This is a genomic window from Rothia sp. SCPM-O-B-18226 (M350) (assembly GCF_058213595.1).
Map to the genome: position 1 here is coordinate 57,672 of NZ_JBYQJS010000005.1, position 115,343 is coordinate 173,014.

The following is a 115,343-nucleotide window of genomic DNA, read 5'->3' on the forward strand; positions in this document are numbered from 1 at the left end:
TAGTGTCTTCGCGGTGGGTCTTTAACCTGCGGTGAAGACAGTAACCTATCGAAAATCCATGAACCCTGTGCGCCCTCCATCTGCATAGGGTGGGGGCGCGAATATAATCCCCGCAGACATGCAGAAGCCCGGAGCACTAGCATCCAACAGCCAGCGCCCCGGGCATCCGTCGGCTAGACCCTAGTTGCCGAAGCCCTGCAGGGTTGCTGCCCAGGCGCGGCGCGCCTCCAGAGCTTCCTTGGCCTTGGCGATCTTCTTGGAGTCGCCGCCCTTCTCAGCTGCGGCGAGCTCTGCTTCCAGCTCGGCGAGGGAGTCCTCGATCTGTGCGAGCAGGGAGTTCGCGCGTGCCGCCTTGGCGGGGTCGTTGCGCTTCCACTTGGCCTCTTCGGCGCCGTTGATTTCGTCCTGAATACGGCGCAGCTCGCCGTCCACGCGGCGCAGGTCGTTGCGGGGCACGCGGCCTGCCGCATCCCAGCGATCCAGAATCTTCTCGAAGGCGGCCTTCGCAGCCTCAATATCCTCAACGGGCAGGAGCGCGCGGGCCTCCTCCAGCAGTGCCTCCTTGACCTTCAGGTTTTCGGCGTAGACCGCGTCCTGCGCGGCCTCAGCCTCGTGGCGGGCGTTGAAGAACACGTCCTGAGCGGCACGGAAACGAGCCCACAGCTTGTCGTCCTCACGGCGGTGACCGCGCGGAACCTGCTTCCAGGCGCGCATCAGCTCACCGTACGCGCGGGAGGTCTCAGACCAATCGGTCGAGGTGGACAGCTCCTCGGCGCGAGCAATCAGCTCTTCCTTCGCGCGCTTGATGCGTGCGTTGCGGTCGTCCAGCTGGGAGAAGTGCGCGCGGCGGTTACGGTCGAAGGTGGTGCGGGCGGCACGGAAACGCTTCCACAGCTCGTCCTCCACGCTCTTGGCCAGGTGAATCTCACGCTGAGCCTTCTTCCACGCCTCGAACAGCTCGTTCATGCGGGCGTGCGAGTTCTTCCAGTGAATCTGGTCGGGGTCCTGGCCGGCAATCTGCTCGGCCTCGGCCACAATCTCTTCACGCACGGCCAGGGCACGTTCACGGTTCTCGGTGCGGGCCTGCTGCTGCTTCTCGCCAAGTTCGGCGATCTGCTCAGCGAGGGAGACGAGGCGCTTCTGCAGGCTGGAGTAGTCGCCGACCATGTTGCGCACGCCAATCTGCGAGCCGATGGAGGCGATGCCCTTCTGCAGATCCGCGGCGGGGGCGTTATTGGCCAGGCGCGACTCGAGCAGGGCGACCTGCGCCTCAACGTTTTCAAACTTACGGGCGAAGTAGCTGAGCGCTTCATCTTCGGATGCGCCGGGCAGCTGACCTACGGCGTACTCTTCGCCATCGACAATGACGAAGACGTGGCCGTCCTCGGAGACGCGACCGAACTGGCGGGCCTTCTCGAGGTTTACAGTGTCGTCGGATTTGGTAGTCACCGCTATAACTCTTTCACTCGGGGGTGCCGGATGCGGGGAGCGCCTTCGCGCCGTCTCGCCGAGGCGTGGGCCGCGGCCAGCCGCGGGGCACCCGTTGGGTTGTGCGTGTGCACCTCCTAAGCATAGCCGGTACGGGCCTCGCGTGAGTAGTGTCCGGTCGTGTTGCGTTCGTGGCGAACCGCCCGCCGCCGCGCATGTGGGCTCCGGCTATTCCGTTGAGCTGCTACCTGCGTTGCCTCCGTTGCCGCGCTTGCGAACCGCCGCCGCGCACGCGAGTCGCCGGCATCACTCACACCGGCAATCACCCAGGTAGTACCATCCCGGTGCATCGCTTCGACTCCTAATCGCCGTCGTCACGTTCAGGCGCGCCGCTCGCGAGTGTTGGCACGGGGACGAGCGGTTCACTCTGTCCGTGTGCGAGCCCCCGCCGTGCGTGCGGGTGTTGGTATGATGATAGATATGCCCGGCACCGTAGAGCGCCGGGGTTTTGTTGTCGAGTTCTTTATCAAGGAGTAGAGCGCATGGCTCGCAAGGCGTCGCTGTCTGGTTTCCCCGAGTATCTTCCGGCTGAACGACTGGTTGAGAACCACGTTCTCGACACCCTGCGTGAGACTTTTGAGCTGCACGGTTTTTCCCCGATTGAGACTCGTTCGGTAGAGACCATCGAGCAGCTGCTGCGCAAGGGCGAAATCGACAAGGAAGTGTACGCCATCTCGCGCCTGCAGGAGGACGACTCCGCGAAGGCCAAGGAGAAGCTGGCGCTGCACTTTGACCTGACCGTGCCGTTTGCCCGCTACGTGGTGGAGAACGCCGGCTACCTGAACTTCCCGTTCTCGCGTTACCAGATTCAGAAGGTCTGGCGTGGCGAGCGCCCGCAGGAGGGCCGCGCCCGCGAGTTCACCCAGGCAGATATTGACGTGGTCGGCGACGGCGAGCTGCCGTTCCGCTACGACGTGACCCTCGCGCTGGTCGTTGTCGATGCGCTGTCGAAGCTGCCGATTCCCGACTTCAAGCTGCGCGTGAATAACCGCAAGCTGGCCGAGGGCTTCTACCTGGGCCTGGGCCTGACCGACACCGCGGCCGTGCTGCGCTCCATCGACAAGCTGGAGAAGATTGGTCCCGAGCGCGTGGCCGAGGAGCTTCAGTCCGAGGCCGGTGCGAGCGCGGAGGCTGCCGCGGCCGCCCTGGAGCTGGCCCAGATTCGAACCGAGGATGCATCCTTCGTAGAGCAGGTGCGTGAGCTGGCCGCCAAGTATTCGGTGGAGCACGAGCTGCTGGACCAGGGCCTGGCCGAGCTGGCTGAGGTGATTGAGGAGGCTTCCCGCCGTGCGCCGGGTAAGGTGCTGGCCGACCTGTCGATTGCCCGCGGCCTGGACTACTACACCGGCACCGTGTACGAGACCGTGCTGGTCGGCCACGAATCGCTGGGTTCGATTTGCTCGGGTGGTCGCTACGAGTCGCTGGCCTCGAACGGTAAGAAGACCTACCCGGGCGTTGGCCTGTCCATTGGCGTGACCCGCGTGGTGGCTCGTATCCTGTCGCAGGGTTTTGCGCAGGCGAGCCGTAAGGTGCCTTCGGCCGTGTTCGTGGCCCTGACGAATGATGAGGGCTGGTCCGCCGCGAATGATGTTGCGGATGCACTGCGCGCCCGCGGCATCGCCTGCGAGGTGTCGGCGAACGCCGCGAAGTTCGGCAAGCAGATTAAGTACGCTGAGAAGCGCGGTATTCCGTTCGTGTGGTTCATCTCTTCAGATGAGTCGGGTGCCCCGGTTCACGAGGTGAAGGATATCCGTTCGGGCGAGCAGGTGCCCGCCGATCCGAACTCCTGGATGCCGCCGGCTGAGGACCTGCACGTTCAGATTGTGCGTGCCGAGGGCCTGTAAGTACCTGTCATACCCGTAAATCTGGCTGCTGTAGTATTTGGCTACTGCAAGCCTGCATATGGATGTGTACCCGCCTGGTGGGGAGGATGTTGACCTCCCTGCCGGGCGGGTTTTGCGTGGTCTAGTGGCGGGGTCTGAGTAGTCCGGCGGGTGGTTTAGTAACCCGGTGGGTGGTTTAGTCGCTTTTGGGATGGTTAAGACCCATCCCAAAAGCGACTAAACCACCCACAAACCGACACAGCGACCCATTGAGAGGCAACTGGGTTCACCGCAGAAGCAACCTCCGCAGGTGGGCCACGACTTCCGGTTCCTTCTGGAAGATGTCGGCCCAGGTCAGGTGTATAACCGTCCATCCGGCGCGGGTGAGCGCCCGGTCGCGGGCCGCCTCCTGCCGGTCTCGACCCGGGTAATCGACGTACTTCTGTTCACCGTCAAACTCGAGAATGACCCGTAGCTCGGGCCAAGCGAAATCCGTTCGGTAGCGTCGACCCTCGCACACAATCGGGTACTGGGTCACGGGGGAGGGCAGCTCGTGCTCCATGAGTAGGCACCGGGTGAGGCTTTCGCCGGCCGACTCGCTGGATGCATCCATCGCCCGGACAACGAGCGACCCATTCGAGCGGCCGCGCCCCGTAAGGTGCGTGAGGGCGTCGGTCACAGCCTCGGGCGTTAGGAGCCCCCGCCGCATCACGGAGTCGGTCAGCACCACGGCGTTCCGAAAAGGCATGGTCCGCACGCAATCCTGCAGCGTGCGAGTCACTGTTGTGACGGGAATGGATGTGCCCGGAATTACGGTCACCTCGCCGGGGTCAAGAGTAAATCGGTACCGACGGATTCGCCCCCGGTCCGAGGGACTTTTAGCATTGCTGCACACGTTGAGCCTTGCCGGAACGGCTGTCAGGTCGAGCCCCCAGAGCACCGCGGCTGATTCGTGCGAGAAGACCCCTTGCAGGCCGGCCTTGTGGGCGGCGATGCATCGTACTCGAAGCCGATCATCGTCTCGAAGGCCGGTAGCGTCAGAGGCGTAGATGTAGGCTCCTCTCTGAATACGTTGCAGGGTCCCGGAGGCTATCAGTCTGTTGACTTCCCTCGCGCCGATTCCCCGCAGCTTAAGGATGCGCGTGGTCAGCACAAGGGAGTACAGTTCGACGGTTCGTGGGGTGGGGGCGGTCAGGGAGTTCATACCCATCAGGCTGTCATGTTGTGGCCGTTGCACGTGGCGAAAATCAAAATCTGTGGATAACTCGGCTGAAGACGAAGAAGGTTGCCCGTCCACAGGGGAGGGGTTCGTCCCGTCGGGTGGATTCTGGGTGATCTAGTATCGGGGTCTGAGTAGTCCGGTGGGTGGTTTAGTCACTTGAAACATGGTTTAGTCGCATCTGCGGTGGGTCTTAACCACCCCAAACGCGACTAAACCACCCACAAACCGAAACCGCCCCTCATCACCCACCCCAACCTCCTTCCGCGAGAGAGTCCATGCCCCGGCAAGACGGGCTACAATGGATAAGGCGCACGCAGTGTGCGCATATCATCAACCGCGAGTACCCGGCTACTGTCTATAGTCGTGAGGTGCTCGCTATGAAAGGAATGTCTGTGCTTCGCACTCACACCAACGGCGAGCTGACCGCCGCAAATATTGGAGAGACCGTCACCCTGACCGGTTGGGTGGCTCGTCGCCGCGACCACGGTGGCGTCGCCTTCGTTGACCTGCGTGACCGCGAGGGCGTCACCCAGTGCGTTTTCCACAACGAGGCTGACTTCGAGCACCTGCGCAACGAGTACGTTCTGCGCGTGACCGGTAAGGTTTCCAAGCGCCCGGAGGGTAACGAGAACCCGAACCTGGCCACCGGTGAGATTGAGGTTGAGGTGTCCACCGTTGAGGTGCTGAACACCGCGGCCCCGCTGCCTTTCCAGATTGACGAGCACGTTGAGGTGGGTGAGGAGGCGCGCCTGCGCTACCGCTACCTGGACCTTCGCCGCCCGGAGCCGGCCCGCATCATGCGCCTGCGTTCGGAAGCGAACCGTGCGGCACGCAACCTGCTGGCCGAGGACGGCTACATTGAGGTTGAGACCCCGACCCTGACCCGTTCCACCCCCGAGGGTGCACGCGACTTCCTGGTGCCGGCTCGTCTGGCTCCGGGTTCGTGGTACGCTCTGCCGCAGTCCCCGCAGCTGTTCAAGCAGCTGCTGCAGGTGGGCGGTATTGAGAAGTACTACCAGATTGCCCGCTGCTACCGTGACGAGGACTTCCGTGCCGACCGTCAGCCCGAGTTCACCCAGCTGGACATTGAGGCTTCGTTCGTTGACCAGGAAGACATCATTGACCTGGGCGAGCGCATCGTTGAGGCTGTGTGGAACCTGATTGACGTGAAGGTTCCCCGCCCGATTCAGCGCATGACCTACAAGGATGCGATGGAGAAGTACGGTTCGGACAAGCCCGACCTGCGCTTCGGCCTGGAGCTGACCGAGCTGACCGAGTACTTCAAGGACACCACTTTCCGCGTGTTCAAGGCTCCCTACGTGGGCGCCGTTGTGATGCCCGGTGGCGCATCCCAGCCCCGCCGCACCCTGGACGCTTGGCAGGAGTGGGCGAAGCAGCGCGGCGCTAAGGGCCTGGCTTACGTCCTCATTCAGGAGGACGGTGAGCTGACCGGTCCGGTGGCTAAGAACATTACCGACGCTGAGCGCGAGGGTTTGGCCGCCGCAACCGGCGCAAAGCCCGGCGATTGCATCTTCTTCGCTGCTGGTGAGGCTAAGGCTTCCCGCGCGCTGCTGGGTGCTGCTCGCGTTGAGATTGGTCACCGTACCGGCCTGATTAAGGACGACGAATGGTCCTTCGTGTGGGTTGTTGATGCCCCCATGTTCGAGTCTTCTGCTGAGGCTACCGAGTCCGGTGACGTGGCTCTGGGCCACTCCGCATGGACCGCCGTGCACCACGCGTTCACCTCCCCGAAGCCCGAGTTCATGGACACCTTCGACACCGATCCGGGTTCGGCTCTGGCCTACGCTTACGACATTGTCTGCAACGGTAACGAGATTGGTGGCGGTTCGATCCGTATTCACCGCCGTGACGTGCAGGAACGCGTGTTCGCCGTGATGGGCATTGGTGAGGAAGAGGCTCAGGAGAAGTTCGGCTTCCTGCTGGATGCGTTCAAGTACGGCGCACCGCCCATGGGTGGTATTGCGTTCGGTTGGGACCGTGTTGTGTCTCTGCTGGCTGGTGTTGATTCGATTCGCGAGGTTATTGCGTTCCCGAAGACCGGTAATGGTTTTGATCCGCTGACTGCGGCTCCTGCACCGATTACCCCGGAGCAGCGTAAGGAAGCTGGCGTGGACTTCAAGCCGAAGAAGAAGGACGAGGAGTAATCTTCTCCAGTCTTTGGTCTTGCACCCCGCGTGGGGTGCGGGGCTGTGCGGCGATTACCCGGCGGGGCGTTGAGTCTTGAGCTTTGAGCTCCGAGCTGTGAGGCTCGGGTCTTGCCGGGGTCGCCGTTGAGGGTGGGCTGTGTATTCTGCTGTGCAGGGTCGCAGCCCACCTTTTTGTCAATGGATACGCGAGAGAACAGCGGGAGGGGAGCATGCGCATCCTGATTGCCGGCCCGAGCGGTAGCGGTAAGACGACGTTTGCGGCGCGGTTGGGGCGCATCCTGGACATTCCGCACACGGAGATGGACTCGCTGCACTGGGGGCCGAACTGGACACCGCGCCCTAGCTTCGAGGCGGACGTTCAGGCGCTCATCGAGCGGCCCGCGTGGATTACGGAGTGGCAGTATCCGCAGGTGCGTGGCCGTCTGCTGGAGCGCGCGGACGTGGTGATTTACCTGCGCTATAGCCGCGCGGTGGTCATGTGGCGCGTGGTTCGCCGGACGGTGCGTCGCGCGGTGACGGGTCAGAGGCTGTGGGCTGATAACGTGGAACCGCCGCTGTGGAATATTCTGCGCGACCCGGACAACATGATTCGGTACACGTGGAGGAGCTACCCGCACGTGGGCCAGCTGCTGGCGGAGGCTCGCGGGCAGCATCTGCAGAAGCGTTTTATTGAGTTCCGTACCCCGCGGTCGGCGAACCAGTTTTTGCGTGCCGTGCAGCTGCGCGGCGGGCTCTGAGGTGGCTGGCTAAACCGGGGCGGCTACGTATCCAGCACGCCCGCTATAAATATGTGAGATGTATGAGCCAGGCAAAAGCCGACTCCAAATGAAAGGTGAACGATGCGAGTAGTTATTCAGCGTGTGACCCGCGCGGCGGTGCGCGTGGCGGGTGAGACGGTTGGCGCGATTGAGCAGCCCGGCTACCTGGTGCTGGTCGGTATCACGCACGGTGACGGTGCGGCGCAGATTGCGAAGCTTGCCGATAAGACCGCGAACCTGCGCCTGCTGGAGGGGGAGAAGTCCCTGCTGGATGAGGGCGCGCCCGTGCTGGCGGTTAGCCAGTTCACCCTGTACGGGGATGCGAAGAAGGGCCGCCGCCCCTCCTGGTCTGCCGCGGCCCCGGGCTCGGTGAGCGAGCCGCTGTTCAATGACTACGTTCAGGCGCTGCGCGGCCACGGCCTGCACGTTGAGACGGGCGTGTTCGGCGCGGACATGCAGGTGGAGCTCGTCAATGACGGCCCGGTGACCCTGATTCTCGATAGTGAGACCCTCTAAGAGCGGCTCACAATTTAGACGCTAGGTTCTGTTTTCTGGTCATGAGTTAGTGACTTTGGTGGGGGTCTTTAACCCGTACCAGAGTCACGAAGTCATGACCGAAATTTCCTGTGAAACGATAGAGTAAGACTATGGCTGATTCCCTCTTTGATCTTGAGCTGCCCGATGACGGGGACCGCGTGAGCCTGATTGGTGCGCCCGCGGAGCCCGCCTCCTCGCGTGCCTCTGCGTCGCGTGCATATTCTGCGCGTTCGGCGTCTCGTGCGCCGTTGGCGGTGCGTATGCGTCCGCGCACGATTGATGAGGTCCTCGGCCAGGAGCATCTGCTGACTCCGGGTGCGCCTCTGCGCGTGTTGGCGGGGGAGAACGCCGGCCCGGCTGGCCCGTCCTCGGTGATTTTGTACGGCCCGCCGGGTACGGGTAAGACCACCCTGGCGCATGTGATTGCGCGCGCGCCGGGTCGTAAGTTCGTGGAGCTTTCGGCGATTACTGCGGGCGTGAAGGATGTGCGCGCGGTCATGGATCAGGCGCTGCTTGACCGTGACATGTACGGCACGACCACCGTGCTGTTCCTCGACGAGATTCACCGTTTCACGAAGGCTCAGCAGGATGCGCTCCTGCCCGGTGTGGAAAACCGCTGGGTGATTCTGGTGGCGGCTACGACGGAGAACCCGTCGTTCAGCATTATTTCGCCGCTGCTCTCGCGCTCGCTGCTGTTGCGGGTTCATTCGCTGGAGCAGTCCGATATTGAGCAGCTGATTGACCGTGCGTTGGCTGATCCGCGCGGTTTTGATGGTGCGGCGGTCATTGATGAGGATGCGCGCGCCCACCTCGCGGCGGTTTCTGGAGGCGACGCTCGCCGCTCCCTGACCTCCCTGGAGGCGGCGGCCGCCATCGCGTTCAGCGAGGCCGAACAGGCTTCGGCAGAGGCCGCTGGCTCGCACGGGGGCGGCTCCGCCGAAACCGCCGAAACCGCAGAAACCGACCCGGCTGAGAATGACCCCGCTCAGTCCGACCCTGCGCAGCCCGACCCCACCGAGGGCTCAGATGAACCGGAGGGGGAGAAGTCCCTGGAACCCGCCGCCCCCGTGCGTATTACCCTGGCGCACGCCGTGGAGGCGGTGGACCGCGCCGCAATTCGTTACGACCGTTCGGGTGACCAGCACTATGACGTGGTGAGCGCGTTCATCAAGTCCATGCGCGGCTCCGACGCGGATGCCGCGGTGCACTATCTGGCGCGCATGTTGGAGGGCGGCGAGGACCCGCGCTTCGTGGCGCGTCGCATCATGATTCTGGCGAGCGAGGACATTGGCCTGGCCGATCCGCAGGCCCTGCAGGTGGCGACGGCCGCGGCGCAGTCGGTGGCGCTGGTGGGCATGCCGGAGGCGCGCATTATCCTCTCGCAGGCGGTGATTTATTGTGCGCTCGCGCCGAAGTCGAACGCGGCCTATAACGCGATTAACCGCGCGATTGCGGATGTGCGTGCTGGTGCTTCGGGTCAGGTTCCGGTGCATCTGCGTGACGCTCACTATGCGGGGGCTAAGCAGTTTGGTCACGGCGACGGCTACATTTATGCGCACGATGCGCCGGGCCATGTGGCGGCGCAGCAGTACTTGCCGGATACCCTGCGCGGCACGGTGTACTACGAGCCGACTCAGCACGGTTTTGAGCGTACGTTGACGGAGCGTCGTGAGCGTATCCGCAGGATTCTTGACGGCGGCAACTAGCCGCGCGGAGGGGCCGTGCCGTTTCACCGCGCGAACTAGCCGCGGCGCGCGCTTGCCGCGCAGACTACTCGCGCAGACTAGCCGTGCTCATTAGCCGCGCGGGCCGGTTGGCTGAGCGGTTTAGCCGCATGGGAACTAGCCGCGCGGGCCGGTTGGCTGAATAGTTTGGCCGTACGAACCAGTCAGCCGCACGGACTAGCCGCGCGGACTCACCACGCAAACTCATCACACAGACTCACCGCGCAGACCGCCCGAGCCGGCCCGTCTGTAGGACAGCAGACAGCGAGCACACGCAAAATGCGGTGCGCAGTACCTCGGTCGTACTGCGCACCGCATCAGAGTTTGAGTTGTGATAGATGTCTTGACCGCCGGCCAATCCCGGAAGGGCGGACGCCAAGCTTGTATGCCTAGTCTAGGCGATGCGAGAGCTCGAAAGCAAGCTAATCCCATAGATTCACAGGTTAAAAATAACGGAATGATTACAATCCAACATCTACGCCCGGCAATTTTGCGAGAAAGGCTCCCCTAAATGGTTCTGACGGGTGTAAATATTCCCCGTGGGGTTCGTGTGGGTATATGTCAAAAACCCACACAAACGGCAATTTAAACTAAAGATTCCCCAAAAGGGTGGTAAAGCCGGGGCGCATCCGGTAAGCTTGACGGGTCTGGCAATTGCTATGCCCGCATCCGTGCGAGCATGAGTAATGTAGCTGCGAGGTACTCTGCCTCGCGCTCTCCGCCTCACCGCCGCGCAGCAACGACCGAATCGGTCGCGCGCGGGCCACGGCGAGGTCACCCGAGGAGGCCAGTATCCAAACAGACTGAGGCCCCACCCGTGAGGGTGCAGGAGCCTCACATAGAAAGGTAGATTGTGGCTAAGCACAACCGCACCCGCCGTACCGTGCGTCAGTCCCGTGCCCTGGGCATTGCACTGACCCCGAAGGCAGAAAAGTACCTCGAGCGTCGTCCTTACGGCCCCGGCCAGCACGGCCGTGCCCGCAAGAAGGCTGACTCCAACTACGCTACCCAGCTGAAGGAAAAGCAGCGTCTGCGCGCTCAGTACAACATCCGCGAGGCACAGATGCGCCGCGCATACCTCGAGGCTAAGCGTATTGAGGGCCAGACCGGTAAGAACCTGGTCGAGCTGCTCGAGACCCGCCTCGACGCCCTGGTTCTGCGTGCAGGTTTCGCCCGCACCATTGCACAGGCACGTCAGATGGTTGTTCACCGTCACATCATGGTTGACGGCGTTCGCGTGGACCGCCCCTCGTTCCTCGTCAAGCCCGGCCAGCTGATTCACGTTCACCCCAAGGCTGAGAAGACTGCCCCCTTCCAGGCTGCGGCTGCTGGTGAGCACCAGGCAGTTCTGCCCGAGGTTCCCGCATACCTGAACGTTGAGATTGAGAAGCTGCACGCAAAGCTTGAGCGTAAGCCCAATCGTGAAGAGATCCCCGTGATCTGCGACGAGCAGCAGGTCGTTGAGTACTACTCGCGTCTGGCATAATCTCGATTTTTCGAGAAGCAACCCGTTCCGTACCGTTTCGGTGGGGGACGGGTTGTTCCCGTTTAAGGGCCCGGCTTGGGGTTCTGCCCCTCGGATGCGGGCTTCGCATCGGCTTATTCGGGAACCTGTGAATTGTTCAATCCTGGGAGTTTCATGAGAGTTTAAGGGGCGCGAGAAGGAATTTTCGACTAGAATAGGGGATTGAACTGTGTAGGCAGTCCGACCGATGCGCCACGGCGGCGCGCCGGTGAGTATGACTATTGACAAGCACCATGCGTTACGCGAAATGAGGTACAGATGACTGGCGGAGATATTGCAGGCCTGATTGCGGCGGGAGTTTTCGCGATTCTCGTGGCGCTGTTGGCCCTTCCCATTATTCGCCTGACCAAGGTGTTTGATGAGCTGATTGTGACGATTCGTTCGCTCAATCAGAGCACCGCGCCGCTCATTGAAGAGGTGACCCGCACCGTGGTGACCACCAACGAGCAGCTCGAGAAGGTTGACGACATCACCTCGAACGTTTCGGACGCCTCCGCGAACGTTTCGGCCCTGTCCTCGCTGGTGACCTCGACCGTGGGCCAGCCGCTGATTAAGGTGGCTTCCTTCTCCTATGGCGTGCGCCAGGCTTTCCGCGGCGGCAACAAGTCCGGCCAGCAGGGTGGCACCTCCGCGGGCGGTGAGAACTAATGGGTCTGCTCCGTTCCGTTCTTCTGCTCGGTGCCGGTGCCGCGGCGGGCTACCTTGCCTCCCGACGCGCCTCCTCTTCCGAGTCCGCACAGCGTACCCCCGGTAGCGCCCTGCTCAAGCGTGAGCACGGCGAGCTGGCCCTCAACCCGGAGTCTCAGATGGCAAAATTCTTCGATTCGCCCCTCGGCAAGCCCTTGCAGCCCTACGCGCTGAAGGCCGTCGAGTTCGCCGCTCGCGTGCGCGAGGGCATGCAGGAGAAGGAGATGGAGCTCAACGCCAAGGTGGAGCGCCAGAAGCGGGACCTGCGTCCCGGTTCCCTTGACACCTGGGAGAGGGGCATGAGCACGACCGAGATTGAGGCCGCAAACCGCCGCATTGCCGAGCGTGAGCTCATTGAGGTGGAGTCGCAGATCGCCTCGCTGGAGAAGGCGCGCGAGCAGCGCATCGCCCGCGATCGCGAGCTCGGGGACGACTTCTTCAACTAACTAGACTTCGGCCAAAAGGCCGCCGTCTACCGAACCGACTTGCCCGTCGCGTGAGGGCGTTGGAGGGGCCCATAATGGCCCCTCGATTAGCCATTTTGCGCGCGGAGAGGCACCATAGGTCAGTAGACTATTTAGAATTTCGCACAGATTATTCAAAGGAACGAGATGCTCTCACAGGAGATTTCCAAGCGCTGGATCGATTTCTTCGCTTCCCGCGGCCACACCGTGGTGCCTTCGGCATCGCTGATTTCGAACGAACCCGGCGCCATGTTCACCATCGCCGGCATGGTTCCGTTCATTCCCTACTTCCTGGGCCGTGAGACCCCTCCGTTCTCCCGCGCGACCAGCGTGCAGAAGTGCATCCGCACCCTGGACATCGAAGAGGTCGGTAAGACTGCGCGTCACGGTACCTTCTTCCAGATGGCCGGTAACTTCTCCTTCGGCGATTACTTCAAGGAGCAGGCGATTCCTTTCGCTTACGAGCTGCTGACCACCCCGCAGGATCAGGGTGGTTTTGGTCTGGATCCGGAGCGCCTGTGGGTCACCATTTATGAGGGTGATGACGAGGCCTTCGACATCTGGCACAACAAGGTGGGCTTCCCGGCTGAGCGTATTCAGCGCATGGGCATGAAGGAAAACTACTGGTCCACCGGCCAGCCCGGCCCCGCAGGCCCCGACTCCGAGATTTTCTACGACCGCGGCCCCGCCTACGGTAAGGAAGGCGGCCCGGCGGCTGACGACGACCGTTACATCGAGATTTGGAACCTCGTGTTCATGCAGTACCAGCGTGGCGAGGGCATCGGCAAGGACGACTTCGAGATTCTGGGCGACCTGCCGAAGAAGAACATCGATACCGGTCTGGGCGTTGAGCGTCTGGCCATGCTGCTGCAGGGCGTCGAGAACTTCTACGAGACCGACCAGGTTCGCCCCGTGCTGGATGCTGCTTCTAAGCTCTCCGGCAAGAAGTACCACGGCTCCGAGTCCGCCGAGGACGAGGGCTACGAGGACGACGTGCGCATGCGCGTTGTGGCTGACCACATCCGTTCCTCGCTCATGCTGATTGCTGACGGCGTGACCCCCTCGAACGAGGGCCGCGGCTACATTCTGCGCCGCCTGATGCGCCGCGCAATCCGCGCTATGCGCCTGCTGGGCGTGACCGAGCCCTGCCTGCCCGTGCTGTTCCCGGCTTCGCGTGACGCGATGAAGGGTGCTTTCCCGTACGTGGCTGACGACTTCGAGCGTATCTCCCGCATTGCCTACGCCGAGGAGAAGGCGTTCCTGCACACCATCGAGACCGGTACCGAGCGCCTGGAAGAGGCCGTGGCCGCCGCTAAGAAGGACGGCTCGAACTCCGTTTCCGGCGCCGAGGCCTTTGCACTGCACGACACCTACGGCTTCCCGATTGACCTGACCCTCGAGATGGCCGCCGAGGCCGGCGTGAAGGTTGACGAGAAGGCCTTCCGCGAGCTGATGGCCGAGCAGCGCCACCGCGCACAGGCTGACGCCAAGGCTAAGAAGGGCGCCTTCGCCGACCTCTCCGAGCTGCGTAAGCTCGTGGACGAGCGCGGCTCCATCTTCACCGGTTACACCGAGCTGCGCACCGAGACCAAGCTGCGCGCCATCCTGGTGGACGGCGTGTCCGTGCCCGCCGCCAAGGCCGGCGACAAGATTGAGGTTGTCCTGGACGAAACCCCGTTCTACGCCGAGGCCGGTGGCCAGGCAGCCGACACCGGTGTTATCACCGGTAACGGCTTCATCATTGACGTTCAGGACGTTCAGCAGCCCGTCAAGGGCCTGAGCGTTCACCGCGCCATCGTGCGCGAGGGCGAGGCTCACGTCGGTGCCGATGTTGTGGCACAGGTTGACGTGCAGCGCCGCCGCGACGGTGAGAAGGCACACTCGGGTACCCACATCATCCACGCCGCCCTGCACCAGGTGCTCGGCAACGAGGCTACCCAGCGCGGCTCCTTCAACAAGGAAGGCTACCTGCGCTTCGACTTCGCGTGGGGCGAGGGCCTGTCCGAGTCCGCTAAGCGCGAGGTGGAAGAGGTTGCTAACCTCGCCATCCGCGACAACCACGAGGTGATTACCCGCGTGATGCCGCTGGCCGAGGCGAAGGCTCTGGGTGCCATGAGCCTCTTCGGCGAGAAGTACGGCGACGTGGTGCGCGTGGTTGAGATTGGCGGCGAGTTCTCCCGCGAGCTGTGCGGTGGTACCCACGTGGGCACCTCTGCCGAGATTGGTTCGCTGTCGCTGCTGACCGAGAGCTCCGTGGGCTCCGGCAACCGCCGCGTCGAGGCCCTGGTGGGTCTGGACTCCTTCAACCACCTGGCAGCTGAGCGCACCCTGGTGAACCAGCTGACCGGCCTGATGAAGGTTCAGTCCTCCGCAGACCTGCCCGAGAAGATCAACCAGACCCTGGCTAAGCTGAAGGCTGCCGAGAAGGAGCTGGCTCAGCTGCGTCGCGAGAAGCTGCAGGCCGAGGCCGGCAAGCTTCTGGAGAACGCACAGACCATCGGCTCCGTGCGCGTTCTGGCCCACAACGCCGGCGAGCTGGACGCCAACGGCGTGCGCGAGCTGGCCCTGGACCTGCGTTCCCGCTTCGGTTCCGAGGCCGCCGTGGTGGCCGTGGCCGGCGTATCTAACGGCCGTCCCGTGATCCTCGTGGCAACCACCGAGGGCGCTCGCTCCGCCGGCGTGAAGGCTGGCGCACTGGTTCGCGTTGCTGCCGGTGTTCTCGGCGGTGGCGGCGGCGGTAAGGACGACGTCGCCCAGGGCGGTGGCCAGGATGCATCCAAGATTGGTGCCGCTCTGGACGCCGTTCGCGACGCTATCGCACAGGCTCAGGCCTAAGACATGGCAGAATTCCAGCGCGGAGTGCGGATGGGTGTTGACGTGGGTAAGGCCCGCGTCGGCACCGCCCTCAGCGACCCCGACGGCATCCTCGCCACCCCGCTCAAGACGCTGCGTCGCGACGAGAAGAAGAACTCCGATCGTCGCGTGCTACGCAAGCTGATTGAGGTGAACGAGGTGGTCGAGGTGTTCGTCGGGCTTCCGAAGACCATGCGCGGCGGGGAGTCCTCCTCGACCGAGATGGCTCGGGAATACGCTCAGGCTCTGCGCTCCGAGCTGGACGCCGAAAATAAGACACACATTAACATTTGGCTGGTGGATGAGCGACTCACCACCGTGAGCGCTCACCGTGCACTGCACGAGGCTGGGGTATCCAGCCGAGACTTCAAGACTATGGTTGACCAGGTGGCGGCTGTGAACATTTTGCAGTACAGCCTGGACGCCCTCAAGGCAGGGCAGTCCGTAGCCGGGTACAAGGTGAGCGATCCGGCCCACGAAGAGAACCGACCGCACGAGTTAGAAGGGGCTGCGGTTGGTGCCGTCAATGAAACGGAGAACCTTCAGTGACCGAAAAGAATAAACATTCCGAGGAACACCCCGAAGAGAGCGGTCTGGACCTTTTTCGGCCGACGAAAGCCGATGAGGAAAAAGGCATTACCGGCATTACCTTGGAGCACGAGATTGTCTCTGTAGCGACTCTGCGTGCTCGCAAGCGCCGTCGCCGCGCCATCATGCTGAGCGCCATGTCGCTCTTCGTGGCGGCCCTGGTGATTATTTCTGCCGCTTTCATCACGCGGTACGACCCGTTCAAGACACGCGATTACTCCGGCAGCGGTAACGGCACGACCGTGACCTTCACGATCCGCTCGGGTCAGTCCACCGCGCAGGTGGCGAACGAGCTGGAGGCGGCCGGCGTGATTGCCGACGCCGATAAGTTCGTCGAGGTGTACAGCAAGGAAAGCAACGGCAAGTACCTGCAACCGGGCACCTACGAGCTTCAGCAGCACATGAGCAGCTCGAGCGCAATCAACACGATTATCGAGGCGAACAGTAACGTGCTGTACTTGGCGATTCCGCAGGGTAAGCGCGTGACCGAGACCATCGACCTGATCGTTTCCGGTTCTGACGGCGCGTTCACCCGCAAGCAGGTGGAAGAGGCCGTGCAGAACTACACGCAGTACGGCGTGCCGAGCAACTTCCCCTCGATTGAGGGTTGGCTGCACCCGGGCGAGTACCGATTCCCGAAGGACACCGACATCAAGAAGGTCATTCAGACCATGGTCGATAAGACCAAGGCCGACCTGAAGGAAGCCGGCGTGAGCGGCGATCAGAAGGCCTTCGAGGTGCTGACCATCGCCTCCATCGTGGAGCTTGAGGCTCAGCCGAAGGACTACGTGGCGGTTGCGGGCATCATTGAGAACCGTCTGAACAACCCGGATGGTGAGACCTCCGGCCTGATTCAGTCGGACGCAACCGTGACCTACGGTCTGGGTGTCCGCTCCTACCACCTGACGGAGGAGCAGAAGGCAGACAAGAGCAACAAGTACAACACGTACGCGAACAAGGGTCTGCCGAAGGGTCCGATTGGTTCCCCGCAGCTGGCGTCCATCAAGGCCGCCGCCGCTCCGGAGAAGAACCCGTACTACTACTGGGTGACCGTCGACCTGGATTCCGGCGAGACCAAGTACTCCCGCACTTACGCTGAGCACCAGCGTTACGTGGAAGAGTACAACCAGTGGTGTTCTAAGCACCCGAACCGTTGTAGCTAATCGGTTTAGCCGGTAGCTATGATTCGGTAGCTTTGGACTGAAGGTTCCTTGCTGAGGCGGGTACCGCCTCCACGAGAGTGGGGGAGGTGCCCGCCTTTGCCGTACCCGAATGCTGGGCTGGACTTGGCTGTTGGGCTGTACCTGATTGTTGGTGTCCCTTAAAATGGGTAGAGTGCGCCTATGAACTTGGGTTCGTGGTGTGCATGTCCGCAAGCCCCAAGCGTTGAGAGCGTTCCCCAGCGTTGAGAGCGAAAGAGTATCGATGAAGACTGAACCGTACCGCGAAGCCTCGTATCTTCGCCGCGCCTACGTGCTGGGCCACCCGATTGCCCATTCGCTCTCGCCCGCGCTGCATCGGGCCGCGTACGCGTACCTGGGCGAGGCGAACCTCGAGTACGATCGTCGCGATACCCTGCCCGATGACCTGCCGGCGATTATGCGCGGCGTGCGTAACCCGGTTGGCACCGAGGAAGCCCCGTATATTGCGGGCCTGTCGGTGACGATGCCGTTGAAGACCGCGGTCATCAAGTATTGCGATGAGCTGAGCGAGACCGCTCGCGTGACCGGTGCGGTGAACACGGTGTACCCGCGCGGCGAGAGGGTGCTGGGCGATAACACGGACGTGATCGGCATCGTGAACGCGCTGCTGCACGCGGGTCTGAAGCCGAACCACGAGCGCGACGAGCCCGCCGTGATTGGCGGGGGAGCGACCGCTATTTCCGCCCTGACCGCCCTGCATCAGCTGGGGTATTCCCGTGTGAGCGTGTACGCCCGTTCCCTGCATAAGCTCGGTAGCGTGCAGGAGGCGGCGGACCGCCTGGGCGTTCAGCTGGAGCAGGTTTCCCTGGCTGATTTGCCACAGAATCTTGCGGAGCGCGGTCATCACCCAGTGGTGTCTACTCTTCCTGCCCATGCGGCGGATGAGTGGGCGAGCCAGCTGAGCGTGCTGAAGGGTGCCTCCGACCCCGCGGGCGCTTCCGAGACCGCCGACCGCCCCGTGCTGCTGGACGTTGCGTACAACCCCTGGCCCTCGGCTCTGGCGAGCGTCTGGGAGGCGAGTGGGGGAGCCGTGGTCTCGGGCCTGGAGATGCTACTCTACCAGGCCGTCGAGCAGGTTCTGCTCTTCACGGATTGCACCCTGCAGCCCGCCGAATTGCTGGGCCTAATCAACGCGATGTGCGCGGCGGTAGGTCTTCCGTCCCGTGAACACCTCCCGGCGCCGCTCGCCGAGTAAAGCCCGCATTTTATACACTTTCTACATTGAAGAATTATTATTCCTTTCACCTGCGCGCCGGTGCGGGTGACACGAAAAGAGGTTAACCTATGGCTCTTCGTTGGCTCACTGCCGGAGAATCTCACGGCGAGGCGCTCGTCGGCATTATTGAGGGCGTTCCCGCCGGTGTGGAACTCACCAGCGACATGGTGCGTGACGCCCTGGCTCGCCGCCGTCTGGGCTACGGCCGCGGTGCCCGCATGAAGTTCGAGGAGGACCGCGTGCGCATCCTCGGCGGTGTGCGTCACGGCCTGACTCAGGGCGGCCCCGTCGCTATTGAGATTGCCAACACCGAGTGGCCCAAGTGGACCGACGTGATGAGCTCCGACCCGGTTGACCCCAAGCTGATTGAGCACCGCGCGCGCAATGCGGCGCTGACTCGCCCGCGTCCCGGTCACGCCGACTTTACCGGCATGCAGAAGTACGACTTCTCTGAGGCTCGCCCGGTGCTGGAGCGTGCCTCCGCTCGTGAGACCGCGACCCGCGTGGCGCTCGGCGTGGTTGCCGCCCAGATTCTGAAGGCTCTGGGCGTTGAGCTGGTCTCTCACACCGTGGCTGTGGGTGGCGTGCACGCCCCCGAGGGCGCCCCCGTGCCTTCGCCCCGTAACGTTGAGCAGCTGGACGCCGACCCGCTGCGCTGCTTCGACAAGGCAACCTCCGACGCGATGGTTCAGCGCGTGGACGAGGCGCACAAGGACGGCGAGACCCTCGGCGGCGTGGTTGAGGTGCTCGCGTACGGTATGCCTCCCGGACTGGGTTCGTACGTGCACTGGGACCGCCGCCTGGACGCGCGCCTGGCCGCCGCCCTGATGGGTATTCAGGCTATTAAGGGCGTTGAGGTGGGCGACGGTTTCGCGACCGCTGACCGCCCGGGCACCGCCGCTCACGACGAGATTTCCATTGGTGAGCACGGCGTAACCCGCGATACCAACCGTGCAGGTGGTATTGAGGGCGGCATGAGCATTGGTGACCTGCTGCGCGTGCGCGCGGCAATGAAGCCCATTGCGACCGTGCCGAAGGCTCTGAAGACCATTGACACCTCCACCGGTGAGGAGGCTCGCGCCCACCACCAGCGTTCGGATGTGTGCGCCGTTCCCGCCGCCGGTGTGGTTGCGGAGGCTATGGTCGCCCTGGTGCTCGCTGAGGCGGCACTGGAGAAGTTTGGTGGCGACTCGATTGGTGAGACTCGCCGCAACATGGATTCCTACCTGGACGCTATCCCGGCGTCTCTGGCGTGGGAGTCTAACGTTGCCGGTTGGGACGCGTAGTGCCCCTTCCGGCGGAGTCAGAGGGCCGCGGCGTAGAAGGTCGCGGTTCCGGGGAGGTTTTTGTGGAGCAGGGTGTTCGCCCGGTCGCTTCGAGCCCCCTTGCGCGTATTGCTGCGGCAACGCAGCGTGCGCGAGGGGGCGCTTCACCGCGCCCGGAATCCGGTGCGGAACCCGGTGTATTTTCCGCGGCCGAGCGGGCTGTTGAGGCTGAGCGGGCTGTTGAGGCTGAGCGGGCTGTTGAGGCTGAGCGGGCTGTTGAGGCTGAGCCGCCCGAGGCTACCGCTCGCGAGGCTTCTTCCCGCGAACCCGGTGCGGCGGGTGCCGAATCTAATGCGGGTACCGAGTCTAACCCGGGTTCTGGGGCGGCCGGCTCGGCTTCCTCTGCGCGCGCGGCTTCTCGCGTGCCCACCCCGGCCGACCTGATGCGTTCGGGTGCCCGCCCCCTGCCCGCCGCTCCCGTGAGCGCGCGGGGTGTACGCCTGTACGCCTCCTCGGCCTCCGAGGACGCCGACCCGGCGCTCGGCCTGGATGAGGACCTGCGCCTGAAGTTGCTCAGCGCCCTGCAGGTCATGGGCACCACTGAAGAGGAATCCCGCAGGGAACCCGCGAAGGCGGAAGCACCCAAACCTGCCGCGCCCAAGCCCGTAGCTCCAAAACCGGCCGCGCCGTCAGTAGTCGCTGCGCCCAAGCTGACCGCTCCTAAACCTGCCGCACCTCAGCAGGCTCAGCCCGCGGCGGGGGAGAGCGCAACCTCTGCCCCCGTGCCTGCTCCCGCGCAGAAGGCCGAACCCCAGCCCGCGCCGGCACAGACCGAAACTTCCGCGGCCCCCGTGCCCAAGCCCGCTGTGGCTAAGCCGCTACGTCCGACCCCGGCACTATTCGGCAAGGTGCAGGTTTCTGCGGCCGAGTCTGCGGCCGAGTCTGTGGCTGAGGAAATCGCGGCGGTGGACTCCGCCGAGGCTGCTGCCGAGATTGAGGCGCGCGCCGCATCCGAGGCGGAGCTGAACGCCGAGCTCGAGCCCGGTGAACTTGAGCCTCTTGAACTTGAGCCCGGCGAGATCGAGGAGTCCGCCCGCATCCACCCCCAGCAGGTGCGCGAAATGCACGAGAACTTTGCGGAACGCTCGCGCCCCATCGTGCTGATCGGCCCCATGGCGGCGGGTAAGACCTACATCGGCACGCACCTGGCGCGTTTCTACGGCTACGAGTTCCTCGATGCCGACCAGCTGATCGTGGAACGCTACGGCGAGGTCTCCGAAATTTTCGAGATTTTCGGTGAGGCGCACTTCCGCGAGCTCGAACGCAAGACCATCGAAGAGGTGCTGACCTCCCCGGTGTACCGCAACACGGTGTTTTCGCTCGGTGGCGGCGCGCCCATGACCGACTCGGTTGCGGAGCTCCTCAAGGACGAATGCGTGGTGTACATCCTCGTTGATGCTGAGACCGTCACCCCGCGCATTACGGGCAATAAGACCCGCCCGCTGCTGCAGCCGAACCCGGTCGAGCGCTGGACCGACATTTTTGAGCGTCGCCGCACCCGCTACGAGGAGCTGGCGCACTTCACCCTGGACGCTCGTGGCGGCCGCCCCATTACCGAGATGACCGCAGAGATTCAGGCGTACGTCACCGCCAGCCGCAAGGCGCGGGCGAACAACTCCTGACCCCCTCCTACCCCCACTCTTCTGTGAAAGGACACACGATGAGCACTCAGCCTACCTTCGGCGCTTCCGGTGAAGCGGATATCACCCGTATTCCGGTGACCGGTAGCTCCCCGCGCGAGAACTATGAGGTTCTCATCGGCCACAACCTGCTCGGCACCCTGCCCGAGATTCTCGGTAACCGCACGAAGAAGGTGCTCGTGATTCACCCGCGTGCCCTGCGTTCCACCGGTGAGCTGGTCATGGAGGACCTGCGCGCCATGGGCTACGAGTCGTTCAGTGCAGAGATTCCCGACGCCGAGGAGGCAAAGCACTACCAGGTGGCGGCGTTCTGCTGGCAGGTGCTCGGTCAGAACGACTTCACCCGCACCGACGCAATCATCTCCGTGGGTGGCGGCGCTATTACCGACGTTGCCGGCTTCGTGGCGGCAACCTGGCTGCGCGGCGTGCGCGTTATTCACATCCCGACCACCCTGCTCGGCATGGTGGACGCTGCCGTGGGCGGTAAGACCGGCATCAACACCGCCGAAGGTAAGAACCTGGTCGGCGCGTTCTGGCCGCCCGCCGCGGTGCTCTGCGAGATTGGCACCCTGCGCACCCTGCCCGAGCACGAGTTGCTGACCGGCATGGGTGAGGTCGTCAAGTGCGGCTTCATCGCCGACCCCGAAATTCTCGACCTGATCGAGGCAAACCCGAACGCCGTGCGTGACTCGCAGTCTGCCGTCATGCGTGAACTCATTGAGCGCAGCGTGCGCGTGAAGGCGGAGGTGGTCTCCGAGGACCTGCGCGAGTCCGGCCGCCGCGAAATCCTGAACTACGGCCACACCCTGGCCCACGCGATTGAGCGTAACGAACGCTACCAGTGGCGTCACGGCGCGGCCGTTGCGGTGGGCATGGTGTACGCCGCGGAGCTGTCGCTGGCCACCGGCCACGCCGACGAGGAGCTCGTGGCACGTACCCGCCGCATCCTGGAGTCGCTGGGCCTGCCCACCTCCTACAAGGCGGACGCATGGCCCCAGCTGCTCGAAGCGATGCGCCGCGACAAGAAGGCACGCGGCAACCTGCTGCGCTTCATCATTCTTGACGGTTTGGCTCGCCCGCGCGTGTACGAGGTGCCGGACGATTCGATTCTGTACATGACCTACCAGGAGATTACCGAGTAGGTGACGGGTCCCGTATAGTCGCCGGGCGCGCCCGGCCACGTGGTTGCCTTCACTTGGTCGCCTTCGTGTGATTGCTTCCGTGTGATTGCTTCCGCGCGGCAGCCGGGCGGGGTGCCACAGAAAAACTGTGGCGCCCCTGCTAGGCAAACTCGTGCGCATCCTGTAGAATGTACGGGACATATTTTTGCTCATTGAAAACTTAGCGCCTCGCCGGGTACCACTACGGCGTGAGCGTCGATGACACGAAGGAGAGCCCCATGGCATCCACTACCGATATTAAGAACGGCGCCGTCCTGAAGATTGACGGCAACCTCTGGTCCGTCGTTGAGTTCCAGCACGTGAAGCCCGGTAAGGGTGGCGCGTTCGTCCGCACCAAGCTGCGCAACGTTACCTCCGGCAAGGTCGTCGACCGCACCTTCAACGCTGGCGCTAAGATCGAAACCGCAACCGTTGACCGCTCCGACTACCAGTACCTGTACCAGGACGGCGACGACTACGTCTTCATGGACATGAAGACCTACGACCAGATCAACGTTCCCGCAACCGTTGTCGGCGACGCAGCAAACTACATGCTCGAATCCCAGACCGCAACCATCGCAATGCACGAGGGTAGCCCCCTGTACATCGAGCTGCCCGCATCCGTGGTCCTCGAAATCACCTACACCGAGCCCGGCCTGCAGGGTGACCGCTCCACCGGCGGCACCAAGCCCGCAACCGTTGAGACCGGCTACGAGATTCAGGTTCCCCTGTTCCTGGAGACCGGCACCAAGGTCAAGGTTGACACCCGCACCGGTGAGTACCTCGGTCGCGTGAACGACTAATGAATTCGCGTACTAAAGCCCGATTGCGCGCCCTCGAAGTGCTCTTCGAGGCGGATCAGCGCAACGAAGATTATATTGAGGTACTCCGCCGCCGCCGACTGTACACGGTAGCGCAGATCTCTGCTTACTCTGAGGAAATCATTCGTGGCGTTCGCGACCACGACGAAGAGATCCGCGAGTTTGTTGAGACTTACGCCCGTGACTGGTCCTTTGAGCGTATGCCCGCCGTGGACCGTGCCGTGCTGCGTATTGGCACTTGGGAGCTTCTGTACAATGACGAAGTTCCGGATGCTGTCGCAATTTCTGAGGCTGTCGGTCTGGCGCGTGTGCTGTCCACGAATGAATCTCCGAAGTTCGTGAACGGTCTGCTGGATAAGCTCCGTCAGGTGAAGCCGACCCTGCTCGCGTAAGACGTCCTGCCACGGCCTGCCCGCTAGCCCGTAGCTGGTTGGTTTGCTGCCGTTGAGGATGCACCCGCAGGGAGCGTACGTGAAACCCCCGCCGTGCTGTAGTTCGCTACAGGACGGCGGGGGGTTTCTGTGTCTACGTTGCGCTTGTCGTGTGCTTGGGTCTGGGATGCTGAGCCGGATGCGCTGGCTAGATTTGGTGGTACCGGCTGAGATACGTCGGGAGGTGCACCGGAGCCCGTGGGTAGGGGTAACGTTCGAGGCTTCACCGGACAACGCGGGCGGGGGAGTGCCCCCTCTGCGGCGCTGAGCGCCTTGAGGACGGAGCCCCCGCCTCGCGTGCCCGGCATGCGCCTCCATCAGTGTTAGCTACTCGCTTTGAGCGGATGCGGTCGCCCCGCGTGCCCGATGGAGAGTTCAAAAGACTCCAGTTTCGGTTAGTACTAGTAGGAGATGGTAGCGAACCAGCGTAATACTGACTTCACTAGACGTGTAGCTCCGATAAAACACTCGGCCCTGTATGTAGTGCAAGCCATACTGTGGGTTTGGTGGGCAGCCATGAGAGCTATGTACCATGCGAAGAATCCGAAGCATGAGCTGATTGCGATGACATAGAGTATTCCGGGATGGAAGCGAAGATTTCGGGGAGCTGTAATGTAACGATGGAGGTACCCAGCTGGGTTGTACCGCATGCGCCTGCACTCTTGTAAGAGGTAACTCATAAGATAATCGGCAGATTCATCACGTATAGTGCTGAGTACGCTGTGTTGGCGCTGGCTATACATATCAGTAGGGTCAACAATGCCGAGAATGCACGAGGCAATGATAAAACATGTAAAACAGAACAGAGGACGTACATATGAAAGTATGGTGGCCATTTTAGGCTCCTTGTATTTAGTGATTATCAGCAGCAATGCGCCGCTGAGCTTTCACTATGTATATATCAGAGCATTTGAACACCGTTTTTCTTCTTTTTTCATATGTTTTGATATGTAAGCATCCTGTTTGATTTATTTTAAGAACTTGCCCCTTGTGTGAGAGATTCCTTACATGTAATTTCCCTAGTCAAAGATAAATATCTATTTTTGTGGTGATATTTTGCCAATTTTGCGGCGCGCTGAGGGCCCCACCATACGTTGTACGGTAGGGCCCTCAGTGCGAATTATGTATTTATTGCAGGTATGGAATGGTTAGGCGTTGTCCTCCAGAACCTCGAAGCGGGGGAGCGTACCCACCAGCTTCTGAGTCTCCAGCGAGACAGTCACCAGGCGCTTGATCAGGTCCACGATATACCGCGGGTCGTTGACGGCGCGGCAGTAATCGTTCGGGTCGTTCGTGATGTTCGAATCCTTATCGGGCTTCACCTGGTAGCGGTCAACAACCCATCCCAGCGCAGACTTGCCGTTCACCTGGTACTCGTAGGCTTCCTCCGGGATGCCCTTGAGAGTCAGGTGACCGTTGTACTTGATGCGAGTCTTATCCTTCTTAGGACCAAACTGCAGCTTCTGCACCCGATAGAATTCGAAGCATTCCTCGAGGTCCTCGGGAGTGGGGGAGGAAGCCACCTCATCGAGCGGGTAAGGCTCCACGCTCTCGTAACCCAGGTGCAGTTCAGCCAGGGCACGACCAACACGCGAGTACTCCCAGAAGCCCTTCACCAGGGGGATGCGCGGGAGCATCTTCTTCAGGTCCGCCGCGTACTTCTCACGGTACTCGGGGTGGTGCAACAGCGCGTAGATGTAGTAGAAGATGTCTTCCTTCGCGATGCTCTCGTCACCGTAGGTGCTACGGTAAGCCGCCAGGGTAGTGTCGGTAATGTTCTCCTTGCGGGTATAGCCGTCCACGACCTCGCCGCCGCCCAGGTTGAGGTTGAATCCTCCGTCTTCCTCAACGACCGGCTCGTAGGTGTAGAGAGACATCCACTGAGCCTTGGAGATAGATTCAAGGTCAGGAAGGGTATCAACCATGAGCACGCTGAACTCCTTGGTGGCACCGCGTCCGGTGAAGCCAAAGGCGATGTTCTCGTGCGTCGGGGTCGGGAAGAGCCTCGGTAGCTGGTACTGACGTTCATTCAACGGGGCATCGAAATAAACATACTGCTTACAGAATGGGCGGTACACAGACAGACGCTTTGCTACAGCGGAATATCCAATCTGAACCTTACGGCGCAAAAGTGATTTCAAACCGTCGCCCCATGCAATCTTTGTAGGGTCCATATTCGGCTGCTCAACATCAATCTGCGAGTTATAGACCCCAATCATGCGTCGCACGTTCTCCTCGACCGCGCGGGCCGAGAAGTTGTACACCCACGCGTCGCGGCTCGTCGCCAGGCCACGGGAGTAGAGCTGGAAGATGCCAGGGGTGTTCGGCTTGCCCTTAGTATCCCTGTCGCCGATGGGCTGGTAGGTGTCGTAGTTCTCGTCGCGCTGGTTAATCCAGTCGGCAGCCTCGTTGGGAACGATGACCTCCCACTCGGTGTGCGCGATGGAGCCCTCCCGGGCAATAATGTCGAGCTTCTCCTCGCGGCTCAGGTAGTCGCCAATATCGCGGTAGTGCAGTACGGCCTCGCCTGTGTGTGAGGGGTCCTTCACGAGCACGCAAATGGCCACCGGGGTACGGGAACCAGAGCCAAAAATCTTGCCACCCTCGCGGCGCGACTGCTCACCCGAGGTGCGCTGGTTACCGCGCAGGTTGTACACGTACAGCTTCGAGAACTCGTCCACCAGGCACTTGCGCAGGCCATCCGCCGCGTTACCGTCGATGAAGGAGCCGTTCGAGACGAAAGCAATCACGCCGCTATCCTTCACGCGGTCGGATGCCCAGCGAATCGCGCGAATATACGAGTCGTAGATGCTGTTCTTATTCGCACCGCTGGAGTTCTTGGCATAGGTCTCGGCGATGCGCTCATCCAGCTTGGGGTACTTCTCGTTCTGGTTATTATCGTTCGCGCTGTTCTGACCCGAGGAGTACGGCGGGTTCATCACAATCACCCGAATATCCTGCTCAAGCTCACGTTCCGCGCGCTCGCTATTGGCGCGGAACGCCGGCAGGTTCAGGTGGTGCGAAGACTCGGAGAGCTGGAAGGTATCCGTCAGAACCATACCGTTGAACGGCACGTACTCCGAGCCCAGGCCGTGTTCCTTCGCCACCTCACCGTACACCGTCTCGATGTTAATCGCCGCAATGTAGTACGAGAGCAGCACAATCTCATTCGCGAACAGCTCGCGGGTGTACTTGCGCTCCAGGTCCTCCGGGCGAATCAGACCCAGCTGCAGCAGGCGGGTAATGAACGTACCCGTGCCCACGAAAGGCTCAATAATGCTCACACCCTCATCAGAGAGCGACTTGCCGAAGGACTCCCGCAGAGCCGCATCCGCCGAGCGGAGGATATAGTCCACCACCGGAACCGGGGTAAAGACAATACCCAGGCGCTCCGCAATGCGCGGGAAGGCGTTCTGGAAGAACTTATCGTAGAGGTCCTTAATCACGTGCTGCTTCGCGGCCGCGTTATCGAGGTCCTTCACACGGCGCTGAACCGACTCGTAGAAGGCCGACAGCGACTCGCGCTCCTTCTCAAAGGCCGCGTTCGCGTTCAAGTGGTCCACCACGTTCTGCATGGCAAGCGAAATCGGGTTCAGCTCGGTAAAGCGGTGCCCGGCGAACATCGCGTCAAAGACAGGCTGGGTAATGAGGTGCTGGGCCAGCATCTCGATAGCCTGGTCCTCATCAATCGCGGGGTTCAGGGTCTGCTGCAGACCCTCCACAAACTGAGCGAAGACGGTGCGCAGCTCGCTTTCGGGAGCCGCCTCATCCAGCAGGTGACGAATCATCGTGATGTGGCGGCCCGCAATGGTCGCAATATCCTTCGACCAATCGTCCCAGTACTCGCGGGTACCCACCTTGTCCACAATCTTGGCGTACACGCCATCCTTCCACTCCTGCGCGGGGAAGGTCAGAGTCGTCTGCTCACCCGGAGTAATCGAATCCTCCGGCGCCTCGGTATCGTTCGCGCCGATGCTGTCCTTCTCCTTCTTCGGGGCCAGGTCAACGGTCTGCACAATAATCGACTCGGGGTCGGAAGCGTTCAGCTCAATCTGGTGAATCGTTGCGTCCATGCGCTCATCGTGCGCGCGGAGCGCCTGCAGCACCTGCCACACCACCTTGTAGCGTTTATTGTCGCTCAGCGCCTGAGCGGTTGACATGCCGTCGGGAATAGCAATCGGCAGAATAATATAGCCGTACTTCTTACCCTCGGCGCGGCGCATCACGCGGCCCACGGCCTGAATGACGTCCACCATCGAATTGCGGGGATTCAGGAAAAGCACCGCGTCAAGATTCGGAACGTCCACGCCCTCGGTCAGGCAGCGAGCATTCGTCAGGATACGACAAATCGGGCCCTCCTCATTCGGCTCCTGCTTGAGCCAGTTCAGGAGCTCGGCACGGCTCTGCGCGTTAAAGCCGCCGTCAATGTGGCGAACCTGCACGCCCAGGTCGTCGGTCGGGTCGTCGTTCTCGCGGTTGCGCAGGTTAATGCGCACGAGGTCCTCGAACTCGCGCTCAATCTTCTGGGAATCCTTAATCGAGCGGCTGAAGGCCACGGCACGCTTCATAGGTTCGAGGTCATCACCGAAGGAAGCCTCCAGCTCACCGCTGCGGCGCTTGGCGAGGCCGTTCCAACAGCCCACCAGCTTCGCCACGTCATCAATGGCGAGCTCGTTGGACTCATCGGCCAGAAGGTTCTGGAAGGAGGTCGCAATCTGCGATTCGGAAACGCCCAGCACCAGCACCTTGTAATCGGTCAGCAGGCCCTTCTCCACGGCCTCGCCGAAACCGATACGGTAGAACACCGGACCGAAAGTATCCATGTCATCCATGGAACAGAGCACGGCGGCCTTCTCGCTCGCCTGGAACTTCGTGTCCTCATTAAAAATCTTGGGGGTAGCCGTCATGTAGACGCGCTTGCGGCCCGCCACCCAGTTATCGTCGTGAATCTTCACGAAGTTCGACTCCGACTCATCCGCCAGGGTCACGCCGGTCGTGCGGTGCGCCTCATCGCAGATAATCAGGTCAAACTCGCCAACACCCGCAGCCTGAGCCTCGGATACCGCGTCAATGGAGTGGTAGGTGGAGAAGACCACCTCGAGGCCCTCATCCAGCGGGTTGGCGTTCATCGCGGCGGCCAGCTCGGCACCGTCCGTTGTCGCGGGCAGCTGCAGATCCTCAACGCGCAGGTCGGCCAGGTCGGCGTTAGCGCCACCGCGCTTCTTCTCGCGGCCCACCTTGGAATCGGAGCACACCGCGTAAGCGTGGAACGGGCCCTCAATCTCGTTCGAGAACTCCGAAATGGACTGCGACATGAGCGCCAGGGAAGGCACCATGAAGAGCACACGCGCGTGGCCGCCATTCTGCTCGGCAAACTTCTCGGCCAGGCGAATCGCGGTGAAGGTCTTGCCGGTACCGCAGGCCATAATCAGCTGACCGCGGTCGTCCTTCTGCAGACCTTTCAGAGTCCTTGTAATGGCGATGTCCTGGTGCGGGCGGAGCTCCTTATGCGGCTTGTAACCGACCTGCTGCTCGCCCGGGTCATCCAGGGAATAGGTCGACCAGTCGATATTGGAATCACGGAAAGTCTGCAGGCCCATGCGCTGCACGGGAAAGCGCTGTTCCTCCAGCATCTTCTCCGCGTTCTTCGACCACTTATCGGTCGTGGACACGATGATGCGGTGCGTAAACGGCTTACGACCGGAGGCCGAAATGAAGGAATCGATATGTTCCTTAGCAATCGTGCTGTGCTCATCGTAGAACTTGCACTGAATGGCGGTCACGCCGCCGTCAACGTTCTCGGCCACCAGGTCGATGCCAATATCGCCGAAGTTCTCGCGGCCATCCCAGTCCTTCCACAGATACACCTTCTTATACAGGCGGCTCTGGATGCTGTCCTTAGTCAGGAACTCCTTGGTCAGACGCTCCAAACGGTCGCCCTGATCGCGCGTATGGAGTGCCGTAGTTCGAAGCTGGTGAAGCAGATTGTCAAAGGCCATCGACGTCTTCGTCGAAACGTCGGCCGGGGTGCCGGAGGCGGTCATGAACTCTCCCAGTGGTGTGAGTCGATAGATGTCGTACCCCATTATCTTATCCGGTGGGGCGCCGGGATGCGGGCCCGAGTGTCACCGCTGGCCCGCCCTATACCCGCTCTCGCCGAACCTGAACGTAGCCTGTGAACTGTGGTACCCTACTAGAAGCACAAAACCTTTAAATCCGTCCCGTGAGGCGGGGAAGGAGACGGCTATGTCGGGGACAAGTGTACCCGCAACCGGTACGAACCGGGCTGCCCGCGTGACCACCACCGCGCAGCCTGAAGCGCTGCATCCCGCAGCACTCGGGGGCCATCAATCGGCGACCCCTCACTCGCAGCAGGCGACCACCGTCGGTCGCACCATCCTCAGCGAGGACGAAATTCGCCGCGCCCTCACCCGCATCGCCTACGAAATCATCGAAACCAATAAAGGCGTAGACAACCTCGTACTCATCGGCATCCGCTCCCGCGGCGTGCCCCTCGCGGCGCGACTCGCCGCACGCATCCAAGCCCTCGAGCCGACCTTCACCGCAGAAGACCGACTCGGCGCCCTGGACATCACCGCCTACCGCGACGACCAGCGCGACGCCCCCGAACCGCAAACAGCGGGGGAGAGCCTCATGCCCACCATCGGCATCGAAGGCAAAACCGTAGTCCTCGTTGACGACGTCCTATATTCCGGCCGCACCGTACGCGCCGCCCTCGACGCACTCAACGCCCACGGACGACCCGCCCTCGTACGCCTGGCGGTCCTCGTAGACCGCGGACACCGCCAGCTACCCATCCGCGCCGACCACGTGGGCAAAAACCTGCCCACCAGCGCCAGCGAAACCGTACGCGTCGTACTCACCGAAACCGACAACGCAATAGACCGAGTTGACATTATCCAGCTGGGAGGGCTCTCATGAAGCATCTGCTCGACACCCGCGAACTAACCCGCGAAGAAGCCATCGAAATCCTCGACGTCGCCGACTACATGGCACAGGTCAAGGCCGAAAACCGCACCCTGAACGTGCTCAACGGCAAGACCGTCGTCAACCTCTTCTTTGAGGACTCCACCCGCACTCGCCTCTCCTTCGAATCCGCCGAGAAGCGCCTGGGCGCGGCCGTCACGAACTTCTCCGCTTCCGGTTCCTCCCTCTCCAAGGGTGAGTCGCTCAAGGACACCGCGCAGACCCTCAAGGCCATCGGCGCGGACGCCTTCGTGATTCGCCACTCCGCCTCGGGCGCACCGCAGCGCCTGGCCGAGGCCGGCTGGACCGACATCCCCGTACTCAACGCGGGCGACGGCACCCACGCGCACCCCACCCAGGCCCTGCTCGACGCCGTGTCCCTGCGCCAGTACAAGGCGGAACGCGACGGCCTGGACAGCCCCCGCGGCACCGACCTGTCCGGCATGCGCGTGCTCATCGTCGGCGACATCCTGCACTCGCGCGTGGCACGCTCCAACCTCTGGTTGCTGCACACCCTCGGCGCGCAGGTCGTCTTCGTCGCACCGCCGACCCTGCTGCCGCTGAACACCGCCTCCTGGGTTGAAGAGGCCGGCCTGGAAATCTTCCACGACTTCGACGAAGCTATCGCCACCAAGCCCGACGCCGTGATGCTGCTGCGCATCCAGAAGGAACGCATGCGCGCCGCGTACTTCCCCTCCGCCGAGGAGTATACCGAGCTGTGGGGCCTGACCGCCGAACGCTTCGCAACCCTGCAGGCGCAGCCGCAGCCGGTCGCAATCCTGCACCCGGGCCCCATGAACCGTGGCCTGGAAATCTGCACCGAAGCCGCCGACGCCGCCAACTCCTGGGTTCTGCGCCAGGTCAGCAACGGCGTGGCGCTGCGCATGGCGGTGCTCTACCTGCTTCTGACCGACGGATCCAGCGCCAAGCTCTACGCCGGCGACGAATCCTAAACGACCTTCCTAACGAGAGGAACCAACACCATGAGCAAGTACCTGATTAAGGGCGCAAGCCTCTACGGCGAAAAGGTCGCCGATATCCTCATCGAGGACGGCGTGATCAGCCGCATCGCAGAGAACATTGACGCCGCGGATGCGCAGGTCGTCGAGGCGGCAGGCCAGGTGGCGTTGCCCGGCCTGGTGGACATCCACACCCACCTGCGTCAGCCCGGCTACGAGGCCTCCGAAACCGTCGAGACCGGCACCCGCGCTGCGGCCCTGGGCGGCTACACCGCGGTGTTCGCCATGGCAAACTCCATGCCCGTGGCAGACACCGCCGCCGTGGTCGAGCAGGTGGACCGCCTCGGCAAGGAATCCGCATGGTGCCGCGTGCAGCCCATCGGCGCCGTGACCGTGGGCCTGAAGGGCGAGCGCCTCTCCGACATTGGCGGCATGGCGAACTCCACCGCTAACGTGCGCGTGTTCTCTGACGACGGCATGTGCGTGTACGACCCCGCAGTGATGCGTCGCGCCCTCGAATACGTCAAGACCTTCGACGGCGTTATTGCGCAGCACGCGCAGGAGCCGCGCCTGACCGAGGGCGCCCAGATGAACGAAGGTAAGGTGTCCGCTGACCTGGGCCTGGCCGGCTGGCCCGCCGTCGCTGAAGAGGCAATCATCGCCCGCGACGTGCTACTGGCCGAGCACCTGGACTCCAAGCTGCACATCTGCCACCTGTCCACCAAGGGCTCTATTGAGGTTGTGCGCTGGGCTAAGTCCCGCGGCGTGCAGGTCACCGCGGAGGCAACCCCGCACCACCTGCTGCTCACCGACGAGACCGCACGCACCTACGACCCGGTGTTCAAGGTTAACCCGCCGCTGCGCACCGAAGAGGACGTCATGGCGCTGCGCCAGGCGGTCGCTGACGGCATCATCGACGTGATCGGTACCGACCACGCACCGCACCCGGCAGAGACCAAGGAATGTGAGTGGGCCTGCGCCGCGAACGGCATGACCGGCCTGGAACAGGCGCTGTCCATCATCCAGATGACCCTGGTCGACACCGGCATGATTACCTGGCGCGACGTGGCACGCATCCTCTCCGAGCAGCCCGCTAAGATTGGCCGCCTGGAGGCTGAGCAGGGTCGCCCGCTGGCCGAAGGCGAACCGGCCAACATTGTGCTGGTCGACCCGAAGGCAACCCGCGTGATCAAGCCGGAGGAGCAGGCCACCAAGGGCAAGAACAACCCCTACCGCGGCATGGAGGTTCCCGGCTCGATTCGCGCAACCTTCTACGCTGGCCACCCGACCGTGCTGAACGGCGAGCTGGCCACCCCGCGCAAGTAACCCGCGAAGCGAACATACGTGGTGACCGTGCCTGGCGGTGGCGGGTTCAGGCCCGCCACCGCCTCGCCGGGAGTACCGCCCCCAACCTCACCAGCCCCACCAACACAGGTCGAGACAATCGACCGAGACCCCAACCGAAAGAGAGAACCCACGTGGGAAAGCTCATCACCGCCATCGTCTGCCTGGCCCTCGTGGCTCTGTGCATCTACGGCATGTGGCACGGATGGCGCTCGCGCCTGGCCCGCCAGTCCAACATGTTCGGCTCCCTCAAGGAAGTTCCCGAACGCTACGAGGGTCTGACCGCCGACGCCGCCTTCGAGGGTGAGTACATCAGCACCACGATCTTCGGTAACTGGCTGGACCGCGTGGGATTCGATTCGCTCGGCTTCAAGAGCAAGTCCACCCTGCTGATTTACCCGGACAGCATCATCTTCACCCGCGACGGGGCGAAGGACCTGTGGATTCCGGCGAAGAAGCTCTCGGTCATCACCACCGACCGAGGCATGGCCGGCAAGGTTGTGGAGAAGGACGGCCTGGTCGTCATCGGCTGGACCCTCGACGGTCACCGCGTGCAGACCGGCTTCCGCACCCGCTACGCTGAGGATAAGCAGGCGGCCCTGGAGGAGCTGCGCCGCATCGCCCCGAACGCGGTGGATGCGCCCGAAAAGTGGGCGGCAGACCCCGCCGAGGGCACCGAGCAGGCCAAGTAGGCGGCGCAACGCACCCCGGCACTTCCGGCAACATACCCGGCCCCGAAGCCGAACACGACACAGCACGACACCCTAGATTTAGCCCGGGCGGGCAGAACAGCCCGCCCCGGCAGCAAGAGACTATCCCCAACGCACCGAGCGGCACTCACCGCAAGGCCCGCGGGGGAGAGCACCACAGAAAAGGAAAAGAGAGCATGACTGACATGACACGATCCGGTGCCCTGCGTACGGACCGCGCGCTACTCGTCCTCGAGGACGGCACCGTCTACCGCGGCTACGGCTACGGCGCAACCGGCGCATCCCTGGGCGAGGTAGTATTCTCCACCGGCATGACCGGCTACCAGGAGACCCTCACCGACCCCTCCTACGCGGGTCAGATTGTGGTTCAGACCGCTCCGCACATCGGCAACACCGGCGTGAACACCACCGACGCCGAGTCCCGCAAGATTTGGGTTGCCGGCTACGTGGTGCGTGACGCCGCCCGCGTCGCCTCCAACTGGCGTTCCGAGCGCACCCTCGACGAGGAGCTCATCGAGCAGGGCATCGTCGGTATTCAGGGCATCGACACCCGCGCCCTGACCCGCCGCCTGCGCTCGAGCGGTTCGATGCGTGCGGGCGTGTTCTCCGGCGAGCACGCCGAGCGCCCCGAGGCCGAGTTGCTGGAGGAGGTGCGCGCCTCCGAGCCCATGGCCGGCCGCAAGCTCGCCGACATCGTCTCGGTCGACACCGCCTACACCGTTGAGCCGCACCAGCACAACTGGTTCGCACCCCCGGTCGCGACCATCGTCGCCCTGGACCTGGGCATCAAGTCGATGACCCCGCAGCGTTTCGCTGAGCGCGGCGTGCGCGTGCACGTGCTGCCCGCCAACGCAACCCTCGAGGACATCTACTCCTACAACCCCGACGGCGTGTTCTTCTCCAACGGCCCCGGTGACCCCGCAACCGCCGACGAGCAGGTTGAGCTGCTGCAGGGCGTGCTGCGCAAGGGCACCCCGTTCTTCGGCATCTGCTTCGGTAACCAGCTGCTCGGCCGCGCCCTGGGCTTCGGCACCTACAAGCTGCTCTTCGGTCACCGCGGCATCAACCAGCCGGTCATGGACAAGACCACCGGCAAGGTTGAAATCACCGCCCAGAACCACGGCTTCGCTGTGGACGCCCCCATCGGCGAGTACGTCACCGCACCGAACGCAGAGTTCGGCGAGGTCATGGTCTCCCACGTCGGCCTGAACGACAACGTGGTGGAGGGCCTGACCTGTAAGGACATCCCGGCCTTCTCGGTTCAGTACCACCCCGAAGCCGCCGCGGGGCCGCACGACTCCGCCTACCTCTTTGACCGTTTCATTGACCTGATGGTCGCAACCAAGACTGCAAAGGAAGCCTAAATGCCTCGTCGTACCGACCTTAACAGCGTCCTCGTCATCGGTTCCGGCCCGATCGTCATCGGTCAGGCAGCGGAATTCGACTACTCCGGCACCCAGGCGTTGCGCGTGCTGAAGGAGGAGGGCGTGCGCGTCATCCTCGTGAACTCCAACCCGGCAACCATCATGACCGACCCTGAGTTCGCGGACGCCACCTACATTGAACCCATCACCCCCGAGGTGATCGAGAAGATTATCGCGAAGGAAAAGCCCGACGCCATCCTGCCGACCCTGGGCGGCCAGACCGCTCTGAACGCGGCCATCGAGCTGGGCGAGCGCGGCATCCTCGAGAAGTACAATGTCGAGCTGATTGGCGCGAACATTGACGCCATCAACCTCGGCGAGGACCGCGAGGCCTTCAAGGGCGTCGTGGAGCGTGCCGGTGGCGAGTCGGCCCGCTCGGTCATCGTCCACTCCATGCCGGAGGCCCTGGAGGCCGCCAAGGAGCTCGGCTACCCGATGGTGGTTCGCCCCTCATTCACCATGGGTGGTCTCGGCTCGGGCATGGCGTACAACGAGGAAGACCTCTACCGCATCGCCGGCGCCGGTATTCAGTACTCGCCCACCAGCGAGGTCCTGCTCGAGGAGTCCATCCTCGGCTGGAAGGAATATGAGCTGGAGATGATGCGTGACACCAACGACAACGTCGTGGTCGTCTGCTCCATCGAGAACTTCGACCCCGTGGGCGTGCACACCGGTGACTCCATCACCGTGGCCCCCGCGCTGACCCTGACCGACCGCGAGTTCCAGAAGCTGCGCGACATCGCAATTAACGTGATTCGCGAGGTCGGCGTGGACACCGGTGGTTGCAACATCCAGTTCGCTATCGACCCGAAGACCGGCCGCGTCATCGTCATTGAGATGAACCCGCGCGTGTCCCGTTCCTCGGCGCTCGCATCGAAGGCTACCGGCTTCCCGATCGCGAAGATTGCGACCAAGCTGTCGCTGGGCTACACCCTGGACGAGATTCCGAACGACATCACCCAGAAGACCCCGGCCTCCTTCGAGCCGACCCTGGACTACGTGGTCGTGAAGGTTCCGCGCTTCGCGTTTGAGAAGTTCCCGGCTGCCGACCCGACCCTGACCACCACCATGAAGAGCGTGGGCGAGGCCATGGCCCTGGGCCGTAACTTCACCGAGGCTCTGCAGAAGGCCATGCGTTCGCTCGAGCAGAAGGGCGCCTCCTTCTCGTTCAAGCCGCTGACCCTCTCCGAGGTGGAGCTGGCCGAGCTGATTGAGAAGACCAAGGTTCCCACCACCCAGCGTATCTACCAGGTTCAGCAGGCTCTGCTGGCCGGCGCAACCGTGGAGCAGTTGCACGAGGCTACCAAGATTGACCCGTGGTTCCTGGATCAGCTGGTGCTGCTGAATGAGGTTGCCGGCGTGGTTTACGAGAAGCGTGACCACCTGGATCCGGAGACCCTGAAGCTGGCCAAGCGCCACGGCTTCTCGGACGCACAGATTGCCGAGATTATCGGCTCCTCCGAGGACGTTGTGCGCGGTGTGCGCCACGCCCTGGGTATCCGCCCGGTCTTCAAGACTGTTGATACTTGTGCCGCCGAGTTTGAGGCGTTCACCCCGTACCACTACTCCTCCTACGACCTGGAGGACGAGGTTGCTCACCACGAGAAGCCCTCGATCATGATTCTGGGTTCGGGCCCGAACCGCATCGGCCAGGGTATCGAGTTCGACTACTCGTGCGTGCACGCCTCTATGGTGCTGCGTTCGCTCGGTTACGAGACCGTCATGGTCAACTGCAACCCCGAGACCGTTTCGACCGACTACGATATCTCGACCCGCCTGTACTTCGAGCCGCTGACCCTTGAGGACGTGCTCGAGATTGTTGAGTCGGAGCGTCGTACCGGCGGCCTGATGGGCGTGTTCGTGCAGCTCGGCGGCCAGACCCCGCTGAAGCTGGCTCGTGCCCTGAAGGATGCGGGCGTGCCGATTCTGGGCACCACCCCCGAGGCCATCGACCTGGCCGAGGACCGCGGCGAGTTCTCCCGCGTGCTGGAGGAGGGCGGCCTGATTTCGCCCAAGAACGGTACCGCGTTCACCTTCGAGGGCGCTAAGCGCATCGCCGACGAGATCGGTTACCCGGTTCTGGTTCGCCCCTCGTACGTGCTGGGCGGCCGCGGCATGGAAATCGTCTACGACGAGGCTAACCTGGCCCGCTACCTGGAGAACGCTACCGAGGTTTCGCCCTCCCAGCCGGCTCTGATTGACAAGTTCCTTGAGGATGCCATCGAGATTGACGTGGACGCCCTGTTCGACGGCGAGGAGCTGTACCTGGGCGGCGTCATGGAGCACATTGAGGAAGCCGGTATTCACTCCGGTGACTCCTCCTGCACCCTGCCCCCGATTACCCTCGGCCCGGACATCATCGCCAAGGTGAAGGACGCTACCGAGAAGATTGCTCGCGGCACCGGCGTGCGCGGCCTGATTAACATTCAGTTCGCCTACGTTTCCGAGAACCTGTACGTGATTGAGGCTAACCCGCGCGCATCCCGTACCGTTCCGTTCGTGTCGAAGGCTACCGGCGTGCAGCTGGCCAAGGCCGCCGTGCTGATTGGCCTGGGCAAGACCATTGCCGAGCTGAAGGCTGAGGGCTACCTGCCGCAGCACATGGACGGCGCATCCCTGCCGCAGGAGACCGCGATTGCTGTGAAGGCTGCGGTTCTGCCGTTCGCCCGCTTCCGCACCCCCGAGGGTGTGGTGGTCGATTCGCTGCTGAGCCCCGAGATGCGTTCGACCGGTGAGGTCATGGGCCTGGATCAGCACTTCGACACCGCGTTCGCGAAGGCTCAGGCCGGCGCAGGTTCGCCGATGCCGACCTCCGGTAAGGTGTTCATTTCGGTGGCCAACCACGACAAGCGTAACGTCATCATCTACGCGAAGATGCTGGAGTCCCTGGGCTTCGAGATCGTTTCGACCGGTGGTACCGCCGAGATTCTGCGCCGCAACGGCCTGAACTCGATTCTGGTGGCTTCGAAGTTTGCCGAGGCAAACGGCGACCACTCGATCGTGGACATGGTCCGCAACGGTGACATCGACCTGATTCTGAACACCCCCGCCGGTGGTGCCGCTCGTAGCGACGGCTACGAGATTCGTGCCGCCGCCGTGTCGGTCGGCTGCCCGGTGATGACCACCATCTCCGAGTTCGCCGCCGCCGTTCAGGCGATTACCGCTCTGCGCGAGCACAGCTGGGACATCATGAGCCTGCAGGAGCACGACGTCAAGCTGGCCGCCGCCGTGGACGCTCGCCTGGCTTCCGAGGGTGGCGAGGCGTGATGTCCGCTGCTTTTGGTGACCGCCTGGCGAAGGCGATGGCCGAGCGCGGCCCGCTGTGCGTGGGCATTGACCCGCACCCGAACCTGCTGGAGCAGTGGGGCCTGGAGGATTCCGCCGAGGGCCTGGCCGCCTTCACCGAGGCCGTGTACGAGGGTTGCGCGCCCTTCGCGGCCGCGCTGAAGCCGCAGGTGGCGCTGTTCGAGCGTCACGGCTCTGCCGGCCTGGCCGTGCTGGAGGCGCTGTTCGCCCGCGCCGCCGCCGACGGCGTGCTGATTGTGGCTGACGCGAAGCGCGGCGACATCGGCTCGACCATGAAGGCCTACGCGGATGCGTGGCTCGGCTCCACCTCGCCGCTGGGTACCGATTCGGTGACGCTGAGCCCGTACCTGGGTTTTGAGTCGCTGCGTCCGGCGCTGGATTTGGCCGCCCAGAACGACCGCGGCACCTTCGTGCTGGCGCTGACCTCGAACCCCGAGGGTAAGAGCGTGCAGCACGTGGGCGCGTCGGAGTCTGGTCATTCCGGCGAGTCTGGGGGCGCCGTGGCCAAGCGCATTATTGCCGCGGCTACCGCCGAGAACGCCTCCCGTCAGTGGGAGCAGATGGGTCCGTGCGGCCTGGTGGTCGGCGCGACCGTCGGTCAGGCGCTGGTTGACCTGGGCATTGACCTGGGCTCCTTCAACGGCCCGATTCTGTCGCCTGGTTACGGCGCGCAGGGTGCTTCGGCCGCTGACCTGTACCGCGTGTTCGCGGGTGTGGAGTCGCAGGTGCTGGTGAACTCCAGCCGCGGCGTGCTCTCTGCGGGCCCGTCGGTTGAGGCTCTGGCGCAGGCTGCTCAGGCTGCCCGCGACGACCTGCTGACTGCCCGCGGCGCATAGTCCGCGCTCAGCGTATAGCTAAGCCTAGAAAAGGGCGCGCACCCCGGTCGGTTCCTTCGGGAGCTCGGCCGGGGTGCGCGCCCTTTTTCTGCGCTCACCGCCGGACGGCCCGCTACGTGTGCCCCCGCGTGTGAGCGACCCGATTCTTGCTGGGCGGAGTGCCGTGGCGTTTTCAGGCCATTGCGGAGGGACTCGTGAGGGTAGGGGAGGGGCCGCGCATCCGGCAGTGTGACCAAACAGTATCGGTCCCGCCCGTGCGTGGCTTTTGATCGGGCGATGACTCCGCTATGCTAGGAAGAGTGCTTCCGGAATTTACGTGCTGACGTGCGTAGACGCATTGTTGGTGCGTGGGGAGCACCGCGAATGGAGCGGGGCCTCCCGAGACATTCGTGATACATTAGTTGATAAGTAAAATTCAATACTCGCAGAAATGGGGGACCCAACCATGCCGCTGACTCCGCTAACCGAGGATGCGCGCGCCTCCGCCCGCGAGAAGGCAGTACTTGCCCGAGCACACCGCCAGGAAATTAAGCGTGCACTGAGTGAACGTGAGCTTTCCGTACGTCAGGTTCTCGATATGGTCGATTCCGACCCTGCACTGGCTAAAATGCCGGTGGGGCAGATGCTGCGCGCACTTCCGGGCATTGGTGCCGTTCGAGCAGAACGCATCATTGAAGAACTTCATATTGCGCCGACCCGCCGTCTGGGTGGTCTTGGCGTTCACCAGCGTCGCAAGATGGTGGAGTACTTCAACCGTAATTCGCGGTATCTCAACCGCGCACGTCGCAGGACTGCTGCTCAGTCTTCTGAATCTTCTCAGTCCTAAAGTGTTTGCGCCCCGCGCGTGCGGCGGCGCATCTGGAAGGAAGCTATGTCTCAGCCGACTTTGACCGTTCTGGCCGGCCCCACCGCCGTTGGTAAGGGTACGGTGTGCCAGTACATTCGCGAGAACTATCCGAAGGTGTGGTTCTCGGTGTCCGCAACCACTCGCGATCCTCGCCCCGGTGAGGTCGACGGCGTTCACTACTACTTTGTCTCTATGGACGAGTTTGATCAGATGATTGCCGACGGCCAGATGCTGGAGTACGCGGTGGTGCACGGAAAGAACAAGTACGGCACCCCGCGCGCTAAGGTGCAGGAGGCTCTGGACGCCGGTCACCCGGTGATTCTGGAGATTGACCTGCAGGGCGCTCGCCAGATTCGTGAGACCATGCCTGACGCTCGCCTGATTTTCCTGGCCCCGCCGAGCTGGGATGAGCTGGTGTCGCGTCTGAAGGGCCGCGGTACCGAGAGTGAGCAGGAGCAGGCTCGCCGTCTGGAAACCGCGAAGGTTGAGCTGGCCGCCGAGAAGGAATTTGACGTGACGGTGGTGAACGACAGCGTGGAGCGTGCGGCTCGGGAAATTGCCGAGCTGATTGGCGCCGCGTAGGTCTCCCGCCGTGAGGGGCGGGTCACGCAAAAATAGCGTGACCCGCCCCTTTGCGTCTTCTCCACCATCCGGTACGTGCTTTTTGGCCGCCGAGAGGGTAGAATAGTTCTTTAGTTTTGACCGAGCCCTTCCCGCGCCCGCCCGAATCCGAGCGTGGGCACCCCGCGAAGGGCGTTCGGTACGTACATCCATCAAGATCTTTGGAGTTTTTAGTGGCAAACGAAATCAAGGAACACGAGGACTACAACTTCGTTGACGGCGTTACTCCCGAGGGCATCGTGAGCCCCAGCGCAGACTCGCTGATCGAGAAGGCAGAGTCCAAGTACGGCCTGGTGATTTTCGGTGCCCGCCGCGCCCGCCAGATCAACGCGTACTACGCTAACCTGCAGGATTCCAAGAACCCTCACATCGGCCCGCTGGTCGACGCTGACTCGACTGAGAAGTCCCTGTCGGTTGCTATGCGCGAAATCATTACCGACCGCGTTGAGGCTGAGCACAAGCCCGGCACCAAGTTCAACGAGGACGGTTACCCGATTGCTGAAGAGCCGAACGCTCTGATTGACTTCAGCGTCACCGAGTACCCCGACGCTATCGAGGAGGAGTACATTCCCGCCGGTAGCGACGAGGTCATCGCGATTGAAGAGATCATCCTCGACGACCACGCCGAGTAACGAGCCGACCGGCTAGTTTAAGGATTATCTGACGTACCATGCGCATTATCGTTGGTATGGGAGGGGGCATCGCCGCGTACAAGGCGGCGATGCTCCTTCGCCTTTTTGCGAAGAATGGTGACGAGGTTATCGCCATGCCCACCCCGAACGCGACCAAGTTCGTGGGGGTACCCACCCTGGAGGCGCTCAGCGGCAACCCCGTTTCGACCGACGTGTTCGAGCGCGTGCCCGAGGTGAACCACGTGCGCCAGGCCGAGCAGGCCGACGCCGTGGTGATTGCCCCGGCCACCGCTGACCTGCTGGCCCGCCTGGCTGCCGGCCGCGCGGACGATTTGTTGTCGGCGACCGTGCTGACCACGCACGCGCCCGTGATTCTGGCCCCGGCCATGCACACGCAGATGTGGGAGAACCCGGCGACCCGCGCGAACGTGCAGACCCTGCGTTCGTGGGGCTACCACGTGATTGAGCCGGCGATTGGCCGTCTGACGGGCCCGGACTCCGGCCCCGGCCGCATGCCCGAACCCGAGGACATCTTCCGTCTGGCGCAGGAGGTCATCGCGCGGTTCCCGAAGCGTTCTACGCACCCGGTGTACACGCCCGGCTACGCCCCGACCCAACCCCTGTACGCCGATACGGAGCAGGAGCGCGCGGCCGCCGCACGCATGGCGACCCTGGGCTCGGTGAGCATCGACGGTCATGGCGGCCCCGAGGCCGTCGAGAGCGCGGCCCGGGAGGTGCCCGCCGCATCCGGTCCGCTGGCCGGCCGCACCGTGGTGATTACCGCCGGCGGCACCCGCGAGCCCCTCGACCCCGTGCGCTACCTGGGTAACCGCTCGACCGGCAAGCAGGGCGTGGCCCTGGCCGAGGCGGCCCGCGACCTGGGCGCGCACGTGCACCTGATCGCCGCGAACATTGAGGTGCCCGCCCCCGAGGGTGTGCGGGTGACCCGCGTTGAGCGCGCCCTGGAGCTGCGCGAGGTCGTCCTGGAGGCGAGCGCATCCGCGGACGTTCTGGTGATGTCCGCTGCGGTGGCCGATTTCAGGCCCGCCGAGTTCGCCGAGTTCAAGATTAAGAAGAGCGCCGATTCCGAGGATGCGCCGGTCATCAACCTGGTGCGCAACCCCGATATCCTGCGTGAGGTTGTGGTGCGTCGCGCTCAGGCTCGGGAGGCCGGTCAGACCTGCATGGGCCCGCAGATTATTGTGGGTTTCGCCGCGGAGACCGGCTCGGCAGAAAAGACCCCGCTGGAGCTGGGCCGCGAGAAGATGCAGCGCAAGGGCGCCGACTTCCTGGCCGTGAACACGGTGGGCGTGAACCTGGGCTTCGGTACGGACGATAACACGATTACCCTGCTCTCTGCGCTGACCGATGAGGAGCCGGTGCTGATCGGCTCGAAGAAGGACGTTTCGGTGCGCCTGCTGGAGTACGTGAGCGGCTTCTTCGGCCCGGACTGCTCCTAGCCCGTGGCCGTTCCCGCGGCAGACGCATCCGAGCAGATTCGTGGCGCTCTCCCCAACGTTTTCATAACATTTTTACGGCGCTTTTCACGAGCGGAACATTCGACCCGTCGCATTCTTTGCGGCGGGTCGTTTCGCGTTAACGCTCGGGGGAGATGGGGGGAGGGGCGACTCTTTTTTGTCATGTCCTGAAATATGTGAGCACGGGCCCGGACCGTCTAATCAAGGTCTTGTATCATGGCTTATAGAGTAGTTCGCGTCAAAGGGGAAGAGACACCATGGCAGACAATCAGCACCATGCCGCCGCACATTCCGTCCAGAGCGATGAGCGCCCGCAGATTCTGGTGATTACCGGCATCTCCGGTGCGGGCCGTAGCACCGTCGCTAACGTGCTCGAGGACGAGGGCTGGTACGTTATCGATAACATCCCTCCGCAGATGCTCGGTTCCCTGGCCGAGCTGGTGACCCGCGACGGCGCTCGCGTGCCGAAGGTGGCTCTCGGTATTGACGTGCGCGCCCGCGCGCTGTTCTCTGATTTGCCGGCCGCCATCGAGACGTTGCGCAAGTCCGATATTGACTTCTCCATGCTCTTCCTGGATGCCAAGGACGAGACCATCATCGCCCGTTACGAGGCTCAGCGCCGCCCGCACCCGCTGCAGGGTGAGGGCCGCGTGCTCGACGGCATCCGCGCCGAGCGCACCCTCTTCGAAGGCCTGCGCCTGGCCTCGGACCGCACGATTGATACGACCGGCATGAACGTTCACGAGCTGGCCCGCACCGTGCGCGAGATGTTCGCCGAGGGTGCGGACAAGAAGCTGAACCTGACCGTCATGAGCTTCGGCTTCAAGTACGGTGCGCCTTCGGACGCCAACTACATGGCCGACATGCGCTTTATTCCGAACCCGCACTGGGTACCCGAACTGCGCCCGCTGACCGGCCAGGACGCCCCCGTGCGCGACTACGTGCTGGAGCACGCCGGCACCGAGGAGTTCATCAGCAACTACCTGGCCGCCCTGCGTCCCGTGCTGGAGGGTTACCGCCGCGAGGGTAAGTACTACGCCACCATCGCGATTGGTTGCACCGGTGGTAAGCACCGCTCGGTGGCCGTGACCGAGGAGCTGGCCCGCCGCCTCTCCGCCTTCCCCGATGTCAACGTGAACGTGCAGCACCGCGACAAGGGCCGCGAATAGCCCCGCAGTACTGACCGGCAACCCATAATCAGCTACCGGTCGCCCTTCGCGCACCGAGCGGAGGGCCGGCCGCTTCCGGGTATGTGAGATACAGACTATGAACACTCATTCAACCAGTTATGACACTCAGGGGATTCCCCGCCTACCCGCGCTCCCGACCCAGGCTCTGCGTCTGCTGAAGACCACGCACCGTTCACCGAAGGTGACGGCCATGGGCGGCGGGCACGGCCTGTACGGATCACTTTCGGCTCTGCGCCACGTGACCCCCGACCTGACGGCCGTGGTAACCGTGGCGGACGACGGCGGCTCCTCGGGTCGCCTGCGTGAGGAGATGGGTATTCTTCCTCCCGGAGATTTGCGCATGGCGCTCTCGGCGCTCTGCGACGACACCGATTGGGGCCGCACCTGGCGCGACGTCATGCAGCACCGTTTCGCCGCGCCCGAAGGCTACGAGGGGGAGTTTCCCCTGGACTACCACGCGCTCGGTAATCTGCTTATTGCGACGCTCTGGCAGCTGCTGGACGACCCGGTGGCCGGCCTGGACTGGGCGGGCGCCCTGCTGAACGCCCGCGGCCGCGTGCTCCCCATGGCGCTGGACCCCATGGTGATTTACGGTACCGTGCTGCGCGAGCACTCCGGTGGCGGAATCGAGCGGGTCAAGGTTGTGGGGCAGGTGAACCTCTCCAAGGAGGAGCGCGTGCACGATATTGGCCTGTCCCCGGAGCACGCGCGTCCCTGCCCGGAGGCGCTCTCCGCTATTGAGGAATCCGACTGGATTGTGCTCGGCCCCGGCTCGTGGCGCACCTCGGTTCTGCCGCACCTGCTGTTGGACGCCCAGCGCGAGGCGATTATTCGCACGGAGGCGCGCCGATGCGTGGTCATGAACCTCTCCGACGACAAGGAGACCGTGGGGTTCACCCCGGCAACCCACCTGGAGCTTCTGCGTCAGTACGCGTCCAAGCTGCACCTGGACGCCGTGATTGCCGACGCCGACATGCAGACCGACCACCGCGCGGGACTCGAGCGCGAGGCCGCCTCGATGGGTGCGAAGGTCGTGTGGGCGCACCTGCGTTCGAGCACCCGGCCGGATGTGCACGATCCGCTGAAGCTCGCCTCCGCGTACAACGAAACCTTCGAGCTGAGCGCTTAGAGGTTTTCTTCGCCCGCTCAGGAAGCGGCGCACCGAACTTTACCAGACTGAACTTTTCCGGCCACCCGTGCCGACTACCCGCCCAGAAGGACACCAACCTATGGCATTGACCACCCTCGTCAAAGACGAACTCGCCAGCTATGACGCGCCGAAAATCTCTGCCCGCAAGGCCGAGATTTCAACGATTCTGCGCTTCACCGGCGGTCTGCACATTGTCTCGGGGCGAATCGTGGTGGAATCTGAGGTAGATCACGAGCCCACCGCCCACCGCATGCGCCGCATTATCTCTGAGATTTACGGTCACGACTCCGAGCTCACCAGCGTCACCGGTGGCGGCCTGCGCCGCGGTGGCCGCTACGTGGTGCGCGTGGATCAGGGCGGCGAGGCCCTGGCCCGTCAGACCGGTCTGCTGGATGTGCGCGGTCGCCCCGTGCGCGGCCTGCCGCCGGCCGTGGTCAACGGTTCCCTGCAGGATGCGGAGGCCGTCATGCGCGGCGCATTCCTGGCGCACGGCTCCCTGACCGAGCCGGGCCGTTCCTCCGCACTGGAGTTTACCTGCCCCGGCCCCGAGGCCGCCCTGGCTCTCGTGGGTGCCGCCCGTCGCCTCGACATCATTGCGAAGGCCCGCGAGGTGCGCGGTACCGACCGCGTGGTGGTGCGCGACGGCGAGACCATTGCGCAACTGCTCGAGCGCATGGGCGCGACCGGCACCCTCACCACCTGGCGTGAGGCCCGCACCCGCAAGGAGGTGCGCGCGACCGCCAACCGACTGGCCAACTTTGATGACGCTAACCTGCGCCGTAGCGCCCAGGCCGCCGTGGCGGCCAGCGCCCGCGTGGAGCGCGCCCTCGAAATTCTGGGCGATCAGGCCCCCGAACACCTGCGTTACGCGGGGGAGCTACGCGTGGTGAACAAGCACGCCTCTCTGGACGAGTTGGGTCGCCTGGCCGAGCCGCCCATGACGAAGGACGCGATTGCGGGCCGTATTCGCCGCCTGCTGGTCATGGCCGATAAGCGCGCCGCCGAGCTGGGTATTCCCGGTACCGAGCTGCCGCGCGAGGACTAGGGCGTCGCGGGCTGCGGCCGCGAGCGGGTAGAGCCGCCGGACGATTTCACGGGTGTTGAACTATTTTGTGGGCGCCGGGGCCAGCGTGGATACCGGGTAATTGCCTGACCGGGTAATTGCCTGGGAGCGCCGTAACGGAAACCGTGCTCTCACGGGGGCTCCCGTGGATATCCAGGAACTCGTGTGGGCTCCGAACTATTTTGTGGCTGCGGAAGGTTTTACGAACGCCGAAAACCCGCGACTTAGCCGTTATGTTTTGGCCCCCGTGTTACGTGTGCACGCCGTGCATATTTGAATAAAAGGGTAGATTTTTTCAAAAAGAAGCCTGTGGATAGCGCCTTTTCCCGCCGGGGAAGGAGCGTTATCCACAGGCTTTTCTGCGCTCCGGAATAGCCGCGCGCGCAAGCCTAGTGTGGGGGTATGACGAGCATGACCCCCAACCACCGCACTTCCTTTCAGAATCTCCCGCCGCGGGAAGATTCCTCGTCCGAGCGGGCTTTCAACGAGTTCGCCGACGAAGACGTCCCCGCCGAATACGGGTACCACGTGGCAGATTCACCGGGCGTCACCACGCCGACCGGGGTGCCGCCGCGCACAGCGCGCGAACTCATGAACGGCCTGTACCGCACGCCCGGGCGCGCCTCGGAACCTGCGAACCTCGCGGCCCCCGCGGCCCCCGAAAGCGGTGGGCCCGTCGGGCCCAATCTTTCGGGGCGTGCCGAGGCAATTCCGGACTGCGACCGGGAAGACACCGTGCGCCTGGGCAGCGCATCCCGCGCCGAGGATAGCCCGGAGGCCCCCGACGAATCGGGCGCTCTGGAAGAGTGGGACGATTGGGAGGACTGGGAAGAGGCCGATGCGCCCGGCACCACCCGCAGAACGCGCTGGGGCATCTCGCCGCGCGCCCTGGTACTCGTGGCGCTCATCGTCCTGGCGGTCGTCATCTGGGGAGTCTCGCAGTTCTCGGCGGCGCCCCGCAGCGAGCCGGTAGCCCAGGTGCCCGCACCGGCTTCGGGCACCGCGCAGGTGAGCGGGCAGGTGGCGGAAAGTGCGCATCCGACGCCCCAGCCCAGTCAGGCGACCGAGGTGCGGGTGCACGTGGCCGGGGCCGTCAATAACCCCGGCGTGTACACCCTCCCGGCGAACGGCCGCGCCGTGGACGCCATCGCCGCCGCGTCCGGGGCCGCCACCGATGCCGACCTGGATCGGGTGAACCTCGCCGGCGAGCTGACCGACGGCATGCAGCTCTACGTTCCGCGCCGAGGGGAAACCGCCGCTCCGGCGCCCATTCAACCCAACACCGCGCAGGGAGGGGCTCAGGGTACACCCCAGCGAGGAGGCTCACAGCCTCAGCGCACCCTCACCCCCTCCGGCGGCACGGGTACTTCCGCCGCCTCAGCCCCGGTCAACATCAACACCGCGACCGCCGAGCAGCTGCAGAGCCTGCCGCGCATCGGCCCGGCCATGGCCCAGCGCATCATCGCCTGGCGTGAGGCCCACGGCGGCTTCCGTAGCGTGGATGAGCTGGATGCGGTGCCCGGCATCGGCCCGACCCTGCTCGAGACCCTGCGTCCGCTGGTGACGGTCTGATGGCTCGTACTTTGTGCACCCCGGCCCGCGGAGGCAATCGACTGCGTGGCCTTTACGGCAGCCTTCGGCACGGCTGGGCGGTGCAGGCCGAGCGGTGGGCAGAACGCCGAGGCAGCGAGGAGCTGAGAGCCCAGGGGAGCCTCATCCACCTGGACCTGCGTCTCATCCCGGCCACGCTTACTCTCTGGGGGTTCACCGCGTTGGCCCTAAACCGTGGAACATGGTCGGTACTCCACCCGGCGGCGTGCGCCCTTATCGGGGTGCTGGGGTGCCTGGCTATAGCCTTGCTGGCGCCGAGAGGTGGGGCGGATTCGCGCCTCGCGAAGGCACGGGGGCCCTTCCTCTTCCGCCTTGCGGGCCAGGGGGTGCTGGTTGCCTGCGTCATCGTCGCGCAGGCGGTGCTGCTCTGCGCCACGGGGGTGGATGCCTCCCGCGCCACCCTGCACCAGGCTCAGGGCCGGTCCATTCGCCTGAGCGGCGTCGTGGAACAGGTGCGCCCTATCGATCCGCGCACCACCCTGACGGTCATCAGGCTGGAGGAGGTACAGGGCCGTGCCGTGCGGGCCGCGGTCAACGAGCGGGTGCGGGTGTACGCGCGCACGACCTCCGGCAAGACTCCCCAAGACGCGAGGGGAGGCTCGGGGAGTCGGCAGCTGCCACCCGGAACGAGGGTGACGGCTATCGGCACCGTGGAGTTCGGCGAGGGCCCGTTCACCGCGACGGCTCGCCTGCGCGGAACGCTCTTCGCACAGAACAACAGCTCAACGAGCGGTAACCCCGGTGGCGCGGACCCCCGAGGCATACTGACCGGCCTTAAGGAGCGGCTACGAGCCCACGGCCGGGAGGTTCTCGGGGCAGACTCGGCAGCGATCGTTCTGGGCACGGCCTACGGTGACGACTCCCTCATGAGCGCCACAATCCGTGAAGAGTACAAGCTCAGCGGGCTCAGCCACCTGACGGCGGTTTCCGGGGCGAACATCGCCCTCATGTTTGCCGCCGCCTACCGCCTGATGCTACACGTGCGGCCCTACCGCATCGCCACCGGCTATCTGCGTTGCCGCTCCTGGGCCGAGCGGCTGAGGAGGCTGGGAGAGTTGCGGCACGGTATCGCCGGGTGGGGTGGTGCACTCACCCGTCCGAGGAGGCACGACGGCACTAGGCACGCGACGGTCACCTCCACCGACCCGGCACCGAGCGCCACCCTCCCTCCGCTCGTACGCAGGCTGAGCCTCTTGAGCGTCCCGCGCCGGGCCGTGGTGCTCTGCGGCATCGCGGCGGTACTCACCTACGCCACACTCCTGGAGAACGAGGGATCGGTCGTACGTTCCCTCGCCATGGGTCTGCTCGGTGCCTACGCCCTACTGCGCGGCTCGGGTCGCCAATCGCTGGCCGCACTGCAGGTTACCGTACTGGCCTGCCTGCTCTTGGCACCTCATCGCGCCCTGGACGCCGGATTCGCCCTCTCAGTCACGGCCACCGCCGCGCTCATCCTGCTGGGCCCGCCCCTGGCGCGCCTTTTCATGCGCGCCCTGCCGGGATTATGGGCTCACGCGCTTGCAACCCCCATCGTGGCCTCCATGTGGTGCACCCCGCTCATCCTGGCGATGAGCGGTAAGGTGCCGCTCTACGCGGTCCCAGCCAACCTCGCGGCGGCCCCCCTCGCCCCGGTGAGCATGCTCGCCGGGCTGGCCGCCCTGGGATTCCTCGCGACGGGCATGACGCCCCTGGCCGACCTCTGCCTGCGCGTCGGGGGTCTCGCGGCTGCGGGCATCGAACGCATCGCCGTCACCGCGGCCCAAGCCCCCGGAAACCCCTGGGAGCCGGGGAACGACCTCCCTGCGGTGCTCCTGAGCATCGCGGTCGTTGCGGGGCTCAGCGCACTGCTCTGGTGGGCGGATGCGCGCCGCTACCGCACCGTAACCCACCGCCGCTACCTGCGGGTCGTCGCGCGGAGCACCGGCACGCGAGGTACCGACGAAAATATCACCGGCAGAAAGGAGGCAACCGGCGCGGAGAGGCTATGATGGATACTCAGCGGAACCCCGCGAGACAAACCCAACAGAAGGCGAGTGATGAGCGTGGCAGGTCAGCGTACACCCCAGCGTGGCCGAGGAGGATACAGCCGCCGCGGCGGCCCGGCCCTCGACACCGCCTGGCGTACCGTCACGCCCGCGTCGGCCGTCATGCTCTACGGCCCCGAGGAGTACTTCGCCTCCCGCGCCGCGGCACGTCTGCGCGAGCTCTTCCGCGAGGCGCACCCCGAGGTGGACCGCGTGCAGATGAACGCCGCAACCTACACGGCGGGGGAGCTGACCCTGCAGGCGTCCCCCTCACTCTTCGGTTCGGCCAAAATCATTGAGGTGGAGAACGTCGCCTCCATGAGCGAGGACTTCCTCACCGACACACTGGCCTACCTGAAGGCTCCCGAGCCGGACATCATGCTGATCCTGAACCACTCGGGCGGCAACCGAGGCAAGAAGCTCATCGACCTGGTGCGCTCCCAGTTTGTGCTCGTCAATTGCAAGGCGCTCAAAACCAACCGTGAGAAGGGCGAGTTCCTGGCCAGCGAGTTCTCGGCCGCCCGCCGACCCATCACCGGGGGAGCGCTGGCCCTGCTGACCGCCGCTGCATCGGACACCGCCGAGCTGGCCGCCGCCTGCCAGCAACTGCTCGCCGATATCCCTGGCGAAATCACCGAGGAATCCGTGAACCTCTATTACGGCGGCCGTACCGAGGTCACCGCGTTCCGCGTGAGTGACGCCGCCATCTCGGGTAACGCTCCCGAGGCCCTGCGCCTGCTCCGCCACGCGTTGGCCACCGGCACGGAGCCGATTCCGATGCTCGGCGCGCTCTCCATGCGTATCCGCAATATTGCGCGCGTGCACCACGTGCGTATGAGCGCCAACGAGCTGGCGCGCGAGGTAGGCATGGCGCCGTGGCAGGTTGAGCAGGCTCAGCGAGACGGCCGCCGCTTCACCAGCGCCCAGCTGGCGCATATCGTGCAGCTTCTGGCCGATGCCGACGCCCAGCTCAAGGGAGAATCGCAGGATGCGGTGTACGCCGTGGAGCGCGCGGTGTTGGCGATTGCACTGCCCGCCCGCGACTAGTGCATAATGGTGCGCATGCTTGAATTCCTGAAGAAAATTTTCTTTGCCCTGCTGCCCCACCTGCAGGAGGCGGCGGAGGACATGCTCAACGAGGCGGCCTCCTCTAAGGGCTCCGACGGCTCGCACGAATCGAAGGGCGAGGAACGCCGCGCGTCCTCGCAGACTTCGCCCAAGCCGAGCGCCCCGAAGCCTTCCTCGGCAAAGACCAGCGCGCCCAAGCCGTCCGCACCGGCTGCGACCGTCGCATCCGACGGTTCGGATTACCCGGGCGATTACCGCGACATGATTAACTTTGAGTACTCGCCCTCCCTGGACGGCGACGCCGACCCGGGTGAAATCGTGTGGACGTGGGTTCCCTTCGAGGAGGACCACTCGCAGGGTAAGGACCGCCCGGTGATCCTGGTGGGTCGTGACGGTGAGTACCTGCTGGCGCTGATGATGACCAGCAAGGATCACAATAACCGTGAGCACGCCGATTCGAACTACCTTGATATTGGTTCGGGTCCGTGGGATCCGCAGGGCCGTGCCTCTGAGGTGAAGCTGAACCGTGTGATTCGTGTTCGCCCGGATGCGATGCGCCGTGAGGGTGCGATTATGCCGGAGGATACGTTCCGCCTGATTGAGCGTGCGTGGACTCGCCATAACGGCTAACGCCCTGTGCCGGTAGTTTCACCGGCGACTGGTGCCGGTAATCTGCGCCGGATGTGGAGGCTGCGTGTAGCGGTTTTCACAGTATTTTTCTCTCCGCGGGGGTCTGTTGTGGAGGCTGTTCATCTGGTATTATGTGTGGTTGAGTGTCCGATGGTCATCGGGCACTGCTGGCCGGTTGCCATAGGCATCCCCACGCCGCTCAGTCGATGATCGGCCAGCGTCGCCCTCACCGACCAATAAGACAAAACAGAAAGTTTAATTGTGGCTAACATTAAGTCTCAGAAGAAGCGTATCCTCACCAACGAGAAGGCTCGCCTGCGTAACAACGCTGTAAAGTCCGAGCTGAAGACCGCGACCCGCAAGGTCAAGGCTGCTGTTGAGGCACAGAACCAGGAAGCTGCTGTTGAGGCTCTGCGTTTTGTGAACCGTAAGCTGGACAAGGCTGTTTCCAAGGGTGTTCTGCACAAGAAGACCGCTGCAAACAAGAAGTCCGGTCTTGCTGCGCTGGTAAACAAGGCTTTCTAAAACTTGCGGGGTGCGTGAGTACCTCTCTGGTTTAAGGGCAGAGACCCCCTGTGTTCCCCCTCCTCTAAGGGGAACGCAGGGGGTCTCTTTTTCGTGTACACTTGGGGTTAAGGAGTTAAACGACCCCTCTGAAACCCTGAGCCTCACCTATTGGTGCGGCAATAATGCTCGGGCGGCCGCGGCTTTTGTGCTTCGGTCTAGAAGACCTCGGGGGCACCACCGGTTAACTCCTTATAACTTTTGTGAAAGGCATCCTGCTAAGTGGCAGGGTGCCTTTTGCTATGCCCGCACGCTGTGGTTTTATGACGCACAGATTCGGGGAGGCGCCCGCCCGGTGACGAAACCGCTTGCGGGTCGCGGAAGAGCCCGTATAGTGGGAACTATCGGCGGTACTGCACACCACCCGCGCCCTAGCAATAGTGCCGTACAGACGGCACCGGGGGACTGAACACCGCCGATACACACCACACAACCACCGACCACGAGCTAAGGACAACGATGAGCCAGCCGAACTTCCCGCCCGCCCGACTTTTTGACGCTTTCGCCAAGCCCGCCTCCACAGAACAGCCCGCGAAGAAGGGACTGCTCGGCAAGCTGGGCCTGGGCGAATCCTCCGAGGAGGACAACTACACGACCGTCATGCTGGTCGGCTTCAACTCCGCGAAGGAACCCCCGGGCAACGGCGAGGACGCCCTCGACGTGATTCACCGCGCGTTCGACCCGTGCGATGAGAGCCCCGGCTTCGACATGGACGACTTCTACGACTACGGTTCCGTCGCCCCGCAGCTACAGAACAGCGACGACTCCGAATCCACGGTCCTGGTGTGGCCCAAGATGTTCTACAACATGGTCACCATCCCGGAACGTCGCCTGCGCCTGCTCGTGGTGACCGGCCCCGCCCCCAGCCTGTGCATGCGGCGGTTCATGACCCGCTTCTTTAAGTACGTGAAGAAACTCCACGTGGATCACGCCATCTTTGTTGAGACCTTCGAAGATCAGGTGGCGCACACCCGTCCGTACCCGTACACGCTGACCACTCACGACGAGAAGCTGGCGGCAATCCCCGGTATTCTGCACGAGTATTTCACCGGTTCTACCTCGGTGACGATGGCGATGTCTGCGCTCGCCGCCGAGCACGGCCTGCCCTCATCGGTCATGCTGCGTATGAGCATCCCGGGGTATCTGAGCTTTGACCAGCAGAACCCGCGCGCGGTTGTGAGCCTGATCGAGGCGCTGGAGGTCATCCTCGGTATCAAGGTCGAGTCTGAGGAGTACGACCGCCTGCGTACCCACGCTGATGAGTGGGAGGCGGAGCTCGCCGAAGAAATGGCGAAGGACTACGAGAAGGTTGAGCTAGTGCGTGAGATTGAGCAGAAGATGGATTCGACTCTGCGCACTGTCTCCGGCGAGGTGATTGCCGAGGATATTGAGGGCTACCTGGATTCCCTCAGCGGCGCATCCGAGGCCGAAAACCCGGCAGACGGTGGTGCGGGAGTCGCGGAGGATTCTTCGGAACGCTAGGTCTGTTCGCGCATCGGCCGCGGGTATGGGAAAATGATAGGTAACTATGCCCATACCCGCAGCCAGCATCTCGAAAGGATGATGTGATTGGCACCCATGTCGAAGAACCCGCCCGTTCCGGCGGCGACCGACCCCGCGATTATTCGCAACTTCTGCATTATCGCCCACATTGACCACGGTAAGTCCACCCTCGCGGACCGCATGCTGCAGGCCACCGGCGTGGTTGCCCCGCGCGATATGAAGGCGCAGTACCTGGACCGCATGGACATTGAGCGTGAGCGCGGCATCACCATTAAGTCTCAGGCCGTGCGCATGCCCTGGGATGTTGACGGCACCTCCTACGCGCTGAACATGATTGACACCCCCGGCCACGTGGACTTCACCTACGAGGTTTCCCGCTCCCTGGCCGCGTGTGAGGGTGCGCTTCTGCTCGTGGACGCCGCCCAGGGTATTGAGGCTCAGACCCTGGCTAACCTGTACCTGGCGATGGAGAACGATCTGACCATCATCCCGGTGCTGAACAAGATTGACCTGCCCGCAGCTCAGCCGGATAAGTACGCTGAGGAGCTGGCGAACCTGATTGGTTGCGAGCCGGACGAGGTTCTGCGCGTATCGGGTAAGACCGGTGAGGGCGTTGAGGCTCTGCTGGACCGCATTGTGGAGGCGATTCCCGCCCCGCAGGGTGATGCATCCGCCCCGGCGCGTGCCATGATTTTTGACTCGGTGTACGACTCGTACCGCGGTGTGGTCACCTACGTACGTGTTGTGGACGGTAGCCTGCAGCCGCGTCAGAAGATTAAGATGATGTCCACCGGCGCTGAGCATGACCTGCTCGAAATCGGCGTGATTTCCCCTGAGCCCGTGCCGTCGAAGGGTCTAGGCGTGGGCGAGGTGGGTTACCTCATTACCGGTGTGAAGGACGTCCGTCAGTCCCGTGTGGGTGATACCGTTACTTCCGCCGCGAAGCCCGCCGAACAGTCCCTGGGCGGTTACGAGGACCCCAAGCCGATGGTGTTCTCTGGCCTGTTCCCGATTGACGGTTCGGACTACCCGGCGCTGCGTGACGCGCTGGATAAGCTGAAGCTCAACGACGCCGCGCTGATTTACGAGCCGGAAACTTCTGCCGCTCTGGGCTTCGGTTTCCGCTGTGGCTTCCTGGGTCTGCTGCACCTGGAGATTGTGCGTGAGCGCCTGGAACGCGAGTTCAACCTGGACCTGATTTCGACCGCACCGAACGTTATTTACGACGTGGTGGATGAGGCCGGCAACGCTAAGCGCGTGACCAACCCGAGCGAATTCCCCGAGGGCAAGGTCGCGACCATCCGCGAGCCCATGGTGGCGTGTACGATTATTGCCCCGAGCGAGTACATTGGCGCGATCATGGAGCTGTGCCAGTCTCGCCGCGGCCAGATGGGCGGCATGGATTACCTCTCCAAGGACCGCGTGGAGATGCGCTACCGCCTGCCCCTGGCGGAGATTGTGTTCGACTTCTTCGATCAGCTGAAGTCCCGCACCCGCGGTTACGCGTCGCTGGACTGGAAGTTCGACGGCGAGGAAGAAGCCGACCTGGTGAAGGTCGACATCCTGCTGCAGGGTGAGAAGGTGGATGCGTTCAGCGCCATTACTCACCGCGATAAGGCGTACTCGTACGGCCTGATGATGACCTCGAAGCTGCGTGAGCTGATTCCTCGCCAGCAGTTTGAGGTGCCGATTCAGGCGGCTATCGGTTCGCGTATTATTGCCCGCGAGAACATCCGCGCGATGCGTAAGGACGTTCTGTCGAAGTGTTACGGTGGCGATATTTCGCGTAAGCGTAAGCTGCTGGAGAAGCAGAAGGAAGGCAAGAAGCGCATGAAGATGGTTGGTCGCGTGGAAGTCCCGCAGGAGGCCTTCATTGCGGCACTGTCTTCGGGCGAGGAGAAGGAAAAGAAGAAGTAGCCTTCGCCGCTTCGTAGCTTTTCCGGCTGTGTGCCGACCTGTTTGTGTGGAGAACCCGGCTGGTGCCTCGTGTACCGCCGGGTTCTCTGCACGCTGTCTGTTTGCCACCCGCCCGTTGATGCGCCCCGCCCGCTGATGCTACCCGCGTAGCCGTATGCGCGGTGCCCATATTTGATCCCCCCGACCTCTACACCTAGTTCCAGGAGGCAGAATGCCCGCCCAGCCCACCGGCGCCCCCGCACCCCGCGACGGGCGCATCCCCGCCACCAGCGCGGCAGGATGCGAAAACCGCGACTTCAGCCTCTACGTACACATCCCCTTCTGCTCCGTACGCTGCGGCTACTGCGACTTCAACACCTACGCCACCGAAGACTTCGGCGACGGCATCGGCCTCGGCACCTACGCCGACGACGCCATCGCAGAAATCCTCTTCGCCGCCCGCACCCTCGAAGCATCCGGCGTCGCAAAACGCCCCATGCACACCGTCTTCTTCGGAGGCGGCACCCCCACCAAACTGCCCGCCCGCGACCTCGTACGCATCCTGCAGGCAGCCATTGACGTCTTCGGCCTCGTCGAAGGCGCAGAAGTCACCACCGAAGCGAACCCCGACTCCGTGACCCGCGAAGACCTGCAGACCCTCAAGGAAGGCGGCTTCACCCGCGTCTCCTTCGGCATGCAGTCCGTCGTGCCCGAGGTGCTACAGGTACTCGACCGCACCCACACGCCGTCGAACGTACCGAAGGTCGTCGCCTGGGCTAAGGAGGTCGGCCTGCAGGTATCCGTGGACCTCATCTACGGTTCGCCGGGGGAGAGCCTGCACCAGTGGGAGCAAAGCGTTCGCGCCGCAATCTCCTACGAGCCCGACCACATTTCCGCGTACTCGCTGATCGTGGAGGACGGCACCAAGCTCGCCGCGCAGATTCGCCGCGGCGAGTACACCATGCCCGACGAAGACCTCATGGCGGACATGTACCTGCTCGCCGAGGAGCTCCTCACCGAAGCCGGCTACAACTGGTACGAGGTGTCCAACTACTCGCGTAGCGAGGACACCCGCAGTGACCACAACCTCGCCTACTGGCGCAACCAGGACTGGTGGGGCATCGGCCCCGGCGCGCACTCGCACGTGAACGGTACCCGCTGGTGGAACGTGAAGCACCCGGTGCCGTACGCGCAGAAGGTGCGTGCGGGGGAGTCCCCGGCGGCGGCACGCGAGGTGCTGGACACCGCCACTCGTGCTTTTGAGACGATTATGCTCATGATCCGTGTGCGTGAGGGCTTGGCGATGCGCGAGCTGCTCGCCGTGCACGATGAGGTGCAGCTGGGTGCCTCCCTGCGCTGGCTCGTCTCCCAGGGGCTCATCGAACCGGATGCGCTCACCGCCTCCGCCGAGCCCGACCCGGATGCGCACGTGCGCCTCACCCTCAAGGGTCGCCTGCTCGGTGACGCCGTGACGCGCGAGCTACTGCCGGAGGTCTCGGAGGCCGCCGAAGACTAAACGCTCGGGGAAGGAGGCGCCCGCCCCTCTGACACCTACCCCGGACGCCGGGGGAGGCGGCCTCGTTTCGCCGAACCCACGTGCCGCCGGGTGTGCCAGAAGAGAGACGCGTGGGGTGAGGAAGGGCTACCTGCCCGCGTATTCGCTGAGTTACACCGGGCCGCGCGAATGTTGCGAGAAAAAATTTAAAATTTTTTCTGAGGGATTTTTGGCCGCGTATCGGTGGGCTTTGGTGTGGAATCTTTGGGTTTGATTCGGAAATTTTCGCTGGACTAGCTCAAAGGTATGTGGGTTTTTAGTGGGTTTTCGTGAGGTGCCGATCACCGGGTTTTGGAAGCCGCCGCAAAGGCCTAAAAACTTTCTCCAAAGAGCGTTTCTCAAGTTGTGGTTGAAGGTTAGGCTGTGCCATAATAGTTCACGGCAGGACGGTATATGTCTAACAGCGTGTTCTCGTCTTTGCTGAAGTTGAGTGAATACGGTTGTGGGCTCCTGGCAACAGGGGCCCACGATCGTTTAACAACGATTTCCAGCGGGGTCGTTTAGTGCCCTTACGTGCCTCTCCCGGATTCGCGATAGCCTCCGCCGGTTCGCGGGCGGCACGAAACTGACTTAATGGCCCAACGTGCAGACTCGATGGGGGAGCTGACTCGAGAGGCGAGCCGACGGGCACCGAAGACGCAGACTTAAACGATAGGGGCCCGCACCGAGTGGTGCGGGCCCCTTAAGTATTCAAATTAAGTATTCAAAATGCGGTGCGGCGTTCGTGAACGCAACCGGTTCGGCGTTAGTCGCCAGACCTGGCGCTTTAACCTAGTTGCTCTTCACCACGCGGTCGAGCAGGCGCGGGTTCACGCGGTAGCTGTACGGCTCACCGCGATTAACCTCAATGCCGGCGCGTACCGAAGCAATCGCCATGAACAGCCACACGAGCATCCCCAGCACCAGGGCAATGTTACCCAGGCCGGGCACAAAGCCCAGGATGAAGCAGACAACAATCAGCAGAGAGGGCACGAGGGTGAAGTTCATGGCCTCGAAAGCTTCCTGCTCAGCGAAGGGTGCGTTACGGCGGCTCACGTAGAACACCGCGGCGGAGGGAAGAATGCCGAGAATCCCCCCGAAATGCGCGAGAGTCGCGCGGTTACGGTCCTGAATCACGCTAATCTTGCGGGTTTTCTGAGGCCCGGTGGTCGGGCGTGCGTCGTTAGTCACGAAAATCCTGGTTCAATCGAAGTATCTTGTGGTGGTCACCGTCGAACGGCGAATCCGCCCGAATGGGGCGAACCGTGTGGGTGGTGACGGCCCTTGAGTGTAGTGAAGCACCGCCGCGGCTCAATGGAGCGGCCGCATCGGTGCTCCACCATTGTACCGCCTCAAGCCAGCCCCGCCGGCGGTTAATGCGCTGGATTGCAAGGTTCTGAGCAAACTCACATCCGCACAGCGCGGTTACGCGCCGGGCTCGGTGAGAAAGTCGATGAGCGACTCCACCGGCCCCAGCAGGGTCGGGTCCAAATCGGCGTAGGAATCCACCCGCGAAAGAATGTGCTTCCAGGCCTGCGCCACATCCGCCTGCGTCTCGTGCGGCTGGCCCAGGCGGCGCAGCGTGCCCTTCTTGAAGTCCTCGCCGCGCGGCACCTGCGGCCAGGCCTTCAGGCCCAGAACCGAGGGCTTGACCGCCTGCCAAATATCGATGAACGGGTGGCCCACAATCTTCACGTGCCCCGCCGCACCCGGCACGGCCAGCGCCTCCGCGACGATGCGCTGTTCCTTCGTGCCCTCAATGAGGTGATCCACCAGGATGCCCAGGCGGCGGCCCGGGCCCGGGGCAAACTCGCGCACCGCGCCGGCCAGGTCGTCCACACCGTGCAGCGGCTCCACCACGATGCCCTCAACGCGCAGGTCGTGGCCCCAAACCTTCTCCACCAGCTCGGCATCGTGCAGACCCTCAACCCAGATGCGGGAGGCACGCGCAACCCGTGCGGGGGCGTTCTTCACGGCGATGGAACCCGAACGAGAAATCGTGCGCTTGGGCGCCTTCGCCGGTGCCGGAGCGATGATTTCAACGGGCTCACCCTCAATCAGGTAGCCGGTGCCGAGCGGGTAATTCTTCACGCGACCTTTGGCGTCCTCCAGACCGAAGAAGATAGCACCGCCGATGCGTTCGGCGCGCACCACCTCGCCCACCCAGCCGTCCACGCTCTCGATGAGCAAGCCTCGCTGCAGGGGAACCTTGCGGGCGGGCGGGACCTTGCGGCTCAGGCGGTCTGCGTTCAGATCCTGTGCGCCCCAGCCGTAGGGGGAGTGGTGGGTACTCAAGGTATTCTCCTTCGGATGGTGCGGACACGACCGGTTAGGTGGGCGGGAAGACGGCGCCGGATGCGCAGCACAGCGCCGCGCCCAATAACCGCCGCCGGGCCGCAGGCACGCCGCGGATTAAGCGGATAGCGGGAGCGGCCCCTTTCAGCCTAGCCATTGTATCGGCTCGCGTACACTATCCCATAGAATTGATACGACTGTGGTGGCGGCGCACTCATCGAGCGCCGTCACCATCTTGAGAGGAACAGGAACACAGACACATGAGCCACTACGAGACTCTCGGCGTATCGAACGACGCCAGCCCCGAAGAAATCAAGAAGGCCTACCGCAAGAAGGCGCGCCAGCTCCACCCCGACGTGAACCCCTCCGAGGACGCTGCCGAAGAGTTCAAGCGCGTCACCCTCGCCTACGAGGTGCTCTCCGACCCCGAAAAGCGCCGCAACTATGACACCACCGGCGACGAACAGGGCCGCGCAGGCTACCCCGGAGGCGGCGGCTACCCTGGCGGCGGATTCAGCGGCTTCGGCGGTTTTGAGGACCTGCTGAACATGTTCACCGGCGGCGGCGCGGGCGCACGCGGCCCCGCATCCCGCGTGCGTCAGGGCCAGGACGACCTGATTACCGTCTCCATCAGCCTTCAGGACGCCGTGTTCGGCGTCGAGAAGACCATCGAGCGCCGCTCCGCCGTGACCTGCAAGTCCTGCAACGGCGAAGGTACCGCCGAGGGCACCCAGCCCGAAACCTGCACCACCTGCGCCGGCCACGGCTACATGCAGCGCCGCGTACAGTCCATCCTCGGCACCGTCATGCAGCAGGTCGAATGTCCCGACTGCCACGGCTACGGCACCGTCATCAAGACCCCCTGCCCCGAATGTCACGGCCAGGGCCGCGTGCGCGAAGACGTGCCGCTGACCTTCACGATTCCCGCCGGCGTGCACGACCAGGCACGCATCCGCCTGCGCGGCAAGGGCGAGGCCGGCCTGCACGGTGGCCCCAACGGCGACCTGTACGTCGACCTGAACGTCAAGCGCGACAAGTACTTCAGCCGCGAGGGCGACAACCTGGTCACCACCGTGAACATCCCCATGGCCGCGGCGGCACTGGGCACCGTCATTCCTCTGAAGACCTTCGACGGCGACCAGGAAGTCAGCATCCCCGCCGGCACCCAGAGCGGCGACACGATTACCCTCAACGGCCTGGGCGCAACCGTGCTCGGCACCGAACGCCGTGGCGACCTGCTCGTGCGCGTTCAGGTGACGACCCCGACCGACCTGACCGAGGAACAGCGCGAGCTGCTGCGCCAGTTCGCGGCCCTGCGCAACGAGCCGCTGAACGAAGGCTCGCAGGTCAAGCAGCGCGGTGGCCTGTTCTCCCGCCTGAAGGATCAGTTCAAGTAAATCTCTGTAGCGGATGCGGTACCCGCCGGGCCTTTCCGGTGGGCGCCGCATCCGCCGCGTTTACGCGGAGCCGGCCCCGAGACGGCGACCGCGCCTCGCAGCCGCGTCGAACCGCACCTCCCGCACGAAGCACCGCCCGAACCCAAGGAGCACCATGAGCGCCCCCATCTTCTACATCAGCGCCGAAGAGTACGAGACCCTCACCCCCGGCGCATCCTTCGAGCTGGACGGCCCCGAGGGCAAGCACGCCCTCGTCAAGCGCATGGAAGTGGGGGAGAGCATCGACCTGGGTGACGGCACCGGCCGCCGAGCCGTGGGCACCGTGCACTCTCTGACCGACCGCGGTGTCATCGTGCGCGTGGAGCAGCTCCGCGAAGAACGCACCAGCCCGCGCATCTACCTGGTGCAGGCGCTCGCGAAGGACGGTCGCGACCTGCTCGCCATTGAGACCGCCACCGAGCTGGGCGTGTACGGCGTGCTGCCGTGGAGCGCGGACCGTTCGATTGTGCGCTGGAAGGGAGAACGCGCCGCCAAGGCGCACACCAAGTGGCAGAACACGGTGACCGCCGCGGCGAAGCAGTCGCGCCGCGCGCTCATTCCCGAGGTGTACGACCTGTACAGCACCACCGACTTGGTGGAGCTTATCGAGGAGGTCACCGGGCAGGGTTCTGCTGTGTTCATCCTGCACGAGCAGGCGACCGAACGCCTGAGCGCTCAGGCCGCCAAGCTTGCGGGCGGGGAGAACCTGCCCGAAGAAATCTACCTGCTCGTCGGCCCCGAGGGCGGCATCAGCGACCGCGAGGTGCAGCTCCTCACCGAGACCGGCGCACACCTGGCGCTGCTGGGCGACGAGGTGTTGCGTTCCTCCACCGCCGGGTCCGCCGCCATGTGCACCCTGAACGTGGTGCTGGGCCGCTGGTAGAGCGCCGCCGCTAAACCCGGCCGGGGCGTGACGCATCACGCACATCTATACTTGTAAATACATCACTAGCCAAGGAGCCCATATGACTACCTCCCGACCGCTGTCGACCGCACGCACCGTATCCTTCAAGAGCGCCGCAGAGATGATTGCGGTGCTCGGCCCGCAGGACGCGCATCTGGCAATTATCGAGGACTACTTCGAGCAGATTAGCCTGCGCCCCAAGGACCTGGACGTGCTCATCACCGGCCCCTCCGAGGCCGTCAACACCGCCGCAAAGCTGCTGAACGAGCTGCGCGTGCTCTCCAGCCACGACACGCAGATTACCGTTCAGGTGATCCACCGCCTCATGGGCATGCTCGGTGACGAACTGAGCAACCCGGCGCACTCGCTGTCTACGAGCATCCTGTCCACCCGCGGCACCACGATTCGCCCCAAGACCATTAACCAGAAGAAGTACGTGGACGCCATCGACTCGAACACCGTGATCTTCGGTATCGGCCCGGCGGGTACCGGTAAGACCTACCTCGCCATGGCGAAGGCTGTGCAGGCGCTGCAGAGCCACGAGGTGAACCGCATTATCCTCACCCGCCCCGCCGTGGAGGCCGGCGAGCGTCTGGGCTTCCTGCCCGGCACCCTCAACGAGAAGATTGACCCGTACCTGCGCCCGCTCTACGACGCGCTGCACGACATGCTCGAGCCCGAAACCATCCCCAAGCTCATGGAGGCGGGCACCATTGAGGTCGCACCGCTAGCGTACATGCGCGGCCGCACCCTCAACGACGCGTTCATCATCCTCGACGAGGCGCAGAACACCACCGCCGAGCAGATGAAGATGTTCCTGACCCGCCTGGGCTTCGGCTCGAAGATGGTCATTACCGGCGATATCACCCAGGTTGACCTGCCCGGTGGCGCCGCCTCCGGCCTGAAGCAGGTGCGCAACATTCTGCAGGGCGTGGAGGATATTCACTTCAGCATCCTGGAATCCTCCGACGTGGTGCGCCACACCCTGGTCTCGAACATTGTCTCCGCCTACGACCAGTGGGGCGAGGACCAGAAGGCCATGGAACGCAAGCGTAACCGCAAGGTCAAGCGCGCCACCATCGAGGCCGCGGCCGAGAAGCTTCTGGACCGCGCGGGCATCAACGGCGGCTCCGAAAAGAACGCCGAGAAGGGCCAGGCCGACGCCGACAACGCACAGACCACCCCGGAAGGACGCTAAACGGTGGCAGAGATTGAATTCGACTGCGAAGAGCCCGCAACCGGTGCTGACCCGGCAACCGACGCGTTCGTCCGCGAATCCTTCGAGGCGGTAGACACCGAGGTGCTCACCCGCCTCGTCGAGCACGCTTTCAAGCGCATGCACCTTGCCGATGACACCTACCTGTCCATCGCCATCGTGAATGAAGACGAAATGGAACGCGTGCACATCGAGTGGATGGACCTGCCCGGCCCCACCGACGTGATGAGCTTCCCCATGGACGAGCTGGAACCGGGAACCCCCGAAAACCCCTCCAGTGGCATGCTCGGCGACATCATCCTCTGCCCGCCCGTTGCCTCACGTCAGGGCGCGGACGCGGGCCACAGCACCCTGGATGAGCTGTGCCTGCTCACCACCCACGGTATTCTGCACTGCCTCGGCTACGACCACGGAACCGCCGAAGAGGAAGCCGAAATGTTCGGTATTCAGCGTTCGATTCTCGAAGAGTTCCTGGGCCGACCCGCACCGGTCGAGACCCGACACTAGGGGAGCGGCATGGGTATTTTCATCTCGATTCTGCTGGCTGTCGTGGCGCTCGGCTTCACGGTGGTGGCCGCAATTGCCGAAACCGCTTTCACGTACCTGCCACACAACGAGGCGGAAGAAGCCGTGGAGGCGCATCCCGGCACGCTCGGCGCACACGTTCTGCAGCGCACCCTCGACGGTGACTCCGAGGTGTACACGCACCCGCTGCGACTGACCCGCCTCATCGCGGCGGCGGCCGCGGTGCTAGCAACCATGACTTTCTGGCTGGAGCTCGTGGACGTTCAGGTCCTCGCGGCGTTCCTGACCCTCGTGCTGGTTGCCTTCGTCGGCTACCCGGTGCTACACGTGCTGGCGCGCTCCGCGGGGCGCAACCGCCCGGTTTCGTCGATTCGCGTGCTGGCCCGCCCGGTGCATTACCTGTCGAAGCTGCTGACCCCCGTGACCGGCCTGCTCGATCACCTCGCGACGCGCATCGCCCCGGCCCGCGAGGCAGAGGCCCCCGCTGGCGTGTTCGAGGAAGAGGAGCTACGCGAGTTCTTGGAGCGAGCCTCCGACGCCGAGACCATCGAGGACGACGAGGCGCAGATGGTGCAGTCCGTGTTCGAGATGGACGACCTGCGCATCCGCTCGCTCATGGTGCCCCGCACCGATATGCTCACCGTGGGTCGCGACGTGCCGCTGCGCGAGGCGCTGAGCCTGTTCCTGCGTTCGGGCTACTCCCGCATGCCGGTGATTGGCGATTCGAGCGATGAGATTCTGGGCGTGCTCTACCTCAAGGATTCGATGCGCGCCTACATTCTGCACTCCGAGGCCCCCGAGGGTACCCCCATGCCGACCCTGGTGGAGGTCATGCGCCCGGCCCGATTCGAACCCGAGACGAAGCGCGCCATGGACCTGTTGCGCGATATGCAGCGCGAGTCCACGCACGTGGCGATTGTGGTTGATGAGTACGGCGGAACCGCCGGTCTGGTTACTCTGGAGGACCTGATTGAGGAGCTGGTCGGCGATATCTCTGACGAGTACGACCACGAGCGCCCCGAGTACACGCTGAACGATGACGGCACGTTCCGTCTGTCGGCTCGTCTGGGTATTGATGAGCTCGGCGAGATTTTCGGTATCGACCTGGAGGATGAGGACGTCGACACGGTCGGCGGCCTGCTCGCCAAGCACCTGGGTATGGTACCGATTGTTGGTTCTGAGATTGAGATTGACGGCATTCATATTCGTGCGATTGGTTCGTCGGGCCGCCGCCACCAGGTGGATATGCTGCAGGCCTGGTACGAGCCGCCTCGTGATGAGCAGGAGAACGCTGAGGGTTCCTCAGAGGCTCATTCTGCTGAGGTTGCTGACCTTCTCACCGTGGATACCGAGCCGCCCGCTGTGGCTGAGCCGCATGCGCATCCGGATCTTCCGGGAGATATTGCAGAGGCTGAACCGGCAACCGATCAGCACGGCAACCGCTAGATATCGAACATAGACGCCGCAATTTCCCTAACACACTTTGAGCCAGCCGCCCCGCCCCGGAAGGCGCAGGCAGATGAGGCTGGCACCCCATACACCCCGCACGGGGTTTGACAAGGAGAAACACAATGGACCAGGAGTACACCCCGCTCGATTTGAGCGCTCTGGACTTGAGCACCCCGCTGCCGACCTACCCGGCGGATTTCCGTTCGGGTTTCGCGTCGCTGGTGGGCCGCCCGAATGCGGGTAAGTCTACTCTGACGAACGCTATGGTCGGTCAGAAGGTGGCTATCACCTCGAACCGTCCGCAGACGACCCGCCACACGATCCGCGGTATTGTGCACAAGGACGAGTACCAGCTGATTCTGGTGGACACCCCGGGTATTCACCGCCCCCGCACTCTGCTGGGTGAGCGCCTGAACGACCTGGTGGCCGGCACCCTCTCGCAGGTGGATGTGCTGGGCTTCTGCATTCCGGCAAACGAGAAGATCGGCCCGGGTGACCGCTACATTGCCTCGCAGCTGGTGGCTTCGAGCAACAAGCCGGTCGTCGCGATTGTGACCAAGGCCGATACCGTGAACTCCGACGAGCTGCGCGAACAGCTGCTGGCCGTCGAGGCCCTCGGCGAGGAGGTCATGAGCGCCGAGCGTGCCCAGCGCGCGAAGCGTGCGGCCCACCGCGCCCAGAAGAAGGGCGGCAAGGGCGGTAAGAACGACTCGACCCCCTTCGCGAAGGGTTCCGGCCCGGCAGCACAGCGCCGCGCCGGCGAAATCTCCGAGCCGATGCCCGTAGACGGCAAGGGCGGCTGGGCGGCCATCATCCCGGTGTCCGCGATTCAGCACTTCCAGGTGGATGCGGTCGCCGACCTGCTCTCGCAGTACGTTCCGCTCTCCCCGCCGCTGTACCCGGAGGGTGAGCTGACCGATGAGCCCGAGGCAACCCTCATCGCGGAGCTGGTGCGTGAGGCTGCCCTGGAGGGTGCGCGTGAGGAGTTGCCCCACTCGATTGCCGTGACCGTTGAGGAGATGGAATTCCGTGAGGGCCGCCCGGCGGATAACCCGCTGCTGGACGTGCACGTGAACCTGTACGTGGAGCGCGAGTCGCAGAAGTACATCATCATCGGTAAGGGCGGCTCGAACCTGCGCAAGATTGGTACGAAGGCCCGCGAGCAGATTGAGGCAATGCTCGGCACCCGCGTGTACCTGAACATCCACGTGAAGGTTGCTAAGGAGTGGCAGTCTGACCCCCGCGCCCTGAACCGTCTGGGCTTCTAGGCCAGCCGCCCGAGAGGGGGTCGGTCACCCGGAGAACGCCGCCTAGTCCGCGTCTTTCGGGTGACGTGCGCCCCTTTTCTTTTCGGCGCTCATAGCGAAGAATGTTACTCTGAGAAAATACTTGCTCACCGGCAGAAAGAGAATAGGTATGCCCCAGGCACCTCGCCTACGAAGCACCGGGCGCCATATGCGCACCTCGGTGATGACCTCGAAACGTAATCGCTGGATTGCCCTGCTGACGGCCTGCATGCTCGTCATCGTTGTTGGTTTCGGCGGCGTATTCGCCCTGCGTATGCGCAACAACCTGCACACGCAGGAGCTGAACATCAGTAACTATAAGGACGGCCTGGAGAACGGCGCGCTGGACATCCTCATCATCGGCTCCGACACCCGCAAAGGCAATAACGGGGCCTACGGTGACGAGGAGGACCGCAATTCTGAGGCTCGCGCGGACGTCATGATGCTCCTGCAGATCAGCAAGGACCGCAAGAACGTGAACGTGCTGTCCTTCCCCCGCGACCTGATGGTTTCGGTACCGCAGTGCACCGACCCGGATAACGGCACCGTCTACCCGGCCGAGGATAACGTTCAGATCAACGAGTCGCTCTCTCGCGGCGGTGCGGGCTGCACCGTGGCGACCATTAGCAAGCTGACCGGTGTGAACATCGACCACTTTATGCTGGTCGACTTCAACGCCGTGAAGGAGTTGTCGAAGGTTGTTGGCGGCGTTCAGGTTTGTGTGGACGCTCCGATTGATGACGAGTACAGCGGCCTGAAGCTTCCCGCGGGTACTTCCACCGTTGAGGGTGAGCAGGCTCTTGCGTTCCTGCGTAGCCGTCACGGCTTCTCGGATGGTTCCGATATCGGTCGTATTCAGGCTCAGCAGGGCTTTATGGCCTCGCTGCTGCGCAAGGTCAAGAGCGAAGGAACCCTGTCGAACCCGGGCCGCCTGGCAAGTATCGCCGAGGCGATTACCCAGAACGTGACCGTTGACAAGGGCCTGGGCAATATCGGCACCCTGATTGGTGTGGGCGCAACCCTCGGTGGCGTGGACCTGTCGAACGTGGTGTTTGCGACCGTGCCGACCGAGCCGTGGACCCAGGACTCGAACCGACTGCAGGTTTCCGAAGCGGCCAATAATGTCTTCCAGCGTCTGCGCGATGACAAGTCGCTGAAGGAAGAGGAAAAGCCCGCAGAAGCAGCCCCGGCGGTTCAGCTGAATCGTGAGACCCCGGTGAGCGTGTACAACGCGACCGGCCTGGAGGGCCGTTCCGCCACGATCGCCTCGGTGATTGAGGGCTTGGGCTACACGAATGTTACTCCGGGTACTTCGGCTACTCCGACGAACTTCACCACGGTGTTCTACTCGACCGGTTACGAGGCTGAGGCTCAGGAGATTGCCGGCAAGCTGAACGTCACCCGCGTGGTGGCAACCGAAGAGGTTCAGGGCGTGTCGGTGACTATCGGTACTGACTTCCCCTCGGGCGAGGCTATGGAGAAGCAGGAGGCGGCCATCGCGGGTAACGCGAGCGGCCAGACCGCCGACCAGAACAAGTGCCAGACCGCCTTCGCCTTCTAGACACCCTACGGGGTTGTCTCCGGTGAGTGAAAGGGGGGCGCATCCGCCAATGCGGTGGGTGCGCCCCCCTTTCGTATGCCCGGGCGTATGACCGCGTGCGTGGCCGGGTGTATGACCGCGTGCAGGCGTAGTCGTCGACCTCGTGTTCTTCCAGATGATGGACGGGCCCGGCCGCGCCGGCGGTAATCTTTCGCGGGCTGTGATAGCGTGGAGGCATGACCACTTACGGTGAGAGCATGAGCGGCGCGCACCGCACCGCAGTAAACCTGCTGCTTATTCGCCGGAACGGGGCACGCTAGAATCTGCCGCGACCGTTCCGGCTTTTTGACGCGGCATCTCACCAGCATCGATACGATGCACCGCCTTGATGACGACGGCCCGGGACCCGATACCCGGGCACAGCACAGGCCCCGATGCGGGCTGCACGAGACGGACCAACCCACAGGAAATTCATCATGAAAAACCACCAGAAGCCCAGCCCCATGCCGGTACACAAGTACCGCCCCTTCCACGAGCAGATTGTTGTCGACCTTCCCGACCGCACCTGGCCGGACAAGGTCATGGAGAAGGCACCGCGCTGGTGCGCCGTGGACCTGCGCGACGGCAACCAGGCGCTGATTGACCCCATGGACACCGACCGCAAGCTGGCCATGTTCAAGCTGCTGGTCAAGATGGGCTACAAGGAGATCGAGGTGGGCTTCCCCTCCGCCTCGCAGACCGACTTCGACTTCGTGCGCACCCTCATCGAGGACGGCCACATTCCTTCGGACGTGACCATTCAGGTTCTGGTGCAGGCCCGCGAGCACCTGATTGCCCGCACCTTCGAGGCCATCGAGGGCGCACCGCAGGCCATCGTGCACTTCTACAACTCGACCTCCGTGCTGCAGCGCCGCGTGGTGTTCCACCAGGATCAGGAGGGCGTGCTCGACATCGCCCTGCAGGGTGCGCGCCTGTGCCGCAAGTACGAAGAGCAGATGATTTCCGATACGAAGATTATCTACGAGTACTCGCCCGAGTCCTTCACCGGCACCGAGCTGGAGTACGCGGCCCGCGTGGTCAACGCCGTGGCCGACGAGCTGGAGATTGGCCAGAACGGCCGCGAGCTGATCGTGAACCTGCCCGCAACCGTCGAGATGGCCACCCCGAACGTGTACGCCGACTCGGTGGAGTGGATGGACCGCAACCTGAACCACCGCGAGCACATCGTTCTCTCGCTGCACCCGCACAACGACCGCGGCACCGGCGTGGCCGCCGCCGAGCTGGGCTACCTGGCCGGCGCGGACCGCATCGAGGGCTGCCTGTTCGGTAACGGCGAGCGCACCGGTAACGTCGACCTGGTGACCCTGGGCCTGAACCTGTACACCCAGGGCATTGACCCGCAGATTGATTTCTCGGACATTGACGGTATCCGCAAGACCGTCGAGTACTGCAACCAGCTGAAGGTGCACGAGCGTTCCCCGTACGGCGGCGACCTGGTCTTCACCGCGTTCTCGGGTTCGCACCAGGACGCCATCAAGAAGGGCTTCGAGGCCCTGGAGCGCACCGCCGCCGAGGCCGGCAAGAGCGTGGACGAGGTTTACTGGGAGGTCCCGTACCTGCCGATCGACCCGCGCGATTTGGGCCGCACCTACGAGGCTATTATTCGCGTGAACTCGCAGTCCGGTAAGGGCGGCATGGCCTACCTGCTCAAGCAGGATCACGGCCTGGACCTGCCGCGCCGTGCGCAGGTGGAGTTCTCGAAGATTGTTCAGGCTCGCACCGACGCCGAGGGCGGCGAGATGACCAGCAAGAAGCTGTGGGATATCTTCGCGGACGAGTACCTGCCCGCCACCGATCCCGAGAAGCGCTGGGGTAAGTACCGCATCGAGTCGATCAACATTGATTCGGCCGATACCGGTGCGACCACCCTGCGCGTGGCCCTGAACATTAACGGTCACACCTACAACCGCACCGCATCGGGTACCGGCCCGGTGGATGCTCTGCAGAACATCCTCTCGGGCGAGGGCGTGGATATTCGCGTGATGGATTACTCCGAGCACACGATGTCTTCCTCCTCGACCGCGAACGCTGCCTGCTACGTTGAGGCCGCCGTGGATTCGCGCGTGCTGTGGGGTATTGGCGTGGATAACTCGACGACCCGTGCGGCTCTGAAGGCCATGATTTCGGCCGTGAACCGTGCGCTGCGCGACGCCTAAGCTACGCGGGTTTTCCGCGAGGGCGGGGGAGCGCATCCGGCGCGGATAGGCGCATTTGACTCGCTCGGCGGCGTTCCGCGGTGTGGACGGGGCGGTTTGCGGAGGTGATATATCACCCTCCGCGGACCGCCCCGTCGCCGTACCCCTGCTGTATCCTTGAAGGCGTGGAATGGATTCAAGCGATTATTTTGGGCTTCGTTCAGGGCCTGACAGAGTTTCTGCCGATTTCGTCATCGGCGCATCTGAACATTGTTGGCCAGATCCTGCCGGAGAAGGCCGACCCGGGTGCCGCGTTCACCGCGATCACCCAGCTGGGCACTGAGACCGCGGTTCTGATCTTCTTCTGGCGCGATATTGTGCGCATTGTGAAGGCGTGGTTTGGTGCTCTTGCCGGCCGCGTGCCGCGTAACGATCCGGACGCCCGCATGGGTTGGCTGATTATTATTGGCTCCCTGCCCATCGGCATTTTGGGTCTGCTGTTGGAAGACTACATTGACACCCAGTTCCGTAGCCTGTGGATTGTGGCGACCATGCTGATTGTGTTCGCCGTGTTCCTGGGTCTTGCGGACCGTTTCGGCCGCGAGCAGCGTGAGCTGAAGGATCTGACGTTCCGTCACGGCCTGCTGTACGGTTGCGCGCAGGCGCTGGCACTGATCCCGGGTGTTTCCCGTTCGGGCGGTACGATTACCGCGGGTCTGTTCATGGGTTACACCCGTGAGGCCGCGGCGCGTTACTCGTTCCTGCTGGCCATGCCCGCCGTGTTCATGTCCGGTCTGTACAAGACCTTCAAGGTGGTCACCGGCGAGGAGGCCACCGGCTTCTACGGTATTCCCTCGACCATCGTGGCTACTCTGGTTGCGTTTGTGGTGGGTTACCTGATGATTGGCTGGTTCCTGAAGTACGTGTCGTCGAAGTCCTACGGCATTTTCATTTGGTACCGCATTGCGCTCGGTATCCTGATTTTTGTGGGTCTGGGTACCGGCGTGCTGAACGCAACTTCTTCGGCGTTCTAAGGCTTTAGCCCTCAGCGTGATACGACATACCCGTCCGTGAGTTTCTCACGGGCGGGTATTCTTATTGGAGTAGATTTTTTGGCACCCGCATGCCTTGAGGTTGGGCGGCGGGTGTGGCGCGTCCACCGGTTGTGGGCGTTTTTACGGAAAGGAAACCCATGCGAGCTTGGGATGCCCCCGCCTCTGTGACTCTGCCCGGTCAGGCTACTCTGCCGCGTATTTTTGATACTTCTGCCGGTGAGATTGTTCAGGTTCAGGAGGACAAGGCGGCGAGCCTGTACGTTTGCGGTATCACCCCGTACGACGCAACGCATATGGGTCACGCCTCCACCTATGTGGCTTTTGACCTGCTGCACCGCGCCTGGCTGGATGCGGGCGTGCCGGTGACGTACGTGCAGAACGTGACCGATGTGGACGACCCGCTGCTTGAGCGTGCGACCGCGACGAACGTTGATTGGCGTGAGCTGGCGGAGGACCAGACCGAGCTGTTCCGCACCGACATGAAGGCGCTGAACGTGATTCCGCCGGCGCACTACGTGGGCGTTGTGGAGTCTATCGAGTGGCTGTTCCCGATTATTGAGGACCTGTACCGCCGCGGCCTGGCGTACCGCGTGCCCGGTTTCACGGACGAGCAGGGCGTTGAGCAGCCCGACGGTGACGTGTACCTGGACCTGCAGGCCGTGCGCGCGCTGCCGGCCAACGCCGAGGGCTACTCGTGGGCACCGGGCGAGGTGTCGCACCTGAGCCGCGACGAAATGCTGGAGATTTTTGCTGAGCGCGGCGGCGACCCGAACCGCCCCGGCAAGCGTGATGCGCTGGATCCGCTGCTGTGGCGCGTCAAGCGCGAGGGCGAGCCGAGCTGGGACGCCGGCGAGCTGGGCGCGGGCCGCCCGGGCTGGCACATCGAGTGCACCATGATTGCCCGCCAGTTCGTGGACGGTTCGCTGACCGTTCAGGCCGGCGGTAACGACCTGACCTTCCCGCACCACGACTTGGGCGCGGGCCACACCTGGGCCGTGTCTGACCGCCCGCACGCCAAGCACTACGCGCACACCGGCATGGTCGGTCTGGATGGCCACAAGATGAGCAAGTCCCGCGGCAACCTGGTGCTGGTTTCGCGCCTGCGCGCCGCCGGTGAGGACGCGAACGCGATTCGCCTGGCGATTATGGGTCAGCACTACCGTTCGGATTGGTTCTGGACCGACGAGCTGCTCGAGCACGCGAAGGCTCGCCTGGACACCTACCGTCACGCGGTGTCGGTGGCTGAAGGCCGCGAGGGTTCCGAAGGTGTCACCGATGAGGCAGCGGTTGAGCTGCTGGCCGCTATGCGTGAGGCGCTTGGCGAGGACCTGAACGCTCCGGCGGCACTGGCGGATGTGGATGCGTGGGCTGTGAAGGCTCTGGCGGACACCACCGTTGGCGGTGGCGCGCTGGTGCGTGACATCCTGGCGGCACGCCTGGGTGTGGTCCTCTAAACGGCTTCTATAGCAACGCCCGGCTAGGACGAGACAGCGCGGGGGAGCGGCGCTACGGCATACGGCCGTGGCACCGCCCCTCGCGCTTTTCTGTGTTCACTCCGTGCACGCCGTAACCTCCGGTAGAATGGGTAGAGATTTTTTGCTGGAAACGCTCTCCCCGCCGAGAGGACCCAGCCCGTCAGCACAGACCCACCCGAGGAGAACCACCCCGTGAGCAGCGGCACCCCCACCCCCACCGGCGCAATTAACCGCCGCGGCCCCTTCCGCCCCGGCGAGCGCGTCCAGATTACCGACGAACGCGGCCGCATCACCACCATCACCCTCGCCGAAGGCGCAGAATACCACTCCCACAAGGGCTTCCTCAAGCACGACGACCTCATCGGCGCACCCGAAGGCACCGTCATCGCCAACACCCACGGCATCCTCTACCAGGCGCTGCGCCCCCTCTACAAAGACTTCGTGCTCTCCATGCCGCGCGGCGCGGCCGTCGTCTACCCCAAGGACGCCGCCCAGATCATCGTCAAGGCAGACATCTTCCCCGGCGCGCGCGTCGTCGAGGCCGGCGTTGGTTCCGGTGCGCTGTCCATCGCCCTGCTGCGTGCGGTCGGCGACTACGGATGCGTGCACTCCTTCGAACGTCGTGAAGAGTTCGCCGAGGTTGCCCGCGGCAACATTGAAACCATGTTCGGTGGCCCCCACCCGGCGTGGAAGCTGAGCATCGGCGACCTGCAGGACACCCTGCCGCAGGTCGAGGAGCCCGGCAGCGTCGACCGCGTGGTCCTCGACATGCTCGCACCCTGGGAGTGCCTGGACGCCGTGGCGGAGGCGCTCGCACCCGGCGGCGTGCTCATCTGCTACGTTGCGACCGTAACCCAGATGTCCCGCCTGGTCGAGGGCATGCGCCTGGACGGCCGCTTCACCGAACCCGAGTGCGACGAGACCATTGTGCGCGGCTGGCACGTGGAGGGCCTGGCGGTCCGCCCCGACCACCGCATGGTGGCGCACACCGCGTTCCTGATTGTGGCTCGCCGCCTGGCCGACGGTGCGGTGCGCCTGGCGCCGAAGCGTCGCGCGTCCAAGACTGACTTCTCCGAGGAAGACATGAACGCGTGGATTCCCATGAACGTGGGTGAGCGCGAGGTGACCGACAAGAAGATTCGCCGCGCCGCACGCGATGCGAAGAACCTTGCCGCTCACGCCGCCCGCGCGAACGAGATTGCGCTGGAACAGAACGGTACCGCGCAAAACGGCCTGGAGCCTGAGAAGACCGCCGAGGCTACGCAGAGCACTGAGGCCGCGCAGGACGCCGAGGCCGCTGAATAATTCATACGGGCACGCGGGGGCACGGGTATCAGCCGGTGCCCCCGCGGAGCGCCCGCAGGTTTTGCTCTCAGGGGCCGCCGCGCACGCCGCCCCCGGCCAACCCTCTGAACATTGAAACGCCGGGGCATGAGCCCCGAACCGCCGGAAAAATCTAAAACCGTCGGGATGAGCGGGGAATAGCTGAGAACTGCCGAGAACTGCTGGGTCAGCATGTGAGCCCGCAGAGAATTTGGCGCCCCGAACCCCGGCCGAGCCGCGCGTTCTCGATAGACTGAAAGTACCAACCCCGTCCTCGATGCGGCCCTGACGGAGCCCGCGCATCGAGGCAGCCGAAGGGCCCGCCAGCAACAGCCCGACCCGCCCGGACACGCATAGGAGAGACCGTGACCCCCCACGAATCCGCAGACCGCAACGGAACCCCGCAGCACGGCACCGCGCACAGTGCCGCATCCGCCGCGCCGCACTACTCCGCCGCGTTCGGTTCGACCTCCCTGCCCGGTTCCCAGCCGGTCAGCGCGCAGGAGTACGACGCCGTGCTGCGCCGCCTCACCGCCGCCGAGGCAACCCGCGATAATATGAGCCGCCAGATTCGTGGTGCGGGGGAGAAGAACCGCAAGCTCGTCGAGGCCATCACCAGTATGCGCTACCAGGTGGAGCGCCTGCGCGCCTCCCTCTCGCAGAACGTCATGCCGCCGCTGAACTCGGCGATTGTGCTGGCCGTGCACGAGGGCCAGACCATGACCTACGAGCAGGTTGCCGACGATAAGACCCCCGCCGAGATTGACACCTACCTGGACGTGCAGGTTGGCGGCCGCCTCATGCGTATTCCGGTGTCCCCGCTGATTGACCTGTCCACCCTCACCCCCGGCATGACGGTGCTCCTCAACGACAAGTCCGAGGCCGTGGTCGCCCTGGACACCGAGCCCTTTGGCGACGTGGTGACCGTGCGCGAGGTGCTCGACGGCGAGCGCGTGCTGGTCGATACCTCCTCGGGCGCCCAGCAGGTGGCGCGCGTGGCTGGCTCTCTCGACGTTGAGCAGTTGCGCACCGGCGACGCGGTGACCCTCGATACGCGCACCCGCATGATTACCTCGCAGGTGCCCGCCTCCCGCTCGCAGGAGCTCGTGCTTGAGGAAATCCCGGACGTCACCTACAGCCAGATCGGTGGCCTGGGCGCGCAGATCGAGCAGATTCGCGACGCGGTGGAGCTGCCCTACCTGCACCCCGAGATTTTCGAGCGCTACCACCTGGCACCGCCCAAGGGTATTCTGCTCTACGGCCCTCCCGGTAATGGTAAGACCATGATTGCTAAGGCCGTGGCGAACTCCCTGGCCGCCCGCGCCGCCGCGCTGAACCCGGGGTCGAATACCCGCGGCTACTTCCTGAACATTAAGGGCCCCGAGCTGCTCGATAAGTTCGTGGGCGAAACCGAGCGCCAGATTCGCGATATTTTCGTGGCCGCCCGCGAGAAGGCCGAGGCCGGTCACCCGGTCGTCGTGTTCTTCGACGAGATGGAGTCGCTGTTCCGCATGCGCGGTTCGGGCCGTTCCTCCGATATCGAGACGACCATCGTGCCGCAGCTGCTGGCCGAAATTGACGGCGTGGAGTCACTGCAGAACGTCATCGTGATTGGCGCGACCAACCGTGAGGACCTCATCGACGCCGCCGTGATGCGCCCTGGCCGCCTGGACCTGAAGATTCGCATTAACCGCCCGGACGCCGCCGGTGCCGCCGAAATCTTCGGCCTGTACCTGACCGAGGACCTGCCGCTAGACGCTGCGGAGGTGGCCGCCGCCGGATCCGTCCGCGCCGCTCTGACCTCGATGATTGCCGCCGCAACGGGCCAGCTGTACGCGCGTACCCCCTCCACCGCGTACGCCGTGGCGACCGTGGATTCCTCCATGATTGTGGGCTCTTCGAACGCCGCGACCGGCCACCTCTCCACGCACACGCTCTACCGCGGCGACTTCGCCTCGGGTGCGGTGATTCGCAATATTGTGGACCGCGCGAAGAAGGCCGCGATTAAGGAGCAGCTGCAGGCGCTGACCGCCGCCGGTGCTTCCGGTGCGGCCGAGGTAAACGGCGCGGCGGGTGTGGGTATTGGCACCCGCCACCTGCTGGAGGCGGTACGCGCCGAGTTTGAGGATCAGGTGGATTTGCCGCCTCTGCCCGATATTGAGGATGCGCTCGCCGTCGCCGGTGTGCGTGGCCGCCTCGTGTCGGTGGAGCCGGCCCGCTAAACTGCCTTTACACGCATGAGCCGGGTCGCGCTCATCCGGCACTCACCGAGCGCTTATCCCGCGACACAACCGGCATTACCGCAGGTCCAGAATTTATATAGGAACCCTTCAGGAGAACCCCATGAACTCCACACCCAGCTACGGCGTGCACCGCATCATGGGCGCCGAAACCGAGTACGGCGTCATCGCACCCTCCGCGCCGGGCACCAATCCGACCGTGCTGTCGGCGCTGGTGGTCAACACCTACGCCAAGCTCGCCTTCCGCCGCGGCGAGGCCTTCCGCGAGCAGCTGCAGCGCCGCGCCCTGGCCGCCGAGCTCGTCGCCGAGGAGGCCCGCCAGGCCGAGAACTACTCGACCGAACCCAGCGCCCCCGCTGCACCCGAGGGCCAGTGGCTGGGGGAGTCCGAGTCGCCCCTGCGCGACGCCTTCGGCCGGGTTCAGGACGCCTCCACCGCCCACTCGAGCCAGATGACGCATACCCGCACCGAGCTGACCAGCCAGGACATCGCCCTGGAGATTATGCGCGAGGCGGGAGTTCAGGCACCGGGTGAGCCCACCGAGCCGCGTAGCGCCCTGGATGCGCTCGCCGGCGTGCACGGCCGCGGCGGCTTCCCGGAGCGTCTGGACTGGGACCGCGTGACCATGAACGCGATTCTGCCCAACGGTGCGCGCCTGTACGTGGACCACGCGCATCCGGAGTATTCCTCGCCCGAGGTGCTGACCCCCGCCGACGCGGTGCTGTACGATGCCGCCGGTGACGCGCTGGCGTATGAGTCGCTGGTGGAGCTGGGCAAGCACGCCGAGGACCTGCCGCAGGTGAAGCTGTACAAGAACAACACCGATTCGAAGGGTCAGTCCTACGGCGCGCACGAGAACTACCTGATTAGCCGCGAGGTTCCGTTTGAGCAGGTGGCGGATGCGCTCCTGCCGTTCTTCGCCACGCGCGCGATTTTCACGGGTGCGGGCCGCGTGGGTATCGGCACGCACGGTGAGGTTCCTGGCTTCCAGCTTAGTTCGCGCGCCGATTTCTTTGAGCGCACGATTGGTCTAGAGACCACGATTCGCCGCCCGATTGTGAACACGCGCGACGAGCCGCACGCGGATGAGTCGAAGTACCGCCGCCTGCACGTGATTCCGGCGGATGCGAACCTCTCGCACTACTCGAACCTGTTGAAGTTCGGCACGGCGGCGCTGGTCATGAACCTGATTGAGTCGCACAGCGAGCAGCACCCGGTGCTGCCGGGTGTGCGCCTATCCGACCCGGTGGCGGCGATGCACGCGGTCAGCCACGACCTGTCGCTGTCGGCGCAGCTGCCGCTGGCTCCTTCTTCGGCGACCTTGCCGAACCCGGTGTCGACGAGCGGTTCGGCGAGCGCCCTGCAGATTCAGCGCGCCTACTATGAGGCGTCCCGCGCGCACGAGGAGTCGAACCCGGCGGGTGTGGATGCGGCGACCGCGCAGATTCTCGACCTGTGGGGCGAGGTGCTGGACGCCCTGGAAACCAACCCGCTCTCGCTGGCGGACCGTCTGGATTGGGTGGCGAAGTACGCGCTGGTGCGCGGCTACGTTGAGAAGGGCGTGGATTACGCGAACCCGAAGCTGAAGGCGCTGGATTTGCAGTACGCTGATATTGATCCGTCGAAGAGCCTGTACCATCGTCTGGTGGCGCGCGGGCGCATGCGCACGCTGTTCTCTGCGGAGCAGGTGGAGCGTGCGGTGTCTGAGCCGCCGCGTGAGACGCGCGCGTTTTTGCGCGGCACGCTGATGTCCCGCTGGCCCGAGGAGATTCTGGGTATTAACTGGGATACGGTTTCGTGCCGTGGCCGCTATTCGAAGGAGCTGACTCGCTTTACGATGATGGAGCCGACCCGCTACGGTGCCGCCGAGGTGGAGCCGTTGCTAGAGGAGGCAAACCACTCGGATGCGCTGCTGAACGGCCTGCGCTAGGGCGCGGGGCGCTGTCGGGGTTTGGCTGTCGTGGCTCGGTGCCACCGCGGGGCGGTCCAGCCCCCAAACCCACATAAACTCACATTCCGCCCCGGGGTCAATATCCCCAATTGGAAGAGTGAAAACCACAAAACCCACGGAGGCGGTGCATCCGGCGCATCCGGTGCATCCGGCGCGGGAACGCAACCCTCGCCGACCGGCACCACCGCCTCCGCCACAAACCAACTAACCAAACTAACTAACCTAACCAACCTCAAGGAGAGAACCATGAGCCGCGAACGCATTAACGCGCAGCAGACCGAAACCACCGCCGCCGAGCAGGAGCAGGAACTGACCCTGGCCGCCTCCCACGTCGTCTCTGATGTGAGCGAGGTCGACGACCTGCTCGACGAAATTGACGGCCTGCTGGCCGAGAACGCCGAGGACTTCGTGACCGGCTTCGTCCAGAAGGGCGGCGAGTAACCGACGCACCTGCGCGCCGGGTCATCATCATGGAACACCGCATTTTCGGCATTGAGAGCGAATTCGGGCTCAGCTACGTCCCGCACGGCATGGGCCGGCTGAGCATCGAAGAATCCGCCGCCGCCCTTTTCAAGCCCGTACTGGACCAGTGGCGTTCGACGAACGTCTTCCTGCCCAACGGCGGCCGCCTCTACCTGGACGTCGGCTCGCACCCCGAGTACGCCTCCGCCGAATGTAGCAGCATCGACGAGCTGCTCGCGCAGGAACGCGCCGGCGAGCTGCTCTTCGCCGATCTGGCGCGCACCGCCCGCAAGCGCCTGCTCGCCGGTTCGGAGGGCCGCCCCCTCGACGGTGAACTGTACCTGTTCAAGAACAACGTGGATTCGGCGGGCAACTCCTACGGAAGCCACGAGAACTACCTAATCAGCCGCAAGCTGCAGTTCAACGACCTGATTGCCCAGCTCGTGCCGTTCCTGGTGACCCGCCAGATTCTGGTCGGCGCCGGTAAGACCCACCCGCAGGGTGGCCCGGTGCCCGGTTCGACCGACCCGGCCTCCAGCACGGGCGTGCCCTCGTACTCGTTCTCGCAGCGTGCCGACCACATTTGGGAGGCGGCTTCGACCTCGACTTCCCGCGCTCGTCCGCTCATTAACACCCGCGACGAGCCGCACGCCGACGCCTCGAAGTTCCGTCGCATGCACGTCATCAACGGCGACTCGAACATGGCCGAGCCGACCGTGCTGCTGAAGATTGCCAGCACCGACCTGGTGCTGCGCATGCTCGAGGATCGCTTCCCGGTTACGAGCCTGGATATCGTGTCCGTCCCGGCGGCCCTGCGCGCCATCAGCCACGATCTGACCGGCACCGCGACCTTCCAGACCACCGACGGGCAGTACTACACGGCGTTGAGCGTTCAGCGTCACTACCTGGATGCGGCACGCCAGTACGTGCAGCAGTACGGCGCACACCACCGCCACGTGGACTACGCCCTCAACCTGTGGCAGCGCACCCTGGACGCCATCGAATCCGGCGACTACAGCGGCATCGACACCGAAATCGACTGGGCCATCAAGAAGAAGCTCCTGGATGCGTACATCGCCCGCGCCCGCGCGGCAGGCCAGCCCGCCGACTACGGTAGCCCCCGCATCCGCCAGCTGGACTTGGCCTACCACGACATCGACCCGGACCGTAGCGTCTTCCACGCCCTGGTTCGCCGCGGTGCGGTCAAGCGCATCCTGCCCGAGGGCGCCGCGGAGGCCGCGAAGACTCAGCCGCCGGCAACCCGCGCCACCCAGCGCTCGCGCTTCATTAACGCGGCGGTTGCGGCGGGGGAGCAGTTCACCGTCGATTGGGTGCATCTGAAGCTCAACGCGTACCCGCAGCACACGCTGGTGTGCAAGGACCCGTTCGCGACCGACAGCGAGGGCCTGCAGGAGGTACTGACCCTGCTGGAAGGCAAGGCGCGTCAGCACCGCGAGGCGGCTTTCCCGCCGCCCTGCTAGACAAGCCCTGCCAGGCGAACTCTGCTCGGGAAATACGTGAGGGGGCGTTTGCTCCGGCGAACGCCCCCAACCTCGCAGACGGCGCCCCAATCCTGCGGATACTCCGTCCGCGCACAGCCTGCCCACAGCCGCGGACGGTAGCATGAGACCGCCCAGACCCCGTACCTGTAAACTATTCTGAAAGCGCGCGCATTATCCGGCGCGCACACGACCAGAGGATATATCATGACCAAACGCTCACCCCTAACCTATATCGGCGTCGGAGGCGTCGCCCTCGCGCTCGCTCTCAGCGCCTGCGCCCCCAAGGCCGGTCCCAACGACGACCTCTCCGGCGTCAAGTACACCCTCAAGAGCGCCACCGCGGAGCCCGAGGTGTCCTTCGCGACCCCCTTCGCCGCATCCACCCCCACCGCGCACGTGATTGAGACCGGTAACGGCGACTCCATTAACGATGGCGATTTCGTGCTCGTCGAGGCGGCCGTGTTCAACGGTGCTAACGGCAAGGTGGCCGGTTCCACCTACTCCAGCGAACCGATTCTGCTGCCCATCAACGACCAGCTCAAGCAGGCAGCCCCCGAGGTGTACGAGAAGCTCAAGGAAATCAAGGTTGGCGGCTCCTTCTCCTACAGCACCAACATCCTGCAGCAGCGCACCGCCTCCGGCACGCCCACCGCCTCAACCGCATCCCCGGGTACCGCAACCAACGTTGAGGTGTACACCGTCAAGGCCAAGCTGCCCAAGTACGCCACCGGCACCGCTCAGCCCGCCGACCCGTCCCTGCCCTCCTTCACCCTAGACGAGTCCACCGGCAAGGCTGAAATCAAGCTGCCCGACACCAAGCAGGACGTCACCGAGCTCGTCTCGAAGGACCTCATCGAGGGCACCGGCCCCGAGGTGAAGGCTACCGACACCATCTACGTGCGCTACCTCGGTGTGCAGTACTCCGACGGCAAGGTCTTCGACGGCAACTACGAGAAGATCCCCGCGGCGCTGTCCCTGCAGGGCGTTATCAAGGGCTGGACCGCCGGCCTGACCGGCAAGAAGGTCGGCTCCCGCGTTGAGCTGATTATCCCGGCAGACCAGGCGTACGGTAACGAGTCCGCCAACGGCTCCACCCCGACCGGCACCCTCGTGTTCGTCGTGGACATCCTGGGCGCCGAGGAGAACCCGCAGACCCTGCAACGGGCTCAGGCCGCTTCCGCCGCTGCTGCCTCCGCATCGGCTTCGGGCGCCTCCACAGATGCGGCCACCGCAACCCCGGCGCCCTCGGCTACCGCGCAGTAAACCCGGGAACGCTACCCACGTTTTCAACCGCGCTCGCCGCCCACATGAGATGGGCGGCGAGCGCACCCCACCATTTCGAATCACTTCGAATCAATCAAAGGAGACCACCATGTCTTTCGGCCAGCGTAAGCTCGACCGCGAAAAGCCCGAAATCGATTTCCCCGAGGGCGACGCCCCCACCGAGCTGGTCATCACCGACCTGATTGAGGGCACCGGCGCCGAGGTCGTTCCCGGTTCCCGCGTGCTCACCCACTACGTCGGCGTGGCCTTCTCTACCGGCGAGGAGTTCGACGCTTCCTGGAACCGCGGCGAGCCGCTGCCCTTCCAGGTTGGCGTTGGCCAGGTTATCCGCGGCTGGGATGAAGGTCTGCTCGGCATGAAGGTCGGCGGTCGTCGTCGCCTGGAGATTCCCGCCGACATGGCCTACGGTGACCGCGGCGCGGGTTCGGTCATTAAGCCCGGCGAGTCCCTGATTTTCGTGGTGGACCTGCTCGACGTCCGCTAAGGACTAGCCAGGTTCTCGCGCATCTGGCGTAAGAGATACTCGGCCCGGCGCCTTTCCCTCGATGGGGGAGAGGCGCCGGGCTTTTGCGTGCCGGGAACGCGTGTTGATGGCACGTGCCGGTGGACTTCTATGCCGGCTCGCCCTTCCTACGGCTCTTCCGTATCCCTCCCGCCGCCGCCCCAGACTCGAAGCAAGTGCCGCGGAACACACACGGTATGATGGAACCATGTCCACCGCAGCTCAGCTTTTCATGACCCTGAACCGCCTCGCCACCGTCGCCGAGGCGCCCGACGAAGCCACCCGCCGCAACGGCATCAGCCGCGACGAGTTCCTCAGCCTCCTGGGCATCAAGACCTCCGCCCCCGGGGCCGCGCTCTCCGAGGCGAGCGAACGCGCCTTCGAACGCGCCAAGCAGACCCTGCGCGACGCCGGCGCGCGCATCACCCACTTCACCACCGACACCTCCGGACGCTACCGCCTCAACGCAGAAGCCCCCAACTCGCTGACCGCGTGGAACCCCACCGCCGAAGAATTCCGCCTCCTCAACGCCGAGCTGCGCGGCTGGGAAGGCACCGAACTGCAGGACGAGGCCTACCGCATCCTGCGCAAGATTGCGCTCACGAGCGAGCACCTCACCGACGAGGCGCTCACCGCGGCTAACGTCACCCGAATCGAAGAGATCAAACGGGACAACCAGCCGCCCCTCACCAAAACCGTCAAGCAGCGCGCCCGCGACCTGCACGCCTACCGCGAGCACATCCAGCGCCTGCACTTCAGCGACGACCCGCACCTCTACGAGCTCTTCACCGCCTACGCGCAGCGCAAGACCCTCAACTTCACCTATCAGGGCAGCGATGGAGACATCAAAACCTACGAGAAGGTCAGCGTCGCCGGCCTCATCTACAGCTACGGCTCCTGGTACCTCGTCGCGCACTTCCCCCTCGGCAACAAAACCCCCGAAGAGCGCAAGACCTACACCTACCGCACCGACCGCATCCGCAGCCTCGACGTGTTCTCAAGCACCGACCCCGCACCCATCAACCCCGCCTACGAGGCCCGCACCCGCCTCAAGAAAATCAGCGGCTACGAAGAGACCCTCACCGTCCTCGACCCCAACCCCGGCGCCGAGGACCCCGCCGCGCCCTTCACCGTGCCCTCCTACGGCGCCGTAGACAGCGCCATCGACGCCACCTGCGCCGGCTGGCTCATCCAGCCGCACCACGACGCGAACCCCGCATCCGGCAAGACCCTGACCGGCCGCCAGCAGGACAGCCACGCCGCCCAGCGGGAACTTTTGCGTGAGCTCATCGCCCTGCACACCGGCGAACCCGAAACCCCCGCCAAGTGGTTCCCCACAACCCAGCGTTCCCGCAACGACGCCCTCGACGATCTCGACGACCTCATCCTCGCGCTGCACCGCGCCGACCGCTGGGCCGACGTCCACGGCGAGACGCCCATGCCCCTCAACAAGCTCAACCCCCTCTACCGCGTCGACAACAACAACGCAGCCAAGCTCGACAAAATTATCAACGCCATCTACGACGAATTCGACGAGGTACCCTTCTACTCTGAGGCTAAGGATCCCGACGCAGCCAACCCCGCCCGTCTCAACCTGCTCCCCGAATTCAGCGACGGCGCCGCGGCCCTCACCCTGCTCAACTACACCCGCCTCACCGACACCGAGCTGGCAATCCTCGTCTTCACGCTCTCCGCAGCCGACCTGATGTACTCGGGTGACCCGCGACCGGCCGCGATCCTCGCCGCGCTCGCGGAGGCCTACCCGCGCACCACCGACTACGCGAAGCACCTGCTCTTCGCACCCGAGGACCCCCTGTTGCAGGAGGCGCGCGCCGCCCTCGCCAGCGGACGCGCCCTCACCATCACCTACGGCACCCGCGCCGCGGAACGCGTCGTCGACCCGGTAGCGCTCACCCTGCACCGTGACCGCCTCTACCTGCACGCGTGGTGCCGCGCCAGCGAGGCACGCCACCTCGCTACGCTGTCTGAGGACGCCGCCGCAGAGAGCCCTGCCGCCGAGGAGGCAAAGCCCGCGAGCGCGGCGGGGGAGAGCGCCTCCACCAATTCCACCAGCGCCGAGCCCACCCCCGTCGAACCCGTCTTCTGGCGCAACTTCCGCCTCACCCGCATCAGCAGCTACGCGCCCGCAGGCGAAGCACAGCCGCACTACATCGGCCCCAACCACGACAGCACCGTCAACGACTGGCACGCCAAGCAGCACAAAACCACCACCAACCCCAGCGTCGATCTGCGCATCCACCCCACCGACCACACCCCCGGCGGCGAAACCCTCGAAAACCTCACCGCAACCTACAAGCGCCGCAGCGCCGAGCACGCCCGAAAAGGCACCAAAACCACCCACGTCCGCGTGCACTACAACAACATCGCTGGCGCCGGGGATAAGAACATCATCGACACCGTCATTGCACACCGCGGATCCCTCGAAATCACCGGGCCCGCGCACCTGCGCGCCGCCCTCCTCGAGCACCTCACCGCCCTCGCCAACGCCAACCCCGCTTCGCCCAGAGAAAACTAGACCCTACACCCATCCGCAAAAACACGACTAAAACCCCCAGAACACATCAACACCCCACCAAAACAACACCTCAAAACTTGTATAATGGTGCCCATGTCTTGGTGGTTCTGGATTTTGCTATGGGGCGCGCTCATCATCTGCTCGCTCCTCTACTTGGCATGGTTCACCTACAAAGCACTCACTCGCGGTTTCACGCTACTCGACGAAACCGTTACCTGGGTCGAGTCAATCGAGGGACAATTCGACACCGCGCAAGCAAACGCCACTCGAAAACTCCCGCGAGACACCACCCTCGGGGTATTCACACCCATCACCGAGGCATACAATAACTACGAACAAGGCAAACAGACACGCAGGTCTGAGCGGATCAAGCGACGGGTCTCCCGACGAGATCGACTCGGCCAACCTCAAAACATCGGAGACCTGCTCTAACCAGAAAGGCACACCATGGGCCAGATTTTCAGCCACCCCGCGACCATCATCGTCGTCATCCTCCTCGTCGTCCTGCTCTTCGGCGCCCCCAAGCTCCCCGGCATGGCACGTAGCCTCGGCCAGTCCATGCGCATCTTCAAGACCGAGGTCGAAGGCCTCAAGAACGACGCCAAGAGCGACCCCAAGAAGGACGCCACCAAGGCAGAGAACGGTGAAGAGGTCGTCACCGGCGAGGTCGTAGACAACGGCAAGACCGAAACCAAGTAACCAACGGTCTCAACACACCACGCCCCAAACCCGTGCCCGCCCACCGGCCGGCACGGGTTTTGCGGCACCGCCCCCAAACCCCTCAGCCAACCATAGGCACAGACACCCAGAGGACACCCCGTGGCAACACCCGACCAGGACGTGCGCAACCGCAAACTCAACCCTGAAGCGCGCATGGAACTCAAGGAACACCTACGCGAATTTCGCGACCGCTTCATCAAGGCGGCTATCGCGACCATCATCGCGGCCATCATCGGCACGGTCTTCCTCTACCAGCCCTTCATCGAAATGATCTCCGCACCCCTGCAGCAGATCAACGCAGAAACCGGCCGCAACGCCAACCTCAACTACGGTTCCGTTGCATCCCCCTTCGACCAGCTGCTCAAGGTCGGCATGTACATCGGCATGGTGATTGCATCCCCCGTCTGGCTCTACCAGGCGCTGCGATTCCTACTGCCGGCGCTACACACCAAGGAAAAGAAGTATCTCTTCGGCTTCCTCACCGCAGCCATCTTCGCCTTCGGCTGCGGCGTGGCCATCTCGTACTTCACCCTCCCCGGCGTCGTCTACGCACTGCTGAAGTTCACCCCCGTCAACGAAAGTAACTACATTGACGCGGGCGTGTACATCTCCTTCATCCTGAAGTTCGTCGTCACCTTCTCCTGCGCCTTCATCATCCCCGTGATTCTGGTCGGCATTAACATGCTGGGCCTGATTCGCGGTAAGACCATCCTGAAATCTTGGCGCTGGGTCGTCGTCCTCGTCGCAGTCATCGCGGCACTGACCGCACCCGGCAGCGACATCATGATGATGTTCGTCCTCATGGCGCCGCTGCTCATCTTCTTCTTCGCGGCCATCGGCATCTGCATGTTCAACGACAAGCGCCGCGACCGCAAGCTCGCCAAGTTGGCAGAAGGCGCAGACGAAGCAACCCTGAACACCGCAACCAGCGCCGACGACCTGGCCAAGATGGGCTACTTCGACGAAGAAAAAACCTCCTAAACGTTCCTGACGGAACACCACATCACGGGTACTCGCCGAAAGGGCGGGGCACAGATTCACCTTCTGCGCCCCGCCCTTTCCGCATACCCGCCCCCGGACGGCCCCAAAGCCCAGAAGGCGCGCCGGATGCGCTCGCGGTCGGGCTCGAGCCGCCGCGTGCCACCCGTGTTTTCACCCGTGTGTTCGCCCGTACCTGATATCTGCCGGAAGCCGCCGCTTCGAGCCGAGCGCCGGCAGGCCAGCCGCTACACTGGATGTACCATGACTAAGCACCACGCACAGCACGTATCCGACGCAAACCCCTCTGACGAGCACCCCGGCACCGACTACGCCGCCGCGTACGCCGCATCCCGAGAGCGCTCCGCATACGCCAAGAGCGCCCTGGGCGCGTTTGAGGCCTCCCTGGATTTCCCGCTGGACGACTTTCAGCGTCAGGCGTGTGCCGCTGTGGAGGCGGACCGCTCCGTCCTCGTGGCCGCCCCCACGGGCGCGGGTAAGACCATCGTGGGCGAGTTCGGCATCTACCTGGCGCTACGCCGCGGCATGAAGGCGTTCTACACGACCCCGATCAAGGCGCTGAGCAACCAGAAGTACCACGATTTCGTGCGCGCGTACGGCGAGGACTACGTGGGCCTGCTGACCGGCGACACGAGCATCAACACCGAAGCCCCCGTGGTCGTGATGACCACCGAGGTGTTGCGCAACATGCTCTACGCCAACTCCACCACCCTGAACGGCCTGGGGTACGTGGTCATGGACGAGGTGCACTACCTGGCAGACCGTTTCCGCGGCGCGGTGTGGGAAGAGGCGATCATCCACCTGCCCGAGCACGTGAACGTCATCTCCCTGTCGGCTACGGTGTCGAACGTCGAGGAGTTCGGAGCCTGGCTGGACACGGTGCGCGGCGGCACGGACATTATCGTTTCCGAGCACCGCCCGGTACCCCTGTGGCAGCACATGATGGTCGGCCACCGCGTGGTAGACCTCTTCGTGCCCGAGGACAACTCGGCACACGGCAAAAACGGCAAAAACCAGGAGCCGGAGGAGCAGCTCTCCCGCAAACAGGCAAAGAAGGCGCAGAAGGCCAAGCAGCGCGGCGCATCCGTAGAGGCGGGCGCCAACCCTCTGCTGGCCGGCCTGCGCCTGAACCCGCAGCTGAAGGCACTACGCCCCAGCTTCCGTTCCGGCCCGGGACGCGGCCGCTACGGCGGCAAGCGTGAACGCTTCCGCCACCGCCGCGAAGGCTGGCTCAACGAAACCTTCAGCAGCGGCGGGGGCAGCCGCTCAGACCGCACGCGCCGCTACTCAGACGGTGAGCGCGGCGAACAGGCACCGCTGCGCCCCCAGCGCATCACCCGCCCCGAAATGGTCCGTGCCCTCGACAAGCAGGGTCTACTGCCCGCCATCTGCTTCATCTTCTCCCGCGCCGGATGCGACGGCGCGGTCAGCCACTGCGTGGCAGCCGACATTACGCTCACCACCCCCGAACAGCAGCAGACCATCCGCGCCTACATTGCGGAGGCCACGGCACACCTGGACACCCGCGACCTGAACACCCTCGGCTACTACGAATGGCGCGACGGTCTCATCCGCGGTATCGCCGCGCACCACGCCGGCCTGCTACCCCTCTTCAAGGAGGTCGTGGAGGCTCTCTTCACCCAGGGACTGGTCAAGCTGGTCTTCGCCACCGAAACCCTCGCACTGGGCATCAACATGCCCGCACGCACCGTCATCCTGGAAAAGCTCACCAAGTACAACGGCGAATCCCACGTAGACATCACCCCCGGCGAATACACCCAGCTGACCGGACGCGCCGGCCGCCGCGGCATCGACATCGAAGGCCACGCGGTCGTCATGTGGCGCCCCGGCCTGTCCCCGGAACACGTGGCAACCCTCGCCTCAACCCGCACCTACCCGCTGAACTCCTCGTTCCGCCCCACCTACAACATGGCGGCAAACCTCATCGCCTCCTACGGCGCCGAACGCACCCGCAAAATCCTGGAATCCTCCTTCGCACAGTTCCAGGCCGACAAGTCGGTCGTGGGCATCGCCTCCCGCGTACGCAAAAACGAAAGTGCCCTGGAAGGCTACCGCGAAGCCATGGCCTGCCACCTCGGCGACTTCACCGAATACGTACAGCTCAGCCGCCACATCGCCGAACTGGAGAAGAAAGCCTCCAAGAGCAACGAACGCCACGCCCGCACGCAGGCACACCACAGCATCCAGCAGCTGTTGCCCGGCGACATCATCTACATCCCGCACGGCCGCTCCCGCGGCTACGCAGTCGTCATCACCCGCTCCGATTCGCACGCCGACCCCCGCATCGGAATCGTCACCGAGGACGCGCACCAGCGCACCGCCTCAACCCGCGACTTCGAGGGCGCCATCGAACCGGTCTCACGCATCAAAATCCCCAAGCGCCTAAGCCTCAAAACCCCCAAGGAACGCCGCGACACCGCAAGCCGCATGCGCCAGGCACTCTACGACGGCCGCGCCCCGCGTGCGCTCGCACAGCAGAACATCCCGGCACGCCAAAACAGCATCGACGCGCAGCTGGAGGCTCTACAGGCTCAGCTGCGTAACCACCCGTGCCACGGCTGCTCCGACCGCGCAAACCACATGCGCTGGGCCGAACGCTGGCAGAAGCTCAACTCCGAAACCGAAGGGTTGCGCCGTCAGATTGCCCGCCGCACCAACACAATCGCCCAGGTCTTCAACCGCATCGCACGCCTGCTGGAAAGCTACGGCTACGTGGAACGCACCGAGGACGGTGAACTGTCGCTAACCACCGGCGGCCAGGCCCTACGCCGCATCTACGGCGAACGCGACCTACTCACCGCCCTGTGCCTAGACGCGCACTTCCTCGACGGCCTGGAACCCGCCGCCATCGCCGCAACCGTCGCCGCCCTAACCTACCAGGGCAAACGCGACGCGGTAGAGTACCTGGCGCACTACCCGCATCCCTCCCTGCGCGCACCCATCGCCACCATCACGCAGCGCCTCGCCGACCTCAACGCTTCAGAAGAACAGTTCAAGGTCGACCTGACCCCGGCCTGCGACTTCGGCCTGGTCGAACCCATGTACGCCTGGGCAAACGGCGCCCACCTCGCAAAAGCCATCGAGGACACCGGCCTCGCCGCCGGCGACTTCGTCCGCTGGGCCAAACAGGTACTGGACGCCCTAGACCAGATCGCGCACATCCGATCCCTGGACCCGGTCATCCGCGCCCGCTGTGAAGAGGCAATCGAGGCGGTACGCCGCGGTGTTGTGGCGCTGGACGTCTAGCGCGCTCGCGGTGTGTCTCTAGCGGTGGCCGGGGGCTCCCCGCCGCCATCGCCGTTCCATCATTCGATACCCCCCCGGAGGGTGCGGGTCATTCTTTGTCGTGAAAGGATGCACATACTACCGCAGCCCCCGGGGGTGCTTTTATACTCGGACTAGGGCCTGTTGGGGTGTTCCGCCGCGTTGGAGGATGCGCCCCGGGCCCGAGTCCCAGCGTTCCGCTCAATGGCGAAAGGATTAACAATGGCCACCCGTATTTTTGTGGACGGTAGCGTGTACAGCCCCGTCGACCCCTATGCCACGGCTCTCTTGACGGAGGACGGCGTCGTCCGCTGGGTTGGTTCTGATGCGGGTGCTCATTCGATTGCCGATGAGTCCACCGAGGTGGTGGAGCTCGATGGGGCCCTGCTGACGCCCGCTTTTGCGCGCGCCCTGGCGCCGGTGGGCGGTAAGGAGCCCGTCGAGATCCTCGAGTACCTGGATGTCTACCGCGCCGTGGGTTACCACACCCATACCCTGCTGGCTTCCATGGATGATGCGGCGGATCTGGTGTCGGCCCTGCGCCACAACATCGAGGAGCACGGCCCGACGGATATCCGTCTGGTTCTTGATGCTTCGGGCCCGCGGGTTGAGGGCCGTGAGCGGGCGGGCGTCGACCTTGAGGAGCTGGTGAGCGCGATTAAGGCGCTGCGTCCGCTGACCGAGGGCCCGCGCGCGCTGCCGGGTCTGTCGCTGACGGGTATCCACGTTCCCGCGGGGCTGGCGGAGCGCTACGCCCAGGTGGCCGAGGACGCCGCGCTGGTTCTGTCGATTGACGCTTCCGCAGGTTTTGCTACCGCCGCCGAGGCCGCCCTGTCGATTCGTGGGGAGCGTCCGTGGCTTCCGATTCGCCTGGACGCAGCGTACAGCACGGCTCAGGATCCCATTAGCGATGAGTGGTTGCAGAAGCTGGCCGAGGGCCGCGTGCACCTGGGTTTGAGCGTGTGCGAGCCGGAGTCTGACGAGGACGAGGAGGCTGTGCAGGCGCTGGCCACGCTGGCCGCCGGGGGAGAGGGCCAGGAGTCGGTGGCTTCGGTTGCGCGCCGCGCGAACGCTGCGGGCACCTCGATTGCGTTGGGTTCCGATACCCAGCTGTTTGCGCCGGGTGCGTGGGCCCTGGTGCGCGCGCTGGTGAACGATAAGCACGGCGTGTCTGCACGTAGCGCGTTTGCGGCGCTGACCCGCGGCGTATACCGTCTGGCGCATGAGGAGAACCCGTTTATGGGCCAGCTGGCGCCGGATACCCCGGCCTTCGTGACGCGTTGGCGTGTGGAGGCGCTGATGGTTCAGGCTCCAGATTCGCGCGTTGCCTCGTGGAGCACCGATCCGCGCGCCCGGATTCCGCTGCTTCCGGTCCTGGAGGACGACTCGCCCCTACCCGTTCTTGAATCTATTTACACTGAAAGTAAATAATTTTTTCGGCTAGTCCACCACCTTTTACAGGAAATGAAATACCCAGATACCCCATTGCGTACCGTCGCTCACATAGTTAACCGGTATACTGGAAATCTACACTGCCCGTTTTATATGCACACGTGAGAGAGTATTATGCGCGTTCTGACTGTCATCCCGACGTATAACGAAAAGGAGAACCTACCGGTTGTGGTGGAGCGTCTTCGCAAGGCAGCTCCCGAGGTAGACATTCTCGTGGTGGATGATAACAGCCCCGACGGCACCGGCCAGATCGCTGACGAGCTCTCGGCCAAGGACCCTAAGATTCACGTTCTGCACCGCACCGTTAAGGACGGCCTGGGCGGCGCCTACCTGGCGGGCTTTGACTGGGGTCTGGAGGCAGGCTACGAGATTCTGATTGAGATGGACGCTGACTGCTCCCACCAGCCCGAGCAGCTGCCCTCCCTGGTGCGCGCCGTTGAGGCGGGCGCCGATCTGGCCATCGGTTCGCGTTACGTGCCGGGTGGCAAGACGAAGAACTGGCCGGCTCACCGCCAGATTCTCTCGCGCGGCGCTAACCTGTACACCCGTATGGTGCTGGGCACCTCCATCAAGGACATCACCGCAGGTTTCCGCGCGTACCGCCGCGAGGCCCTGCAGCGTCTGAACCTGGACGGCATCGACTCGAAGGGCTACGTGTTCCAGGTGGATTTGGCGTGGCGTTCTGAGCAGGCTGGACTGAATATTGTCGAGGTTCCGATTACCTTCGTTGAGCGCGAGGTGGGCGCCTCGAAGATGGACGGCAACATCATCTTCGATTCGATGTCGAAGGTGACCCGCTGGGGCCTGAAGAGCCACGCGGAGAAGCTGAAGAAGGCCCTGGGCAAGAAGTAGTCCCGGGTCATAACCCAACCTCATATGAGGGGCCGGGTCGGATGCGCATTACGAGCATCCGCCCCGGCCCCTTTCTGTTGGAATCCTCTGAGAGCCCCTAACGCCTCTCGCACATGACGGGCAGGAAGGCATCCGGCGGGGTACACAAAAGGGGCCTTTCAGCGGCTCACATGCCGCTGAAAGGCCCCTTAACGTATCTAGACGTTCCTTAGACCGCGAAGTGGTTGCGGTAGTACTCCAGGCGCTCCTCCAGAGTCTTCTCCAGCTCTTCAATGCTGCGACGCTCCATGAGCATGTCCCAGTGGGTACGTGCAGGCTTCTCATCCTCGGCGTTGGCGGTGGAATCACCGTTGACCAGGAAGGCCTCCTTGCCGGACTTTGCGGTCCAGACCGGGGGAATCTCTGCCTCGGCCGCGAAAGTCACGAAAACACGGTCACCGTCTGCGGTGCGGTACTCGACGCGCTGGCGGGGTGCCGGCTGCACGTTCGATTCGGTTTCCATCGACTGGGAACCCAGGCGCATACCGCGCAGGCTACGATCGCTCATTTTTCCTCCAGTGTCCGTCGTGTGCGCCGGGCGGCGCTTCAGGTATAACGTTGGGCGGGGGAGAGCTATTCCCTCGAACGTTTACAAAACATCCATTATATCGGTAATAGTCTCCGCCCGCCCACTGTGCAGGGGTTGAACCCTATGAATTTTTTAGGTGCCTGCTAGCTGTTGATGCCGTAGCTCTGACCCTCGGCCTTCGGGGCGGAGGACTTTGCGGGTGCATCCGCCAGGTTGGATGCGGGCAGGGTGCCGAACGCGTTACCCAGGCCTCGCAGTGCATCGCCGAGCTCGGTCGGGATGAACCAGAGCTTGTTGGCGTCGCCTTCGGCGAGCTTGGGCAGGGTCTGCAGGTACTGGTAGGTGAGAAGCTGCTGGCTGGGGTTGGCCTCGTGGATGGCGGCGAAGACCTTCTGCACGGCCTCGGCCTCACCGTTTGCGCGCAGGATGGCGGACTGTGCGTCGCCCTCTGCGCGCAGAATCTGTGCCTGCTTTTCACCCTCAGCACGCAGGATTGCGGCGCGGGATTCACCCTCGGCGGTCAGAATGTCAGACTGCTTCTGGCCTTCTGCGGTGAGGATTGCTGCGCGGCGGTCACGCTCAGCGCGCATCTGCTTCTCCATGGAGTCCTGGATGGACACGGGAGGCTGAATTTCCTTGATATCCACGCGGGAGACGCGCAGACCCCAGCGACCGGTGGTGGAGTCGAGCACGCCTCGCAGCTCCGCGTTAATCTGGTCGCGGGAGGTGAGGGTCTGCTCCAGGTTCAGGCCACCGACGACGTTACGCAGGGTTGCACTGGTCAGCTCGTCCACGGCGCGAATGTAGTTGGTGATTTCGTAGGTTGCGGCCTGAGGGTCGGTGACCTGGAAGTACACGACGGTGTCGATGCCGACCACGAGGTTATCTTCGGTAATCACGGACTGCGAGGGGAAGGAAACCACCTGTTCGCGCAGGTCGATGAGGGGCAGCACGCGGTCAACCACGGGGATGACGATGTGCAGGCCGGGCTTGAGAACGGCGCGGAACTTACCCAGTCGTTCGACGATGCCGGCTCGTCCCTGCGGGATGACGCGCACGGTCTTGGCGAGCATCGTCAGCACGAAGAGGATGAGTAGGACCGTCAGAATAAGGCTGATAGGCATTATTTCTCCTTATCGGTGTGTTATATGGCGTGTTTTTGGGTATCTGAATCTGCTTCTAGAGCCGGTATTCAGGTGGGTATTAGCTGTGGGGGAGAGGCTCTACGATTGCGGTGGCACCCTCAATGGCTCGTACCCTCGCGTGTGATCCTGCTACGAGCGTTCCGGAGGCGGTGCGCGCTGTCCAGATGTCGCCAGCCAGTACCACCAAACCGGTTTCGCTAGTCACATCTTGAGTGATGCGTACCTCAGACCCGATGAGTGCCTCGACATTGGTGGCGGTGTTACCGGCCGACCGATTGAGCTTCTTGAGCAGCGGCGGGCGCAGGCCAAGAACCAGAATCAGGCAGATCACTACGAAAATAACGGTTCGGATGAGCATGTTATCCACGAAGGGCGATATTGCCGCGGTAATGCCTGCACTGATCGCCAGCATGAGAAAGAACAGGTCGAGGCTGAGCATCTCAATAACGGCGAAGGCGAGGGCGAGAACAACCCAGAGCGTCCAGGGTGTCTCGAAGAGCCAATCCATGTTTCCTCCTTCGGAGTTTCGGAATGTGTGCCGCGCGGGCGTGAACTCAACACGTCTCGGACGTACCGGGTTCTGAGTCATCAATGTCTCGGCGGCTTACGCCCATTATGTCAGGTGGGGCGCCTGCGGGGATGGGTTATGACGGAAAATGCGGGTGAATACATCGAGTGTTAAGACGGCGTTCAACAAGGCAGAATCGAGTATTCATCAATCTCCCTAAAAAGCCGATAATATACATTATGTAAAGTAGACCTATTTTTCGCTACCCCACCGACGGTTCTCGGGTGCTTTCTGCGCCCTGACTGGTGCTCTAACTGATGCGGGGCGAACCGGTTCTCCTTGTGATGCGACTACGCTGTCCCCGTCCACTGTTCTACGTTCCGGGAGCCTCGGCTTTCTCGACGCTCAGCTACACGCTCGAACTCTACGCCGCTCACATCTCCTCGTCGTTCCGTTAAGCGACAGGCACCCGAGATCCCGCACCCTTCGGTGCACTCTGTTCGTCTCGGGTGCCTTTTTAGGCCTTTCGGCTTCCAGAGCTCCTAGCCCTTCTCAGCTCAGCTTCTTGAAATCAGCCCCGAGGCTCTCGCCTCTGGCTACTGATTCCCTAGCCCTCCGCGTGCTTTTCGCTGAACTCTACCCAGGCGTTGAGCACTCGCTCCGCTGCACCGGATGCAATAGACTCGCGCGCATCGGCCAGGGCCTGAGTGAAGCGCGTCTCAAAGCTCTCACCGTTGGTCGGGCGGTAGGCCACCAGGCCTGCGGCCGCGTTGATGAGCACGGCGTCGTGAATAGCGCGCAGCGGGCTCTTCGGGGACTCCCCCTCCCCCGCCAAAATGGCGCGGAACACACCCGCGTTGTACTCGGCGTCGCCGCCTCGCAGCTGCTCCAGCGGTGCGTTCTGCAGGCCGTACTCGGTCGGGTCAAAACGGTACTCGGTCAGTTTGCCGTCCACGGCCTCCCACAGGCGGCTCGTGGTGGCGATGGTCAGCTCGTCCAGGCCGTCGTCTCCGCGGAAAATCAGGGCGTGATCGCCGCGCTCAGCGAAGACGTGAGCCATCTTCTCAGCCATGACCGGGTTCGCCACGCCAATTGCCGAGGACTTCACGCGGGCCGGGTTGGTCATGGGGCCCAGGTAGTTGAACGCGGTCGGAATACCCAGCAGGCGGCGGGTCGGGCCCACGTGGCGCATGGCCGGGTGGAAGGTCATGGCAAACAGGAACGTGATGCCGGTCTCGCGAGCGCACTCGGCGACTGCGGGAATGGGCATGTCGAGGCGGATTCCGAGGGCTTCGAGGACGTCTGCGGAGCCGGATTTGGAGGTGGAGGCGCGGTTGCCGTGCTTGACGACGGTTGCGCCGGTGCCTGCGATGACGAGGGCGGCCATGGTGGAGATGTTGACGGTGTTTTGCTGGTCGCCGCCGGTACCGACGATGTCTACAGCGTGGGGGTCGATGTCGACGGTCTCGGCTTTGGCGATCATGCCGGCTGCGAGTGCTCCGAGTTCTTCGGGGGTTTCGCCCTTGGAGTGCAGCGCGGTGAGGAAGGATGCGAGGATCGGCTGTTCGGTTTGGCCGGTCATGATTTGGTCCATGGCCCAGGCGACTTCGGTGTCGCTGAGGTTCTGGTGCTTGATCAGTTGGTTGAGGATGTATTTCCAGGTGATTTCGTGCGTAGTCATGTTTTAAGTGTAAAACCCCCGTCGCGTATCTGCACGGTTGGGTGCAGTATGCGAGACGGGGGTTTACTAGGCGTGATGTACCTTGGTGGTGCTTAGCGCCGGGGTGTCTTCGGTTTAGTGGAAGGAGTCACCGCATGCGCAGGAGCCTGCTGCGTTGGGGTTGTCGATGGAGAAGCCCTGCTTTTCGATGGTGTCTTCGAAGTCGATGGTGGAGCCGTCGAGGTAGGGTGCGCTCATCTTATCGACGATGACCTCTACGCCGTCGAAGTCGCGGACTGCGTCGCCGTCGAGGACGCGCTCGTCGAAGTAGAGCTGGTAGATGAGGCCGGAGCAGCCGCCGGGCTGGACGGCGATGCGCAGGCGCAGGTCGGTGCGGCCTTCCTGTTCGAGGAGTGCGCGGACCTTGGCCTGTGCGACTTCGGTGAGGGTGACGCCGTGGGTGGGCAGTTCGGTGGTGGTTTCACTCATGAGTGTTGTCCTTTGTTGTGTTGGTTGCCCGTGTTGGCCGTGTGCGGTGTTTCGGGCGTTTTAGCCTTCACGATACGCGCCGGGGTGAGTTCTTCACAACCTGGGTTGTGTGTAGTTCGCCGGGGGCGTGAGCGTTTGCGCGTGGGCTTTCACGGTAATTCTGCTTCTAGGATACCGAATTTACGGTGGGGGTGGGTGTGTTCGGGGACTCATTGGTGGGCCTGCTGGCCGGTTCCCTACCGCGGCACCCCGCCTCTGTATCGCAATTGCAGTATCGCGACCGTTGCGGGGGCGCTACGCCCCCGCTTCGGTATCTCGCCGCGGTATTCCGCATTGCCGCGGCGCGCCGGTGGGCCGGTTGGTGTCCGGCGCGCCGCGGTGCTTTGGAGATGCTTCTTCGGCGCCTAGCGGGTGCCGAGTGCGCTGAGTAGCAGTGCCTCCGCCAGGATTGCGTTCTTGAAGTCCGGGATGTACAGGGACTCGTTGGCGCTGTGGGCGCGGGTGTCGGGGTCTTCCACACCGGTGACCAGAATCTGTGCCTGCGGGAAGGTCTGCTTCAGGTCGGCGATGAACGGAATGGAGCCGCCCATGCCGGTCTGTACGGGTTCCAGGTCCCAGGCGGCGCGCATGGCGTCCAGGGCGGTCTGCGCACCGTCTGCGTCCACCTCGGTCGAGAAGGGCATGCCGGAATCCACGGCGGTGTAGCTGACCTCGGCGCCGTGGGGGGCGTGGACCTTGATGTGCTCGGCGAGCGCGCGGTGTGCGTTTTCGGGGGTGTCGCCGGGTGCGAGACGGGTGCTGATGCGTGCTCGGGAGAGGACTGCCAGGGTGTTGGAGGAGGTTGCGATACTGGGGATGTCCATGCCGATGACGGAGATGGCCGGCTGGGTCCACAGGCGGGAGGCGACGGTTCCGGTGCCTGCGAGGGGTACGGAGTCGAGGATTCCGGAGTCGTTGCGGAAGTCTGCTTCGGCGTATTCGAGTTCGGGTTCGGGGGCTCGGTGTAGGCCTTCGACGGCTACGGCGCCGGTGGCGTCGTGCAGGGTTGCGAGGAGCTGTGCCATGAGGGTGTGTGCGTCGAGCATGGGGCCGCCGAACATGCCGGAGTGGATGGCGTGGCTGCCGACGCGTACTTCGATGTCGCCGGATGCGACGCCGCGCAGGCTGGTGGTGAGTGCGGGTACGCCGGCGCGCCAGTTGGCGGAGTCTGCGACGACGATGTAGTCGGCGGATAGTTCGTCGCGGTAGGTGTTGAGGAAGGAGACGAAGGAGGGTGAGCCTGCTTCTTCTTCGCCTTCGATGAAGAGTTTCACGCCGAGTTTGAAGTCATCGCCGAGGGTTTCGTTGATGGCTGCGAGCGCGGCGAGGTGTACGAGGATGCCTGCTTTGTCGTCTGCTGCGCCGCGGCCGTAGAGGCGGTCGCCCTTGCGGGTGGCGACGAAGGGTTCGGTGTCCCAGAGGTCGAGGTTGCCGGCGGGCTGTACGTCGTGGTGGGCGTAGAGCAGGATGGTCGGGTAGCCTTCGGCGGCGGGGCGCTGGGCGATGACGGCGGGCATGCCCTGCTTTTCGGTGCCGTCGGCGGTGGTGTAGGTGGCGCGTTCGATGCGTGCGTTGTCGAAGCCTGCCTTGCGGGCGAGTGCGGCGACTGCTTCTGCACTGCGGTCGACCTGGGTGAGGTCGTGGGATTCCCAGGCGATGGAGGGAATGGCGACGAGGTCGGTGAGGGTTTGTAGGGTGGCTTCGAATCGTTCGTTGATTGCGTCGTTGAGGGCGCTGTGGTGGGTGAATTCAGTAGTCATGTTTCTACCTTACATCGCGGGGTGTGGGGGTGTGTTATTCGGGGGCTTGCGGTGGGGTGGGGTTGTGGTGTTTCAGGCTCTGACGTGGTTTTGTTGTGGAGGGGGTGTATCTGTGTGTGTCGGGTATGATGGGAGGGTGTTTGGTCGTAAGAATAAGAAGGCTGAGACTGAAGCTGCTCAGCCGCAGGTTGTAGAGGAGCCGCAGGCTCCGGTTGATCCGAAGTTTACCCCGAAGAAGGGCCGTCCGACTCCTTCGCGTAAGGAGCGGGAGGCGGCTCGTCATAGGCCTCTGGTGGGCGGCGGTGATCATGCGCTTGCGAATGATCGTGAGGCGCGTGCTGAGCTTCGTCGTCGTGAGCGTGAGGATAACGCTAAGCTTCGTGCTCGTCAGAATGAGGCGTTGCATGGCGGTGATCAGCGTTTCTTGCCTCTTGTGGATCAGGGCCCGCAGCGTCGTTACATCCGTGATTACGTGGATGCGCGCCGTAACCTGGGCGATTTCATGCTGATTGTTCTGTTGGTTCTGCTGGTTGGCGGCTGGATCGGTCAGGGTGTTTCGGGTTCGTCCGAGGTTGGCGTTTCGATTTATTACGGTTCTGTGTACGCGATGTATGCCGCGATGCTGCTGTGGGTGATTGATTATTTCATTCTGTGGCGTGGTCTGAAGAAGAAGCTGATTGCTAAGTTTGGCGAGGTTCAGCGCGGTGGTGGTATGTACACCTTTAACCGTGTGATGATGGTTCGTCGTTGGCGCCGTCCGGTTCCGATGGTGAAGTACGGCGAGTACCCGCGCTAGTTGTTAGTGCCCTGTGGCGCGGCCCCGTGTTGGGGTTGTGTTTGTGGGGTGTGGGGAGAGGTCCTGATTGTTTGGGCCTCTCCCCTAGTTTTATGCCCGCTAATCCTTACCCTCTTACGCGGCGAATGTATCGCTTAGACGTCGATTTGGGAGTAGAGGATCTGCCACCTGCCGTCGTGGTGTTCGAGGGCGAAGATGTAGATTTCTTCTTCCTTGTCGCTGCTCCAGGTTTCTTGGCGGCCGTCGGGTTCCACGTCGGTTTCTTTGTCCCATTCGTGGCGGGTTTTCAGGCGGTAGGTTTGGTCGTCCTCGGTCCAGGGCTCGCCTACGGGCTTGAAGTATTGGATGCCGTCGATGACCCAGCCGCCGCGCCGGTAGAGTGCTTCTATTTCCCGGTAGATTTTGAGTTCTCCGTCGTTTGTCGAGGAGAGGAATTCGCGTGCTTTGCTGTAGTCGCCGGTTTGGATGCCGTAGTTAATCCACTGGTTCCAGGCGTCCATGGTTTTGCGGATGCCGGCGGCGGTCTTTTCGCGGTAGCCGTCTACGGGGGCGTTGGGTTTGGGAACGTTCTGGGCGGGGCCTCTCTCGTCCGCTTTGCGGTATCCGCTACCGGCACTGTTGCCGGTGCTTGAGCTGCTGTTGGTGGTGGCTGCGCCGGATGCCGTGGCTGCGCCTCCTGTCGGCGTGGTGTCGTGCGGGGCGCATGCGGTGAGCAGGGTGCCGAGGCTGATGAGTGTGCCTCCGGTCAGCATCGACCGACGGTTCAGCGCGTTGGGGGTCATGGGTGGTCCTCCACATCGTTGTAGTGCATGATTTCCCGTCTACCTCCATTATGCGGGGGTGCGCGCCTAGAACCCGTTATTGGTCTATTCCCATCGTCCGGTTGTTGCCCGGTTGTTGTCCGGCGGTGGTTTGTCCGATTACGTAAGCTGTGCTGGCGGATTACCCTGCGCCCTAAGAACCCATCGCGGCTATTACCAGTCCGGCCCTCTTATGCGGGCTCTCTAGCGGGCTCTCTAACCGCGCAGAAACGCAGGGGGGCACCGCATCCACCCCAACGGGTAGAGAACGGTGCCCCCTCAGCATGCCGGGAGCGTGAGGCTCCCTCCCCCGCCGGTCACCCGGCGGGGCGTAAACCTTTTAGCGGCGAGCGCGGCGCAGCTTCACTAGGCCGCGGTTAATGTGTGCCGCCCAGAGCGGACCCTCGTACAGGAAGGCGGTATAGCCCTGCACCAGGTCGGCGCCAGCATCCAGGCGTTCCTGCACGTCCTCGGCGGTGGTCACACCGCCAACGGAGATGATGGCCAGGTCGTCACCAATTTCGCGCTTGAGCAGGCGCAGCACCTCGAGGGAGCGGGGCTTCAGCGGCGCGCCGGAGAGGCCGCCGGCACCGATTTCCTTGACCTTGGTCATGTCGCTGGTCAGGCCCAGGCCTTCGCGAGCGATGGTGGTGTTGGTGGCGATGATGCCGTCCAGCTTCAGCTCCTTGGCCAGGGCCGCCACCTCGATGATGTCCTCGTCGACCAGGTCCGGTGCAATCTTCACGGTCAGGGGCACGTGGCGGTTGGGGCATACGCGGTCTGCCTCTTCACGCACGGCAGCCAGCAGCGGGCGCAGCGACTCGATAGCCTGCAGGGTGCGCAGACCCGGAGTGTTCGGGGAGGAGACGTTGACGACCAGGTAGTCTGCCTGCGGTGCCAGGGTGCGGGTAGAAATCAGGTAGTCCTCGATAGCGTTCTCGAGCTCAACGACCTTGGTCTTGCCGATGTTCACGCCGATGATGGGGCGTACGACGCCGCGGTATTCGGTTTCGAGGTCTGCGCGGGCGGCGGCAACGCGCGGGCCTGCCGCTGCGGCACCGTCATTGTTGAAGCCCATGCGGTTGATGACCGCCTTATCTTCCACGAGGCGGAAGAGGCGCGGCTGCGGGTTGCCGGGCTGCGCCTGACCGGTAATGGTACCGATCTCGACGTGGCCGAAGCCGATACCAGCCAGCGCGGCAATGCCCTTACCGCCCTTGTCGAAGCCTGCAGCCAGGCCGAACGGCGAAGGGAAAGTAATGCCCATGACGGTGGTTGCCAGTTCGGGGACGGGCTGGAAGTACTTGCGCAGCGCGCGGGTGATGCCGACGTTGCGCAGGGTCTGAACGCCCCAGAAGCCGACGTGGTGTGCCTTCTCGGGGTCCATGCCCTTGAAGAAGATGTTGAAGAAGGTCGGGTAGATGCGCATTTGTTCTCCCTAGTGTTGGAGGGGGTGGGTGGTTTATGGGGCTATGAGCCGGGACTGTATGCCGGGCCGCTACTTGTCGTTGGCGACGGCGTCGACTGCGCCCCCGTAGCGGCGGTCGCGGCGCGCGTACTCTTCGACGGCTTCCCAGAGGGTGCGGCGATCGACGTCGGGCCAGAGCACGTTCATGAAGACGAACTCGGCGTAGGCGCTCTGCCAGAGCAGGAAGTTTGAGATGCGCTGCTCACCGGAAGAACGCAGGAACAGGTCAACGTCGGGCAGGTCGGGTTCGTCCAGGTACTTTTGGATGGTCTTTTCGGTGATGCTGCCGGGCTTGAGCTTGCCCGCGGCTGCGTCTGCCGCGATAGCTGCGGCCGCGTCGGCGATTTCTGCACGGCCGCCGTAGTTCACACACATGGTGAGGGTGCAGACGGTGTTGTCGATGGTTTCGCGCTCGCAGAGCTCGAGCTCTTCGATGACGCTCTTCCACAGCTTGGGTCGGCGGCCAGCCCAGCGGATGCGCACACCCCAGGTCTTGAGGGTTGCCAGCTGACGCTGCAGCACCTCGGTGGAGAAACGCATGATAAACGCAACCTCGCTGGGCGAGCGCTTCCAGTTTTCGGTGGAGAAGGCGTAGGCGGTCACGTACGGGATGCCCATTTCGATGGCGCCCGCAACAACGTCCAGCAGGGCGGCCTCGCCGGCGCGGTGACCTTCGGTGCGGGGCAGGCCGCGTTCGTTGGCCCAGCGTCCGTTGCCGTCCATGACGACGGCGACGTGCTGGGGGATGAACTTCTTCGGGATCGGCGGCGGGGTTGCCCCGGTGGGGTGCGGGGGCGGGGGTACGGGCTGGGTGCGTGCCATGTGTGCCTTTCTTCCCTGGCGGGTTCTCCCCCGGGGTCGTTTGCCTAGATATGCGCCAGATATAAACCTGGCGTGCTGTTAGCTATTTTACCGTGACACGGCGCGCATGGGCGGGTGCTTCGGGTGTTATTTTGCGGGGGTTTCCGTCTCGAGCGCCCCGAGGGTTTTGAGAGGGTGCTCCAGCAGATTTTGGGTGGTGGCGAGGTAGAGTTTGAGGATTTTATCGGCGGTTCCGCGGGGTGCGGCGTCGATGGTTTCCCAGGCGCTCGGGTTGGGGCTGGCGGCGGCGAGCGCGTAGGCCAGGTCTTCGGCCGTGAGGGCGGTGAGGGGCGCATCGGTGGCGGGGGCGCACTTCGGGCAGAGGACGGTGTACTGGCCGTAGGTGTGGGCGGTGTGGAAGGCGAGATATCGGCCCGGGGCTTCCGCAGTGCCCTCCTGAGCCGTGGCTTCGGGTGTGAGTGGGGTGCCGCATCGGGTGCATCGTTCGCCGATGAGGGGCCAGCCGGAGCGGTCCATGGCGCGGGCCAGGTAGCGGGTGAGCACGCGTTGGGGGGTGTGCTGCGCGTGGGCTAGGGTTGCGAATGCCCCGTGGGTGAGCGTGTACAGTTCGGTGGTTCCGGCGCTGTTTTGGGTGAGGTCTTCGGCGAGTTCGGCGATGGTGGAGGCACAGGTGTACGCGGCATAGTCGGCCATGATGGGGCCGGTGTAGGCGTGCAGGGTTGCGGCCTGGGTGATGGTGTGCAGGTTGGTGCGGCCGCGGCTGAGGGAAAGGTCGGTGTGCATGAACGGTTCGAGTCGTCCGCCGAACTTGGAGGTGGGTTTGCGCACGGCCTTGGCGACGGCGTGGGTGATTCCGCCGTCGCGGGTGAGCATGATGATGATGCGGTCGGTTTCGCCGAGTTTTTGAGTGCGGAGGATGAGGGCGGCATCGCGCCAGGTGCGGGGTTCGCTCACGGGTGTCTCCGTTCTCGAGAGTTGTTCACTGGCTGTCGTTCTGCGGGTTCTGACGGGTGCGCGGTGGTTCCCCCGCGGGGTGCGTGCGACATCTGCGGCTGCGGTATCTGCGGTGTCCGTCGCTACCGATGCGGGTGCACCGGGTACGGTTCGACCCCTGCCGCATCACCCCGCGTGGGGGTGGCGATCAGGGGTCGGAACGTATGGTGAGGTGTATTAGTCCTCGTACTCGATATCGTCGTCGTCGATGTCGTCTTCGTCGTCGAGGATTTCCTCGAGATCGTCTTCCTCGTCATCACCGTACACGCTCAGGGGGGTGACCTCTTCGTAGGCCTCGAAGAGGGCGTCTTCGTAAGCCTCGAAAGCGTTGGCAATTTCTACGTAGGCCTCATCGATGGCGGGGTCGTGCTCGCCGTTGCGTTCAATCACGGCGGACAGGTGGGCCTCCAGCGCGTCGAGGAGGCGGGTGAGTTCAGTGCGAGGATCAGTGCTCATGCTCTTTATTCTACTACCTACGGGAGCGTGGCGTGTTTTCGCCCGTCATACGTTACGACCCCATAGACTGAGCCCGCCGCATCCGGTCATGTACTGTGACGGATGCGGCGGGCTCTCGTGGGGCGCTGGCCCCGGGTCTAGCTGTTAGAAGCCCAGCGATGCGGCCGAGGCGCGGATTGCCTCAGCGGATGCCTTCAGCTGTGCCATCTCAGCCTCGTTCATGGGAACCGGCAGAACGCGCTGGATACCCTCGCGGTTGACGATGGTGGGCAGGGACAGTGCAACGTCCTTGAAGCCGTAGAGCTCGCCTGCGATGGTGGTGGAGACGGGCAGCACTGCGTTCTGGCCGCCGAGGAATGCCTCGGCGATACGTGCACCGGAGATACCGATGGCGTAGTTGGTGGAGCCCTTACCCTCGATAACCTTGTAGGCTGCGCGCATAGCCTCGGTGGCCAGCTCGGTGCGGACCTCTTCGGTGAAGAGCTGCTTGCCGTCCTGCTCCCACTCGGTCAGGGGGACCATGCCGATGTTGGCTGCGGACCAGACGGGGAACTCGGAGTCGCCGTGCTCACCAACGACGTTCGCGTGAACGCTCTTGATGGAGACGCCAGCCTTGTTTGCGATCAGCCAGCGCAGACGGGAGGAGTCGAGCACGGTACCGGAGGAGAGCACACGGTTGGCGGGCAGGCCGGTAATCTTCTGGGCCACAACGGTCAGCACGTCGCAGGGGTTGGTGACGAGCATGATGATGGCGTTGGGGGCCACGGAAAGCACGTTCGGCAGCAGCTTCTCGAGGATAGCAACGTTTGCGCCGGCCAGTTCGAGGCGGGGCTGACCCGGCTTCTGGCGAGCACCTGCGGTGACGATAATCATGTCGCAATCGCGCAGCAGCTCGATATCGTCGCCGCCGGTGACGGTTGCCTCGTGAGCGAACATTGCGCCGTGGGCGATGTCGAGTGCCTCTGCGTGAGCGCGCTTGCCGTCGATGTCGTACAGGACGATTTCATCGGCGGAACCGCGAACCATTGCTGCGTATGCGGTTGCGCTACCGACGCCGCCTGCACCGATGACGCCGAGCTTGGTGGGGGTGTTGACACCGTTCATTGCTGTATGCCCTCTTTCGTGAGAGTTATCTGTGCTGTGCGAGTGTTTTCTCGCGGGATGGCGAAGCGGGGTGTGTGCCTCGGGGTTCTGTTGCACCGCGCACAGTGCGGGGTGCACGTGTGGCCGAGGTGAGGTGTTTCCCGGTGCCTCGCTTCGTTATGTTCTATTATGCCGAAGAATCTGCGTTTTGTGTGGGGTTAATTTGTCTTTTCTGATGGGTCATGGTGACTTTATGAGCGTGCGGGGATGTTTTTCGCTCATAAAACCAAATAATGCGGTTCTGACCTTTTGAGCAATCTCACATCTGCCGGTTGGGGCACTTGGGTATCTTGCCCCCGAGCGGTGCGAGCGCGAACCCCGACAAACCCGCGGGGGCCGGAAACCCCAATACGGCCCCGAAGACCACGGCGTGCGACTACTACCCGGCGAAGTAGCCCTCCACATCCACGGCGCCGCCGGCCTCCTCAAAATGGGTGCGCACCGCGCGGGCCAGCTCGTCGTCCACCAGGTAATCCACCGCCACAAACGCCAGGCCGAAGGCTGCATCCAGTGCGCCGGCCACAGCCTCGGGGGTGTTGGCCGCGAGCGCGAACTGTTCGGTGTGCATGCCGGTGCCTTCCGGCGCGATGCCGATGAGCGGGTGAATACCGGGCACGCGCAGGCTCACGTTACCGAAATCCGTAGAGGCCGCCAGGGTATCGCTCACGGTCCCGGGCGGGTACGGGTGCCGACCCACGGCACGTTGGGAGGCCACCCACCGCTTCAGTAGCGGCCCGTTGGTGCGCACGGGCATGGTCATGGGCGAGCCATCCCAGGTCACCTCAGCGGAAACCCCGGCCATGAGGGCGGCACCGCGCAACACTTCCTCCACCCGGCGCGAGAGCGCTCGCAGGGTGGGGGCGTGCTTGGAGCGGATATTAATGTGCAGGCTCGCGGTGGCGGGAATCAGGTTCGGTGCTTCTCCCCCGCGGTCAATAATCGCGTGGATGCGGTCGGACCCGGGAATCTGCTGGCGCAGCAGGCCGAGCCCCTGGTAGGCGAGGCTGGCCGCATCCAGCGCGTTGCGTCCCATGAAGGGATGCGAGGAGGCGTGCGCGCTCACGCCGGTGTAGGTGACGCGACATTCGCGGCGGCCCAGCCACGCCTGGTCCGCCACGTCCATGAAGTAGGGGTGCACCATGATTGCGGCATCCACAGAGTCGAAGGCGCCGGCGCGGGCCATGAGCTCCTTGCCGGCTTCGGACTCCTCGGCGGGAGTGCCGTAGTAGAGTACCCGCCCGCTGAAGGCATCCGGGGTGGCCGCGAGCGTATCCGCCAGGGCGAGGAACGCTCCGAGGCCGGCGGTGGCGATAACATTGTGGCCACAGCCGTGCCCGATGCCCGGTAGCGCGTCGTACTCGGAGAGAATCGCAATGGTGCGGTGCTTTTCGGGGTCGTAGTCGGCGCTGGTCAGCTCGACCGCGAAGGCGGTGTCGATTCCGAAGGCGGGGTGGGTGACGGTGAGGTCCGGGTGCGCGGTGCGGACTGCCTCGACGAGCGTGGATGAGGCGAAGCGCTCGCGGTAGGCGGTTTCGGGATGCGCGTGGATCGCCCGAAGAATTTCGGTGAGATCGCTGGCGCGGTTGGCGATGGAGTCCGCGAGGGCACGGCGGGTATCGTCCAGGCCGCAGTCGTGGTCGAGGCGATGACCGAAAGGTTTGCCGTGGCGATTGCTCGGGCGTTCCTTGGGGTGCGGGCCGGGCAGAGAGCCTCCGCCGTCGGGTTCTCCGTGGTGACCGGTGTGGTGTTTGCCTCTGCCGATGCGGCGGTCGGCGGCGTTCTTGCGCTGTTGCGTCTCGTAGGCGAGTACCTCGGCGTACTCGCTGCCGCGCTGGCGGTCGGCATCCGGGGCGGTGTAGCGGTGCACGGTGGGGGCTGGCTGTTCGGGGCGAGAGGGTTCCGCTCCAAGCGTAGTTTTAGTCTCGGGTGCGGCGGGATTTTTGGGAGTGCTTGTGGGGTTCGTGCTCATGGACTCTACGCTACCGTGCGCGCATCACCTACGCTAGCCAACCCGCACATGAAGGGTCGAAGTAACCCTATTCGGTAGGTCAAGATAACTTTATGAAGAAATGTGCGTCACATAAAAGATTTTTTGTATGTCGCCTAGTTTTCTGCGCTTCACAGGAGTAGCGTTAAGCAGTGAGAGCGGTAATCCTACCGTCCTCCTACAACCGGCGTCGCGATGAGCATGTCGGCAGGAAAGTTCACTATCTCGGTGAACGCATCCGCAAGGTTGCTTCCCTTTTCAACCTCGCGAGCGCGCACCGTCATTCTACTGCTCACCACGGCAGAACCCGATGGTAACTACCTGGCAGATGCACACCGCTGTGAGACGCCACAACCACGTTTTAATACGTTTAAGGAGCTCCATCCCATGAAGGCAGCACGCTTCTACGACCGTAACGACATCCGCATTGAAGACATCCCCGCACCCGAAGCCGCTGCGGGCGAGGTTCTGATTAAGGTCGCATGGTGCGGCATTTGCGGTACCGACCTGCACGAATACCTGGACGGCCCCATCTTCTGCCCCAAGCATGGCCACCCCCACCCGATTTCCGGTGAGGACTCCCCCGTGACCCTCGGCCACGAATTCTCCGGTGTCGTTGAGGCCCTGGGCGAGGGCGTTGACGACCTGAAGGTCGGCGACCACGTCGTCGTCGAGCCCTACATCATTGCTGATGACGTCTACACCGGCCCCGAGTCCAAGGACTACCACCTGTCCAAGGACATGAACTTCATCGGTCTGGCAGGTCGCGGTGGCGGCCTGTCCGAGAAGGTTGCTGTCAAGCGCCGCTGGGTTCACAAGATTCCTAACAACATTCCTCTGGACGAGGCTGCACTGATTGAGCCCCTGAGCGTTGGCTACCACGCTGTTGAGCGTGCCGGCGAGTTCAAGGAAGGCGCATACGCACTGGTCACCGGTGCCGGCCCCATCGGTCTGCTGACCTCCGCCGTGCTGAAGGCTAAGGGCGCTAAGGTCATCATCTCCGAGCTGTCCTCCCTGCGCCGCCAGAAGGCTCTGGACTCCGGCGTTGCCGACTACGCTTTCTCCCCCGCTGAGACCGACGTTCTGGCCGAGATTCACAAGCTGACCGACGGCCGTGGCGCCGACATCGCTTTCGAGTGCACCTCCGTTCAGCCCGCTCTGGACCTGATTCTGGATGCCCTCAAGCCCACCGGTAAGGTCGTCATCGTCTCCATTTGGGGCAAGCCCGCTTCCCTGGATGTTCAGAAGATTGTGCTCAAGGAGATCGATATCCGCGGCACCATCGCTTACGTGAACTCCCACCCCGAGACCATCAAGCTGGTTGAGTCCGGCAAGATTGACCTCAAGCCCTTCATCACCGGCAAGATCGCTGTGGAAGACCTGATTGACAAGGGCTTCGACACCCTGATTCACCACAACGAGACCGCTGTGAAGATTCTGGTCACCACCGACCCGGAGCGCCTGGCCGAGTAATACGGTTCGCTCAGCGAGTTTCTAGCCCTGCACTAGCGGGGTGAACTAGATAGCGGGGCGGGGTTCCTCATGGAGCCTCGCCCCGCTACTTTTTTGTGTACTTTTTACCGGGCATACAAAAATCCCCGGTTCCGAAGAACCGGGGATTATCTGTGCGCGAGGGGGGACTTGAACCCCCACCCTCTAAATGCGAGGACTAGCACCTCAAGCTAGCGCGTCTGCCTATTCCGCCACCCGCGCAGGTGACTCTCGAACGTTTTCCTTGCGGTGCCGTTCGAAGCAACACGTAATACTATACGGACTTTCGGGGATCTCCGCAAATCAAGAAAGCGTGTTATGCATCACACTATCGTGCGGAAGGTTCGCGAGTGATAGGGGCCGTGCGCATCCGCCAGAATACCCTCACGTCCCCTACTCCGCGGAGGTTATATGACGGGAACGGCCCGCAAACTCCCAGATTTCTTTCAGGAACGATTAGAATAAGGAACTATGAACAACGAGAACCTCTCCCGCGAAGAAGCCGCAGAACGTTCGGCTCTTATCAGCGTTGATAGCTACGACGTACACGTCGACCTGACGAACGCCAAGGACCCCGAATTCGAGTCCTACCCCACCGCAACCACCGTCCGTTTCTCCTGCAACACCCCCGGCGCAGAAACCTTCATCGACTACATTCACCACAGCATTGACTCCATCAAGCTCAACGGTGTCGAGCTGAAGCTGGACGAAGTCGTTGACGGCGCACGCATCCGTCTGGCCAACCTGAAGGCCGAGAACGTGCTGACCATCCACGGCCGCTCCTACTACTCCCGCTCCGGCGAGGGCCTGCACCGCTACTTCGACCCCTCCGACGGTCGCGTGTACCTGTACACCCAGTACGAGCCCTCCGACTGCCGCCGCGTCTTCCCCAACTTCGAGCAGCCCGACCTGAAGGCCGTCTTCAACTTCCGCATCACCGCACCCAAGGACTGGGTCGTTAGCTCCAACGCCGTGCTCGAGTCGCAGGTGACCGACCCCTCCGACGACTCCATCTCCAAGCGCGTCTTCGCCCCCACCGCCAAGATTTCCACCTACATCACCGCAATCCTGGCCGGCGAGTACTTCACCGCAACCACCACCTACAAGCCCAAGAGCAAGGTCAACAGCGGTGACATTCCCCTGGTCGCCTACTGCCGCCAGTCCCTGAAGCCGCACTTCGACTACGACCACATCTTCAAGGTCACCGAGAACGGCCTGGACTTCTTCCAGGACCTCTTCGACTACCCCTACCCGTACCCCAAGTACGAGCAGGCCTTCGTTCCCGAATACAATATCGGCGCCATGGAGAACCCCGGCCTGGTCACCTTCACCGAGGACTACATCTTCGTTTCCGGCGCTACCGAGGACGACCTGGAGGGTCGCACCAACACCATCTGCCACGAGATGGCGCACATGTGGTTCGGCGACCTGGTCACCATGAAGTGGTGGGACGACCTGTGGCTCAAGGAGTCCTTCGCAGACTTCATGGGCACCCTGGGTGCCAAGGAAGCTAACCACTTCGAGGATGCGTGGGTCACCTTCGCCAACAACCGCAAGGCCTGGGCCTACATGCAGGACCAGCTGCCCACCACCCACCCCATCGTGGCTGACATCCCCCATCTGGAAGCCGCAGCGCAGAACTTCGACGGCATCACCTACGCCAAGGGCGCCTCGGTCCTCAAGCAGCTGGTCGCCTACGTTGGCTTCGACACCTTCATCGAAGCCGCCCGCGTGTACTTCAAGCGCTTCGAATGGGGCAACACCTCCCTGAACGACTTCCTGCAGGTACTCAACGAAGTCTCCGGCCGCGACATGCAGGCATGGGCTAACGCATGGCTACAGACCTCCGGCGTGTCCGCACTGGGCACCAAGCGCGTCTACGGCGAGGACGGCCAGCTGACCGACCTGATCCTCACCCAGGAACTGCCCGCACAGCAGCCCGCAGGTCTGGGCCGCCCCCATGTGGCAAAGCTGGAAACCTTCGCGCTGACCGACGGCAAGCTCATCTCCACCGGTGTGCTCTCCCTCGAGTACCCGGCAGAGCCCGTCTCCGAGTACCGTGTGGAGCTGACCGACGAGCAGAAGAAGCTCGTGGGCGAGGCCGACCTGCTCATGCTCAACGCCGAGGACCACACCTACGCCAAGGTCGCCCTGACCGACGAAGACGGCCTGCAGGCCGCCATCGAGGGCGTCTCCACCCTCGAATCCGCGCTCTCCCGCGGCCTCATCTGGGGATCCCTCTGGGAGAACGTCCGCGACGCCCGCCTGCCCGTCACCACCTACGTGGATGCGGTCGTCCGCAATGTCTCCAAGGAACCCAGCGCATCCCTGCTGGGCACCATGGTCAACAACTCGCAGGTCGCCATCGCCACCTTCTCGGCACCCACCGGCCGCGAACGCCTCTACGACGCCCTCTACGACGCATTCTCCGCCGCCCTGGCTCAGGCTAAGCCCGGTTCGGACGAGCAGCTGATCCTGCTGCGCGGCCTGATCTCGGTCTCGACCAACGCCACCAAGGGCGAGGAGCTCTGCCGCGACATTGCCCGCGGTGCGTTCGAGGACACCACCGGCGATATCGCCGATGCGACCGGCATCCCCTACGACCAGAACCTGGGTTGGAGCGCCCTGGGTGCGCTCGCAAGCCGCAACCTGGTCACCGTGGAGGAGCTGGAGCGCGCCTCCAAGTACAGCCCCTCCTCGATTTCCTCGAACGGTTACGCGTACGCAATGGCCGCTCTGCCGAACGCCGAGCGCAAGGCTGCCGCGTACAAGACCATCATGGACGACGAGTCCCTGTCGAACGATGCTCTGGCCTCGACCATTAATGGTTACGTGCGCGGCCCGGTGGAGCTGCGCGAGCAGTACTACGGCCCCTACTTTGAGGCCCTGCTGGGCGTGTGGGAGTCCCGCTCGATTGGTATGGCTTCGCGTATTGTGCGCGGCCTGTACCCGAAGGCTCCGTACAACACCGGTTCAACCGAGGGCCTCGGCGTGGACGACAACCCGTCGGTCAAGCTGGCTCAGCAGTGGCTGGAGGCAAACCCCGAGGCTCCCTCGGCTCTGCGCCGCCTGGTGCTGGAGGCTCAGGATCACGGCCACCGTTCGATTCTGGCTCAGAAGTTCAACGCCTCCCTGCAGGCTAAGTAGTAGCCAAGCTAAGCGCTTACGCTTAGGATGCGGGCCATAGCGTCCCGCAATGATGAACCGCCGCTCGGCGCGCTCCCGGTATATTCCCGGGAATGTGCCGAGCGGCGTCTTGCGCGTCCCGGTGCAGAGCGTGCGCGGAGAAGGTTACCCGGCAGGGATGCCGCACCGCGCCGACCGGATGAGTGCCGGGAGAAAAGACAGATAAACGTCACCCGAATATGTGAGCTGCGCGCCCGTAAACCATGAGAGAATGGACTAGGTATCAGCTCATTTAGACACGGATCAGAAGGAGTTTTCAGTGGTCGACTACGCACTCGGTGATCGCGGTAGCGTCGAAATTGTCACCGACGATTACTATGAAGCGGAAACCCTCCAAATTTTTGAGGAACTGCACATCGACCGTGAACGCATCTGGTACGGTGAAGCGCGACTCGTCCCCGAGCCTGATAACCCCTACGAGCCGAATAGCATTGCCGTCTATATTGACGAGTTCAAGGTCGGTCGCATGAGCGCTGCCGATTCGGCGGCCTATTGGGAGCCCATCACCCGCGTGGTTGCCTCCGGGTACGAGCCGATTGCGCATCTGCAGCTCTCCGCCGTGGCCGTTCGCACCGAGAACGGTGACATGCGCGTGAAGAGCTCCGGTGTACTCTCCCTGTCCGCACCCGGTTCACTGTTCCCCCTCAACGATGCGCCCACCCGTGCCACCCTGCTCCCCCAGGGACCGTCCATGAAGGTTCTGGACGAGAAGGAGCACTCCGAATACCTGCACAGCATTTTGCCGCCCAGCGGTGAGGGTCGCGTGATTCTGACCCTGGAGGCTAACCAGCTGAAGACCTCCGACGGTCGTGTGGTCGATAGCGTGGAGGTGCGTCACGATCGCAAGCTGGTGGGTCGCCTGAGCACCCAGATGTCTGAACAGCTGGCCCCCGTGATTCGCTATGCCTTTGAGCACGATCGCCTCACAAGCGCCTGGGGTACGATTCGTGGTAACACTCTGGAGCTGTCGCTGACCGTTCAGGCTGCACGCCCGGTCGACATTCCGCAGGAATGGTACGAGACTCTGCCCAATAATGTTCCGGCTCTGCTGCCGGCCGGTGAAGAGTACGAGGTGCCCGCAGCCTACGTGCCGAGCGAGGGTGAGCGACACCGCGCCGAGACTGCGGCTCAGGCGCCGAAGAAGCGCCGCGGGTTTATCAGCTCCCTGACCGGTGGTTCCTCAGCATCCGAGCCGTCTGCTGATGAGCCGGTCGCCGAGAAGCCAGTGATTGAGTACACTCTGGAGGAAGAGGAGTACTACGAGCCCTCGGAACGTGAGCGACTGCTGAACCTGGTCAAGGGTGCTGGCCTGGCGGTTCTGCTGGCCGGCCTAATTTCGATGCTCTGGACCCCGATTCTCGGTATCCTGATTGCAATCATGGGTGGTGCCGTGGCTGCGGTGGCCTTCTACTTCGGTCGCCGGGCCGACGAGTACGACATTTACGAGGACGAAGAGTACATCGAAGAGGAGGCGGACGAGGAGGAGTACGAATCCGCGCAGGACTCCTCCACCACCTCGGTGTAGTCCTCCCCCGTTTAAGAGAGCGTCAGAGAACGGCACGCCGCCGGGCTCTGACGCTCTCTTTGTGTGTTCAACTTTCCAGAAGAATCTTCCACTCCATCCGCGGTGGGTGCACTATCGGGAAACCCACGAAACGGTTCAGCTCGGGTATAGCAGAGGGCGGCCCCTTCACCTTTCGGTGAGGGGGCCGCCCTCGTTCCTACACCCGCACCGGGTAAGGAGAGGTTAGTCCTGGCCGTAGGTAGCCATGAACTGATCCATCGTATCGTGCTGTAGCGCGTTTGCCAGCTGAGCATTTGCCGCCTGGTTAACCAGAACGATGGACTGGCCATCGTACGACCAACCCGGGCCGGCGTTCGGCAGGGTCGTCATGTGCATCGAGGTGTCACCGCTGGTCAGCACCGGAGCCGCAAGCTGAGCAATCTGCATTGCGTTCAGACCGGAGTCCACACGCATGTAACCAGCAAGAGACTCAACAGCAGACTGGAAAGAAGCAACATTGCTCAGCGCGCCCTTGGCCTTCATCGTGCTGTACAGACCGCGCAGGAATGCACGCTGGTTACGAACACGCTGATAGTCACCATCAGCGAAAGAGTAACGTTCACGCACGAAGGTCAGCGCCGCGCTACCGTTCATGTGCATCACGCCGGGGGTAAAAGTCCAGACGTTACTGGTGAACGCGAAGGGAACCTGAACGTCCACGCCGCCAACAGCGTTAACCAGGGACTTGAAGCCCTCAAATTCAATCTCAGCCACGTGGTCGATCTTGACACCCACCAGGTTCTCAACGGTTGCCACCTGCAGAGAGATACCGCCGTAGTTCAGCGCCGCGTTAATCTTTGCGGGACCGTAGCCGGGGATGTTCACCCAGGTATCACGCATAATCGAGATGATGTACACACCCTTGCCGTCAGCCGGGATGTGCATCAGCATGATGGTGTCTGCACGAGAACCACTCACCAGAGCAGCCTCAGAACCGGAACGGGTATCACTACCGAGCAGCAGGATGTTCTGGCCCGGTCCCTTCACGACGTCGTAGCTGTAGCCGTCATCGAGAATACCGTCGCCGTTCTTATCATGCTCGCTCGCGTTAGCGGCCAGCGCGGCCTCGGCACCCTCTCCAGAGGAAGAGCCATTCTGGTTGGTGACCTTCGGTGCCTGCAGCTCGGAAACGTTCAGTGGCTTTGCCTCGCCAAGCTTCTCTTTAATCTTGGCTTGGTCTTCATCCACCTTGGTGATGGAATCAAATTTCTCGGTCTGGCTATCCCAGGTATGGCCGGCACGCCATAGGAAGAAGCCAACGCCAAGGGCGATAACCAGCAGAAGAATCAGCAGAATCAGCAGGGTACGCTTAATCCATTTCTTCTTCTGCGACGGTTCAGAGTGTTCGTCGCTCATTATTATCCTTTGTTTGAAGTGGTGATAGGCGAGAAGGCAACGCCCATTTCGCCGTAATTCCCCGGTGACGCGACAGCCGGAGCATCATCGGTGCTAGTGAAGGGCGGTGTATGCACGCCTCGCAAAATACTTTCCCATTGTAGCGCTGTCAGCTGTGTAGCGGGCACCCTATCCCGCCCGTGGCAGTACAGCGTTCCTCACGTTCTAGCGAAAAACCCCGCCCCCCTTGAAAGCCAAGGGAAGCGGGGCCTTTAAAACGCTATACGGCGCAATCTTTCGGGAAGAATTAAGCCTTCTTGCCGAAGTTTGCAAAGCGTGCGTTGAAGCGCTCGACGCGACCTGCGGAGTCCATGATGCGCTGCTTACCGGTGTAGAACGGGTGCGACTCGGACGAGATTTCAACCTCGATGATCGGGTACTCGTTGCCGTCTTCCCACTTCTCAACCTTGTCGGAGGTGCGGGTGGAACGGGTCAGGAAGACCTTGCCGGATGCGAGGTCGCGGAACAGAACCGGCTTGTATTCCGGGTGGATATCTGCCTTCATTGATTTACCTTCTTCTGCTACTGGATTTTGCCAGTAGCCCTTATATAGATGGAGTAGGTTTTTCGATGTGCGGCTGTCGAGAAAACTTGAGAGCGCATCACCATTGCACCCGCATGGGCGAGCACAACCCGTTAAGGGTACCACCTTTAGGGTTTAAATCCCAGCGCCGCGGCCAATCACGTAGCGATTTCCCGCGCGTTCGACCGGCCCCTAGCGCGGGCGCGTCTCCCAGAAGGCGACGGCGCTCGCCGCGGCCACATTCAGCGAATCCACGCCGTGGGACATGGGAATCATCACGGTATCGTTGCAGGCCGCCAGGGTGCGCGGCGAAAGACCGTGACCCTCGGTGCCCAGGATGAGCGCAAGCTTTTCATCGCCGCGGGCGGCCAGCTCATCCAGGCTCAGGGAATCCTCCTCCAAGGCCATGGCGGCGCTCCTGAAACCCAGCTCGTGCAGGGTCTGCAGGTCGGTCGGCCAGGACTGCAGCCGGGCCCACGGAACCTGGAATACGGTACCCATCGACACGCGAATCGACCTGCGGTACAGCGGGTCGGCGCATCGAGGGGTAACCAGCACGGCATCCACATCCAGGGCCGCCGCCGAACGGAAAATCGCGCCCACGTTCGTATGGTCCACGATGTCTTCCAGAATGGCCACGCGACGCGCCCCGCTCAGCAACTCCTGCAGGGGCTGAGGCGCCGGGCGGGCCATTGCCGCCAGGGCGCCGCGGTGCAGGTGAAAGCCGGTCACCTGCTCCAGCTGCTCCTCACTACCCACGTAGGCGGGGGTGCCCGGGTGTTCCCGCAGGACGTCCGCCAGGTCATCAGCCCATTTCTCACTCATGAGGAAGGAGACAGGCTGATGACCGGCCGCGAGCGCCCGACGAATCACTTTGGAGGATTCGGCAATGTAAATCCCCCACTGCGGTTCCAGGGCGCTACGCAGCTTCACATCGGTCAGCTGCGTGTAGTACCGCAGCTGCTGCTCGGGGGCCTGATCCAGGGGCGTGACCGACTCGATTGCGTAGACGCGTTCGGCGCGCTCGGCAATCTGCTCGGCGGTCAGCTGCTTGGGGCCT

At 63.5% G+C, this 115,343-nt stretch carries 88 protein-coding genes and 1 tRNA gene (1 of these 89 only partly in view); 67 read left to right on the top strand and 22 right to left on the bottom strand.

Translation table 11 applies throughout. From position 1 onward, the window contains the following. Positions 1-180: 180 nt before the first annotated feature. On the bottom strand, positions 181-1,449 hold the full coding sequence (locus tag AC3E6W_RS08130; protein WP_294646726.1) for a DUF349 domain-containing protein: 1,269 nt from the start codon (positions 1,447-1,449) through the stop codon (positions 181-183). 521 nt (positions 1,450-1,970) lie between these two features. Between AC3E6W_RS08130 and hisS the strand changes: the two genes are divergently transcribed. Beyond that, a complete protein-coding gene (hisS, locus tag AC3E6W_RS08135) occupies positions 1,971-3,332 on the top strand; it encodes a histidine--tRNA ligase (RefSeq protein WP_070649122.1) in 1,362 nt (453 codons plus the stop codon). Positions 3,333-3,597: 265 nt separating this feature from the next. Here hisS and AC3E6W_RS08140 read toward each other — a convergent pair whose 3' ends face one another. Continuing rightward, a complete protein-coding gene (locus tag AC3E6W_RS08140; RefSeq protein WP_246826205.1) occupies positions 3,598-4,059 on the bottom strand; it encodes an endonuclease domain-containing protein in 462 nt (153 codons plus the stop codon). Between the two features lie 866 nt (positions 4,060-4,925). Here AC3E6W_RS08140 and aspS point away from each other — a divergent pair. The 16 genes from aspS (at position 4,926) to nusB (ending at position 23,593) form a co-directional block, all read left to right on the top strand. Beyond that, entirely contained in the window at positions 4,926-6,698 is a 1,773-nt protein-coding gene (gene aspS / locus AC3E6W_RS08145) for an aspartate--tRNA ligase (RefSeq protein WP_490652825.1), read from the top strand. A gap of 212 nt (positions 6,699-6,910) precedes the next feature. Beyond that, entirely contained in the window at positions 6,911-7,438 is a 528-nt protein-coding gene (locus AC3E6W_RS08150; protein WP_490652826.1) for a P-loop NTPase family protein, read from the top strand. Positions 7,439-7,540: 102 nt separating this feature from the next. Next, positions 7,541-7,975 (top strand): D-aminoacyl-tRNA deacylase, encoded by a 435-nt coding sequence (gene dtd, locus AC3E6W_RS08155; protein WP_490652827.1) that lies wholly within the window; start codon positions 7,541-7,543, stop codon positions 7,973-7,975. Positions 7,976-8,106: 131 nt separating this feature from the next. Next, positions 8,107-9,702, top strand: a complete 1,596-nt coding sequence (locus AC3E6W_RS08160; protein WP_490652828.1) for a replication-associated recombination protein A — start codon at positions 8,107-8,109, stop codon at positions 9,700-9,702. An 871-nt stretch (positions 9,703-10,573) separates the two neighbouring features. After that, positions 10,574-11,206: a 30S ribosomal protein S4 gene (gene rpsD / locus AC3E6W_RS08165; protein WP_490652829.1), complete on the top strand. Its 633-nt coding sequence runs from the start codon at positions 10,574-10,576 to the stop codon at positions 11,204-11,206. Positions 11,207-11,503: 297 nt separating this feature from the next. Further along, a complete protein-coding gene (locus AC3E6W_RS08170; protein WP_049334273.1) occupies positions 11,504-11,893 on the top strand; it encodes a DUF948 domain-containing protein in 390 nt (129 codons plus the stop codon). Continuing rightward, on the top strand, positions 11,893-12,378 hold the full coding sequence (locus AC3E6W_RS08175) for a peptide chain release factor 4 (RefSeq protein WP_490652830.1): 486 nt from the start codon (positions 11,893-11,895) through the stop codon (positions 12,376-12,378). Before AC3E6W_RS08170 ends, AC3E6W_RS08175 begins: the two co-directional genes overlap by 1 nt. Before the next feature lie 165 nt (positions 12,379-12,543). Continuing rightward, positions 12,544-15,231, top strand: coding sequence for an alanine--tRNA ligase (alaS, locus tag AC3E6W_RS08180; RefSeq protein WP_313968138.1), 2,688 nt, complete (start codon positions 12,544-12,546; stop codon positions 15,229-15,231). Positions 15,232-15,234: 3 nt separating this feature from the next. Next, positions 15,235-15,798: a Holliday junction resolvase RuvX gene (gene ruvX, locus AC3E6W_RS08185; RefSeq protein ID WP_049334270.1), complete on the top strand. Its 564-nt coding sequence runs from the start codon at positions 15,235-15,237 to the stop codon at positions 15,796-15,798. Further along, entirely contained in the window at positions 15,795-17,000 is a 1,206-nt protein-coding gene (gene mltG, locus AC3E6W_RS08190) for an endolytic transglycosylase MltG (RefSeq protein ID WP_049343757.1), read from the top strand. Before ruvX ends, mltG begins: the two co-directional genes overlap by 4 nt. Positions 17,001-17,262: 262 nt before the next feature. Beyond that, the gene (locus AC3E6W_RS08195) at positions 17,263-18,234 is read left to right on the top strand and encodes a shikimate dehydrogenase (RefSeq protein ID WP_490652831.1); all 972 of its coding nucleotides are present in this window, start codon (positions 17,263-17,265) and stop codon (positions 18,232-18,234) included. An 89-nt stretch (positions 18,235-18,323) separates the two neighbouring features. After that, positions 18,324-19,541 carry a chorismate synthase gene (gene aroC / locus AC3E6W_RS08200; RefSeq protein WP_490652832.1) on the top strand — a complete coding sequence of 406 codons (1,218 nt, stop codon included), beginning with the start codon at positions 18,324-18,326 and terminating at the stop codon, positions 19,539-19,541. A 62-nt stretch (positions 19,542-19,603) separates the two neighbouring features. Continuing rightward, positions 19,604-21,202 (top strand): shikimate kinase, encoded by a 1,599-nt coding sequence (locus AC3E6W_RS08205; protein ID WP_490652833.1) that lies wholly within the window; start codon positions 19,604-19,606, stop codon positions 21,200-21,202. 38 nt (positions 21,203-21,240) lie between these two features. Continuing rightward, positions 21,241-22,362 (top strand): 3-dehydroquinate synthase, encoded by a 1,122-nt coding sequence (gene aroB, locus AC3E6W_RS08210; RefSeq protein ID WP_490652834.1) that lies wholly within the window; start codon positions 21,241-21,243, stop codon positions 22,360-22,362. A 257-nt stretch (positions 22,363-22,619) separates the two neighbouring features. Further along, positions 22,620-23,183 (top strand): elongation factor P, encoded by a 564-nt coding sequence (gene efp / locus AC3E6W_RS08215; protein WP_005505932.1) that lies wholly within the window; start codon positions 22,620-22,622, stop codon positions 23,181-23,183. Next, on the top strand, positions 23,183-23,593 hold the full coding sequence (gene nusB, locus AC3E6W_RS08220) for a transcription antitermination factor NusB (protein ID WP_005505934.1): 411 nt from the start codon (positions 23,183-23,185) through the stop codon (positions 23,591-23,593). Before efp ends, nusB begins: the two co-directional genes overlap by 1 nt. A gap of 1,187 nt (positions 23,594-24,780) precedes the next feature. On the opposite strand, the gene AC3E6W_RS08225 is transcribed toward nusB, so the two are convergent. Next, positions 24,781-29,676: a DEAD/DEAH box helicase gene (locus tag AC3E6W_RS08225; RefSeq protein ID WP_490652835.1), complete on the bottom strand. Its 4,896-nt coding sequence runs from the start codon at positions 29,674-29,676 to the stop codon at positions 24,781-24,783. Positions 29,677-29,878: 202 nt separating this feature from the next. Here AC3E6W_RS08225 and pyrR point away from each other — a divergent pair, with 202 nt between their 5' ends. From pyrR to hemW, 22 genes are all read left to right on the top strand, one after another. Further along, complete coding sequence (gene pyrR / locus AC3E6W_RS08230) at positions 29,879-30,574, top strand: bifunctional pyr operon transcriptional regulator/uracil phosphoribosyltransferase PyrR (RefSeq protein WP_490652836.1); 696 nt, start codon at positions 29,879-29,881, stop codon at positions 30,572-30,574. After that, positions 30,571-31,572: an aspartate carbamoyltransferase catalytic subunit gene (locus AC3E6W_RS08235; protein ID WP_049350073.1), complete on the top strand. Its 1,002-nt coding sequence runs from the start codon at positions 30,571-30,573 to the stop codon at positions 31,570-31,572. Before pyrR ends, AC3E6W_RS08235 begins: the two co-directional genes overlap by 4 nt. 30 nt (positions 31,573-31,602) lie before the next feature. Continuing rightward, positions 31,603-32,904, top strand: a complete 1,302-nt coding sequence (locus tag AC3E6W_RS08240; protein ID WP_490652837.1) for a dihydroorotase — start codon at positions 31,603-31,605, stop codon at positions 32,902-32,904. A gap of 152 nt (positions 32,905-33,056) precedes the next feature. Continuing rightward, positions 33,057-33,614, top strand: coding sequence for a PH-like domain-containing protein (locus AC3E6W_RS08245; protein WP_049362652.1), 558 nt, complete (start codon positions 33,057-33,059; stop codon positions 33,612-33,614). A 194-nt stretch (positions 33,615-33,808) separates the two neighbouring features. Next, the gene (gene carA / locus AC3E6W_RS08250; protein WP_049346700.1) at positions 33,809-34,996 is read left to right on the top strand and encodes a glutamine-hydrolyzing carbamoyl-phosphate synthase small subunit; all 1,188 of its coding nucleotides are present in this window, start codon (positions 33,809-33,811) and stop codon (positions 34,994-34,996) included. After that, positions 34,997-38,323: a carbamoyl-phosphate synthase large subunit gene (gene carB, locus AC3E6W_RS08255; protein ID WP_049343738.1), complete on the top strand. Its 3,327-nt coding sequence runs from the start codon at positions 34,997-34,999 to the stop codon at positions 38,321-38,323. Next, positions 38,323-39,198, top strand: a complete 876-nt coding sequence (gene pyrF, locus AC3E6W_RS08260; RefSeq protein ID WP_490652838.1) for an orotidine-5'-phosphate decarboxylase — start codon at positions 38,323-38,325, stop codon at positions 39,196-39,198. Before carB ends, pyrF begins: the two co-directional genes overlap by 1 nt. Before the next feature lie 445 nt (positions 39,199-39,643). Next, positions 39,644-40,024 carry an integration host factor, actinobacterial type gene (mihF, locus tag AC3E6W_RS08265; protein ID WP_049334257.1) on the top strand — a complete coding sequence of 127 codons (381 nt, stop codon included), beginning with the start codon at positions 39,644-39,646 and terminating at the stop codon, positions 40,022-40,024. Between the two features lie 45 nt (positions 40,025-40,069). Beyond that, complete coding sequence (gene gmk / locus AC3E6W_RS08270) at positions 40,070-40,627, top strand: guanylate kinase (RefSeq protein ID WP_049334256.1); 558 nt, start codon at positions 40,070-40,072, stop codon at positions 40,625-40,627. A gap of 212 nt (positions 40,628-40,839) precedes the next feature. Then, the gene (gene rpoZ, locus AC3E6W_RS08275) at positions 40,840-41,298 is read left to right on the top strand and encodes a DNA-directed RNA polymerase subunit omega (protein ID WP_490652839.1); all 459 of its coding nucleotides are present in this window, start codon (positions 40,840-40,842) and stop codon (positions 41,296-41,298) included. A gap of 38 nt (positions 41,299-41,336) precedes the next feature. Beyond that, a complete protein-coding gene (locus AC3E6W_RS08280) occupies positions 41,337-42,758 on the top strand; it encodes a bifunctional phosphopantothenoylcysteine decarboxylase/phosphopantothenate synthase (RefSeq protein ID WP_490652840.1) in 1,422 nt (473 codons plus the stop codon). A 275-nt stretch (positions 42,759-43,033) separates the two neighbouring features. Further along, positions 43,034-43,945, top strand: coding sequence for an RNase adapter RapZ (rapZ, locus tag AC3E6W_RS08285; protein ID WP_049334253.1), 912 nt, complete (start codon positions 43,034-43,036; stop codon positions 43,943-43,945). Positions 43,946-44,042: 97 nt separating this feature from the next. Beyond that, entirely contained in the window at positions 44,043-45,095 is a 1,053-nt protein-coding gene (locus AC3E6W_RS08290; protein ID WP_049334252.1) for a gluconeogenesis factor YvcK family protein, read from the top strand. 100 nt (positions 45,096-45,195) lie between these two features. Continuing rightward, entirely contained in the window at positions 45,196-46,161 is a 966-nt protein-coding gene (gene whiA / locus AC3E6W_RS08295; RefSeq protein ID WP_049334251.1) for a DNA-binding protein WhiA, read from the top strand. A 420-nt stretch (positions 46,162-46,581) separates the two neighbouring features. After that, on the top strand, positions 46,582-47,751 hold the full coding sequence (locus AC3E6W_RS08300; protein ID WP_490652841.1) for a ComEA family DNA-binding protein: 1,170 nt from the start codon (positions 46,582-46,584) through the stop codon (positions 47,749-47,751). Beyond that, a complete protein-coding gene (locus tag AC3E6W_RS08305) occupies positions 47,751-49,775 on the top strand; it encodes a ComEC/Rec2 family competence protein (protein WP_490652842.1) in 2,025 nt (674 codons plus the stop codon). Before AC3E6W_RS08300 ends, AC3E6W_RS08305 begins: the two co-directional genes overlap by 1 nt. 54 nt (positions 49,776-49,829) lie before the next feature. Then, the gene (holA, locus tag AC3E6W_RS08310) at positions 49,830-50,858 is read left to right on the top strand and encodes a DNA polymerase III subunit delta (RefSeq protein WP_490652843.1); all 1,029 of its coding nucleotides are present in this window, start codon (positions 49,830-49,832) and stop codon (positions 50,856-50,858) included. Positions 50,859-50,873: 15 nt separating this feature from the next. Next, positions 50,874-51,509 (top strand): type II toxin-antitoxin system PemK/MazF family toxin, encoded by a 636-nt coding sequence (locus AC3E6W_RS08315; protein WP_490652844.1) that lies wholly within the window; start codon positions 50,874-50,876, stop codon positions 51,507-51,509. Between the two features lie 261 nt (positions 51,510-51,770). Continuing rightward, a complete protein-coding gene (gene rpsT, locus AC3E6W_RS08320) occupies positions 51,771-52,034 on the top strand; it encodes a 30S ribosomal protein S20 (RefSeq protein ID WP_049346199.1) in 264 nt (87 codons plus the stop codon). Between the two features lie 498 nt (positions 52,035-52,532). Continuing rightward, positions 52,533-53,555: a PAC2 family protein gene (locus AC3E6W_RS08325; protein ID WP_490652845.1), complete on the top strand. Its 1,023-nt coding sequence runs from the start codon at positions 52,533-52,535 to the stop codon at positions 53,553-53,555. A 96-nt stretch (positions 53,556-53,651) separates the two neighbouring features. After that, positions 53,652-55,493, top strand: a complete 1,842-nt coding sequence (gene lepA, locus AC3E6W_RS08330; RefSeq protein ID WP_490652867.1) for a translation elongation factor 4 — start codon at positions 53,652-53,654, stop codon at positions 55,491-55,493. A gap of 211 nt (positions 55,494-55,704) precedes the next feature. After that, on the top strand, positions 55,705-56,988 hold the full coding sequence (gene hemW, locus AC3E6W_RS08335; RefSeq protein WP_490652846.1) for a radical SAM family heme chaperone HemW: 1,284 nt from the start codon (positions 55,705-55,707) through the stop codon (positions 56,986-56,988). 810 nt (positions 56,989-57,798) lie between these two features. On the opposite strand, the gene AC3E6W_RS08340 is transcribed toward hemW, so the two are convergent. Together AC3E6W_RS08340 and AC3E6W_RS08345 are read right to left on the bottom strand one after the other, a co-directional pair. Continuing rightward, positions 57,799-58,197, bottom strand: coding sequence for a DUF4870 domain-containing protein (locus tag AC3E6W_RS08340; RefSeq protein ID WP_049334209.1), 399 nt, complete (start codon positions 58,195-58,197; stop codon positions 57,799-57,801). Positions 58,198-58,431: 234 nt separating this feature from the next. Beyond that, positions 58,432-59,301 carry a DUF3097 domain-containing protein gene (locus tag AC3E6W_RS08345; RefSeq protein ID WP_490652847.1) on the bottom strand — a complete coding sequence of 290 codons (870 nt, stop codon included), beginning with the start codon at positions 59,299-59,301 and terminating at the stop codon, positions 58,432-58,434. 260 nt (positions 59,302-59,561) lie between these two features. Between AC3E6W_RS08345 and dnaJ the strand changes: the two genes are divergently transcribed. The 24 genes from dnaJ (at position 59,562) to AC3E6W_RS08465 (ending at position 91,490) form a co-directional block, all read left to right on the top strand. Further along, on the top strand, positions 59,562-60,698 hold the full coding sequence (dnaJ, locus tag AC3E6W_RS08350) for a molecular chaperone DnaJ (protein ID WP_490652848.1): 1,137 nt from the start codon (positions 59,562-59,564) through the stop codon (positions 60,696-60,698). Positions 60,699-60,852: 154 nt separating this feature from the next. Further along, a complete protein-coding gene (locus tag AC3E6W_RS08355; protein WP_490652849.1) occupies positions 60,853-61,620 on the top strand; it encodes a 16S rRNA (uracil(1498)-N(3))-methyltransferase in 768 nt (255 codons plus the stop codon). Between the two features lie 82 nt (positions 61,621-61,702). Then, positions 61,703-62,839 (top strand): PhoH family protein, encoded by a 1,137-nt coding sequence (locus tag AC3E6W_RS08360; protein WP_490652850.1) that lies wholly within the window; start codon positions 61,703-61,705, stop codon positions 62,837-62,839. A gap of 3 nt (positions 62,840-62,842) precedes the next feature. Beyond that, complete coding sequence (ybeY, locus tag AC3E6W_RS08365; protein WP_490652851.1) at positions 62,843-63,364, top strand: rRNA maturation RNase YbeY; 522 nt, start codon at positions 62,843-62,845, stop codon at positions 63,362-63,364. 9 nt (positions 63,365-63,373) lie between these two features. Beyond that, entirely contained in the window at positions 63,374-64,828 is a 1,455-nt protein-coding gene (locus AC3E6W_RS08370; RefSeq protein ID WP_490652852.1) for a hemolysin family protein, read from the top strand. A gap of 125 nt (positions 64,829-64,953) precedes the next feature. Continuing rightward, on the top strand, positions 64,954-66,099 hold the full coding sequence (locus tag AC3E6W_RS08375) for a GTPase Era (RefSeq protein ID WP_490652853.1): 1,146 nt from the start codon (positions 64,954-64,956) through the stop codon (positions 66,097-66,099). Positions 66,100-66,247: 148 nt separating this feature from the next. Continuing rightward, entirely contained in the window at positions 66,248-67,678 is a 1,431-nt protein-coding gene (locus tag AC3E6W_RS08380; RefSeq protein ID WP_490652854.1) for an LCP family protein, read from the top strand. A gap of 455 nt (positions 67,679-68,133) precedes the next feature. Then, on the top strand, positions 68,134-69,873 hold the full coding sequence (gene leuA / locus AC3E6W_RS08385; RefSeq protein WP_049343291.1) for a 2-isopropylmalate synthase: 1,740 nt from the start codon (positions 68,134-68,136) through the stop codon (positions 69,871-69,873). A gap of 164 nt (positions 69,874-70,037) precedes the next feature. After that, positions 70,038-70,886: an undecaprenyl-diphosphate phosphatase gene (locus tag AC3E6W_RS08390; RefSeq protein WP_049343292.1), complete on the top strand. Its 849-nt coding sequence runs from the start codon at positions 70,038-70,040 to the stop codon at positions 70,884-70,886. A gap of 158 nt (positions 70,887-71,044) precedes the next feature. Next, the gene (mshC, locus tag AC3E6W_RS08395) at positions 71,045-72,361 is read left to right on the top strand and encodes a cysteine--1-D-myo-inosityl 2-amino-2-deoxy-alpha-D-glucopyranoside ligase (RefSeq protein WP_490652855.1); all 1,317 of its coding nucleotides are present in this window, start codon (positions 71,045-71,047) and stop codon (positions 72,359-72,361) included. A gap of 213 nt (positions 72,362-72,574) precedes the next feature. Beyond that, on the top strand, positions 72,575-73,687 hold the full coding sequence (locus tag AC3E6W_RS08400; RefSeq protein WP_490652856.1) for a tRNA (adenine-N1)-methyltransferase: 1,113 nt from the start codon (positions 72,575-72,577) through the stop codon (positions 73,685-73,687). A 383-nt stretch (positions 73,688-74,070) separates the two neighbouring features. After that, entirely contained in the window at positions 74,071-75,927 is a 1,857-nt protein-coding gene (gene arc / locus AC3E6W_RS08405; protein WP_070681911.1) for a proteasome ATPase, read from the top strand. A 121-nt stretch (positions 75,928-76,048) separates the two neighbouring features. Continuing rightward, positions 76,049-77,875: a depupylase/deamidase Dop gene (gene dop, locus AC3E6W_RS08410; RefSeq protein ID WP_490652857.1), complete on the top strand. Its 1,827-nt coding sequence runs from the start codon at positions 76,049-76,051 to the stop codon at positions 77,873-77,875. A 267-nt stretch (positions 77,876-78,142) separates the two neighbouring features. Next, positions 78,143-78,337: a ubiquitin-like protein Pup gene (locus tag AC3E6W_RS08415; RefSeq protein ID WP_049334195.1), complete on the top strand. Its 195-nt coding sequence runs from the start codon at positions 78,143-78,145 to the stop codon at positions 78,335-78,337. A 29-nt stretch (positions 78,338-78,366) separates the two neighbouring features. After that, positions 78,367-79,839, top strand: coding sequence for a Pup--protein ligase (pafA, locus tag AC3E6W_RS08420; RefSeq protein ID WP_294646803.1), 1,473 nt, complete (start codon positions 78,367-78,369; stop codon positions 79,837-79,839). A 225-nt stretch (positions 79,840-80,064) separates the two neighbouring features. After that, a complete protein-coding gene (locus tag AC3E6W_RS08425; RefSeq protein ID WP_070825400.1) occupies positions 80,065-81,123 on the top strand; it encodes an FKBP-type peptidyl-prolyl cis-trans isomerase in 1,059 nt (352 codons plus the stop codon). A 109-nt stretch (positions 81,124-81,232) separates the two neighbouring features. Continuing rightward, entirely contained in the window at positions 81,233-81,628 is a 396-nt protein-coding gene (locus AC3E6W_RS08430; RefSeq protein ID WP_049334192.1) for an FKBP-type peptidyl-prolyl cis-trans isomerase, read from the top strand. 226 nt (positions 81,629-81,854) lie between these two features. Beyond that, on the top strand, positions 81,855-84,182 hold the full coding sequence (locus AC3E6W_RS08435) for a helix-turn-helix transcriptional regulator (protein WP_490652858.1): 2,328 nt from the start codon (positions 81,855-81,857) through the stop codon (positions 84,180-84,182). A 93-nt stretch (positions 84,183-84,275) separates the two neighbouring features. Beyond that, positions 84,276-84,614, top strand: a complete 339-nt coding sequence (locus AC3E6W_RS08440) for a hypothetical protein (protein ID WP_049334190.1) — start codon at positions 84,276-84,278, stop codon at positions 84,612-84,614. A gap of 15 nt (positions 84,615-84,629) precedes the next feature. After that, a complete protein-coding gene (gene tatA / locus AC3E6W_RS08445; protein WP_049334189.1) occupies positions 84,630-84,881 on the top strand; it encodes a Sec-independent protein translocase subunit TatA in 252 nt (83 codons plus the stop codon). A 120-nt stretch (positions 84,882-85,001) separates the two neighbouring features. Continuing rightward, on the top strand, positions 85,002-85,883 hold the full coding sequence (tatC, locus tag AC3E6W_RS08450; RefSeq protein ID WP_070484405.1) for a twin-arginine translocase subunit TatC: 882 nt from the start codon (positions 85,002-85,004) through the stop codon (positions 85,881-85,883). A 261-nt stretch (positions 85,884-86,144) separates the two neighbouring features. Continuing rightward, positions 86,145-89,168, top strand: a complete 3,024-nt coding sequence (locus tag AC3E6W_RS08455) for a DEAD/DEAH box helicase (protein WP_490652859.1) — start codon at positions 86,145-86,147, stop codon at positions 89,166-89,168. A 240-nt stretch (positions 89,169-89,408) separates the two neighbouring features. Beyond that, on the top strand, positions 89,409-90,617 hold the full coding sequence (locus tag AC3E6W_RS08460) for an amidohydrolase (protein WP_490652860.1): 1,209 nt from the start codon (positions 89,409-89,411) through the stop codon (positions 90,615-90,617). 135 nt (positions 90,618-90,752) lie between these two features. Then, positions 90,753-91,490, top strand: coding sequence for a polyprenol monophosphomannose synthase (locus AC3E6W_RS08465; protein ID WP_313968175.1), 738 nt, complete (start codon positions 90,753-90,755; stop codon positions 91,488-91,490). Positions 91,491-91,698: 208 nt separating this feature from the next. Here the strand turns inward: AC3E6W_RS08465 and AC3E6W_RS08470 are convergent, their stop codons facing one another. The 6 genes from AC3E6W_RS08470 to AC3E6W_RS08495 form a co-directional block, all read right to left on the bottom strand. Beyond that, entirely contained in the window at positions 91,699-92,037 is a 339-nt protein-coding gene (locus AC3E6W_RS08470; RefSeq protein ID WP_049334184.1) for an RNA polymerase-binding protein RbpA, read from the bottom strand. A 164-nt stretch (positions 92,038-92,201) separates the two neighbouring features. Continuing rightward, positions 92,202-93,182 (bottom strand): SPFH domain-containing protein, encoded by a 981-nt coding sequence (locus AC3E6W_RS08475; RefSeq protein WP_296544400.1) that lies wholly within the window; start codon positions 93,180-93,182, stop codon positions 92,202-92,204. 79 nt (positions 93,183-93,261) lie between these two features. Beyond that, positions 93,262-93,711, bottom strand: a complete 450-nt coding sequence (locus AC3E6W_RS08480; protein WP_490652861.1) for an NfeD family protein — start codon at positions 93,709-93,711, stop codon at positions 93,262-93,264. Positions 93,712-94,318: 607 nt separating this feature from the next. After that, entirely contained in the window at positions 94,319-95,392 is a 1,074-nt protein-coding gene (trpD, locus tag AC3E6W_RS08485) for an anthranilate phosphoribosyltransferase (RefSeq protein WP_490647676.1), read from the bottom strand. A 114-nt stretch (positions 95,393-95,506) separates the two neighbouring features. Beyond that, positions 95,507-95,860, bottom strand: coding sequence for a HesB/IscA family protein (locus AC3E6W_RS08490; RefSeq protein ID WP_070649410.1), 354 nt, complete (start codon positions 95,858-95,860; stop codon positions 95,507-95,509). Between the two features lie 404 nt (positions 95,861-96,264). Beyond that, complete coding sequence (locus AC3E6W_RS08495) at positions 96,265-97,659, bottom strand: M20/M25/M40 family metallo-hydrolase (protein ID WP_490652862.1); 1,395 nt, start codon at positions 97,657-97,659, stop codon at positions 96,265-96,267. 136 nt (positions 97,660-97,795) lie between these two features. Between AC3E6W_RS08495 and AC3E6W_RS08500 the strand changes: the two genes are divergently transcribed. Beyond that, positions 97,796-98,455 (top strand): DUF3043 domain-containing protein, encoded by a 660-nt coding sequence (locus AC3E6W_RS08500; protein WP_490652863.1) that lies wholly within the window; start codon positions 97,796-97,798, stop codon positions 98,453-98,455. A gap of 134 nt (positions 98,456-98,589) precedes the next feature. Here AC3E6W_RS08500 and AC3E6W_RS08505 read toward each other — a convergent pair whose 3' ends face one another. From AC3E6W_RS08505 to AC3E6W_RS08535, 7 genes are all read right to left on the bottom strand, one after another. After that, entirely contained in the window at positions 98,590-99,237 is a 648-nt protein-coding gene (locus tag AC3E6W_RS08505; protein ID WP_490652864.1) for a DUF6318 family protein, read from the bottom strand. A gap of 358 nt (positions 99,238-99,595) precedes the next feature. Continuing rightward, positions 99,596-100,684: a quinone-dependent dihydroorotate dehydrogenase gene (locus AC3E6W_RS08510; RefSeq protein ID WP_490652865.1), complete on the bottom strand. Its 1,089-nt coding sequence runs from the start codon at positions 100,682-100,684 to the stop codon at positions 99,596-99,598. Positions 100,685-100,753: 69 nt separating this feature from the next. Then, positions 100,754-101,545 carry an isoprenyl transferase gene (locus AC3E6W_RS08515; RefSeq protein WP_485118625.1) on the bottom strand — a complete coding sequence of 264 codons (792 nt, stop codon included), beginning with the start codon at positions 101,543-101,545 and terminating at the stop codon, positions 100,754-100,756. 126 nt (positions 101,546-101,671) lie between these two features. After that, entirely contained in the window at positions 101,672-102,499 is an 828-nt protein-coding gene (gene recO / locus AC3E6W_RS08520; protein ID WP_490652866.1) for a DNA repair protein RecO, read from the bottom strand. Between the two features lie 216 nt (positions 102,500-102,715). Continuing rightward, positions 102,716-102,994: a hypothetical protein gene (locus tag AC3E6W_RS08525; RefSeq protein WP_049334173.1), complete on the bottom strand. Its 279-nt coding sequence runs from the start codon at positions 102,992-102,994 to the stop codon at positions 102,716-102,718. A 144-nt stretch (positions 102,995-103,138) separates the two neighbouring features. After that, the gene (locus AC3E6W_RS08530) at positions 103,139-104,098 is read right to left on the bottom strand and encodes an L-lactate dehydrogenase (protein WP_049345295.1); all 960 of its coding nucleotides are present in this window, start codon (positions 104,096-104,098) and stop codon (positions 103,139-103,141) included. A gap of 418 nt (positions 104,099-104,516) precedes the next feature. Then, positions 104,517-106,106, bottom strand: coding sequence for an amidohydrolase (locus AC3E6W_RS08535; RefSeq protein ID WP_070825409.1), 1,590 nt, complete (start codon positions 106,104-106,106; stop codon positions 104,517-104,519). A 405-nt stretch (positions 106,107-106,511) separates the two neighbouring features. Here AC3E6W_RS08535 and AC3E6W_RS08540 point away from each other — a divergent pair, with 405 nt between their 5' ends. Further along, positions 106,512-107,597, top strand: coding sequence for a 2,3-butanediol dehydrogenase (locus tag AC3E6W_RS08540; RefSeq protein WP_049343316.1), 1,086 nt, complete (start codon positions 106,512-106,514; stop codon positions 107,595-107,597). A 153-nt stretch (positions 107,598-107,750) separates the two neighbouring features. On the opposite strand, the gene AC3E6W_RS08545 is transcribed toward AC3E6W_RS08540, so the two are convergent. Next, positions 107,751-107,837 (bottom strand) — tRNA-Leu (locus AC3E6W_RS08545). Positions 107,838-108,086: 249 nt separating this feature from the next. Between AC3E6W_RS08545 and pepN the strand changes: the two genes are divergently transcribed. Further along, positions 108,087-110,762, top strand: coding sequence for an aminopeptidase N (pepN, locus tag AC3E6W_RS08550; RefSeq protein WP_070825410.1), 2,676 nt, complete (start codon positions 108,087-108,089; stop codon positions 110,760-110,762). A 298-nt stretch (positions 110,763-111,060) separates the two neighbouring features. Next, on the top strand, positions 111,061-112,326 hold the full coding sequence (locus tag AC3E6W_RS08555) for an HIRAN domain-containing protein (RefSeq protein WP_070825411.1): 1,266 nt from the start codon (positions 111,061-111,063) through the stop codon (positions 112,324-112,326). 222 nt (positions 112,327-112,548) lie between these two features. On the opposite strand, the gene AC3E6W_RS08560 is transcribed toward AC3E6W_RS08555, so the two are convergent. The 3 genes from AC3E6W_RS08560 to AC3E6W_RS08570 all read right to left on the bottom strand — a co-directional run. After that, entirely contained in the window at positions 112,549-113,721 is a 1,173-nt protein-coding gene (locus AC3E6W_RS08560; protein WP_049334167.1) for an LCP family protein, read from the bottom strand. A gap of 286 nt (positions 113,722-114,007) precedes the next feature. Further along, on the bottom strand, positions 114,008-114,265 hold the full coding sequence (locus AC3E6W_RS08565) for a type B 50S ribosomal protein L31 (protein WP_049334166.1): 258 nt from the start codon (positions 114,263-114,265) through the stop codon (positions 114,008-114,010). Positions 114,266-114,475: 210 nt separating this feature from the next. Beyond that, positions 114,476-115,343, bottom strand: the 3' portion of a protein-coding gene (locus AC3E6W_RS08570) for a TrmH family RNA methyltransferase (RefSeq protein WP_049343318.1). Its footprint extends 8 nt past the window's final position; the window shows 868 of its 876 coding nt (coding positions 9-876); its start codon lies off the right edge, out of view — the gene reads right to left on this strand; its stop codon occupies positions 114,476-114,478.

Bases quoted from the DNA above. Each gene is read 5' to 3' on its own strand.
- dtd (WP_490652827.1), top strand. From the start codon at position 7,541: ATGCGAGTAGTTATTCAGCGTGTGACCCGCGCGGCGGTGCGCGTGGCG.
- pyrF (WP_490652838.1), top strand. From the start codon at position 38,323: ATGTCCGCTGCTTTTGGTGACCGCCTGGCGAAGGCGATGGCCGAGCGC.
- AC3E6W_RS08315 (WP_490652844.1), top strand. From the start codon at position 50,874: ATGCTTGAATTCCTGAAGAAAATTTTCTTTGCCCTGCTGCCCCACCTG.
- pyrR (WP_490652836.1), top strand. From the start codon at position 29,879: ATGTCGGGGACAAGTGTACCCGCAACCGGTACGAACCGGGCTGCCCGC.
- AC3E6W_RS08505 (WP_490652864.1), bottom strand. From the start codon at position 99,237: ATGACCCCCAACGCGCTGAACCGTCGGTCGATGCTGACCGGAGGCACA.
- carB (WP_049343738.1), top strand. From the start codon at position 34,997: ATGCCTCGTCGTACCGACCTTAACAGCGTCCTCGTCATCGGTTCCGGC.
- AC3E6W_RS08430 (WP_049334192.1), top strand. From the start codon at position 81,233: ATGTCTTTCGGCCAGCGTAAGCTCGACCGCGAAAAGCCCGAAATCGAT.
- AC3E6W_RS08530 (WP_049345295.1), bottom strand. From the start codon at position 104,098: ATGAACGGTGTCAACACCCCCACCAAGCTCGGCGTCATCGGTGCAGGC.
- AC3E6W_RS08370 (WP_490652852.1), top strand. From the start codon at position 63,374: ATGGGTATTTTCATCTCGATTCTGCTGGCTGTCGTGGCGCTCGGCTTC.
- AC3E6W_RS08495 (WP_490652862.1), bottom strand. From the start codon at position 97,659: ATGACTACTGAATTCACCCACCACAGCGCCCTCAACGACGCAATCAAC.
- AC3E6W_RS08380 (WP_490652854.1), top strand. From the start codon at position 66,248: ATGCCCCAGGCACCTCGCCTACGAAGCACCGGGCGCCATATGCGCACC.
- leuA (WP_049343291.1), top strand. From the start codon at position 68,134: ATGAAAAACCACCAGAAGCCCAGCCCCATGCCGGTACACAAGTACCGC.
- AC3E6W_RS08150 (WP_490652826.1), top strand. From the start codon at position 6,911: ATGCGCATCCTGATTGCCGGCCCGAGCGGTAGCGGTAAGACGACGTTT.
- rapZ (WP_049334253.1), top strand. From the start codon at position 43,034: ATGGCAGACAATCAGCACCATGCCGCCGCACATTCCGTCCAGAGCGAT.
- mshC (WP_490652855.1), top strand. From the start codon at position 71,045: ATGCGAGCTTGGGATGCCCCCGCCTCTGTGACTCTGCCCGGTCAGGCT.
- ruvX (WP_049334270.1), top strand. From the start codon at position 15,235: ATGGCAGAATTCCAGCGCGGAGTGCGGATGGGTGTTGACGTGGGTAAG.
- AC3E6W_RS08360 (WP_490652850.1), top strand. From the start codon at position 61,703: ATGACTACCTCCCGACCGCTGTCGACCGCACGCACCGTATCCTTCAAG.
- AC3E6W_RS08325 (WP_490652845.1), top strand. From the start codon at position 52,533: ATGAGCCAGCCGAACTTCCCGCCCGCCCGACTTTTTGACGCTTTCGCC.
- AC3E6W_RS08235 (WP_049350073.1), top strand. From the start codon at position 30,571: ATGAAGCATCTGCTCGACACCCGCGAACTAACCCGCGAAGAAGCCATC.
- efp (WP_005505932.1), top strand. From the start codon at position 22,620: ATGGCATCCACTACCGATATTAAGAACGGCGCCGTCCTGAAGATTGAC.
- AC3E6W_RS08535 (WP_070825409.1), bottom strand. From the start codon at position 106,106: ATGAGCACGAACCCCACAAGCACTCCCAAAAATCCCGCCGCACCCGAG.
- AC3E6W_RS08435 (WP_490652858.1), top strand. From the start codon at position 81,855: ATGTCCACCGCAGCTCAGCTTTTCATGACCCTGAACCGCCTCGCCACC.
- AC3E6W_RS08460 (WP_490652860.1), top strand. From the start codon at position 89,409: ATGGCCACCCGTATTTTTGTGGACGGTAGCGTGTACAGCCCCGTCGAC.
- AC3E6W_RS08490 (WP_070649410.1), bottom strand. From the start codon at position 95,860: ATGAGTGAAACCACCACCGAACTGCCCACCCACGGCGTCACCCTCACC.
- dop (WP_490652857.1), top strand. From the start codon at position 76,049: ATGAACTCCACACCCAGCTACGGCGTGCACCGCATCATGGGCGCCGAA.
- AC3E6W_RS08240 (WP_490652837.1), top strand. From the start codon at position 31,603: ATGAGCAAGTACCTGATTAAGGGCGCAAGCCTCTACGGCGAAAAGGTC.
- carA (WP_049346700.1), top strand. From the start codon at position 33,809: ATGACTGACATGACACGATCCGGTGCCCTGCGTACGGACCGCGCGCTA.
- nusB (WP_005505934.1), top strand. From the start codon at position 23,183: ATGAATTCGCGTACTAAAGCCCGATTGCGCGCCCTCGAAGTGCTCTTC.
- AC3E6W_RS08565 (WP_049334166.1), bottom strand. From the start codon at position 114,265: ATGAAGGCAGATATCCACCCGGAATACAAGCCGGTTCTGTTCCGCGAC.
- AC3E6W_RS08515 (WP_485118625.1), bottom strand. From the start codon at position 101,545: ATGGCACGCACCCAGCCCGTACCCCCGCCCCCGCACCCCACCGGGGCA.
- AC3E6W_RS08160 (WP_490652828.1), top strand. From the start codon at position 8,107: ATGGCTGATTCCCTCTTTGATCTTGAGCTGCCCGATGACGGGGACCGC.
- alaS (WP_313968138.1), top strand. From the start codon at position 12,544: ATGCTCTCACAGGAGATTTCCAAGCGCTGGATCGATTTCTTCGCTTCC.
- pepN (WP_070825410.1), top strand. From the start codon at position 108,087: ATGAACAACGAGAACCTCTCCCGCGAAGAAGCCGCAGAACGTTCGGCT.
- AC3E6W_RS08300 (WP_490652841.1), top strand. From the start codon at position 46,582: ATGACGAGCATGACCCCCAACCACCGCACTTCCTTTCAGAATCTCCCG.
- AC3E6W_RS08470 (WP_049334184.1), bottom strand. From the start codon at position 92,037: ATGAGCGATCGTAGCCTGCGCGGTATGCGCCTGGGTTCCCAGTCGATG.
- AC3E6W_RS08455 (WP_490652859.1), top strand. From the start codon at position 86,145: ATGACTAAGCACCACGCACAGCACGTATCCGACGCAAACCCCTCTGAC.
- mihF (WP_049334257.1), top strand. From the start codon at position 39,644: ATGCCGCTGACTCCGCTAACCGAGGATGCGCGCGCCTCCGCCCGCGAG.
- AC3E6W_RS08225 (WP_490652835.1), bottom strand. From the start codon at position 29,676: ATGACCGCCTCCGGCACCCCGGCCGACGTTTCGACGAAGACGTCGATG.
- AC3E6W_RS08140 (WP_246826205.1), bottom strand. From the start codon at position 4,059: ATGCCTTTTCGGAACGCCGTGGTGCTGACCGACTCCGTGATGCGGCGG.
- AC3E6W_RS08510 (WP_490652865.1), bottom strand. From the start codon at position 100,684: ATGCGCATCTACCCGACCTTCTTCAACATCTTCTTCAAGGGCATGGAC.
- hisS (WP_070649122.1), top strand. From the start codon at position 1,971: ATGGCTCGCAAGGCGTCGCTGTCTGGTTTCCCCGAGTATCTTCCGGCT.
- pafA (WP_294646803.1), top strand. From the start codon at position 78,367: ATGGAACACCGCATTTTCGGCATTGAGAGCGAATTCGGGCTCAGCTAC.
- AC3E6W_RS08440 (WP_049334190.1), top strand. From the start codon at position 84,276: ATGTCTTGGTGGTTCTGGATTTTGCTATGGGGCGCGCTCATCATCTGC.
- AC3E6W_RS08475 (WP_296544400.1), bottom strand. From the start codon at position 93,182: ATGCCTATCAGCCTTATTCTGACGGTCCTACTCATCCTCTTCGTGCTG.
- AC3E6W_RS08305 (WP_490652842.1), top strand. From the start codon at position 47,751: ATGGCTCGTACTTTGTGCACCCCGGCCCGCGGAGGCAATCGACTGCGT.
- AC3E6W_RS08195 (WP_490652831.1), top strand. From the start codon at position 17,263: ATGAAGACTGAACCGTACCGCGAAGCCTCGTATCTTCGCCGCGCCTAC.
- dnaJ (WP_490652848.1), top strand. From the start codon at position 59,562: ATGAGCCACTACGAGACTCTCGGCGTATCGAACGACGCCAGCCCCGAA.
- trpD (WP_490647676.1), bottom strand. From the start codon at position 95,392: ATGACTACGCACGAAATCACCTGGAAATACATCCTCAACCAACTGATC.
- AC3E6W_RS08175 (WP_490652830.1), top strand. From the start codon at position 11,893: ATGGGTCTGCTCCGTTCCGTTCTTCTGCTCGGTGCCGGTGCCGCGGCG.
- AC3E6W_RS08280 (WP_490652840.1), top strand. From the start codon at position 41,337: ATGCGCATTATCGTTGGTATGGGAGGGGGCATCGCCGCGTACAAGGCG.
- tatA (WP_049334189.1), top strand. From the start codon at position 84,630: ATGGGCCAGATTTTCAGCCACCCCGCGACCATCATCGTCGTCATCCTC.
- AC3E6W_RS08560 (WP_049334167.1), bottom strand. From the start codon at position 113,721: ATGAGCGACGAACACTCTGAACCGTCGCAGAAGAAGAAATGGATTAAG.
- AC3E6W_RS08540 (WP_049343316.1), top strand. From the start codon at position 106,512: ATGAAGGCAGCACGCTTCTACGACCGTAACGACATCCGCATTGAAGAC.
- whiA (WP_049334251.1), top strand. From the start codon at position 45,196: ATGGCATTGACCACCCTCGTCAAAGACGAACTCGCCAGCTATGACGCG.
- aroC (WP_490652832.1), top strand. From the start codon at position 18,324: ATGGCTCTTCGTTGGCTCACTGCCGGAGAATCTCACGGCGAGGCGCTC.
- AC3E6W_RS08355 (WP_490652849.1), top strand. From the start codon at position 60,853: ATGAGCGCCCCCATCTTCTACATCAGCGCCGAAGAGTACGAGACCCTC.
- gmk (WP_049334256.1), top strand. From the start codon at position 40,070: ATGTCTCAGCCGACTTTGACCGTTCTGGCCGGCCCCACCGCCGTTGGT.
- AC3E6W_RS08170 (WP_049334273.1), top strand. From the start codon at position 11,504: ATGACTGGCGGAGATATTGCAGGCCTGATTGCGGCGGGAGTTTTCGCG.
- aroB (WP_490652834.1), top strand. From the start codon at position 21,241: ATGAGCACTCAGCCTACCTTCGGCGCTTCCGGTGAAGCGGATATCACC.
- lepA (WP_490652867.1), top strand. From the start codon at position 53,652: ATGTCGAAGAACCCGCCCGTTCCGGCGGCGACCGACCCCGCGATTATT.
- AC3E6W_RS08525 (WP_049334173.1), bottom strand. From the start codon at position 102,994: ATGAGCACTGATCCTCGCACTGAACTCACCCGCCTCCTCGACGCGCTG.
- AC3E6W_RS08480 (WP_490652861.1), bottom strand. From the start codon at position 93,711: ATGGATTGGCTCTTCGAGACACCCTGGACGCTCTGGGTTGTTCTCGCC.
- AC3E6W_RS08425 (WP_070825400.1), top strand. From the start codon at position 80,065: ATGACCAAACGCTCACCCCTAACCTATATCGGCGTCGGAGGCGTCGCC.
- AC3E6W_RS08290 (WP_049334252.1), top strand. From the start codon at position 44,043: ATGAACACTCATTCAACCAGTTATGACACTCAGGGGATTCCCCGCCTA.
- AC3E6W_RS08375 (WP_490652853.1), top strand. From the start codon at position 64,954: ATGGACCAGGAGTACACCCCGCTCGATTTGAGCGCTCTGGACTTGAGC.
- hemW (WP_490652846.1), top strand. From the start codon at position 55,705: ATGCCCGCCCAGCCCACCGGCGCCCCCGCACCCCGCGACGGGCGCATC.
- AC3E6W_RS08415 (WP_049334195.1), top strand. From the start codon at position 78,143: ATGAGCCGCGAACGCATTAACGCGCAGCAGACCGAAACCACCGCCGCC.
- AC3E6W_RS08465 (WP_313968175.1), top strand. From the start codon at position 90,753: ATGCGCGTTCTGACTGTCATCCCGACGTATAACGAAAAGGAGAACCTA.